The sequence below is a fragment of the Pseudomonas sp. GW456-12-1-14-TSB6 genome (genome assembly GCF_059424205.1).
Map to the genome: position 1 here is coordinate 170,851 of NZ_JBWKZE010000004.1, position 103,649 is coordinate 274,499.

The following is a 103,649-nucleotide window of genomic DNA, read 5'->3' on the forward strand; positions in this document are numbered from 1 at the left end:
GACCTTTACATCTTCAATCGGGATGCCGGCGGCTTTGAGGCGGTTGTATTCCGCTTCGGTCAATTGCTCGCGCTGCCAGTCACACTTGCCTTTGATGATGTTTACCGCGTGCTGGACGTTTTCCTCCCAGCCCTTGCCGAACAGGGTTCCGCTGAGGCCGTAGTCCTTTGATTGGGTGAACAGTTCATCGGCTTGCAGGTTACTGGTGCCGGGGCCGTCGACCACGATCCATTCGGCGAACTCGCGACCCGCGTGATGTGAGGCGAGTGTGGATACCAATTCACCATTCCAATAATTTTCGTGGGCGTTATCAAACTTTGTCGAACCTGTACCGCAAAAGAAAATAGTTAACGTAGTCATGTTGTTGCTCCTGGTTGATGTAAGAGCAAGCAGGCTAGTTCTCAACTTTGCAGTAATGGAAGCGATGGGTTGTTGCGAGCTTTGTAAATTTTGAATCTGGCGTTAATTATTTATTCGTTGCCTGGCAACTTCCAGCAAGTCACAACCGTCTTGGGTCAATAAATAAAGCGCATTGACGATGTTGGGGATGTCTTTCACATCGGCCTGTTTGAAACACAAGCAGTAAAGAGTTTCCAGCAGATCGCTGGCGGCACGCAGACGTTGATCGGCGGCATTGAGCAGGTCTCCCGGTTCTGCCTCGGTGTCGATAACCAATACCGGTTTTTCGCTGTCGCAAGTCTTGAGAGGGCGAAAACGGGTATTCAGCGGTTTGTACATATTCATGATCAAGGTGTGTCCCTTACGAAGTCGCTTCGGTGAGCCGACACAGAGTTTTCAGTCGCGCCAGCCACTATAGAAGGGCGCTGACCGGAGGGACAATACGGCCGCAATGGACAGATTTCGTAAGGGTTTTTTCCATGATATGGGCATTTGCCCTACATGTTTTTTCGGTTTTTCAAAGCCAAACCCTTATTAGCGAATTTTCCGACGTGATTATCAGGCGTTTCAGAGTAAACCTCTGTATGGTGCGCGCCAGAATCCGTAGGGCGTTTCCAAACGTCCTGCACAGGCTTAAAGGGAATTAGGTATGCAGTGGCTACGAATGGCCTCGATCGTTTTGCTGTGGGTTAGTGGTTGTCGTCTGGCGTTGGCCTCCGACGCGGGCAACGGGTTGGTGCTTGCCAACCTGGAGCGCACCGGTTGGCCCGACGCGCTCGCCACTCAGGCCGACATCGACACGGCTGCCCGCGCGCAGGTGCTGGTTTTCGCCAAGGCTCTGCTGGCAAGCGAAGCCCTGGACGAGCCGCAACTCACACAACGACTGGGCGTGCAGCAAATGCAGCTCAAGTCGATCAGACAAGTACGCGACGGTCTGTGGGATCGCCTGCTCAACACCTACCGCAATGCCAGCACTCAGTGCGACGAGCAAGCATTTTGCCCCCGTGTCCGTAGCGTTGCCGACTTGCGTCAACTGGCGGCAGCCTTCACCGGCGATATCAGCCCGGCTCATGCACGATGGGCGAGCAAGAGCCTCGATGTGCATGAACGGGTGCTGGATGAGCAACTGCGGGTAGCCGTATTGCGGCCCTGACACAGCGCTTGTGGGGGTTAAGTCGAGGGCGCTGCGGTGACGGTCACGGCGCTGGCCAGGATCGGCGGAAAGTCTTCGGGAGAGGGTGTGCAGCCTCCCAGCAGCAGGGAGGCCAAGATCAGGGCGAGGGGCAGTTTCAAGTTGTTCGACATGTTCACTCCTTGGTAAAAATCCATGCGCATGGGCCGTCCTGGCTCAAGGCGTGACGGACATTACCCTCGGGTCGCTTCACACGGCGATGAACAAAGTGTTTCATTTGTTTGATCCCTTGACCGAGCCGTCGACGCTGTATCATCCCGTATCGATTTGACCCCCGACCTATTCTCGACGCGCTGCGATCGCCCGCTAGGCTGTTGGCATCACAGCGGTCAACGGAGTGACAGCGAATGCACAACACCCTGGAACAGGTTTTCGGTTATCCACAGTTTCGACCCGGTCAGGAGGCCGCGATCAGCGCTGTTCTCGCTGGGCGCTCGGCAGCCGCGATATTTCCCACGGGCTCCGGCAAATCCCTTTGTTACCAGGTCCCGGCACTCTTGCTGCCGCACCTGACGCTGGTGGTCTCACCGTTGCTGGCGCTGATGCAGGATCAGCTCGAGTTCTTGCGCCGGCACGGGATATCCGCAGGCAGCATCGATTCGGCGCAGAGCCGCGAAGATGCCAACGACGTGATGGCCCGCGCCCGTTCGGGTGAGCTGAAGATCCTGATGATTTCCGTGGAGCGTTTGAAGAACGAGCGCTTTCGCAACTTTTTGCAGCAGGTTCCGATCTCGCTGCTGGTGGTGGATGAGGCGCACTGCATCTCCGAGTGGGGCCACAACTTCCGCCCCGACTACCTCAAGCTGCCGGACTACCAGCGCCAGTTCAACATCCCGCAAACCCTGCTGCTGACCGCCACTGCAACGCCAAAAGTCATCGCCGACATGCAAGCGAAATTCGCCATCGCGGCAGACGATGTGGTGACCACCGGTTTCTACCGGCCCAACCTCAATCTGCTGGTCGAGCCGGTGCGTGGGCAGGACAAGCGCCGGCGTCTGGTGGAGTGGATGAACGAGCGCGCAGGTCAGCCGAGCATCGTCTACGTGACCCTGCAGAAAACCGCCGAGCAGATTGCCGAACATCTGGAGCGCAATGGCATTCAGGCCGAGGCTTATCACGCCGGTTTGCCCCATGAGCAACGGGACGCGATCCAGAAGCGCTTCATGGGCGGGCAGTCCGATTGCATCGTCGCCACCATCGCCTTCGGCATGGGCATCGACAAGAGCGACATCCGCAATGTGGTGCATTTCGACCTGCCCAAATCCATCGAAAACTACAGCCAGGAAATCGGCCGTGCAGGACGTGACGGGCAACCGTCTGATTGTCTGGTACTGGCCAACCGCGACAGCCTCAACGTGCTGGAAAACTTCGTGTATGGCGACACGCCGGAACAGGAGGGCATTCGTCACGTGCTCGACGAGTTGCAGGCCGCCGCGCCCGAAGGCCAATGGGAATTTCTGCTCGGGCCGCTGGCGGATCAGAGCAACATTCGCGCGTTGCCTTTGAAGACGTTGTTGGTGCAGTTGGAGTTGCGAGGACTGATTGCACCGCGCTACGCATACTACGCCGAGTACCGTTTCAAATACCTGCTGGAGCCCGAGGCGTTGCTCGAGCGTTTTGAAGGTGAACGCAGGGATTTCGTCGCCGCGATCATCCAGACCTCAAGCCGCGCGCGTACCTGGGCCACGGTGAATTTCCAGGCGATGTACGAGCAGTATTCCGCCGAGCGTAACCGCGTGGTGAAAGCGCTGGATTATTTCCAGGAAAAGGGCTGGGTCGAACTTGAGAGCAAGCAGATGACCGAGGTCTACAACGTTCTGCGCGGCGATTTCGACAGCCAGGCCCTGAGCGCTGAACTGCATGACTATTTCACCCGCCATGAGCAAACCGAAGTGGCGCGGATTCACGCCATGCTCGAGCTGTTCGCTACCGAGCGATGTCTTGGATATCGGCTGGCCGAATATTTCGGCGATCACAATGCGCCGCAGCAGTGCGGCCATTGTTCTGTGTGCCACGGGCAAGTTGCCCGGCTCCCGGCGCCTCCTGAATTGCCGGCGCTTGTGGAAAAAAATTTTGCGGCGTTGTGTGGAGAATTTATCCACAGGCATCAACAACTGACCGGCAGTGCTCCGTCGGCCGAGCGATTGACCCGGTTTCTGTGCGGAATCAGCGTGCCGTTGTTTACCAAGCTCAAGGCGCGGGCCATTTCCGGGTTTGCGGCGCTTGAGGAATATCCCTACGCCGAGGTCCGGGCCTGGGCTCAGACGCATCTTTGAAGTTCCGAATCCATCTGCTGAATGTCGATCATCACGGCAATGAACTTCAAAAATGCCCGGTGGCTGACTATGGTGATGGCTGTCTTCGGATCGCCAACAAGAGAACAACATGAGCCAGACATCCTTCGCTATTCAGCAGGCCGCCGTGATCGGCGCCGGCACCATGGGCCGCGGCATTGTCATGTGCCTGGCCAACGCCGGCGTATCAGTGCAGTGGGTCGATAACAATCCACAGATGCTCGAACAGGCGCTGTCCACCGTGGCCGATACCTACGCGCACAACGTGCGACAGGGCCGGATCGATCAGGCCGAAGCCGATGCGCGGATTGCCCGTGTCAGCGCGGCGGCGGACTATGTGGCAATCCGCAACATCGACCTGGTGATTGAAGCGGTGTACGAGAACCTCGAGCTCAAGCAGAAGATCTTCCGCGAGCTCGATGGCGTGCTGAAGCCCGAGGCGCTGCTGGCGAGCAATACTTCGGCGCTGGACATCGACGCCATTGCCGCCGCGACACGGCGCCCGACTCAAGTGCTGGGCCTGCATTTCTTCAGCCCGGCGCACATCATGAAGTTGCTGGAAATAGTCCGTGGCGCACAAACTTCTCCGGCTGTGCTTGAGGCTGCGCTTGAGCTGGGCAAGCGCATGGGCAAGGTCAGTGTGGTGTCGGGCAACTGCCACGGTTTTATCGGAAACCGCATGCTGCATCCGTATGTGCTCGAAGCGCGCAAGATGTTGCTCGAAGGGGCGTACCCGCATCAGGTCGATGCGGCATTGCAGAGCTTCGGTTTTGCCATGGGGCCGTTTCGCATGTACGACGTGGTCGGCATCGATCTTGAGTGGCGTGCCCGCGAACTGGCGGGCAAGGGGCAGGATGCACCGGAGGTTCAAGTGGATAACCGTCTGTGCGAGTTGGGCCGGTTCGGTCAGAAGTCCGGAAACGGTTATTACCACTACGAGCCGGGCAGTCGTCAGGCCGAGCATGATCCCGAGGTCGATGCGCTGGTGTTGAGCGTCAGCGAGGGGCTGGGGTTTCATCGCCGGGATATTGGCTCGGAGGAGATCCTCGAGCGGTGCCTGCTGGCGTTGGTCAACGAAGGGGCGAAGATCCTGCAGGAAGGGATTGCCGAGTCGGCGCATGACATCGATCAGGTCTATCTGAATGGCTATGGCTTCCCGGCGGAGCGAGGCGGGCCGATGGCCTGGGCGGATGATCAGGGGCTGGCCGACATTCACAAGCGATTGCTGGCACTGGAGACCCGGCAGGGCGATCACTGGCGGCCGGCGCCATTGATTGGCGAGCTGGCGGCGCGCGGCAAGGGTTTTTATCTTTAGACTGAGCAGATCACTTCAGGAATCGACACTGATGTCCAACCCGATGCCGCAACGCAGCGATTACCCGCACTTCCAGCCGATCACCACGCGCTGGCACGACAACGACGCCTACGGCCACGTCAACAACGTCACCTATTACAGTTTCTTCGACACGGCGGTGAACACCTACCTGATTCAGGTCGGGGGGCTGGATATCCATGACGGCGAGGTGGTGGGGTTTGTGGTGAGTTCGTCCTGCGACTACTTCGCGTCGATCGCTTTTCCGGATCGAATCGAGATCGGCTTGCGGGTAGGCAAGCTGGGTAATAGTTCGGTGCAATACGAGCTGGCGGTGTTCAAGGCCGAAGAAGACGAGGCCTGTGCCGCCGGGCGCTTCGTGCATGTGTTTGTCGACCGGGCGTCCAATCAGCCGGTGTCGATTCCAACCCGATTGCGCGAAGCGCTGGAACGCCTGGCGATGTGACAGGCAAAAAAAATCGCAGCCCGGGGGAGCTGCGATCTGGATGTATCGGCTAAAGAGGCCAGGCCTCAGTCGCGATAGTAGCGGTGATGCTTGCGATGGCCATAGGCATGGCCACGACCTGGGTGACGGTCACGGTAGTAGCGACGATCATCATGGCGACGATCGTAATGACGATCATCGTCATCGCTCTTGTTGCCCATGTAGTTGCCCAGCGCGCCACCCGCGCCGCCGCCGGCCGCTGCGCCGATCAGGCTGCCGGTGGTGCCGCCCATGCTGCGGCCGACCACGTTGCCGCCGGCTGCGCCCAGCGCACCGCCAATGGCTGCTTCACCACGGCTGCGCTTGTCGGCGCCCACCGCACTACCACCCGCGCCGCCCAGGGCTGCGCCGATGGTTGAACCTGTACTGCCGCCTAAGGATTGACCGACGACCGAGCCAAGAACCCCGCCCAATGCGCCGCCCACACCTGCTTCGGTGGTGCCTCCGGCAGAAGCGAAGCCACTGACCAGGCCAAGGGACAACAAGAGAATCGAGGAGAACTTCATAGAGGAGCCTCAAAGGGATGACGGCGCGATCCTGAGGCTCTGCAATGGGCGTGACAATCGAAATCCGACGAATAGCACGACCTGTATACAATTCTGCAAGTTGCTGATTTTTGGGCGGAACTTAACGGTTTTTCGCCGGTCTTTAACTACTTCGGACAGGCCGCTTTGATCACAAGGCGGCCTTTTTTGTGGGCGTTTGAAAAGTGCCTGCATGATGTATCGAGTCTGACTTTCGGACGCGGAGCGTCTACGGCTGCGCTCCCACGCAGAGCGTGGGAGCAATCAGAATCAGGCCGACTTGGCCATGATCAACCCCGTTTCACTCGCCGCTTCCAGGCGAATGGCAATGAACTTCGACGTCGGCGTATGGCTGCCATCGCCGGTGCTCTCCAACGGCACCAACGGATTCACCTCAGGGTAATAAGCCGCTGCCTGCCCTGCAGGAATATCGAACGCCAAGAGCGTGAAGCCCTTCACCCGGCGCTCGCGACCATCGTCCCACAGCGATACGATGTCAGCCTTCTGTCCCGGCTTGAAGCCCAGACGGATGATGTCGGCTTCGTTGGCAAACAACACATCGCGCTGTCCCTTCACCCCGCGATAACGATCGTCGAGACCATAAATCGTGGTGTTGTACTGATCGTGAGAGCGCATCGATTGCAGGATCAGATCCGGCAGTTTGCCGGTGGCGCGAGTGCGCTCGTGGATCAGGTCCTTGGGCAGCATGTTCGGCTTGAAGTTGGCCCGACCGGACGTGGTGTTCCACTTGCGTGCACCGGCGCTGTTGCCGAGGTAGAAACCACCCGGGTTCTTGACCTTCTCGTTGAAGTCCTTGAAGCCCGGAATGGTGTCGGCGATCAGTTCGCGGATGCGCCGGTAGTCGGCCACCAGCCAGTTCCAGTCCACCGGTTTGCTGCCCAGGGTCGCGGCGGCGATGCCGGCGATGATCGACGGCTCGGAGCGCATCTGGTTCGACAGCGGCTGCAACTGACCGTTGGAGGCGTGCACCATGCTGAACGAGTCTTCCACGGTGACGGCTTGGGGGCCTTCGGTCTGGATATCGATGTCGGTACGGCCCAGACACGGCAGGATCAGCGCGTCCTTGCCGTGGGCCAGGTGGCTGCGATTGAGCTTGGTGCTGATCTGCACGGTCAGGTCACAGTTGCTCAGGGCCTGGAAGGTGCGCGGGCTGTCCGGCGTGGCCTGGGCGAAGTTGCCGCCCAGACCGATAAACACCTTGGCGCGACCTTCGGCCATCGCGTGAATCGCTTCGACCACGTTGTGCCCGTTGTGACGTGGCACCTTGAACTGGAAGCGGCGTTCAAGGGAATCAAGGAACGCCACCGGCGGACGTTCGTTGATGCCCATGGTGCGGTCGCCCTGCACGTTACTGTGGCCGCGCACCGGGCACAGACCGGCGCCGGGTTTGCCGATGTTGCCGCGCAGCAGCATCAGGTTGGCGATTTCCTGGATGGTCGGCACCGAGTGGCGATGCTGGGTGATGCCCATCGCCCAGCACATGATCACGTTCTTGCCTTTGGCGTACATGCGCGCCGCTTGCTCGATCTCCACCAGGGTCAGGCCGGACTGCTCGACGATCTGCTCCCACGGCGTGTCGTCGACAACACCGAGGTACTCGAGCACGTTGATGCTGTGTTCATTGAGGAAATCGTGATCGAACACGGCCGGTGCGCCAGCCTTCTGCGCATCGCGCTCCCATTGCAGCAGGAACTTGGCCATGCCGCGCAACACCGCCATGTCGCCGCCCAGCGCCGGGCGGAAATACGCGGTGTTGGTCGGCTTGTCGCCGTTGGTGAGCATTTCCAGCGGATGCTGCGGGTGCTGGAAGCGTTCCAGGCCGCGTTCTTTCAGCGGGTTGACGCACACCACCTGGGCACCGCGTTTCACCGCTTCACGCAGCGGTTCGAGCATGCGCGGGTGGTTGGTGCCGGGGTTCTGGCCCCAGACGAAAATCGCATCGGCATGTTCGAAGTCGTCGAAGGTCACGGTGCCTTTGCCGACGCCGACACTCTGCGCCAGGGCCACGCCGCTGGCCTCGTGGCACATGTTCGAGCAGTCGGGGAAGTTGTTGGTGCCGAAGGCGCGCACGAACAGTTGATACAGGTACGCCGCTTCGTTGCTGGCCCGGCCCGAGGTGTAGAACTCGGCCTGATCCGGGCTCGACAGCGCTTGCAGGTGTTTGCCGATCAGCGCGTAGGCATCGTCCCAGCTGATGGGTTTGTAGCGGTCGGTTTCGGCGTCATACACCAGCGGTTCGGTCAGACGACCTTGATATTCAAGCCAGTAGTCGCTCTGTTCCAGCAGCGAGGTGACGCTGTGTTTGGCGAAGAATTTGCCATCGACCCGGCGCTTGGTCGCTTCCCAGTTCACCGCCTTGGCGCCGTTCTCGCAGAACTTGACCATGCCGCTTTCCGGCGAGTCGCCCCAGGCGCAGCCCGGGCAGTCGAAGCCACCGTTCTGGTTGGTCTTGAGCATCATGCGCAGGTTTTTCAGCGCGTTGTCGCTGGTCAACCAGGCCTGGGCCACGCTGATCAGGGCGCCCCAGCCGCCGGCCGGGCCCTTGTAAGGCTTGTAGCGCGGAACGGGTTTCTGGTCGGCTTGATGATGTTGGCTCACGGGTGTTTCTCCATTTCTGGGCTATACACCCGCGGCGCGTTTTTCTGCGGCAGGTGAATGAGATTGAGGTTATGGCGTCGGGCCCATTGCACGGCGAGGCCGGTGGGCGCGGACAGGCTGACCAGGGTCTGAATCCCGGCCCGCAGGACTTTCTGGATCAATTCGAGGCTGCAACGGCTGGTGACAATTGCCAGGCCGCCGGCTGTGGATATCTTTTGCCGGATCAGGCCGCCGATCAGCTTGTCGAGGGCGTTGTGCCGGCCGATGTCTTCGCGGCCCAGCAGCAATTTACCGCTGGCGTTCATGAACACCGCCGCGTGCACTGCGCCGCAATGCTGACCCAGCGGTTGGAATGCGCCGATACGCTGACGCAAACCATCGAGCCATTCGGCGGGCGGCAAAGGTGCACCGGGCAAGACCTTGAGGTCAGGCAGCGCCTGCTCCACCGCTTCCACGCCGCACAGTCCGCAACCGCTGGTGCCGGCCAGTTGCCGCCGCTGCTGCTTGAGGTTCCAGAAGGCGCGGTTGGCAATGGTCACTTGCGCATATTGCGCCGAGCCCGAGTCGCTCAGTTGCAGGTCGTAGATGTCCGAAACGTCTTCGATGATGCCGCTGCCGAGGCTGAAACCGACGATGAAGTCTTCAAGGTCGGTCGGCGTCACCAGCATCACGGCCTGACTGATGCCGTTGTAGGCAATCGCCAACGCGACTTCTTCGGCCAGCGCGGTGCTGGCCGATTCCGCGAGGGGGAGATCGCTGTAGCTGTAGGTCTGACTGGCGGCTGGCGCGGGCGTTTCGAGAGCAGGCGCCGCGCAGGCCGGGCGCTTGGCGTTCATGGCATCACCGACGGATTGATCAACGTTAAGACTAGGCGCGGCAAGATGTCGCGTCTAATCGCTAGTGTCGATCCCTCGATAGATGCCGTCGATCAAGTGTCCGTGGGTGATTTTTGATAAAGCGCGAAACAGGCTTCGGCCAGCGCCGATCGTGGTGCCCCGCGACGCATGATCAGGCCCAGTCGGGCGAGGGTCTGGGCGTTTTCGATGGGTTGCAGGCGCAGATGATCGGTCAGGTTCTCCAGGCCGCCGTCCAGTGGCATCACCGCACAGCACAAGCCGCCGTGCACCGCTTGCAACAATTGGTGAACGGCGTCGGTTTGCAGTAACGGCTGCGGCGTCAGGCCACGACTGTGGAAGTTATGGTCGATGGACTGGCGAAAGTGCATGCCGCTGGTAAGCATGCCCAGGGGCAGTTCGATCAGCGATTCCCAACTCAACGGTGCCTCACCAAAGTTGAAGAACCGCTGGTCGTAGAGCAGGCCCATCTGCGTTTCGCTGAAGGCCAGGGATTCAAACCGCTCGCCGTCGAGGCGGTCCAGGTAAGACACGCCAATGTCGATGCGGTTGTTCGCCAGTTGCTCCAGAACCTGTTCGGAGCTCAGCGAGGACAGTTCGAAGCGCAGGTTTGGATGTTGTGCGTGCAGGCGTTGCATCAACGGCAGTGCATCGAAACTCGACAACGGCACCACGCCCAGGCGCAGGGTGCCGATCAGATTGCCGCGACAGGCCGCCGCTTCCGCCTGCAAGCCGTCGTAGGCCGCCAGTACCGTGCGTGCCCAGGCCAGCACCCGTTCCCCCGGCGCGGTGAACCCTTCGAAGCGCTGGCCACGGTTGACCAGTGGCAGGTCGAGTTCTTCCTCGAGGCTGCGCAGGCGCATCGACAGGGTCGGCTGGGTGATGTGGCAGCGGGCGGCGGCCTGGCCGAAATGGCGGGTTTCGTCGAGGGCGATGAGGAATTTCAGCTGCTTGATGTCCATCTTCGCTCCGGGGCGCTGGCAGGGGTGGGCGATTCTACCGCTTGAGTGACGGCAGGGTCATTGGTCGGCTTGGAACCGGGTTTGTCCGGGGTGGTCTAGGCTTGGGCGTCTGGAACCCAAATCAAGGAGTGTGCGCCATGAGTCTTTTGAGCTTTGTGAAAGAAGCGGGTGAGAAACTGCTCGACCTGCTGACCCCCGGCAACGCCAATGCCAGCGAGCAATTGAAGGAACACATCAGCAAGGTCGGGTTGGGTAATCCGAATGTCCAGGCAACCGTGGACGGGGACAAGGTGACCGTTACCGGTGAAGTGGCGAGCCAGGAAGAGAAAGAGAAGATTCTTCTGGCAGTGGGCAACATTGCCGGTGTCGGCAGCGTCGATGACCAGATCACCGTGACCGGGCCGGTTGTGGCGGCGGCGCGTTTTGTGGTCGTGAAGAAGGGCGACACCCTCAGCGCAATTTCCCTGGCGGTGTATGGCAACGCCAACCAGTACAACAAGATCTTCGAGGCCAACAAGCCACTGCTGTCACACCCGGACAAGATTTATCCGGGGCAGACGCTGCGTATTCCCGAGTAACAACATGCCTGCGGGAGCAGCCTTTGGCGGCTCCTGCAGTCTTCAGAGCCCGGCAATCAGAGCCCGGCAATCAAATCCCGATAATCCTCGACCGCCGCAAACTCCCCGGTGTCCTTCGGCCCTTTGCGGCTGTCCGGTTCCTTCACGGCCAACAGATGCGCCACGCCGAAATTCCGTGCACTGCGCAGGATCGGCAAGGTGTCGTCGATGAACAGACTGCGCGCCGGGTCGAAGTCGATGTCGGTCTGCAACGCGTCCCAGAATTGCGGGTTCTCCTTGGGAAAACCGTAATCGTGGGAGCTGATCAGCCGCTCGAAGTACGGCGCCAGTTCGATGCGTTCCAGTTTCAGCGACAGTGAATCGCGGTGTGCGTTGGTGATCATCACCACGCGTTTGCCGGCTCGTTTGATCGCTTCCAGAAAGGTGTCGGCGTCCGGGCGCAGGGCGATCAGGTGGGCGGTTTCCCGTTTCAGTTCGCGAACTGACAGCTTCAGTTCGGCGCTCCAAAAGTCCAGGCAGTACCACTGCAGCTGACCGGCATGGCGCTCGAACAACGGCTGCAATTCCATTTCCGCCATGACCCGGCTCACGCCATGCAGTTCGGCATAGCGCTGCGGCAGGTGTTCCAGCCAGAAGTGATTGTCGAAGTGCAGGTCCAGCAACGTGCCGTCCATGTCGAGCAGAACGGTATCGATGTCGGACCACGGTAATGAAGGCATGGCAACGTCTCGAGCGGTAGAAGGATATCCGACGCAAACAATCGGAAAAGCCGCGTTATAGTAGCGCGTTCACGCCAAGGAGCTTTGCATGCGCCAGAAACCCACCGTACTCGCCCGCGAGATCGTCGCCACCAGCCGGCTGTTCTGCGTCGAAGAGCTGAAGCTGCGTTTCTCCAATGGCGTGGAACGCACCTACGAGCGACTGGTCGGCAAGGGCGCCGGCTATGGCGCGGTGATGATCGTGGCAATGCTCGATGCCGAGCACGCGGTGCTGGTCGAAGAATACTGCGGCGGTACCGACGAATATGAACTGTCGCTGCCCAAAGGCCTGATCGAGCCCGGCGAAGATGTGCTGGCTGCCGCCGAGCGCGAGCTCAAGGAAGAAGCCGGTTATGGCGCGCGACAGCTGGAGCATCTGACCGAATTGTCGTTGTCCCCCGGTTACATGAGCCAGAAAATCCAGGTGGTGCTGGCCACCGACCTGTACGAAGAGCGTCTCGAAGGCGACGAACCCGAGCCGATGCGTGTAGACAAAGTCAATCTGCGACAGCTGTCGGCACTGGCGCAGAATCCGAATTTCAGTGAGGGACGCGCCCTGGCGGCGTTGTACCTGACCCGCGACCTGCTGACCCAGCGCGGATTTTTCCAGTCATGAGTGAGATGCCGATGAATTTTCCCCATCCGTTGATGGCGCCGGTGGTTGAACTTGCCCTGCGGGCCGGTGAGGCGATCCTGCCGTTCTGGCGTGCCGATGTGGCCGTCACCGCCAAGTCCGATGATTCGCCGGTGACGGCGGCGGACATGGCCGCTCACCATGTGATCGTGGCGGGCCTGACGGCGCTGGACCCGAGCATTCCGGTGCTGTCCGAAGAGGACGCCAATATCCCGCAAAGCGTGCGCGCAGGCTGGCAGCGCTGGTGGCTGGTGGACCCGCTGGATGGCACCAAGGAGTTCATCAGCGGCAGCGAAGAATTCACCGTCAACATCGCGCTGATCGAGAACGGCCGGGTAGTGTTCGGTGTGGTGTCGATGCCGACCAACGGACGCTTCTACGTCGGCGGAGCTGGGCTCGGTGCCTGGCGCGGCGACACGGGCGGTACGCCGCTGGCGATTCAGGTGCGTGATGTGCCGGGGCCTGGCGAAGCGTTCACCGTGGTCGCCAGCCGCCGCCATTCGAGTCCGGAGCAGGAACACTTGCTGGCCGGTTTGAGCGCCAGTCTTGGCGAGTTGCAGCTGGCCAACATCGGCAGTTCGCTGAAGTTCTGTCTGCTGGCCGAAGGTGCGGCGGATTGTTACCCGCGACTGGCGCCGACTTCGCAATGGGACACGGCGGCGGCGCAGGGCGTTCTGGAAGGGGCGGGCGGTGAAGTGCTCGACCTGAGTGGCGCAGCGTTCTGTTATCCAGCTCGGGAATCTTTGTTGAACAGTTTCTTCCTGGCGTTGCCGGCGAAAGCAGCATGGCGGGCAAAGCTGCTCGAACTTGCCCGCTCGTAAGCGTGTTCAGTTTTCAGCGGTGCAGGACGTACTGCCCGCTGAACGTCACTGCATCCTCATCGCTCCCGGCATTGACGACCCGCGTGTGCAGCGTCAGTCGCGCCCGTCCGTAACGCTGATACATCGTCAGAAATTTCTTCCACTGCGCTGCGCTCGGTGACGGGCAAATCGCAATGGCATCACCGGTCACCGGCAGTGGATAGCTGATCTGCCCTTCCTGAATCACGATGTGACCGTCTTCGATGCCTTCCTCTTTCAAACGCAAATGCAGCCAGCCCCAACCGGCCAGCACCGCGCCGCAATACAGGCTGCCGCCGAACATGGTGCTCTTGTGATTGACGTTGGCGTCCAGCGGCAGGTGCAGGCGCAATTGCTGCTCGTGCCAGTCGAGTACCTTGAGGCCCATGTCCCGGGTCAGCGGGATGTCGTGATGAAGAATGGATTCCAGATAACGACTGTCGTGCTTCATGCCCGGACCTCTTGCGGCAGAAAAGTGAATTGAGTGAAGTTCATTCGGATTCGTCCGAATGGCCGCCGCTGCCCGCGAAATTCAGCCCGTGCTTGCGCAGTTTGTCGTGCAGGGTCTTGCGCGGAATACCCAGCGCTTCGGCCAGACTGCGCACGGAACTGTGAGAGCGGGCCAGTTCGGCGGCGATCAGGGATTTCTCGAAGTTTTCCACTTGCTCGCTGAGCCCTCCTGCCGTGATCTCGACGGTGGTGCCGGGGCTGCCATCGGGCTGCGTGTTGTCCAGGGCCAATTCCAGGCCGAGGGCAAAACGCTCCGCCGCGTTCTGCAATTCCCGCACGTTGCCCGGCCATGAGTGCCGCAGCAGCAACGCCCGTTGCGCCGGTTGCAGTTCGTGAGGTGGCAGTCCGTGGCGGGCACTGGCTTCGTCGGCGTAATGCTGGAACAGCATCAACGCGTCTTCGCCTCGTTCGCGCAACGGCGGAATGCGCAGCGGTGCCACGTTGAGGCGGTAATACAAGTCCGCCCGGAATCGCCCCTGATCGGCAGCCTGACGCAGGTCTTCCTTGGTGGCGGCGATGACGCGGATGTCCAGCGGGATCAACTGATTGCCGCCCAGACGCTCGACCACTCGCTCCTGCAACATGCGCAGCAGTTTGACCTGCACGTCCATGCTCATGCTCTCGATTTCGTCGAGGAACAGCGTGCCGCCATTGGCGAATTCGAACTTGCCGATCCGGCGCTTTTGCGCGCCGGTGAAGGCGCCGGGCTCATGGCCGAACAATTCGCTTTCGACCACCGACTCGGCCAGCGCCCCGGCGTTGATCGCCACGAACGGGCCGTTACGCCGACTCGAAAGATCATGCAGGGCGCGGGCGACGACTTCCTTGCCGGCGCCGGTTTCGCCGAGGATCAGCACGTCGGCCTTGGTCGCCGCCAGCGCGCCGATCTGCTCGCGCAGGCGCGACATCGGTGCAGACTGACCGACCAGCCGTGCGCTCAACTCGTTGCGATCACTCAGGGCCATGCGCAGGCTGCGGTTGTCCAGCACCAGACGGCGCAGAGCCAGGGCGCGGCGCACGCTGTCGAGCAGGGCGTCGCTGGCGAAGGGCTTTTCCAGAAAGTCATAGGCACCCGCACGCATGGCTTGTACGGCCAGCGGCACATCGCCGTGGCCGGTGATCAGCAGCACCGGCAGCTCCGGGTCCTGGGCGTGCAGTTCGCTCAACAGCTCCAGGCCATCCATGCCGGGCATGCGGATGTCGCTGACCACGACGCCCGGCCAGTCACGCTCCAGTTGCGCGGCCAGGCCCTTGGCCTCGGACAGCGGAAGAATTTTCAGGCCGGCCAGATCCAGGGTCTGGCCGAGGGCCTGACGCAGGTGCGGATCATCGTCGATCAGCACCACCTGAATGCGGTTGTCGATGGTCATGCGCTTCGATCCTCGGACGGTTGCAGGCTGACCCCGGGCGCGCCGGCGCGCAGCCGCAGGGTGATCAGGGCGCCACCTTGCTTGTGGTTGGCGAACGACAGTTCACCACCGAAGGCGCGCATCAGGGTTTCGCAAATGGCCAACCCCAGACCCAGACCCTGAGTGCGGGTCTTGGTCGTGTAAAACGGTTCGCTGGCACGGCCCAGTGCTTCCATGCAGAAACCCGGGCCATTGTCGCGAATGTACAGGTTGACGCCTTCGTCGGTGGATTCGGCACTCAGCCACAATTTGCGCGGCGGGCCTTTTTCGGTCAGGGCGTCGAGGGCGTTGGCCAGCAGGTTGCCCAGCACCTGGCGCAGACGGGTTTCCCCGGCCTCGACCCACAGGGTGGCGGCCGGCAGGTCGCGGATCAGTTCGACATCCATGCTGCGGCGACGTTTGGCAAGCAACGCCAGGGCGTCGTCCAGCGCCGGTTGCAGGGCCACGCTTTCCGGGGCGTGGCGGTCGCGGCGGGCGAAGGCGCGCAGGTGGGCGATGATCGAGGCCATGCGCCCGGTCAGCTCGCTGATCAGTTTGAGGTTGCCTCGTGCGTCTTCGGTGCGTTCGTGGTCGAGCAGCACTTCGGCGTTTTCGGCGTAGCTGCGGATCGCCGCCAGCGGCTGGTTGAGTTCGTGGCTGATGCTCGCCGACATCGTCCCCAGCGCCGACAGCTTGCCAGCCTGTACCAGATCGTCCTGGGCGCGCACCAGTTCCTGCTGGGCCTGTTCGCGTTCAAGTACTTCCTGTTTCAGTCGGCGGTTGAGCCCTTCGAGATCACTCGTGCGCTCGGCAACCCGGCCTTCGAGTTCCCGTCGGGCCTTGGCTTCAAAGGCGATCCGTTCCAGGTAATGACGACGACGCTGCATCATCAGGCCGAGCAACAGCATTACCACCAGCAAGGTGGCGCCGCCGATCGCCACCACCGTGCGCACAGGTCGGTCGATCAACGTACGCGGGGCGAGGATGCTGACGCTCCAGCCGGTTTCCGCGATCTCCTGGGTCTGCGGAAGCCACGCGGTCGGGCTCAGGTTCAAGGGGCGTGGCTCGCGGGTCGGGTAGGGCTGGATTGCGGTGATCGCCGCGCGCTCGGCATCACTGAGGGTGCGGGTCGCGCGAAAACGCCATTCCGGGCGCGAGGTGAGGATGACCACGCCGTTGTGGTCGGTCACCAGCAGTTGTTCCGGGGTTTTGCCCCACAGGCTTTCGGTGTGGTCCAGGTCAACCTTGATCACCAGTACGCCGATGATTTTTTCGCCGTTGCGCACCGCTGCGGCGAAGAAATAGCCGCGCTTGGCGGACGTGGTGCCCAGACCGAAGAAGCGCCCGAGGCGGCCGGCCATGGCCTCGCTGAAGTACGGCCGGAAAGAGAAATTGCGGCCGACAAAACTGTCGTGCTTGTCCCAGTTCGACGCCGCGAGCGTCTGACCGTTGGTGTCCATCAGGTACATGACTTCGGCGCCGGTCTGCGCGGCGATGTTTTTCAACAGGCGGTTGGCGTTGCCTTGGGTCACGCCGTCGTCCGGCGCCCCGAGTACCGCGCGCAGCGCGGGCAGGTCGCCGAGGATTTGCGGCAGCACTTCATAGCGATGCAGCGTGCCCAACAGGTTGGCGACGTAGAGGTCGAGGGTCTGGCGATTCTGACCGGCCAGCTCGCTGCGGTAATAGCGCTCGGCCAGGTGTTCCAGCGGCCACAGCAACGGTGCCAGGCACAGGGCCAGCAGGGCGAGGCTGCGCCAGCGAGGGCGGCGGGGAAGGGTCGGAGTCATGAGCATCGAGCGCCTGTGGGTACAGGCGCATTATGCCTAGGCTTGCAGGCGCAGTCTGCGCACCCGTGGCCGGGTGTGCAGCGGCGCTGAAGATTCACACAGGACTTCAGGAAAAGACGTCGGCGTCCTTGAGTAGGCCGGCTGCCTGATCCTTGGCCGACAGTTTTGGCGCTTCGTCCAGCTGCCAGTCGATGCCCAGATCCGGATCGTCCCAGCGAATGCTGCGCTCGGACGACGGGTTGTAGTAGTCGGTGGTCTTGTAGAGGAACTCGGCGAACTCGCTCAGCACCACGAAACCGTGGGCGAAACCTTCCGGTACCCACAGTTGGCGATGGTTGTCGGCGGACAGGTGCACGGCCACCCACTTGCCGAAATGCGGCGAGCTGCGGCGGATATCCACGGCGACATCGAGGACTTCGCCGGCGGTGACGCGGACCAGTTTGCCCTGGGTATTTTCCAGCTGGTAATGCAGCCCGCGCAGCACTCCTTTCTGCGAGCGCGAGTGGTTGTCCTGCACAAACTGCGTGTCGAGGCCGGTGGCGTCCTGAAAGGCCTTGGCATTGAAACTTTCGTAAAAGAACCCGCGCTCATCACCAAACACCTTGGGTTCGATGATCAGGACACCAGGCAGGTCAGTGGGGATTACATTCATGGGGATATTCCAGTGGCAGGTTTGAATGGCCGACATTCTTGCGCAAAGTGCCGGTAGGTGCGAGAGGGGCATGCAAATCCCCCTGCTTCGCAACCTGTCGGGGGACGGATGGTCTGGGGGTTGCTTATCGCCCGAACCAATGGCGATATAGGCGCCTAATAAAATTTCAGGGGTCGTTCCATGTCGTTCGCCACGTTGATTCATCGCGCCAGTTTGCCCAGCCCTCAGGTTTCGCTGGAGCAGGCCCGGCATCTGCTGGCGCAGCATTACGACTTGAACGGCACGTTGCAGGCCCTGGGCAGCCAGCAGGATCTCAATTACCGGGTCGACAGCGAGCGTGGGCGGTTCGTGCTGAAGATCTGCCGGGGCGATTATTCGCTGGTCGAGCTGCAAGCCCAGCATGCGGGCCTTAAGTACCTGGCCGAGCACGGCGCGGTGACGGTGCCTCGGGTGATTGCGGCCAGTAACGGTGCTGACCTGCTGACCCTGGACGTCGAGGGCGAATCGGTGCATGTGCGGCTGCTCGATTACATCGAGGGCCAGCCACTGACGGCTCTCGATCATCTTGGCCATGAGGTTGTTGCCGGGTTCGGCCGGCTCTGCGGCGAAATGGATCTGGCCCTGGCCGGGTTCGACCATCCGGGGCTCGAGCGCACATTGCAATGGGACGCGCGCCACGCCAGTTCACTGATCGAGCACCTGCTGCCGGTCATCGAAGACGAACGCCAACGCACGCTGATCGCCGAGGCTGCCGAACAGGCCAGGCTTCGTTTGCAGCCGCTGCTGGAAAAGCTGCCGGTACAGGCGATCCACATGGACATCACCGACGACAATGTGGTCTGGCAGCGTGACGCCCGACGGCACTGGCAGTTGCAGGGCGTTATCGATTTCGGCGACCTGGTGCGCACCTGGCGCATCACCGATCTGTCGGTCACCTGCGCCGCATTGCTGCATCACGCCGCCGGCGACCCGTTCGTGATCCTGCCGGCCGTGCAGGCCTATCACGTGGTCAATCCGCTGCAACACGAAGAACTGCTGGCGCTGTGGCCGCTGATCGTGGCGCGGGCCGCGGTGCTGGTGCTCAGCGGCGAGCAACAGGTCAGCATCGATCCGGGCAACACCTACAGCCGCGACAACCTGACCCATGAATGGGAGATCTTCCGGGTCGCTACCTCGGTGCCGCTGGCGTTGATGGAGGCGGCGATTCTCACGGCGGTCGGCCAGGCATTGCCGGCCATCGACAGTGAAGGTTTTGCGCCGTTGTTGCCCGATCTGGTCGGGCGCGAATTCGCGTTGATCGATCTGGGTGTGTTGAGCGCCCACTTCGAGGCGGGCAACTGGGAGCAGCCTGGCATTGATCAGCGTCTGTTGAGCGAGGCCGCTTCCATGCACGGTCTGGCGGCCAGTCGATACGGACAATACCGGTTGTCGCGCACTCGGCTCGACAGCGCCGATGAGCCAGAGACGTTCCCGCTGCACGTCGAATTGCATGTACCCAAAGGTTCTACGGTGGAGGCGCCGTTCGCTGGCGTACTGCACCTGTCGGCCGACGGCGCACTGCGACTCGACGGCCCGCAACTGAGCCTGCGTCTGTGGGGGGTGAAACCTTCGTTGCACGGCGGCGCGGCGCTGGTGAAAGGTCAGGTGCTAGGTTTGGTGGACGGTCCGTTGATCGTGCAATTGATTCGCGGCGCACAGCTGGAAGCGCCGCTGTTCTGTACACCATCACGCGCGTTGGCGTGGCAGGCGTTGTCCCCCTCGCCGGCCGCACTGCTGGGCCTGGCCTGCGACGCCGAGCCGGAGCTGGACGCGGCGACTCTGCTGGCGCGCCGCGACGCCAGTTTCGCCCGCACCCAGAAACACTATTACGTCGACCCGCCGCGTATCGAGCGCGGCTGGCGCAATCACCTGATCGACATGCAGGGCCGCTCCTACCTCGACATGCTCAACAACGTCGCGGTGCTCGGCCACGGTCACCCGCGCATGGCGGCGGTCGCGGGCCGCCAGTGGTCGCTGCTCAATACCAACTCGCGATTCAACTATGCAGCCGTCGCCGAGTTCTCCGAACGCTTGTTGAAGCTGGCGCCGGAGGGCATGGATCGGGTGTTCCTGGTCAACAGCGGCAGCGAGGCCAATGACCTGGCGATCCGCCTGGCGTGGGCCGCCAGCGGTGGCCGCGACATGATCAGCGTGCTGGAGGCCTATCACGGCTGGACGGTCGGCGCAGACGCGGTCTCGACCTCGATTGCCGATAACCCGCAAGCCCTGAGCAGTCGCCCGGACTGGGTGCATGCGGTGACGGCGCCGAACACCTATCGCGGCGAGTTTCGCGGCGCGGATTCGGCGCCGGATTACGTGCGCAGCGTCGAGCATCATCTGGCGAAGATTGATGAGCAGAAACGCCAACTGGCCGGGTTCATCTGCGAGCCGGTCTACGGCAATGCGGGCGGGATTTCGCTACCGCCGGGTTACTTGAAAAAAGTCTATGAACTGGTGCGCGCCCGTGGCGGCGTGTGCATCGCCGATGAGGTGCAGGTCGGTTATGGCCGTATGGGCCATTTCTTCTGGGGTTTCGAAGAGCAAGGCGTAGTGCCGGACATCATCACCATGGCCAAAGGAATGGGCAACGGCCAGCCGCTGGGCGCGGTGATCACCCGCCGGGAAATCGCCGAGGCGCTGGAGGCCGAGGGCTATTTCTTCTCGTCCGCCGGCGGCAGTCCGGTGAGCTGCCAGATCGGCATGGCGGTGCTCGATGTCATGGAAGAAGAAAAGCTCTGGGAAAACGCCCAGGTGGTCGGCGCTCATTTCAAGGCGCGGCTGGAAGCGCTGATCGATCAATATCCGTTGGTCGGCGCAGTGCACGGTTCGGGGTTCTATCTGGGGGTCGAGCTGATCCGCAATCGGGAAACCCTGGAGCCGGCAACCGAGGAAACCACGCTGTTGTGTGATCGCCTGCGCGAGCTGGGGATCTTCATGCAGCCGACCGGCGATTACCTGAACGTTCTGAAGATCAAACCGCCGATGGTCACCTCGCGTCAGAGCGTGGATTTCTTTGTCGACATGCTGGCGAAGGTGCTTGAAGAAGGGCTTTGAAACGATCCGCAACCTTCGAATACCGATTTGTATCGGTATTTTAAGGGGTTAATTCCGATTGTTTTTCATTACTTGCTTCTAAAGCCGATATTTATCGTTTATAAAGTCGCCATAGTCCGTCGTCCATCCCTGTACGGCGCGTTGAAAACCCTCGACGGTTCCCTGGAGTCTGATCGACATGACCACATTGAAAAGCACACCACGCGCCGATGGCTTCTACATGCCGGCCGAATGGGCACCGCAAACCCAGACCTGGATGATCTGGCCCGAGCGTCCGGACAACTGGCGTCTGGGCGGCAAGCCGGCCCAGGCCGCTCACGCCGCCGTGGCCAAGGCCATCGCGCGTTTCGAGCCGGTCACCGTGGCGGTGTCCGCCGGCCAGTACGAAAACGCTCGCGCTCGCCTCGACGTGCCGAATATCCGCGTGGTCGAGATGTCCAGCGATGACGCCTGGGTTCGCGATAGCGGACCGACCTTCGTGATCAACAACAGCGGCGAAGTGCGCGGCGTGAACTGGGACTTCAACGCCTGGGGCGGTTTTGACGGTGGCCTGTATTCGCCGTGGAATCGCGACTCCCAGGTCGGCGGCAAGATCCTCGAAATCGAGCGCAGCCCGCGTTATCGCACCGAAGGCTTCGTGCTCGAAGGCGGCTCGATTCACGTCGACGGCGAAGGCACCCTGATCACCACCGAAGAATGCCTGCTCAACCGCAATCGCAACCCGCACCTGGGCCGCGAAGAAATCGAAGCGGTGCTCAGTGAAAACCTGTCGGTGGACAAAATCATCTGGCTGCCGGATGGCCTGTTCAACGACGAAACCGACGGCCATGTGGATAACTTCTGCTGCTACGTGCGTCCGGGCGAAGTGCTGCTGGCGTGGACTGACGATCCGCAGGATCCGAACTACCCGCGCTGCCAGGCCGCGATGAAAGTGCTGGAAAGCAGCACTGACGCCAAGGGCCGCCCGTTCACGGTGCACAAGATGCCGATTCCGGGGCCGCTGTTTGCCACCGAAGAAGAATGCGCTGGCGTGGACCCGGTGGACGGCACTCAGGAGCGCAACCCGAGCGTGCGCCTGGCCGGTTCCTACGTGAACTTCCTGATCGTCAACGGTGGCATCATCGCGCCAAGCTTCGACGACCCGATGGACGCCCCGGCGCGCGAGATCCTGCAGAACCTGTTCCCGCAACATGAAGTGGTGATGGTGCCGGGTCGCGAACTGTTACTGGGGGGCGGCAATATTCACTGCCTTACCCAACAGCAACCCGCGCCGCACAAAGAGTGAGTGCGGATGTAACAGCTTGAGTTGATTGAAAAAACGACCGGGCAGTCATTTGTTGCCCTCGTATGAAGAGAAACCCGCAGCCCGTCAGGACTGCGGGTTTCTTTATGTCCGCTGGTCGACAATTGCCAGACATTGGCATAGCTCTTGTATCGCTCATGGTGCACTAGGGAGGGGGGAGAACTTCAACAGTTCTGTCATATACCTTGGATAACTTAGCCGCTCACGAACGGGGAGAGAGCGCTGAAATGAACGCCGAAGTGAACGTAATCAGCGAGCGGACGTTGCATCCCATGCCTGTAAATACTGAGTCGCTCCAGATTGTCGCGCACTGGTTGAAATCCAATGGAACGCGTCAGATCAGGGAACCTGATCCGCGCCGGATGATGATCGAGCGTTACCCCGCTGGCCTGTTCAGCGAGGCCGAACTGGACGCACTCTGGGATGTGATGGAAGGATAAGAAGAACAAACAGGGATTGTAAAAAGCGCTGCCGGGATGGCAGCGCTTTTTTTATGGGCGCGATATCAGAAGCTTTAGGTGTCAATGCCCACCGGGTTGTCTGCCTGACCTGGAAGTGGCGGCTGCCGGTCTCGATTTGACCGATTGCCGAAACACACTGAAAGCCATTCCGGCGTTTTTCCGCAACGACCGAGGGACTAATGTGCCGACATCATTCCCCACCTTCCAGCCGGAGCATTTCGATGACCCTTCACTACATTTACGACCCGTTGTGCGGCTGGTGCTATGGCGCCAAACCGCTGGTACAGGCCGCACAGCAAGTGCTGCCAGTGATCGCCCACGCCGGCGGCATGATGACGGGTGCCAACCGCCAGAGCGTTTCGCCGCAACTGCGCAATTACGTAATGCCCCATGACCGGCGCATTGCTGAATACACGGGTCAGCCATTCGGCGACGCTTATTTCGAAGGCCTGTTGCGCGATCACACCGCGGTGTTTGATTCGGCACCGCCGATTGCCGCTGTGCTGGCAGCGGAAAAAATCGACGGCCGTGGCCTGGAACTGCTGGGGCGTTTGCAGACGGCGCACTATGTCGAGGGGCGCCGAATTGCCGACGAAAGCGTGCTGTTGGAATACGCGGTGCAGCAGGGTTACGACGCCGCTACTTTCTTGAACGCCAAGCAGTCCGTCGACACCGAGCAACATATGAAGAACAGCCGCGCTCTGTTGGCGAAACTCGGCGGGCAGGGTTTTCCGACTCTCGCACTGGAGCAGGATGGTCAGTTCACAGTGGTGGATATCGGCCCGTGGCTCGGTAAACCGCAGGCCTTCGCACAATGGTTGAGCGAGTCGTTTACGCCTGCGACAGCGGCGCATGCCTTGCCGGTCTGTAGCCTCGACGGGTGTGCGTGACCCGGCATCAAAATCCCTGATTACAGGCGTTTCCCTGCACGAAGCCACCGCAAAATTTACTTTTTTTAGACGTTTTTCGCCTATTTAAAGACGATTCTTGAAATTGACACATTGTTGAGGGCGCGGCTACGATTCGGCCCAACGCCTGTGGCTAACCGCCATGACTCAAAATCAGGAGCAGGCCCGCCATGACATTGTCTTGAGCGGGTCTTTTTGTTTCGGGGTGAATAAAAGAGTGCAATAAGCGCCGTTTCAGCCGTTCGACACAGCGCGTTTCAACCCGTAATAAGGAAAACAAAATGTTGAACAAGCGAATCAGTTTGATCGCACTGGGGATGTTGAGTGCCACTTCGGCCATGGCTAACGACCAGGCCGAGTCCAAGGGTTTTGTTGAAGACAGCAGTCTCAAAGTGCTGCTGCGCAATGCCTACATCAATCGTGACTACAAAGATGGCAACCAGGACAAAGCCGAATGGGGCCAAGCGGCCATCGGCACGTTCTCGTCCGGTTTCACTCAAGGCACCGTGGGTGTGGGTGTGGATGCCTTCGGTTTGTATGCACTGCGCCTGGACGGCGGCAAGGGCCGCAGCGGTGCCGGTGGTATCGACTTCTTCAAACAGGGTGACAGCGGCAACGCGGCTGACGACCTGTCGAAGGGTGGCGCAGCCGTCAAATTCCGTATCTCCAACACCGTACTGACTTACGGTGACCAGATGCCGGCCCTGCCGGTGCTGAGCTACGACAACGTGCGTCTGCTGCCGGAAAGCTACACCGGTACTTTGATCACTTCCAAAGAGATCAAGGGCCTGGAACTGAACGCCGGCCGTTTCACCGCCGAATCGCGCAAGAGCGCTGAAGGCCGTGACAGCGGTGGTCTGAAATCGATCAACGTGTTGGGCGGTAGCTACCAGTTCACCGAACAGTTCAAGGCAGCGCTGTACGCTTCCGACGTCGAAGACGTGCTGAAGAAGCAATACGTGAACGCCAACTACGTGTTCCCGATCGACAAGGATCAGTCCCTGACCCTGGACTTCAACGGTTACCGCACCAAGCTGGACAACTCCTACGTCCGCGAAAACGGTGTGACCGGCGACGACAACAAGATCTGGAGCCTGGCAGCGACCTTCGCCACCGGCCCGCACTCGTTCACCGTGGCGCACCAGCGCTCCACCGGCGACAGCAACCTGGGTTACGCCTACGGCGGTTATCTGAAAGGTCAGGGTCGCGTGGGTGACGGTGGCAACACCATCTACCTGGCCAACTCCTACTGGTCCGACTTCAACGCTGAAGACGAGCGCAGCTGGCAGTTGGGCTACGGCCTGGACTTCAGCGCATTCGGCGTACCGGGTCTGAGCTACAACTTCGCGTACGTGCGTGGCGACAACATCACCACGTCCACCAGCGAAGGCGGCACCGAGCGTGAAATCTTCAACCAGTTCAAGTACGTCGTGCAAAGTGGCCCGGCCAAAGACCTGAGCATCAAGCTGCGCAGCTCGATCCTGCGTGTTTCGCAGAAATCCAGCGAATACAACGTCAGCGGCAACGAACTGCGGGTGTTCGTGGATTACCCGATCAACGTCTTCTGATGTTTGGTTGAACCCGCGAAACGCGTCAGAAAAACCCCGACTGGTTCGGGGTTTTTTTTTGACGTTTTTTGCGAAAACAGCATAAAAACCCGTGTTTTTGTCATTTGAAATGCACTTTCAAGCCGTTTCAAATCGCGTTTCAAACAGGGCTTTAAATGCCTGAAATTCTTTCTCATGGACGCAAATTCTCCACCTAATAGATTAGGCCGCTCAATGCAGCGGAGAATTTGGTAATGATCGTTTTAACCAGAGAAGTGGGCGAATCGCTACGGCGCGACAAGTACGCCAATGTGCAGGGTGCTGACTTCAATCTCTACGGTCATTTCGCCGACTTCGTCAGACTGACCAAAAGTTGGGAAAACATGGAGCCTGACAGTTACTACGGTCAGGCCGAAGCCGGCATGCGTTACCGTCGTTACAGCGACTTTGAATACAACCCCAAGACTCGCGAACTCAAGCAACTGGAACATCGCGCGTACGTACAGTCCAAGGCCAACAACAGCTATGTGGGCGGCGTTGTGCGGCACTTCCAGGACTTCTCGGACGAAGTCATCAGCTCGCCGGTAATGCGCAGCCTGATCGACACCGATTTTGAAGTGTACAAAAGCGTGTTGCCGGAAGAGCTGCACGATGAAATCTGGCAGTGCCAGATCCATCAGATCCGTATCGAGATCAAACCCGGCAAACAACTGGAAATCACTCCGGAAGGGATTCACTGCGACGGTTATCCGTTCAGCGGTGTGCACTTCTGGGGCCGCAACAATGTCGAGGGTGCGGAGAGTCGTTTGTACGACATCCACGAGCAGCAACTGGCGTCGACCACTTACCAGGAAATCCTCGACACCACCTATTTCCTCGACCGTGATATGCGCCACTACGTGACACCGGCACGCAACACTCACTCCCATGCCATGGCGTACCGGCAGATCCTGGCGATTTCCTTCTCGCGGCCCGGGACCGCTTTCGACATTGTTCGCTAATCAGATCACCCCAATCGACGGCGTCGAATGCTCGACGCCGGTGGTGCTGCGGCGCGCGACGGCCAAGGACGCGCAGCGCATGGAGCGTTTCTTCCGCCAGTTCGACGAAGTGTCGTTCTGTGAATGGCAGGACGCCAAATGCCTGCGCGGCGTGTTGATCCAGAAAACCACCACGGCGTATCTGGCCTTCGATGTCGAAGGCGAGATCGTCGGCGCGGTGCTGGGCGGCATGCTCGGCAGTCGTGGCACGATCAACCATCTGGCGGTCAGCCTGCGCTATCGCAGCCAGGGCGTGGGCCAGCGGCTGGTGGAAGCGGCGTCGGCCGACATGAAACGGGTCGGAGTGCTGCGGATGTTCCTGTTCGTCGATGATGCTAACCTCGCGGGCAAGCGTTTCTGGACGGCCCAGGGTTTTTGCGAACCTCACGGCGAGCGGACATTTGAGAGGGATCTATGAATGAAACATCCGGCAGTGCGCCGCTGATGGTCGACCGTCAGCCATCGCGCACCTTTGCCGAAGCCAGCCCGGTGGTCGCTGGTTACTTTACCGTGTCGTTCGTGTTCGGGCTGATGGCGGTCAATGCCGGGCTGCCACTGTGGCTGCCGGTGGCGATGTGTCTGTTCGTGTATGCCGGGGCTTCGCAGTTTGCGGCGCTGGCGCTGATCAGCAGCGGTGCGTCACTGACCACCATCGTGCTGACCACGTTTCTGATCAACGCGCGGCACATGCTGATGTCGGTCTACATGGCGAAAGCCCTGCGGGCGCTGGGCCTGAGTCGCATGGAACGCTGGTGTTACGCCGGCGGCCTGACCGATGAATCGTTCGCCTTCCACAGCGTCAAACTGGGCACCGGGGCGCCGGTGAACGTCCGTTATCTGATTGGCTTCAACCTGTTCTGCCACACCTCCTGGGTGATCGGCGGATTGCTGGGCGCCCTGTGCGCGCAGTACGCCTCGCATCTGATCAAATACCAGCTCGACTATGCGCTGACCGCGATGATGCTCTACGTGCTGGTCTCGCTCTGCAATACCCGCAACAAACTCATCGCCGCTATGGCTGCAGTGGTCTGCATGGGCGCACTGAGTCTGGTGGGCAGCTCGCCATTCAATGTTTTCATCGCCACGTTTGTGGGCTGCGGAGTGGGTGTATGCCTGACCAAACGTTCCTGATCCTGGTGGTCGCGCTGATGATGGCCGTGACCTTCCTGCCACGGGCCTTGCCGCTGCAGGTCAACACCGAGCACTGGCCGCCCTTCGTCGCCCGCGCGCTGGAGTACCTGCCGGTGGCGATCGTCGCTGCGATCAGCCTGACACCCTTGTTGATCAAGGATCAGCACATACAGCTCGATCGCCCGGAATTTTATGCAGCGATTCCGACGCTGTTATGTGCGTATTTCAGCAAAAACCTCTTTCTCAGTGTGGCGGTTGGGACGGCTGCGTACATTGCGCTCGGCTCGTTCATGTAGCGGCAGATCGACCACGTCGTTCAACGCCTGGCCGGACAGATCCGGGTTGTTCACCGCCAGGCGCACTTCGAGGAAATCCTCGAACCCGGGGAAGATCGTCAGGCCGTTCTTCTGCGCGGCCTCGCGGGAGACCATGCCGACCGCATCCATCTGGGTGATGAGCGACAGGGTCAGCGTTTCGCTGCAGGAGTAGATCGTCCGCTGGCTGTTCTCGTGATTGCCCAGCCCGGCGTCGAGAAAACGCAAAAAGCTGTGGGAATACGGACAATCTTCTGCGGGACGCACCTGAAACTTGTTGCCAAGCAAGGTCAGCGGATCGTTCTCCTGACCACAGTGCGCGCCGACCACCTGCACCTGTACTTCAGGCAGGACAATGCTCGGCAGACCCGGACGCTGCGGGCCGATCAGCACCGCAAGGTCGAAGTCTTCGTTCTTCAGCTTGCTGAGGTTTTCCATCGACTCGGCGTAGCTGAATTCCATCTGGTAGTCGGGAAACACTTCGATCAGGCGTCCGATCAATCGCCGGTTGAAGTCCGGCGCCAGCGTGGTGTTCAACGCCACTTTCAACATGCGCTGTCCCGGCACCTTCAACGCTTCGACTTTCTCTTCCATCTGCCGCGTGGCAATCAGCACTCTGTCCATATAGGGCGTCAGCTCGGTGCCTTGCGGCGTCAGCGTCAGCCCCTTGTTGGATCGTCTAAACAAGCGGAAACCGAACTGCTCTTCGACCTTGTTCAACTGTGCGGCCAAGGCCTGCACGGTCAGGCACGAATGCTCGGCTGCTGCCGACAACGAGCCGGTCTGCACGATGCGCATGAGGTTGCGTAAGGTTCTGCTATCCATGGGTAATGCCCTCTGAAGTGGGCTGGGTATTGTTGTGTACGTGACGGCCTGAACGGCGCCATTTGCCGGCTATATTCCTGTACCTGAGCATAGTTGTCGCGCAATTAGTAGCGAATTGATGTCCCTGCCGATGGCTGGAGGCTGACACAGGATCGGGGTTTTTGGCGACGTGGGGGTGATAGGGATCAAAAAAAATGCCCGACTCGAAGGAGTCGGGCACTTTTTTTGTGCGGTGGGGTTACAGCGGCTGGGACAATTTCGTACAGCCATTTCGCGCTGTTCAGCGTTGATGCCGGAAGCCTCCTATTGAAAGACAAGAACGGGCTGATTTATTACCGCAGCACGAGTGGCTGAAATATCAGGCAGTTAATTTCGGGACATTTTCAGTCCGAGGCCATTGGATATCCAGGCAATGCCGGCATCCGCGAAGCTAGCGAGAGGATGCCAATGAGCGTGCCTGGGAGCAGGGCGTTACCTGAACAAAAGAACTGGAAGGATCTTGGTTTACCGGACATTCGGGACATTGATTCCGAGTTGCTGACTTCTGCAATCAGAGAATGTCCGGGTGCCGAGAGTCTGGAGGCTGCATGGGAGCAAGTTGCCAAAGGCTTCGGACTTCATGACGGCCTCAATTCAACAGTGATTGAGACACCCATTTGCCCTGTTCTGGTGAGGCGCGAGCACTTGTTGCACATTGTGGAAAAACGCCCGAATGCTCGGGAGCGCTTCACAGACTTCGCGCAAGACACCCTGAAAAAGCCGTTAGAGATCTGGAAGATTTCCTACGATGACGACTCTTTCCGACTGACATACATCGGTGTCTACAACACGAAATACCAGATGCTGGTCGTGATCCATATCGATCACGGCAACGTACTCTGGAACTTCATGAACTGTGACAAAAAGGGACTGAACAAGCATCGGCATGGAGAGCTGCTGTTTCAAAGTTACCGATGGCCCAAACAAAAAGGGCAGCCTTAACAGGCTGCCCTTCACGAAAAAGTTGCTTGATATTGTGCTCCCTCAAGCAGGGGAGAAGAGGTCTCACCCGAACGCTGATTTTCAGGTCATCAACGGGGTTCCTAACGCCGACTATCGCCACCTGATGGCAGTCGGTTTCGCGCTCTTGGGGCCGATTCTCGGCCACTGAATCAGATGTGTCAACCTACGACTTCAATGGGTAAACGGTAGCGACATGGGTGTATCAATTCATTACACCGCATCACAAATGAAGTACCCCACCCCTACTTTTTCCCCTCCCGGCACACGCCTACATTGAGCTCCAACACCTGACCATCATCCCGAGGGCAGGTCACTGGAGTAGTCGTCATGCCATTTGTCAGCGTACGCATCACCCGCGACGGCGTTACCCGTGAGCAGAAAGCTCAGGTGATCGCCGAAATCACTGAAACCCTGGAACGCGTCCTCAACAAACGCCCGGACCTGACCCACATCGTGATCGAAGAAGTCGACACCGATAACTGGGGCTACGCCGGCATCACCACCACCGAATACCGCCGACAACTGGCGGAACGGGGGCAGTCATGACCCCGACCGTGACCATCGATTTCGTTTCCGACGTGGTGTGCCCCTGGTGCGCACTCGGGGCGACAGCGCTGGAGCAGGCGATTGGCAATCTGGCCGGCGAGGTTTCGGTGGAGCTGACCTACAAGCCCTTCGAACTCAACCCGGACATGCCCGCCGAAGGCGAGCCGGCCGTGCAGCACCTGATGCGCAAATACGGCCGCACCGCCGAAGACGTCGCTGCCGGCAAGAAGATGCAGATCGAGCGCGGCAAGGCCATCGGTTTCGAGTTCGACCTGGAGAAACGCACGCACTTTCACAACACCTTCGACGCCCATCGCTTGTTGATGTGGGCAGCGCAGGAAGGGCGGCAGGTCGCGCTGAAAAAGATCCTGCTGCGCGCTTACTTCCGCGACGGCGACAACCCCAACGATCACCCGACGCTGATCCGTCTGGCGACCGAAGCCGGGCTGGATGCCGCGAGGGCCCGCAAGGTGCTGGCCAACGATGAATTCGCCAGCGAAGTGCGGCAACTGCAGGCGTTCTACCGGCAGCACGGGATCAACTCGGTGCCCGCGCTGATCCTGAACGGCAAGCACCTGGTGTCCGGTTCGCAATCGGTCGAGTACTACGAACAAATGCTGAAAAAACTGGCTGCGGCCTGATTCAACACTTACTTATTGATTGAGGATTTCATCATGAGCAACTCGAAAAAAACCGTCGTTATCACTGGCGCCTCCCAAGGTCTGGGCGAAGGCATGGTCAAGGCCTTCCGCGAACTGGGCTACAACATCGTCGCCACCTCGCGCTCGATCAAACCGTCGAACGACCCGCAAATCCTGACCATCGCCGGCGACATTGGCGACCTGGCCACCGCTCAACGCGTGATCAGCGAAGGCGTGGCCCGCTTCGGCCGCATCGACACCCTGGTCAACAACGCCGGCATCTTCGTCGCCAAACCGTTCACCGCCTACACCCCGGAAGACTACTCCGCAGTGCTGTCGGTCAACCTCAATGGCTTCTTCTACATCACCCAACTGGCCATCGCCGAGATGGAAAAACAGGGCAAGGGCCACGTGGTCAACATCACCACCAGCCTGGTCGACCACGCCATCGACGGCGTGCCCTCGGTCCTCGCTTCCCTGACCAAGGGCGGCCTCAACGCCGCCACCAAATCCCTGGCCATCGAATACGCCAAGCGCGGAATCCGGGTGAACGCGGTATCGCCGGGCATCATCAAGACACCGATGCACGGCGAGGAAACCCACGCGGCGCTGGGTGGGCTGCATCCGGTTGGGCACATGGGCGAAATCGACGATATCGCGCAGGCGGTGGTGTACCTCGATAACGCGAATTTTGTGACCGGCGAGATTCTGCATGTGGATGGTGGTCAAAGCGCTGGGCACTGATTGATCCGGTAACACAAAGCCCTCGCCGCGATGCGAGGGCTTTTTTGTGGGCGACGGTTTACGGATCGGGGCTCAGCACTTTGACCGCATCATCGACCAGCGCCTTGCTCAACTCCTGCAAGTATTGCGAGGCGCAGGCGTGGAGTTCCGGGTCGTTGGCGGCAGAAGTATCTGATGTGAGCAGTTTGGAAATGTGCAGTAGGTGGGATGCGTGGGAGAGGGCGGTGACGACAGGTACGCCGGAGTTGGTGCGGAAGAGTGCGTGGTTGGATTGGAAGGAAAAATGGGTGAGGCCGAGGGTTTTTAGGTCGTGGGGGTTGGTCATGGCTTCACCTACCTTTTGTTGGGAGGTGGAAGGGGCAGACTTTGGACGGATCGATGCTAATCATTTGTGAAACTCCCTGTATCAAATGAGCGCTGCCACTTCGTTCTCAGGCGAAAGGGTGGCAGCTATGCGCAGGCTGAGAAACCGGAGATACAGGAACCCGGCAGGCCCGAAAGCCTCCCACGCACAGCCGCCATTGCACGGAAATGCAGGCACAAAAAAACGCCGGCAAACGTGGGTTGGGGGCGCTGGTGCGCCTGCATCTTACGCGGGTTCTCAGGCCCGGTCGCTGGATTGGCAGCGACGGGTTTGACGGTAGCGTGGGGGAGGGGAAGAGCGCAATCGTGGCCAGGTGGTGGCGGGGCTGATGTCGTTGGAAGAAACCTATACCCTTTTATCACCCAGCAACTGAAGGAGGAAATCAGCGATGGTCAATGAACTGGAGCAATTCCAGCAGGACTTGCTGGACTCTGTCCGCCAAATGAAGGCGGGAAAACCTGCTCGTGTGACAGAGGTGCCACTTTCGGCGGCTGCTGAAGCGCGAGCCAAGGTGGGTGTTTCGCAGAGTGCGTTCGCCAAGTTGATCGGTGTGAGCCTGCGGACGTTGCAGGATTGGGAGCAGGGTCGCAGGCAGCCGACAGGTGCGGCACAGACATTGTTACGTGTTGCTAGCCAGCATCCGGAAGCATTGCGGGATTTGCAGCCAGCCTGAGGTGAAATCGTCTACGGATTGTTCCGATTAGAACTGGCAACGCGGTTGCCGATGATCGGAGTGTGGACGAAATGTGGACACTCCAGAAACAACAAAGCCCCTGCATTTCTGCAGGGGCTTTGTTTTGTATCGTGCCGGCACTAGGAATTGAAAATAGATCTGTCCCCATTCCCGTCTGTCTGTCCCCATTCCCCGTCCCCATTCCCTCCAAACGCAACCTGCTGCTGCGTGATTTCATCCCGTCTGCCGGATGCAGTGCGCAGACAATGGGGCGAGCTGCGCTGGATTTTATGGTGTTCGGTGAGGGGTACTTTCAGCGAAAGCGCAATGTGATTGGCCAGGTGCTGGAACTGGGGCATCTGCCGGCGTTGAACATGCGGCGCAAGGTTGGCGGCGGGTTCTTGATGTTGCGGCCCAATGGTCAGCATCTGCATTTTGAAGAGGATGACGTTGAACACGTCATGGACTACGACGTGGAACAGAACATCTATGGTGTGCCCGACTATCTGGGCGGGATGCATGCGTTGTTGCTGAACGAGTCGGCGACGTTGTTTCGGCGGCGCTACTTCAATAACGGTGCGCATGCGGGGTTTGTGTTTTACACCAACGACCCGAACCTGTCCGAAGAGGACGAGAAGGCCTTGCAGGCCAAGATCGCCGGCAGCAAGGGGGTGGGAAATTTCCGCTCGCTGTTTGTGAACATACCCGGTGGCAGTGACAAGGCGATTCAGATCATCCCCGTGGGAGACATTGCGACGAAGGACGAATTTGAGCGAATCAAGAACATTACCCGAAATGACGTGATTGCGGCGTGGCGTATGAATCCGGCGCTGGCGGGGGTCATGCCGGAAAATGCGGCAGGCTTTGGAGATATCGAGAAGATAGACCGGGTGTATATGAATAACGAAATTAGGCCAATTATGCAGTTATTTTTGCAGGTGAATTGCCAGCTAAGAACGGATCGTAAGGTGCAATGGAGTACCTAGAAAATGATGTTTTTTGTGAGATGTTACTAGTGTGATTGTTTTAATAGCGAAGCGGTATAAGTGACTGTCATTTCTGACAGGTGCTGAGCCTGAGCGTAAGGTTTAGCATCAAATTGCGCTATATAAAAACTTTCACTCTATTCCGTGGATGAAAGTATTTCACAAAGTAATAATTTAAGGAGAAATGTGATGGCTAGTAGAAGTTCTGGAAAGGTTACATTTGTTCCGAACCTAAGTACAGCCGGTGTCGGCTCGATTAGGCCAAATGAGCCAGGTGCTGATTCATGTAAGTTTACAGATGCGGACGTAGTTTATGGCGGTCCGTTGGTAAACGGGCAAGCTGTTTTTTTTGAAATAGAGGGAACTGCTTACGATAGGAAAGCTAGAAATATTAGAACTGATAGTTAGGCGGTGCGGTATTGGCTGGTTTGCCTGATTTGCACAAGCTAGATCCATTGTCGCCACAAGTAGTGGTACGAGTTTAATTTCTATGTGGGAGTTTTGTTATGTCAAGCACAATAGTGAATGATATTCCTGAAGGCCTTAGTGATGACGAATTCCGCAATATGGTTTCTAAAGAACCCGGAGTGCGTATTATTGGTGTTGCGCGAGGTACTGATAGGTCACAAGCCACTATTACATGGGAATATCAAGAAAGCAGGAAACTGACTCCACAGAATACTCCGCAGGGTATTTTTGTTGGGTCTAAACAGGAGGTTGATTTTCAGTCTCTTAAAGAAGCGCTTCGTTTATTGTCTTAAGTCGGAGGCGGTATATAGACCTTTGGGTCTGCGCGTTAGTTTCTGATGTTTGTCACATATATTGAATGGTGGGTTCTGGTTGAGTTGGGTAAGATAAGCGGTTTTTATCATTCTGAGAACCCGTTATGCGCGTGGTCTGTAAATTTTGTTGTCAGAAGGGTCGCATAGTTTCAAGAGATGAGTTGTCAACAGATTTTGTGCGATTGTACTGTCAGTGTAGTTCTGTGCAATGTGGTCATACTTGGGTGGCTCACCTGACCTTTTCCCACACGCTCAGCCCTTGCGCACAGGCGGTTGATCGATTGTTGTTTGATCGCTTGCGTTCTATGCCTCGTTTTCAACAGCGCGACCTGTTCGATCAATTATGTGCGTTGCAGTAGAGGGCGAGAGTGAACCCTCGCCCTATTGGATTGTTACTCTGTGGGGACTAGTTGATCCAGCACTTGATTCACCGCCAGCTCCGACAGCATCACGATTTGTGCGATGCCTTGGGCGGTTTTGCGGTGGGTGCCTTGGAGGTCGGCGGCGAAGTCGTTGAGCATGACGCTGGCAGACCCTAGGGTTTCACAGGCGTCGACCAGGAGTGTTTCGTTGCTCGACTTGGGATTGGCCATGTAGTTGCGATTGGGGTAGTAGTCCGCGGCCATGATGCGAGCGGTGGGCGGGCCCAGGTAGTAGTCGAGGGCGCGCTCGGCGGCTTCGTTGAATTTTTTAGAACCGGGGCATTCGTAGGGCGATGTCGGATCGGGGATGGACGTCGGTTCGGTGACCGGCGGATTCGGCGTTACCTTGAACATAAGAGCTTTCCTCTGGTGAAGCCGCGTTCCCTTCGCTGCTCTTCGAAAGGGTGGCGGCTGTGCGCAAGTAGCAGACCGGTAAGCTCTCGGAATCCGGCGCACCCGAAGGTGCCATGCACACAGCCACCATTGAGCACAGGCGATTGCCTGACCAGATGATACTTGTGCTTCCGAGGCATACCGGGCTGCTATACCCGGTCACTGGGAGTCAGTGACACAACCAACTTACCAGTTAGCCCGAGGCGCACAAGCCGGCGGATTCTGGCGTAGCCGTAGGCAACGGCGCAAGGACTTGTAGCCCTTGGGAGGTATCACGGCGTGTCTATAAACAGGCTTTTTGAACCTGTTTACCAACAGCGATCCTCTGAGGAAATGTCTGACGCTGCCACTTGGCAGCGTCAGTTCAAGTTTTGCGAGGCGAAATTGCTTTATCGTCGGTCAGCAGTGATGAATGCGTTCAACACTAGTCCCGAGTTTTATCAAATCCGCATTGATGGCCAATTCAACCGGGTTTTCCAAGCGAACGTCACGAAGCTGGGGGTGCTGAGTAAAGACCAAGCGAGGCAAATCGTCCGCTTTCATCAGTTGGCTGATAGCGTCAGGCAGGACGTGATCGAGGGCGGTGTGCTGGCTGGAGGAACTGACAGGCCCGAGATGTTTCGGGAGGCGATCGATTTGCTTGAAGAAGCGATGAGTATCGGCCGGGCAATGATTGCGGCGGATGCGGAGGATGGATGTAGCTGGTTTGGTTCGAGAGAGGCAAAAAAATGAAGTGTGGACACTTTGTGGACACTTTGTGGACACTTTGTGGACACTTTCACGTTTTGACGTGAGGTAAGTCTAAGACCCCAGAAACGACAAAGCCCCGCATTGCGGGGCTTTGAACTTGGTGCCGGCACCAGGAATCGAACCCGGGACCTACTGATTACAAGTCAGTTGCTCTACCATCTGAGCTATACCGGCGTGTGGGCGACGATTATAGCGACTCGGGTGCTTCTGTAAACCCCTGAATTCAGACTATTTTTGCGCCCTCTGCGATTCACGCCCGGCGCAGGACGTTGCGCAGTTTTTGTACAGCGCGCCAGGCGCGGCTGTTTTGCATGGCGCGCAGTTGGGCTTCGGCTTGTTCGGCGCGTTGCAGGGCGGTTTCCAGGGCCGGGTTTACCGGGTGGGCGAGGTTGTGGCCTTTGCACAGCTGGAAGTTGTCGAGGTTGCACGGTGGCAGGTCGAACGCGGGTTTGAGGTTGATGTGTTCGTTGGCGAGGAAGAAGCTGTTGAGGCCGTCGAACAGGACGTTGGTGTAGCCGGCGTCGGTCACCAGGTGTTCCCAGGTGTGGTCGCGCTCCCATGGGGTTTCGATGAGGATGATCCAGGGGCGGACGCGACTGAAGTCCATGCCGCGCAGGACGGTTTCTTCGTGGCCCTCGACGTCGATTTTCAGGAAGTGGATTGGCCGCTCGGCGGCGTGTTCTTCGCAGATCGAGGTCAGTGTGCGTGCGTTGACAGTGAAGCTTTGCACGTCCATGCCGAGGTTTTTGCGTTCTTGCGCAACGACCGGGTCAGCGGTGGACAGGCCGGTGTCGGGAATGCCATAGAAGGTCAGTTCTCCCGGCTGGTCGCTGGCCACGCATTGCAGCGTGGTGTCGCGGGGGCGATGCTGGCGGAGTGCGTCGTAGTAGTTCTGCATCGGTTCGACGTTGATGCCTTGCCAGCCGCGATCATAAAAGGCCTTGGTGACCGAGTCGTGGACCGGGTCATTGGCGCCGACGTCGATATAAAAACCGTTTTCAAAATACTGCAGGGCGCGCCAGAGGCGTACGTCCTCGAAATTCTGTGCGTAAGAAATGAACGTCACGGTCGCTTCCTGTCGGTCGGATTTTTCTTGTTCGGGCGTGCGCTACCTGCACGGCACAGGTTTGTATAGCAAGGGCAGATGGCCGGTGCAATTGTCCATTGCCGGCGTCCGCGATTCGGCGGTTATGTCCTTTTGGTCGAGGGCTTATGCACAACAGGCTTTGAAGAGGACGGGCTTAGAGGGGATTTTGTGGACGGGTTCTCATTTGAGTCGCAAATCCCTGTTTTGCCGGTTTTTTATTTATGTGAACAAAAAATGACCAGTGCTGTTAATGGTCTGAAACAGCCGTGGATATTGGATCCACGATAAATCCATCAACAGAGTTATCCACAGGCTGTGAAAGATTAAACGCGTTCGGCAAGCAACAGGAAATTGCGCGGTGTGAGCGGCGCCTCGCAGAACGTGCCGAGGCGTACGATGTATCCCTGCTCGGTGAGGAAAAATGCACGATCCAGATTCAGCCAAAGTTCCAGCGGTCGTCGGAACAGTCCGCGGAGCAGTTCCAGGTTGCGAACTTCGGCCAATCGCTGCCAACCGGCGGCTTCCAGTGCTACCCAATCTGGCGAGCCGATTGTGGATAACTCTTTCAGCGCTGCCAGATCGCGGCAGTAATCAGCAAACGGTTTGTCCAGCCAGGCACTCGGCAGGGACGGTGTCGGCAAGTATTCGTCGACGCCACGCACTTGCCGTTGCAACAGATCGAAAGCCAGTCGGCGGGCCATGGAGGTGTCACGCTGACGTCGGACGCGGGCACCGGCGGTGACGGTCTCGCTCATCGGCAGGGACAGATCTTCCAGCGAGAGCTGTAGGACGGAACTCGAACCTGCGGAGGACAATGTCTGATACTCAGTGCGACTGATCCGGTTGTAGCAGCACGGTGCGATCGCCAATTGCCGACAGCCAGCGGCGCTGGCCAGTTGCATCAGCCGCACATGCAAGTCACCGCAAGCGTGCAGGGCGACGGGCGTGTGTTCGGCGTTCAGCAACAAAGCCGTGTTCGTCGCGAGCACATCCTGCTCGACGTGCAGCGCATGCAAATGATGACGCTGACTCAGCACCTGACCGCTGGCAACTAGCGCCGGGTCATATTCCAGGCAGGTGAGTTGCTGATCAGCACCGAGCAGACGCCGACCCAAATGCCCTTTGCCCGAACACCAATCCAGCCAGTGCTTCGGTTGCGCGGCAAACGACAAGCGGCTGGCGAAGGCTTCGATCTGCTGCCATTTGCGCCCCGGCACATCGACATTCAGACGATGCCCGGCGGCTTCCAGCGAATGCGCAGGCAATTCACCGACCGAACTCAACTCAAGCGACAGCGCCGCCAATGAAGCAAACGGCTCCGGCGCATTCAGGAGTTCGGCAGGTTGGTTGTGGGCGTTTTCCGCATCTTCCAGCGACCGCCCGCGTAGCCACGAGGCTAGTTCCGGGTAGGACGCTTCCCATGGCAGTTGCAGATGAGTGAACGGGCGGGGCTTCCACAGCGCCTGATGCGCTGTGAGAAATGTATCCAGTGCCGTGAAACGGGCGAGCAGGGCCTCGCCCGTCAGCACGTCGGAAGAATCAGCGCCCCTGGCACGCATCGACGCGCAGCCAGCGTTCCAGCAGTTTGAAACCGCGAACCAGCACGTAGGCCATCACCAGATAGAACACGCCAGCGGCGAAGAAAATCTCCACCGGCAGGTAAGTGCGGGCAATGATCGTGCGCGCCATGCCGGTCAGTTCCAGCAGGGTCACGGTGCTGGCCAGGGCACTGGCCTTGAGCATCAGGATCACTTCGTTGCTGTAGGCTGGCAGGCCGATACGCGCGGCACGCGGCAGGATGATGTAGAACAGCGCTTTCGGCCGGGACATGCCCAGCGCCCGCGCCGCTTCGATCTCGCCCGGCGGAATCGCCTGGATCGCCCCGCGCAGGATCTCGGCGATGTACGCGGCCGTGTGCAGGGTCATGGTCGCGGTAGCGCACCAGAACGGATCGCGCAGGTACGGCCACATCGAGCTGTTACGCACCGCGTCGAACTGCGCCAGGCCGTAGTAGACCAGGAACAGTTGAACCAGCAACGGCGTGCCACGGAAAAAGAAGATGTAGGCGTAGGGCACAGCGCGCACGTACCACAGCTTCGAAGAACGGGCGATGCCCAGCGGAATTGCCAGCAGCAAACCGGCGATCACAGCGATGGCCACCAGCTCCAGGGTCAGCGTCGCGCCCTGGGCCAGCTTCGGCAGCCACTTGATGATGACTTCCCAATTCATTGAGCGCTCCTCGCGAAGCCGCGTGCGGCGCGTTTTTCCAGCAGGTGCATGCCGATCATCGCCAGCACGGTCAGGCACAGGTACATGAGCGCCGCCACCATATAGAAGGTGAATGGCTGCTTGGACACGGTCACGCCGATCTGCGCGTGGCGCATGATTTCTTCCAGGCCGATGACCGACACCAGCGCGGTGTCTTTCATCAGGATCATGAACAGGTTGCCCAGGCCGGGCAGGGCGATGCGCCACATTTGCGGCATGATCAATTTGGTGAAGATCCGCCATTTCGACAGGCCCAGGGCCACGCCAGCCTCGCGGTGGCCTTTGGGAATGGCGAGGATTGCGCCGCGAAACACTTCCGTGGCGTAGGCGCCGAAGCACAGGCCCAGCGCAATGACGCCGGCGGCGAAGGCGCTGAGTTCCAGTTCGGGATTGCCGAGGAACTCACCGAGCGCGCGCATGGCGTTGACCGTACCGAAGTAGATCAACAGCACCCAGAGCAATTCCGGGACGCCACGCACCAGGGTCGAATAGGTTCCGCCAAGCCATTGCAACGGCTTGTACGGGGAAGTCTTGGCCAAGGCGCCGAGCAGACCGAGCACCAGCCCCAGGCACAGGGCCGAGAGTGCCAGTTTGACGGTCATCAGCGCGCCGGCGAGGAGCGCCGGGCCGAATCCGTAGAGGTCGATAATCATGGATTTCTTTTCAAATCGCGGCAGGCAAGGCCGGGGATCGGCACCGTCATGTAACGGCGCCGATCCGGCAGGTCAGGATCAGTAGATGCTGAACGGGAAGTACTTGTCGTTGATCTTCTTGTAGGTGCCGTCGGCAACGATTTCCTTCAGCGCGGCGTTCAGCTTCTCGCGGATCGGGTCGCCTTTACGTACAGCGATACCGATCTTGTCGCTTTCTTCTACCGGGTCGCCCTTGAATTCATAGGCTTTGCCGGCGTCGCTTTTCAGCCACTCGTAGTTGACGTATTTGTCGGCGAGGATGCCGTCCAGACGACCGGAAGTCAGGTCGAGGTAGGCGTTTTCCTGGGTGTCGTACAGCTTGACGGTGATGTCGTCACCGAAGTTGTCTTCCAGGAAGGTGCCAGCCAGGGTCGCACGCTGGGCGCCGATCACCTTGCCTTTCAGCGCAGCCTTGTCGGTTTTGAAGTCGACGTTTTTCGGCGCGATGAATTGCAGCTTGTTGGAGTAGTACGGGTCGGTGAAGTCCACCGCTTGCTTGCGCTCGTCGGTGATCGACATCGAGGAGATCAGGAAGTCGAACTTCTTGGCGTTCAGGGCCGGGATGATGCCGTCCCAGTCCGAAGTGACGACGGAGCATTCAACTTTCATCTTGGCGCACAGGGCGTCGCCGATGTCTTTGTCGAAGCCGACGACGTTACCGCTGGCGTCTTTGTTGTTGAACGGCGGGTAAGCCGCTTCGATGCCCATCTTCAGGGTCTCGGCCATGGCACCGGCGCTGAACGCGAGGGTGACGGCGGCGGCCAGGAAGACCTTTTTGTAGTTCTGCATGCGGGTAGCTCCGTTAGCGGTTGCTGGACATGAATTGTTTGCAGCGCGCCGAAAGCGGGTTTTCGAACACCTGCTGTGGCGATCCTTGCTCTTCTACCAGGCCCTGGTGGAGGAACACCACTTCGCTGGAGACCTGACGGGCGAAGCCCATTTCATGGGTCACGAGCAGCATGGTGCGGCCTTCTTCGGCCAATGCGCGGATGACATTAAGTACTTCCTGGACCATTTCCGGGTCAAGGGCGGAGGTGGGCTCGTCGAACAGGATCACCTTGGGCTGCATCGCCAGCGTGCGGGCAATCGCCGCGCGCTGTTGCTGGCCGCCGGACAGTTGCGCCGGATAGGCGTGGCGCTTGTCGGCGATGCCGACCTTGGCCAGCAGCGCTTCGGCGACTTCGATGGCTTCGGCCTTGCTCTGGCCGAGCACGCGGCGCGGGGCTTCGATGATGTTGTCGAGCACGCTCATGTGCGGCCACAGATTAAAGTTTTGAAACACAAAACCAATCTCGGAGCGCAGGCGGTTGATCTGCTTGCCGTCGGCGGCAACCAGTTCGCCATTCTTGGCGGCCTTGAGCTTGAGTTCTTCCCCGGCCACCAGGATCTGGCCCTGATGCGGGTTTTCCAACAGGTTGATGCAACGCAGGAACGTGGACTTGCCGGAACCGGAGGAACCCAGGATCGAGATCACATCGCCGTCGCGGGCGGTCAGCGAGATGCCTTTGAGCACCTCAAGCTGTCCGTAGCGTTTGTGCAAGTTGCGGATTTCAAGCGCGGGCGTGGCCTCAGCCATGTGCGTTCCTCATATATGTTGCGCTCCTGCTGTTGGTTGGCCTTCCTGGCGAGGCGGCCAAGCTAGCATAGCGTTTCAATGGCAGCCAACAGCGCTACGAGCGGTAAACGGATGGCGTGTGGCAGGTTGTCGCATCGGCGCAGCAGACTGTCGCCCCATCAACAACCGAACGGGTGTTTGAACGTTGATTCCCGTGGGTGTCGCGTAAAAAAAGGCGCGATGTTGCCACCTTTGGCGGGGTGTTGGAAGCGCTATCCGGCCGATCGTTCCTCATTCGCCCTTTTATTGTGCATCCCGCACTTTTTCAGTGTGTTTCTGGTGCGCTCGTTCGTTTGAAAAGTGAGTCGCAGGGTAACGTTTTGGCGAAAGGCCATTATTCTCAAGGACTTGCGATGACTGTCCGGTCGCGCGGAAAACCGCACGGCAGAAGAGTTTGAAACATTTTGGCGCATTTATTGCGTGCAGAATCCGGAACGCCCCGTTGGATTCTTTTTACGAGAAGGAACGCCAGACGGGCCGGACGCAATCGCTTTCCTCGCAAAGGTAGTTCCAATGAGCAGTACCCAAAGCTCCAATGGCCTCGAACAGGGGCTCAAACCGCGTCATGTGACCATGCTGTCGATCGCCGGGGTGATCGGTGCAGGTCTGTTCGTCGGCTCCGGCCACGCCATCGCCGCTGCCGGTCCAGCCGTTCTGCTGGCTTACGCCGCTGCTGGCGCGCTGGTTGTGCTGGTGATGCGCATGCTCGGCGAAATGGCGGTTGCCTCGCCTGACACCGGCTCGTTCTCGACTTACGCCGACCGCGCCATTGGCCATTGGGCCGGTTTCACCATCGGCTGGCTGTACTGGTGGTTCTGGGTTTTGGTGATTCCGCTGGAAGCCAACGCCGCCGCAACCATCCTGCACGCGTGGTTCCCGGGTGTGGATATCTGGGCGTTCGCGCTGATCATCACCATGCTGCTGACCGTGACCAACCTGTTCAGCGTGAAAAATTACGGTGAGTTCGAATTCTGGTTCGCCCTGCTCAAAGTCGTGGCGATCATCGGTTTCATCATCCTCGGCGTTGCGGCCATTTTCGGCTTCCTGCCGAACAGCCAGGTCAGCGGCGTGTCGCACATCTTCGACACCCAGGGCTTCCTGCCGAACGGCATGGGCGCGGTACTGGGCGCGATCCTGACCACCATGTTCTCCTTCATGGGTACCGAGATCGTGACCATTGCGGCCGCGGAATCGAAGAACCCTGGCAAGCAGATCTCCAAGGCCACCAACTCGGTGATCTGGCGGATCGGCCTGTTCTACCTCGTGTCGATCTTCATCGTTGTGGCCCTGGTGCCATGGAACGACCCGGTTCTGGCCAGCGTCGGTTCCTACCAGACCGTACTTGAGCGCATGGGCATCCCGAACGCCAAGATGATCGTCGACATCGTGGTTCTGGTCGCTGTAACCAGCTGCCTGAACTCGGCGCTGTACACCTCTTCGCGCATGCTGTTCTCCCTCGGCAAGCGCGGCGATGCCCCGGCCATGGCGACCCGCACCAACAAAAGCGGCACCCCTTACTGGGCGGTAATGCTGTCCACTGGCGCGGCGTTCCTGTGCACTTTCGCCAACTACGTGGCCCCGGCGGCGGTGTTCGAGTTTCTGTTGGCCAGCTCCGGCGCGATCGCGCTGCTGGTGTACCTGGTGATCGCGATTTCGCAACTGCGCATGCGTAAACAACGCATGGCTCGCGGCGAAAAAATCGTCTTCAGCATGTGGTTGTTCCCGGGCCTGACCTACGCGGTGATCGTGTTCATCGTGGCAGCCCTGACCATCATGCTGTTCCAGGAGGCCCACCGCGTGGAAATCCTCGCGACCGGCCTGCTGAGTCTGGTCGTCGTAGCTACCGGTCTGTTGGTAGCTCGTCGTCGCAAGGTGGAAAACCGTGGTGCGGCAGTTTTGAACTGATCCGCAACGCGTAACGCAAAACGGCCGCTGTCAGTGATGACAAGCGGCCGTTTTTGTTACTGCGAGCGGTTTATTCGCTCTTCTCTTCCTGCGCTTCCACCGACTGGCCGTAGGTGTCCAGCGCAATCCCGAAATCGCTGATGAACTGCGGTTCGCTCAGCCACGCCTGGGCGGTCTCGCGATCCATGCCATCGGCCCACATGCGGTAGTCGATCAGCATGTCGGCGGCCAGGTGAGTGGCGGCCATGCCTTCGTTCTCGGCGTTTTCCATGTCCAGCAGTTCAGGATGATCGACGATGATGAACGCCAGCTCACGCAGCAGCGTCAGGAGCATTTCATTGCGGCTGACGGCTTCGGCGTCGCGCATCTTGCTGAACATCGCCAAGGTGTATTCCGGGATCGGCTCGGCCAGGTGGCCGAGGTCATCGTCCTGCGCCAGGGGTTTGCGACCGACCATGCGGATCTGCTTGGCTTTGGCCTTGGCTCGTTTGGCGCGTTTTTGCTGTTTGTTCAGGGATGCCATGGGAACTCAGTTTTTCTGTTGGGTTTGTGCGGCGATTGCGTCGGACGCGGCCACATAGTCTTTCTGGAAATCCGACGACTCGATCCACGCGAGGGCGCCTGCCTCGTCGGTCTCGGTGGACCACTGGCGGTACTCGATCAGCGCGGCGAGGATGAAGTCCATCGCGCCTTCTTCGCCTTCCTGCTCGTACACCAGCTCCAGCAGCGGGTCCTCGAGGAACGCGGTGCACAGGGCCTGCTGACTGATCTTCTCGGCGTCGATCATTTTCTTGAACAGTTCGGTCAGGTCCACCGATTCGAAATCGATGCGGTCGTCGTTCGGGTCCAGCTCGACCGGCGCCTCGGCACGTTTAGTGCGGTTCTGCTTGGCCTTGGTCTTGGCCCGGGCGGCGCGTTTTTGCTGTTTGTTGGCGGAAGCCATGGTGTGTGTTCCGTGGTGCGTTAAAGGGCTTGGCTGCGTGGGATTTCGCGCCCCGGTGTGTCGCAGGCCAGTTCGCCGGTCTGCAGCCAGGTCAGAGCGATGGGCCATAGTGTGGCTTGGTATGCGCTGCGAAAAAAGGCGAAATGTCCGACTTGCTGTTCACCGATGTCCTGCGGCTCGATTCGCAGGTGGGTCTTTTGTGCATTGTGGAAGTAAGCCAGCAGGCGTTCGATGGCGGGAATCGTGCCGTAGGGATCGTCGCTGATGCTGATTGCCAGGGCTTTGGCCTGGACGTTGGCGAAGGGCAGGTTGCGGATCGTTCTACCGCTCGGACGCCGCTCATAACGTGCGGCAGGTGTGCTCCAGTCGCGCACCACGCCGGCGGGCGTGTCTTCCAGCCAGCCAAGTCGCTTGCCCGGAAAATATCCACAGAACAGCGTGACCAGCGGCATCAGCAGATGCCATTTGCCGAACATCCGCCAGCGATGCTCGGGCGCGTAATCGCGCCAGTAAGCGAACTGCGCGCCGACGGTCACCAGTCGTCGGATTATCTTCCCGGACGCCCCCAGGCCTGCTGCGCAGCCGCCGAAGCTGTGCCCGACCACATCGATCGGCTGACCGGGAAACTCCCTCTGTGCGCGTGTGAGCATCGCTTCGAAATCCAGCGCGCCCCAATCCGTCCACGAAGCCTGCAAATGCCTCATCGACTTTGGCCGCGATTCACCAATGCCGCGGTAGTCGTAAATGATCACGTCGAACCCATTGGCGAACAGATACGCCGCGAAGCGCGAGTAGTGGCGGCAACGCACGGATGTGGCGGCGTTGATGATCACAACCGGGCGTTGTGGATCCGGTGAGACGTGACGCCAGGTGAAACCGCCGAGCAGATAGCCGTCGGCGGCGGGCTCTTGGAAGGGCTCGCTTTCTGCTGACAGCTGACCGAGTGGCAGCGTCGCGCTTTGTAGGTTCATGGCGATCCAGACTTTCGGGGACGGGTCGAGGATGAACTTCAAGCGGGTGGGTATGCAACGAATTGGAACGCAGTGAGTACCCAATTCGCAGGCTGATCAGGCAATCGCTGATTCGAGACGCAATGCGGCGCGAATCGTCGGTGGAGTTTCTGTAGTCCTTTTCGTATCAACCGCAACTCCCAATCGTTCTAAAACCCACTCCGCAAGACAAAATCTAAAAAGAGGTAACGATTGGGTTCCGCGAGAACCCGGGAGTCGTCCTCATGAAACGCGTTCTTTCATTCGTGCTGCCCGTCGCCGCTGCGGCGATATTACTGTTTCCGCTCATGGCGCAGGCTGAAAGTCTGGAGCCGATCAACAATTCCGCTGTGCAGGTTCAGCAGCAAGAGCAAAACGGTGTTCGTTATCTGGCCGGCGGGATTGGTGAAGATGAGTCGAAAGCCATTCAGCAATCCGCGGGCTACAACCTGCACATGACGTTCGCTGTCGGTACGCAAAACGAATACACCGCCGATGTCGACGTGGCGATCCAGAAAGCCCCCGGTCAAACCGTGCTGACGCTCAATCAAACCGGGCCATTGGTGTACGTTCAGTTACCGCCAGGCAAGTACACGGTCGTCGCCACCCGCAAGGGTGAAACGCGTCGGGATGTGGCACAAGTAGGCGGCGGTGCTGCGCGCAATCTGGTGTTCCACTGGAACGACAACAGCTAACGTCGCCGACGGTCACGCCCGGGTGGCGTGACCGTCGCGGTGCGTCCCATCCAGATCAGAAGCCAGGCAGCGCCCGACAGGAAGAGTGCGAAGAGGCAGTGCGTGGCAACAGTGAACCAGAAGTCGAGGGACTGTTCGGCCTGTGAATACACGGCGAAGTGTTTCCCCCGCGCCATGTTGCTGATGCGTCCCTGAATCAGGCCGTTCACCGTTTCATAAGTGATCAGGCCTACGCAGAGGGTCAGTACGATGCCGAGAGCGATCATCAGCCAGTCGGTGCGTTTTACGGGTGGCGCAGGATGGGGCAGGGGGACGCGGGTTCTTTTCTGGTTCATCGCGGGGATGACCCTCTTCCGTAAGGGTTGTGCAACGTATCGCCAATTCCGGCCTGCGAGAAGGGCGGAATCGGGCCGTGATCAAATCGCAGGCATAAAAAAACCCTGAATCTTGCGATTCAGGGTTTTCGGTATTTGGTGCCCAGAGACGGAATCGAACCGCCGACACGGGGATTTTCAATCCCCTGCTCTACCGACTGAGCTATCTGGGCAACGGGGCGCATTAAAAGGGTTTTTCGGATTTACGTCAAACACTTTTTTAAAATTTCTTAAATTAATTCCGTCGCTTACGATCCGACCCCCGATTTCGCGGGGTTTACTCTGCGGGCGGAACGTAGCCTTCGGCCTGAGCGTATTCCTCGCCGGAGAAGTACTTGTCCATTTCGCCCTGAAGAAATTTGCGGTCTTCGGCGTTCATCATGTTCAGGCGTTTTTCGTTGATCAGCAGGGTCTGGTGTTTCTGCCAGTCAGCCCAGGCCTTGGCCGAGACGTGTTCGAAAATGTCCTGGCCCTTGGCGCCCGGGTACGGTGGGCGCTCCAGACCTTCGAGTTGTTCTTTATACTTGCGGCACATTACGGTGCGGGTCATGTCGACTCTCCTGCATTCAAGACGGTGGCCGCGCGTTCGAGCAAGGTCTTGACCGGGGCGGCGAGGCCCAGGCGCGGCGGGGTGGCGAGGTTATACCAGAGCCAGTCGGCCTCGGCCACGTGACCGCCGGCCTCCTGCACCTGAACCAGCCAGGGTTCGATGGATAGCTGAAAGTGGCTGAAGGTGTGGACAAGGCTCGGCAGCGCCTGCTGCTCGCCCAGTTCCAGCGAGTGCTGCGCGGCGAGGTGTTGCAGATCGTCGAGGTCGTCGAGTTCCGGCAGACTCCACAAACCACCCCACAATCCGCTGGACGGGCGCCGATAAAGCAGAATCGCGCCGTCCTCGTTGGCCAACAGCGGCATCAGCGTGCGTTTCTGCGGGATGGCCTTGCGCGGCTTGGGGATCGGGTAGCGCGTTTCCAGCCCCAGCATGTGTGCTTCGCAGCCGTTTTTCAGCGGACACAGCAGGCAGCTCGGTTTGCTGCGGGTGCAGAGCGTGGCGCCCAGGTCCATCATCGCCTGGGTGTAGGCGTTGACCCGATCCTGCGGCGTGAAGCGCTCGGCGTTGGCCCACAGTTGCTTGGCGACCTTCGGCTCGCCGGGGTAACCCTCCTGCGCGGTAAAACGCGCCAGCACCCGTTTGACGTTACCGTCGAGGATCGGCGCGCGCAGGCCCATGCTGATGCTGGCGATCGCGCCAGCAGTGGACAGGCCGATGCCCGGCAGCTCGGTGAGCTTCTCGACATCCCGGGGAAACTCGCCGCCGTAATGGCTGACGACGATCTTCGCGGTCTTCTGCAGATTGCGCGCGCGGGTGTAGTAACCCAGCCCGGTCCACAGGTGCAGCACTTCGTCTTCCGGCGCCTCGGCGAGGGCTTCGACCGTCGGCAGGGCGGCCATGAAGCGGTCGAAGTAATTGAGCACGGTGCTGACCTGGGTCTGCTGCAACATGATCTCGGACACCCACACCCGGTACGGGTTGATGTTCTGTTGCCAGGGCAAATCATGGCGGCCGTGGCGGTCGAACCATTCCAGCACCGCCGTGGAAAACTGCTCCGCTCTCATCGCTTGAACAGCCCCTTCAATGCGTTTTTCAGTTCCGGGCTGACTTTGTCACCCAGTTTTTCGTCGATTTTTTCGCTGATCTTGTCGCCGGCCAGTTTGGTCGCGACCTGGCCCATGCGTTCGTTGTCCACGCGGCAGGCTTTGGCGCCCAGTTCCAGCGGGCCACGGCAACGCAGCGGCCATTCGATGCCGACGAATTTGTCGCCGACCTGACAGGCCGGGTCCGGCATGGCACTGGTGTCGCCTTCGACGATGATGCCGACGCGATAGTCCATGCCCAGCACCTTGAGGTCGATATCGCCGTCACCGTTGACGCTCATGCCGGGGATGCGCACTTTCAGGTCCGGGTTGCTGGCCACCCCGTTGCGGAAGGTCAGGTTGCCCTTGAGTTCCTGGAACGGCGTGTCCTTGCCGCGCGGCTCACCGCTCAGGGATTTACGGTTGAGGGTGGCGATGCCCTTGCACAGTTGCTGCTCAAGGTTGGCGTTGAGCAGCACGCCGTTGTTGATCACGAAACTGGCGTTACCGTTGAGGGTTTCGATCAGCGCCTGTTGGCTATTGCCGCTGCCGGTAACGGTGCTGGTGAGATTGACCAGCCCCTTGACCGGCGGATTCTTGCCCTGGCTTTCGAGGATCTTCTCCACCGGCACGCGGTTGATCCGGGTTTGCAGGTTCAGCACCGGTGCTGTCTGGCGCACATCCAGCGTGCCCTTGGCTTCGAAGTCGCCGTTGTACAGCTCGCCGCGCAGGTTCTCCAGGGTCAGCAGGCCGCCCTGGCCGGTGGCTTTCAGTGCGGCGTTCTGGATCGGCAATTTGTCGAGGGTCAACTGGCCGAAGGTCAGGTCAGCGTTGACGTCGAGCTTGCTCAGGCGCTCGACAGGGAACAGGCGCTCGGTGCTCCAGGCGCTTTTGCTCGGTTTTTCCGGCAGCGGGGTGCTGCCGGCCCCGGCCATGGCATCGGCCTCGGTGCTGGCGACTTCGGCCTGACGGACCTGGGTAGCGGTGTTGGCTTTTTCCGATTTCGGCGGCAGATAACGGTCAACGTTGAAGGTGTCGGCCTTGAGGACCGCCCGCAGCGATTGCTTGGCGAAATCCTCGACGGCGATGCGGCCGCTGAAGCTGCTGTCGTCAAGTTTCAGGTTGATGTTGTCCAGCGCCAGGCTGGTCGGCGTCGCGGCGACACGGCTGACCAGTTCAACCTTGCTCAGGCTGCCTTCGGCCATGGCTGGCAGGGTCTGGCCGATGCTGTCGACGAATTTCGCCAGATCGAACTGGGCAATGGAAATCCCGCCGGTGATCTGTGGCGTCTTGTCCAGGTCATTGGCCTTCAGCTCGCCGAGGGCACGCAGCTGATTGACCGAAAGCTTGATGCCGGTCCATTCGGCGACGTTGGCGGCTTTGTCCAGCAACAATTGCCCTTGGGCGGCGAAGGTCACGGTCTTGCCTTGCAGCGGATCGCCGGCGACTTCGCCGGACAGCTTCAGGTCTTCGAACTTGTAGCGTTGCAGGGCGCGCTCGAAACGCAGCTCGCCGTTGAGCTCGGTGCGCACCCGCAGCACCGGCTGGTTGGTGCCGAGAAACGCGGTGGCCTTGACCGGGATGTTGGTCGAATCGTGAACCGCGCCGGTGCTCAGCTGGATGCTTTCAGCGCTGAATTGCTTGCCGGTCAGCTCGTCGTTGTACTCCACGCGGGCGTTGTTGACGGTCAGGCTGTCGATGTCGAGGCGGATCGGCTGGGCCGGTTTTTCCGGTTGCGCAGGGGCCTCGGGTGCGGTTTCGGCTGTGGTGGTCGGCGCTGGTGTGCTGCCAGCCTTGGGCGGCACCTTGCCGATGTCTTCCCAGTTGCCATGGCCATTCTTGTCACGGCTCAGACGCAGGTTCAGGCCTTCGACGCGCACGTCGCTCATTTGCACCTCACGGCGCAGCAGCGGCAGCACGCGCACGGACAGGCCGAGCATCTGCAGGTCGGCGAACGGTTCTGCAGGCTTGGCCAGGGTCGCGACGCTGGCCTCGTGCAGTTCCAGGCCGAGCCACGGGAACAGGCTCCAGCCGATATCGCCATTGAGCGTCAGCTCGATGTGGGCCTTGTCGCGGGCAATCTGGCGGATCTCGTCCTTGTAGTCGTTGGGATCAAACAGGTGGGTCAGGGCGAAGCCCGCCGCCACAATGATCAGCAACAGCCCGAGAAGTACCAGACCCAGGATTTTGCCGAACGCTTTCATGGGCGAGTCCTTGTAAGTAGTCGAATTCGTAATTTAGCCGGGGAGTATAGCGCTGCATCAACCCGCGCTGTTGCGGTGCCACGTCAAGGCTGCAGAACCGCGATATACAGCGCTTCGACAACGATCGGCATCGGGGTTCCCGGGCGTCCTGAGATCAGATGACATGAAAAAGGTGATATCAGTTTGGTTTTTCTGTCACGTGCAAATGGTAACCTTCGCCCGTTCGTCCGCCCATCTGCGACTTAACGTCGCGCTTTCAAGGAGCTTCACCCGCAAAAAACGGTCATGCCTGCGTGCATAAAGGCCGGGGTGGGCAGTGGCTGGCGAACCATACTAATAATTGGGGGATACACAATGAGCACGACCATTACGGCGGACGGCTTCAAAGCCGATCAGCCCGGGTTCCTGTCCAAGGAACGCATCATCGCCAAGCCCGGTTTCAACCGTTGGCTGGTCCCGCCGGCCGCTCTGGCCATTCACCTGTGCATCGGCATGGCCTACGGCTTCTCGGTGTTCTGGTTGCCGCTGTCCAAGGCGCTGGGCGTCACCGCTCCGGTGGCTTGCGCACCGGACATGAGCTTCATCGCACAAGTCTTCTCGTCGCAATGCGACTGGCCGATCTCCATGCTCGGCTGGATCTACACCCTGTTCTTCATCTTCCTCGGCTGCTCGGCAGCGATCTGGGGCGGCTGGCTCGAACACGCAGGACCACGCAAGGCCGGTGTCGTATCGGCACTTTGCTGGTGCGGCGGTCTGCTGATTTCTGCGCTGGGTATCTATACCCACCAGATCTGGCTGATGTGGATCGGCTCCGGTGTGATCGGCGGTATCGGTCTGGGTCTGGGCTATATCTCGCCGGTGTCGACCCTGATCAAGTGGTTCCCGGACAAGCGCGGCATGGCGACCGGCATGGCGATCATGGGCTTTGGCGGTGGCGCGATGGTCGGTGCGCCACTGGCGACCGCTCTGATGAGTCACTTCGCTTCGCCAACCGGTGTCGGCGTGTGGCAGAGCTTCGTGGCCATGGCCGCGATCTACTTCGTGTTCATGATCGGTGGCGCGCTGGCTTACCGCGTACCGCCAACCGGCTGGAAGCCTGAAGGCTGGACTGCACCGGCGAAGAAAGCGTCGAACGCGATGATCACCCACCGTCACGTTCACGTGAATGTGGCGTGGAAAACCCCGCAATTCCGTCTGGTGTGGCTGGTGCTGTGCCTGAACGTGTCTGCCGGTATCGGCATCCTCGGCATGGCTTCGCCACTGTTGCAGGAAGTGTTCGGTGGCAAGCTGCTGGGTAACGATCTGCCGTTCGGTCAGCTGGACGCCGGTCAACTGGCTTCCATCGCTGCAATTGCGGCCGGTTTCACCGGTCTGCTGAGCCTGTTCAACATCGGTGGTCGTTTCTTCTGGGCCTCGTTCTCGGACTACCTGGGCCGCAAGAACACTTACTTCGTGTTCTTCGCACTGGGTTTTGCGCTGTACGCGCTGATCCCGAACCTCGGTCACCTGGGCAACGTTGCGCTTTTCGTGGCGGCGTTCTGCATCATCCTGTCGATGTACGGCGGTGGTTTCGCCACCGTTCCGGCGTATCTGGCCGACCTGTTCGGTACGCAGATGGTGGGCGCGATCCACGGTCGTCTGCTGACCGCCTGGGCTGCCGCTGGCGTGCTGGGTCCGGTGCTGGTGAACTACCTGCGTGAGTATCAGCTGAGCATCGGCGTTGAACGCGCCGCCGCTTACGACATCACCCTGTACATCCTCGCCGGCCTGCTGGTGCTGGGTTTCCTGTGCAACCTGCTGGTACGCCCGGTGGCCGACAAGTACTTCATGACCGACGCCGAACTGGCTGCCGAACAGGCGCTGGGCCACGACAAGGGTGCTGACGGCAGCACCGTGCTGGAGTGGAAAGCCGCGCCGGGCAGCAAGCCGTTGGCGATCGCTGCGTGGCTGGTGGTGGGGATTCCGTTGGCGTGGGGTGTGTGGGTGACCCTGCAGAAGACGGCGGTTCTGTTCCACTAAGTTCGTTTACACCTGATCGTTCCCACGCTCTGCGTGGGAATGTCTCCCTGTGACGCTCTGCGTCACATTCGAAGTGGACGCAGAGCGTCCGGGGCTGCACTCCCACGCAGAGCGTGGGAGCGATCAGTGCCATTGAACGCTTGTATGGACATGTCTATCCCCGACAGCGCGGGGTTCTATCCGTCAGTCATTCCACCTATCGTGTTTCTGTTTCGGCCCCGCGCCCCTATAATGGCTGCCTTTTTCGCCCAATGATTTTGCGGAGCTGGTGATGGCCGAACGTAAGGCGTCTGTCGAGCGCGACACTCTGGAAACCCAGATCAAAGCCTCGATCAACCTTGATGGCACCGGAAAGGCCCGATTCGATATCGGTGTTCCTTTTCTTGAGCACATGCTGGATCAGATCGCCCGTCACGGGCTGATCGACCTGGATATCCAATGCAAGGGCGATCTGCATATCGACGACCACCATACGGTGGAAGACGTCGGTATCACCCTCGGCCAGGCCTTCGCGCAAGCCATTGGCGACAAGAAAGGCATCCGTCGCTACGGCCACGCCTACGTGCCGCTCGATGAAGCGCTGTCGCGCGTGGTGATCGACTTCTCCGGCCGTCCGGGTCTGCAGATGCACGTGCCGTACACCCGCGCCACCGTTGGCGGCTTCGACGTCGACCTGTTCCAGGAATTCTTCCAGGGCTTCGTCAACCACGCGCTGGTCAGCCTGCACATCGACAACCTGCGCGGCACCAACACTCACCACCAGATCGAAACCGTGTTCAAGGCTTTCGGCCGCGCGCTGCGCATGGCCGTCGAGCTGGACGAGCGCATGGCCGGCCAGATGCCTTCGACCAAGGGCGTCCTGTAATGCAGACGGTTGCAGTTATCGACTACGGCATGGGCAACCTGCACTCGGTGGCCAAGGCCCTCGAGCACGTCGGTGCCGGCAAGGTGCTGATCACCAGCGATGCGGCAGTGATCCGCGAAGCCGACCGCGTGGTGTTCCCCGGTGTCGGTGCGATTCGCGATTGCATGGCGGAGATCCGTCGCCTCGGTTTCGACTCGCTGGTGCGTGAAGTCAGCCAGGATCGTCCGTTCCTCGGCATCTGCGTCGGCATGCAAGCCTTGCTCGACTCCAGCGAAGAAAACGACGGCGTCGACTGCATCGGCCTGTTCCCGGGCGCGGTGAAGTTCTTCGGCAAGGACCTGCATGAAGACGGCGAGCACCTGAAAGTCCCGCACATGGGCTGGAACGAAGTGAAGCAGGCGGTGGATCACCCGCTGTGGCACAACATTCCGGACCTGGCGCGTTTCTACTTCGTGCACAGCTACTACATCGCCGCCGGCAACCCGCGGCAGGTGGTCGGCAGCGGTCATTACGGCGTCGATTTCGCCGCGGCACTGGCCGAAGGTTCGCGTTTCGCCGTGCAGTTCCACCCGGAGAAGAGCCATACCCATGGCCTGCAATTGCTGCAGAACTTCGCGGCGTGGGACGGTCGCTGGTAAATGGCCGTCAAGAAATCCAAACCGCCGATCCTGACCCTTACTCCCGAGCAGGAGAACGAGGCCAACCGCAAGATTCAGCGGTTCATGGAGGATCGTTTCGAACTGGACCTGGGTTCGTTCGAGGCGGCGGAAATTCTTGAGCTGTTTACCCGCGAAATTGCTCCGCACTATTACAACAGGGCGATTTTCGATGTGCAGACCCACCTCAAGGAGCGGTTTGAAAGCATCGAAAGCGACCTGTGGGCGCTCGAGAAGAATTAGGGCAGCGGCAAGCTTCAAGCTGCAAGCTGCAAGAAGTACACACGCGTGCGCGCTTGCAGCTTATGGCTTGCAGCTTGCAGCTCTTTTGACGAAGGAAAAAGCATGCTGATTATTCCCGCTATCGATCTCAAAGACGGTGCCTGCGTACGTCTGCGCCAGGGCCGCATGGAAGATTCCACAGTGTTCTCCGATGACCCGGTGAGCATGGCTGCCAAGTGGGTGGAGGGCGGCTGCCGTCGTCTGCATCTGGTCGACCTGAACGGCGCTTTCGAAGGCCAGCCGGTCAACGGCGAAGTGGTGACCGCGATCGCCAAGCGCTACCCGACCCTGCCGATCCAGATCGGCGGCGGCATCCGTTCGCTGGAAACCATCGAGCACTACGTCAAGGCTGGCGTCAGCTACGTGATCATCGGCACCAAAGCGGTGAAGGATCCGGCGTTCGTCGCTGAAGCCTGCCGTGCGTTCCCGGGCAAGATCATCGTTGGTCTGGATGCCAAAGACGGTTTTGTCGCCACCGATGGCTGGGCTGAAATCAGCACCGTGCAGGTCATCGACCTGGCCAAACAGTTCGAAGCCGACGGCGTGTCCTCGATCGTTTATACCGACATCGCCAAAGACGGCATGATGCAGGGCTGCAACGTACCGTTCACCGCGGCGCTGGCGGCTGCCACCAGGATCCCGGTGATCGCTTCCGGCGGCATTCACAACCTCGGTGACATCAAGTCGCTGCTCGATGCCAAGGCACCGGGCATCATCGGCGCCATCACCGGCCGGGCGATCTACGAAGGCACTCTCGACGTCGCCGAAGCGCAAGCTTTCTGCGACTCGTACCAAGGCTGAGGACTGACCATGGCGCTGGCCAAACGTATCATCCCTTGCCTGGACGTGGACAACGGCCGGGTCGTCAAAGGTGTGAAGTTCGAGAACATCCGTGACGCCGGCGACCCGGTGGAAATCGCCCGTCGCTACGACGAGCAGGGTGCCGACGAGATTACCTTTCTCGACATCACCGCCAGTGTCGATGGCCGTGACACCACGCTGCACACCGTCGAGCGCATGGCCAGCCAGGTGTTTATCCCGCTGACCGTCGGCGGTGGCGTACGTACCGTGCAGGACATCCGCAACCTGCTCAACGCCGGTGCGGACAAGGTGTCGATCAACACCGCTGCCGTGTTCAACCCGGAATTTGTCGGCGAAGCGGCGCAGCATTTCGGCTCGCAATGCATTGTCGTCGCCATCGATGCGAAGAAGGTTTCGGGCCCGGGCGAAACCCCGCGCTGGGAGATCTTCACCCACGGCGGCCGCAAGCCGACCGGCCTCGACGCGGTCGAGTGGGCGAAGAAAATGGAAGGCCTGGGTGCCGGTGAAATCCTCCTGACCAGCATGGATCAGGACGGCATGAAAAACGGCTTCGACCTCGGCGTGACCCGCGCCATTAGCGATGCGCTGGGGATTCCGGTGATCGCTTCCGGCGGCGTCGGCAACCTGCAGCATCTGGCGGACGGCATCCTTGAAGGCCACGCCAGCGCAGTATTGGCGGCGAGTATTTTCCACTTCGGCGAATACACCGTGCAGGAAGCCAAGGCCTACATGGCCCATCGCGGCATCGTGATGCGCTAGCAAGCATCCCCTTTGGAGTAGTCGCTTCAAAGGGGATGCAGGTCTGGAGAGTTAAAGCGTGTCGAACTGGTCAACCCTTACCTCTGACCTGTCATCTGATCGGTCATACGCAACACTGCATAGAGTGGCAGGCAAATCCTTTTTGTGAAGATAGACTTCCATATACTCCGACTTTGGGCTGAATCCATCGGGGGCTTGACAGTCAATGCTGTCGGATGGACCGACTTTGTAGGAGTACATTTTGCTTGCCCCTTCCGAAGTCACCAAAATATAAGTGGGTCTTTTTTTCAGGTTGAGATCAGGAAGCGCAACGATTTCGTCCTCAATCAGAACGATAGGCAGCGACAAGGCATTTCGTAAGAGTCCTGGCGGTAACTCTGACCTGGAAGAGTTTGTGCCAATGATGCAAAGGAAATAACGCCCGGTTCTGGAACCTATCTTGGTATTGATGATGGAGTTTTCGGAACTGATCGCGGCGGAATAGTGCAAGGGGTTTTCGCATTGTTTTGCCACGCGTACTGTCTTGTGACGATAGAACGCTGTGTCGATCGAGAATCGGTAATCCCAAGTCGGTGCTATGGCATGGCCGCTTTCCGATATCTTGATTTTCTTGTATTTGGCGGAGGTTGGCTTGTCTGTTTCTACATTGAATGTCGGATAGAGTTCGCAGTAGTTTTCAAATAGAAAGCCAGATCGGAAGCAACTTCTCAGGTGGGGTACGAGACTTCCGTAAAGATTGCCTTGGATTGCAGAGTAACCTTTTCTCGTTGGTATACAGGGTTCGTTCAGGTCGCAAGGAGCTATGGGCGGATGCTCGTTACCAGTACCCACGACACCGATGATTTCATTGGTGTAGCGATCAAGCAGCGGTGCTCCTGAGACGCCTCCTTTAATACTCTTGCAGCGAGTCTTGAAGTTATTACGCCACACCCAATCTCCTTCAATGATGTCCGGAGCGGATTTAAGCGTACAAGCTGTCATTTCGAGCGTTCGATACTGTGGCGCTCCCACAACCAGAACCTCCGAATTCAGGGCTGGTGTGCCTGTGGCCAGTTTTAGAGGTTTTATACCATCTTCCATAAGTGTTTTCAGGCTGACGTCAAGTTGGACGATGGCGATGTCGACACCTTGCATGCTGCGCCATTTCACATTTTTCAGGTTGTAGGTTTTATGTTTTTCGACATCGTCAAAGTAGTTGAACGTCATGGTTCCTTGTAGGGGTTGGTTTTGCATGATTTGGCCGTTGGACAAGTTGATGCAATGGCCAGCAGTCAGAACATAAGCCGGAGGGCGCTGGACGCCAGTTTTTTCCAGTGTATCAAGCAAGGTAGCGGTGCAAGTGTGGGCGGTCGTCAGGCGACCGATACCCTGCCAGTGATCGCGTGAGCCATCGCGGTTATCCAGGGGGATTGCAGGTAACAGACGCTTAACGCCTTCGCCGTAGTCGTGATTGGTCGCCATGCAGGTGGCACAGAACAATCCTAATGTGGCGAACAACAGTAATTTGATTGAATACATCGTTAACGCTCTTGAGTTATCGGTTAAAACACCACGGTGGTGCTGGTAACGCCAATAAACCAGGGATCAAGAGCGGGGCGGTGTTAGTTATGTACTACCCAAGGCCTGGTTTTCCAGGTATGGAAGATCTTATCGGTATGAAGTCATAACGCCAGTAGACAGCATGGCGTACCCAAGGCACTCTTGGGCACGCCATGGATTTCGGTAGCCCGACATGATCAAACGCCTGCTTCTCGCCCTCGCCAGCGCCTCCGTGTTGTTGATCAACACCGGCCACGCCGAAGAAAGTCCCGACACCGATCTGGTGCTCCTCACCGAAAACTTCCCGCCGTACAACATGGCGAAGAACGGCAAGAATTTCGCCCAGGACGAAAACATCAACGGTATCGCCACGGATATCGTGCGCGAGATGTTCAAGCGTGCCGGCATCAGTTACAGCCTGACCCTGCGCTTCCCCTGGGAGCGGGTCTACAAGCTGGCACTGGAGAATCCCGGTTACGGTGCGTTCGTCATGGCGCGACTGCCGGACCGCGAAAAACTCTTCAAATGGGTCGGCCCGATAGGCCCGGACGACTGGGTCATGCTGGCCAAGGCCGACAGCAAGATCACTCTCGAAACCCTCAACGACGCGCGCAAATACAAGATCGGCGCCTACAAGGGCGATGCGATTGCCGAGACCCTGACCAAGCAGGGGTTGAAGCCGGCATTGGTGCTGCGTGATCAGGACAACGCCAGAAAACTGGTCAGCGGCCAGATCGACCTGTGGGCCACCGGCGACCCGGCCGGGCGCTATCTGGCGCGGCAGGATGGCGTGACCGGGCTGAAAACCGTACTGCGCTTCAACAGCGCCGAGTTGTATCTGGCACTGAACAAGGACGTACCGGACGAAGCCGTTGCCAAGCTTCAAACCGCGCTCGATCAGATGCGCAAGGAAGGCGTGGTCGACGAAATCATGGGGCGCTATCTGTAGCGGTCGACGAGCCCGGCGACGATTGCGCAACAACGTCGGCGCCGCTCGTGATGGCTTCCGTCGACGGGTTTGCCGCCATGACAGGCATCGGGGTTACTGTCTCGACGGCTTCTGGTGGGTATTCACTCATGACAAGACGGGTGTCATCGGTGTAACCAAGCGGGACGGTGACTTCAGTGCCATCCTCCCGTACCAGCTCGTAGTGGCTTTCCATCTGATACACCGCGACCGATTTGAGTTTTGCCGCCATGGCGATGACGACCCGAGAGCCTGATTCGCTCCACTCGCTGGAGGACGTTTCGGTGTGAGTGAAATCCCGCGGCAGGCACGCCGAGAACTTTGTTGCCCGGATATCACTGGGCATCGCAGCCGGCCAGGCCTTGGTGAATTCCACGGCGGTATGGCGATTGAATAGCCGCATGGCCGCTGCATTTTGCGCCCTTGGCGCTTTCCATTTGATCGACTGAGCCTGCTCCGTGGTATTTCGGCCGTACCCGACCAGCACATATTGGTCGGTTCTTTTCAGATCGTAGTAACGCGAGTGGAGAAATCCATCATTGGGTTGAGCGTGATCGCTGACTGCAAACCACGGCAGGCGGGCAGTCTGCGTGACCTTCGCCACTGCGCTTTCGGGATTGATGTGTGCAGTCAGTACCGGAGCTTCTGCAGGTGCGCTGACTTGAACCGGAATCGGTATCCGTAGTGCATACGCGAAAGGGCCGGTTGTCGGTTTGTTGTGGCTCGGGGCGCCAATAAAGGTACCGGGCGCAAAGCAGATTTCGCCCGCCGCGGCGGTCGGGGGATCAATGCTCCAGGCGCTGAAGTTCAGCTTTGCACCACTGCCTTTGTCATCCCAGAGCAGATCGCCGAGGTCGGCAGCAACGACCAGATCGGCCCTGACGCAACGGATGGCGTTGAGTGAGGGTTTGCCGTGATCGCTGGAGCAGGTCATACCCAGTGCGACATAGCCTTGCGGCGCAATCGGACGCCAGATCGAAGTGCGCATGGCGGCTCCCGATCCGGATTCTTTCCAGACAAGTTCGAAGTCGGTGGGTCGGCTGAGTGCTTTGCCCCTGGTGTTACCGTGGTCTTGTAACGTTGCCTCGCAGACCACTGCGGCGACAATTTCGCCGTTGATGGAGGTGTTGTTGGGGACGAGGATGTCTCCCAGCGGAAAGTATCCCGGCAGAAGATCGGGAGCCGGCGCAGGGCGCCAGAAGGTGGCGGGCCTGGCCCGTGTGCCGTTGCTGTTCCAGATACGGTTGAATTCGCTGGTGAAGTTGATCAGCAGGTTGTCGAGCCTGATCGGCTCCATTGGCCTGTCTCGCAATGAAGCACTGTCGTTGGTAGTCATAGTCAATCCTGATAATTGAATGGCAACTCGAAAGAGTTGCGACCTGTGGCAGGTCTGACTATCCGGAAAGAGGGCAGGCGCCAGGCGGTAACTATTTATGGGCGTGTGTCGGTTTGTTACCGATAAATCCCGTCTTTGCCATGCGCGGCCGTGGCGCGATTGCTGCGCACACTGATCATCTGCTTGATGTCGATCCACTCAATACCTTGGGCTTTCAACTTCGGCAGTTCCCGCTCCAGCACTGCCAGCGTCTGTGGATAAGGGTGCCCGATCATCACGGCCGAACCCTGTTTGTGCGCCAGACTGATCGCTGTCTGCAATTGAGTCAGGATCGCCGCTTCTGTGCGCTCGTCATCGAGAAACACATCCCGCGAAACACTCGCCAGATCGATCTTCTGCGCCTGCTGCGCAGCCACGGTCCGGGCGCTGGTGCGGCTGTCGACGAAGAACTTGTGGCGGCGCTGCAACTCCCCCATCAACCACGCCATGGCCACCGGCTGTGCGGTCATGCGACTGCCCATGTGGTTGTTGATGCCGGCGGTGTAGGGGACCATTTTGAACGCGGCATTCAGGCGTTTTTCGAGTTCTTCGATGGGCAGCTCGGGATGCCAGGCGAACGGGCCGGTGGCCGGGTCCATCGGCATGTGCAGGATCACGACCTTGCCGGCGCGATGGGCTTCGCGGGCGAATTCGGTGGCGTGCGGGGTGTCGGGCATGATCGCGGTGGTGACAGGCCCGGGCAGGGCCAGCACCCGGCGATCCCGGGGCAGGTTCTGCCCCAGGTCGTCGATGATCAGTGTCAGGTAGGCTTTTTGAGGTGTGGGTCTGGCAGGTTCTGCGTGAGCAGCACCCGCCAGACAGCACAGCAGGACGAAGAGGAAACGCAAAGACATCCTCAACGGCCGGACGTGATGCTCAGGCCTTTGAGCAGGCTCAGGGCCTGGGCCAACTGGTAATCGTCATCCTGCGGCATCGCCTTGGCCTTGCCGCCGGAGCCGGTCGGTTTGTCCGCGCCGCCATTGCCGTTGCCCAGGTGACCTTGCAGATCGGCTTCCTTGAAGTAGTCGCTGTCCGCCTCGTTGGTGATCTTGGCGCGGCGCACTTCGATGTCCGGGACGATGCCCTGGGCCTGGATCGAACGGCCGTTCGGTGTGAAGTACAGCGCCGTGGTGATCTTCAGCGCGCGGTCGTTGTTCAGCGGCAGCACGGTCTGCACCGAGCCCTTGCCGAAACTGGTGGTGCCCATGACCACGGCGCGTTTCTGGTCCTGCAGGGCGCCGGCGACGATTTCCGAGGCCGAAGCGCTGCCACCGTTGATCAGCACGACCATCGGCACCGCTTCGCTTTCGTCCTTGCCGGTGGCGGAGAAGCGCAGTTCGGAATTGGCGATTCGGCCCTTGGTGTAGACGATCAGGCCTTTGGTGATGAAGTGATCGACCACTTCCACCGCTGCCTGCAGCACACCACCCGGGTTGTTGCGCAGGTCGAGGATGATGCCGTTGAGCTTCTTGCCGTTGTCCTTGCGCAGCTTGGCCAGGGCCTTGGAAACCTCTTCGCCGGTCTTGACCTGGAATTGGGTGATGCGGATCAGGCCATAGCCGGATTCGAGCAGCTGTGCCTTGACGCTCTTCACCTGAATCACCGCGCGGGCCAGGGTCACGTCGAACGGCGTGCCGCCGTCGCGCACCAGGGTCAGGGTGATCTTCTGGCCGATCTTGCCACGCATCTTGTCCACGGCTTCGGTCATGGTCTGGCCGCGAGTCGGTGCGCCGTTGATCTTGACGATGAAGTCGCCGGCCTGGATGCCGGCCTTCGACGCCGGAGTGTCGTCGATTGGCGACACGACCTTGATGAAGCCGTCTTCGGCGCCGACCTCGATGCCCAGACCACCGAACTCGCCGCTGGTGCTTTCCTGCAACTCGGCGAAGTCTTCTGGGCCCAGGTAGGCGGAGTGCGGATCGAGGTTGCTGAGCATGCCCTTGATCGCGTTTTCCAGCAGGGTCTTGTCGTCCACCGGTTCGACATAGGCGGCCTTGATCCGGTCCATGACCTCGGCAAAGGTGCGCAGCTCTTCCAGCGGCAACGGCGCCTTGGAAGTCGCGGCAGTACCTGCCGGAGCGACGGCCGGAGCCGGTTGAGCGGCAAACGCCAGAGGCGCGCCGATCACCAGGGCGATCGTCAGGGCCAGCGAGGTAAGGCGGGACAAATGCAGCATGTCGAACGAACTCCTGAATTAGATGGCGTGCTTATCCTTGCGCACGGCACCATTGCGCCGGATCACTCGGGTGACCCTGCTGACGAATTGCGAAATACAGCGCTGGTGTGTCCTGGCCGCCACTGTTACCCACAGTGGAGATGGACTCACCGGCTTTTACCACGTCACCTGCCGACTTCAGTAGCGTCTGGTTGTGACCGTAAAGACTCAGAAAACCGTTGCCGTGGTCGAGAATCACCAGCAGCCCGGCACCGCGCAGCCAGTCGGCAAACACCACGCGCCCGCCGTGTACGGCATGCACCTGGCTGCCGGCGGAGGCGCTGATCATCACGCCGTCCCACTTGGTGCGGGCATCGTCGCCACGGGTTTCGCCGAAGCGTGCCAGCAGTCGACCATCAACCGGCCATGGAAGTTTTCCCCGACTTGATGCAAAAGGGCCACCGAAGGTCTCGCCGCCGCTGGATACCAGGGCGCCGGGTGTCGATCTGACCGGTTTGCGTGGGGCGTCGGAGTTTTCCGCCTCGGCCTCACGCAAGCGCTTTTTTTCGGCTTCCTGCTGGGCGATGAGCGCTTTCTGTCGCGCTTCTTCTGCCTCACGAGCCTGGCGGGCCAGGGTTTCTTCAATGGTTTTAAGGACTTTAGACAGGTCTGCCTGATCCTGCTCGCGGGCGGCCAGTTTCTGGTCTCGGGCTTTCACGTCGTCATTGAGCTTGGCAAGGGCCTGCTGGCGCTCCTTGCGGACCTTGTCGAGCGCTTCGCGCCGAGTGTCGAGATCGCTTTGCTGCGCCAGCAACTGCGCCTGCTGCACGCCGATGTCCTTTTCGACATTGGCCAGTTGGCGCAAGGTTTCGTTGAAGCTCTTCAGCTGTTCCAGGCGAGCCTGGCTCAGGTAGTCGTAATAGGTGAGGGTGCGGGCGAATTTCTCGGGATTCTGCTGGTTGAGCAGCAGTTTGAGGTATTCCTGGCGACCGTTCTGGTAGGCGGCGCGGGCCTGGATGGCGATCAGTCGCTGCTGTTCAGTGCGCGCGCTCTGGAGTTTTTTTTTCTCCGCATCGAGCCGCTGCAGCTCGGACTCGCTCTTCTTGAGCTCTTTCTGCAGGGCTTCGACCTGCTTCTCGAGCTTGCCCATCTCGGTTTCGGTGCCCTTGAGCTCCTTTTGTACCCCGGATTTTTCCTCCTGGAGCTTGCCCAGCAGTTTTTTCAGCTCGGCAATGTCCTGGCGCGTGGCGTCCAGTTGCTGTTGGGTTTGCGCGCGCTCATCCGCGAAGGCCGGTTGGAGCAGGCATGTCAGAGCGAGGGCGATCAGGACGCGAAGCATAGAGGCGGGCGGCACCAGGGTAAGGGACGGCCTAGTATGCCCGCCCGACGCGGCAAAAAAAACGCCTCAAAGCCAACTGCTTTGAGGCGTTCGTCATAAAAAGCCGTTTCAGGCTGATTACAGGGCGTTTTTGATATCAGACCAGAATCGAAGTGCCAGTCATTTCCGCCGGTTTTTCCAGGCCCAACAGTTTCAGCATGGTTGGCGCCACGTCCGCCAGCACGCCGCCTTCGCGGACTTTCAGGTCACGCTTGCCGACATAGATGAACGGCACCGGTTCGGTGGTGTGCGCGGTATGCGCTTGCCCGGTGGATTCGTCGGCCATCTGCTCGACGTTGCCGTGGTCGGCGGTGATCAGCGCTTCGCCGCCGACTTTTTCCAGGGCTTCGACGATGCGGCCGACGCAGGTGTCCAGGCATTCCACGGCTTTCACTGCGGCTTCGAACACGCCGCTATGGCCGACCATGTCGCCGTTGGCGTAGTTGACCACGATCACGTCGTAGCGCTGGTTCTCGATGGCCTCGACGATGCGATCAGTGACTTCCGGAGCGCTCATTTCCGGCTGCAAGTCATACGTGGCGACTTTTGGCGACGGGATCAGGATGCGCTCTTCGCCCGGGAACGGTTCTTCGCGGCCGCCGGAGAAGAAGAAGGTCACGTGGGCGTACTTCTCGGTTTCGGCGATGCGCAGTTGGGTCTTGCCGTTTTTCGCCAGATAGTCGCCGAGCACGTTTTCCAGGCTGCCCGGGGCAAAGGCTGCGGGGGCCGGGATGCTGGCGGCGTACTGGGTCAGTCCCACGTACTGCACTTTTGGCTGGCGTGCGCGCTCGAATTCCTGGAAACCGTCTTCGACAAACACGCGGCTCAGCTCGCGGGCGCGGTCGGCGCGGAAGTTCATGAACACCACGGCATCGCCGTCTTCGACTTTCACCGGCTCACCGATGCTGGTGGCCTTGACGAATTCGTCGCTCTCGCCACGGGCGTAAGCGGCTTCCAGCCCTTCCTGGGCGGTGGCGGCGTTGAATTCGCCCTTGCCGTCAACGATCAGATTGTAGGCCTGGGCCACGCGATCCCAGCGGTTGTCGCGGTCCATGGCGTAGTAGCGGCCGATCAGGCTGGCGATGCGGCCCTTGCCGAGGGCCTGGAAGGTCGCATCGAGCAGTTCGATCGACGAGGCGGCGCTTTTCGGCGGCGTGTCACGGCCGTCGAGGAAGGCGTGCAGGTAGATCTTTTCGGCGCCGCGCTTGAAGGCCAGTTCGGCCATGGCGATCAGGTGATCCTGGTGGCTGTGAACGCCGCCATCCGACAGCAGGCCCATGAAGTGCACGGCCTTGCCGGCGGCCACGGCCTTGTCCACGGCGGCGCAGATGGTCGGGTTCTCGAAGAACTCGCCGTCGCGGATCGCTTTGGTCACACGGGTGAAGTCCTGATACACCACGCGGCCGGCGCCGAGGTTCATGTGGCCGACTTCAGAGTTGCCCATCTGGCCGTCCGGCAGACCGACGTCCATGCCGCTGCCCGAGATCAAGCCATTCGGCACGGTGGCCCACAGGCGATCCAGCACAGGCTTTTTGGCCGCATAGACGGCGTTGGATTCGGGGCTGTCGCTGTGACCGAAGCCGTCGAGAATCATCAGGACCAAAGGTTTAGGCGTGGTAGTCATGGAATCCACTCGTGGCTAATAAGAAGAGGGCGATGGAAAAGGGAGTTGGAGTTTAAAGCGAAGTTCCGGCGGCGTCACCGCCGGACGGGGTTTGGCCGACCATAGTGGCTGTGTATACTGGCCGACATTTTAACGCCCTGGAACCTCCTTCGATGGTTGCTCACCTGATTGAATTTGCCACTAACCACTACATTCTTGTCGGTATCTTCGTCGTACTGCTGGCTTTGCTGCTGGCGCATACGGTGCAGGGCGGCGGTAAAAGCCTGAGCACGGGCGAGCTGACCGCACTGGTCAACAAGGAAGCCGGCGTGGTGGTGGACATCCGTCCGAGCAAGGACTACGCCGCCGGTCACATCGTTGGCGCGGTGAACATTCCCCAGGACAAACTGGCCGCCCGCATCGGCGAGCTGGAAAAACACAAGGCCAAGACCATCATTCTGGTCGACGCGCTGGGCCAGACCGCCGGCACCCACGCCCGCGAGCTGATGAAGGCCGGCTTTACCGCTGCCAAGCTGTCCGGCGGGATTTCCAGCTGGAAAGGCGACAACCTGCCGTTGGTGAAGTGACATGAGCAACGTCATCGTCTACTCCAGCGATTACTGCCCTTACTGCTCGCGCGCCAAGTACCTGCTCGCGAACAAAGGCGTGGCCTTCGAAGAGATCAAGGTCGATGGCAAGCCGCAGGTGCGCGCCGCCATGGCCCAGAAGGCCGGACGCACGTCCGTGCCGCAAATCTGGATCGGCGATACCCACGTCGGCGGATGTGATGATTTGTATGCCCTGGAGCGCGCCGGCAAGCTCGACGCGCTGCTCAAGGCCTGACCTGCTGCACACGTAAAGAACCCTAAAAGACCCAAGATCAGAAAGGATCTGAGATGACTGACCAACAGAACACTGCAGCCAGCGAAGAAGAAACCGCACCGCAATTCTCCTTGCAGCGCATCTACGTACGCGACCTGTCCTTCGAAGCCCCGAAAAGCCCGGCGATCTTCCGCCAGCAGTGGGATCCGGCGGTCTCTCTGGATCTGAACACCCGCCAGAAAGCCCTGGAAGGTGATTTCTACGAAGTCGTGCTGACCCTGTCCGTCACCGTGAAAAACGGTGAAGAAGTGGCCTTCATCGCTGAAGTGCAACAGGCCGGTATCTTCCTGATCAAGAACCTGGACGCGGCTTCCATGAGCCACACCCTGGGTGCGTTCTGCCCGAACATCCTGTTCCCGTACGCGCGCGAAACCCTGGACAGCCTGGTGACCCGCGGTTCGTTCCCGGCCCTGATGCTGGCCCCGGTGAACTTCGACGCCCTGTACGCGCAAGAGCTGCAGCGCATGCAGGAATCCGGCGAAACTCCGACTGTTCAGTAAGCGGTCGATGCAACACCGAAAAAAGCGCCGTTACAGGCGCTTTTTTCTTGGCTGATCGTTCCTGTGCTGATCGTTCCCACGCTCCGCGTGGGAATGCAGCCCGTGACGCTCCGCGTCACTGGACGCGGAGCGTCCCCAGAGGCATTCCCACGCAGAGCGTGGGAACGATCAGCGGTGTCTTCTTGGGCGGTGTTATTTGAAGTCGTTCTGCCGCCACGCTTCATAAACGGCCACTGCCACGGTATTGGACAGGTTCAGGCTTCGGCAGCCTTCGCGCATCGGCAGGCGCAAGCGCTGTTCGCCGGGCAGGGCGTCGAGCACTTCCGGCGGCAGGCCACGGCTTTCCGGGCCGAAGATGAACGCATCGCCGGGGACGAACGCGGCATCGTGAAACGGCCGCGAACCCTTGGTGGTGAAGGCGAACAGCCGTGGATGACCGAGGCTTTCGAGGCAACTGGCGAGGTCGGCATGGCGCTGCAAGGTGGCATACTCGTGGTAGTCGAGACCGGCGCGGCGCAAGCGCTTGTCGTCCATCTCGAAACCCAGCGGTTCGATCAAATGCAGGTGGCAGCCGCTGTTGGCGCACAGCCTGATAACGTTGCCGGTGTTCGGCGGAATTTCCGGTTGAAAAAGGATGACGTGAAACATGCACGGCTCCGAAGGTAAAGATGACGCGCATTCTACGCCGCAAGCGGATCCGCGTTCGAAACTATTCCCGCGGGTGATGGCCTCACTGGCGATCGTCGGTGTGATGGTCGGGATGATGATCGGCCGTTTGACCACGCCTGACCCGACCGTTTTGCAGCAGGTCGAGGTGATCGATGGCGGTCTGGCGGTCTGGTTCAACAACGAGCCGAAGCTGCATGGCGAGATCGTCGATGGCAGCGTTGCGCTGTTGTTCGAGGCCGAAGGCCAGGCGCAGAAAGGCCGGCTCAAGTTCAACGGCAAGGACGTGAACTGGCGGACGCGCTTGAGTGACGGTGGATTGTTGCTGACGCTGGTTGCGGCGCGGCCGCTGCAGGGCGACTGGGCCGGCCAGGCGGTCGATGACCGCTGGCGGCTGGAGATCCATCTCCGGGAGCAATAAAAGAGGGAATCCCCGGCCTGCCTGTACCAAGGTTCCCGAAACGGGCGGGCTCATCGCATCGCGTTCTGAGCCGGTGTAAAGAAGGAACCCCTGACCTGCCTGTATCAAGGGCCCCAAAAGGGTGGACTCGATGAGTCCGGTGTAAAGAGGGGAATCCCCGGCCTGCCTGTACCAAGGCCCCCGAAAGGGTGGGTGAATCGAATCACCTGATGGAGTTATTGCAGGGGGCGTGCCAGTTTTTCTCGTTTTGAAACAAAAAAGCCCCACACAATGACGAAGGCCCCGTAGTACGGGGCCTTCGTCTTTTTACAGGTTGGGATTTTCAGCTGTTTACAGTGCAAGCCCGGACCGGTGACCGTGCCCGATTAAGGGTCACGGTGCCTTGCGGCGGTGCAGGTTGGCGCTGAATCTCAGCCTTCATCGCCCTCGTCATCATCCCCGCCATCGACCTTCATGCCGAGTTCCTTGATCTTGCGGGTCAGGGTGTTCCGGCCCCAGCCCAGCAGCACCGCAGCGTCGCGACGACGCCCGGCGGTGTGCTTCAGAGCCGTTTCGATCATGATTCGCTCGAACGCCGGCACCGCGCTGTCGAGCAGGCTCGACTGCCCGCGTGCCAGGGCCTGATCGGCCCATTGGCGCAGCGCCTGTTCCCAGTTGGTCACTGGCGCCGAGTCCTGCGGCAGGCTCAGCAGTTCCGGCGGCAGGTCGCTGATATGCACCTCGCGCCCGGACGCCATCACGGTGATCCAGCGGCAGGTGTTTTCCAGCTGACGCACGTTGCCCGGCCACGGCAGGTTCTTCAGGTATTCCTCGGTCTCGCTTTTCAGCAGCTTCGGCTCCACCGCCAGCTCTTGCGCGGCGCGGCTGAGGAAATGCTTGGCCAGGGTCGGGATGTCTTCGCGACGGTCCGACAGGCGCGGGATGTGGATGCGGATCACGTTGAGGCGGTGGAACAAGTCCTCACGGAATTTCCCGGCGTGAACCAGGGTTTCCAGATTCTGGTGGGTCGCGGCGATGATCCGCACATCGACTTTGACCGGCACGTGCCCGCCAACGCGATAGAACTCGCCATCGGCCAGCACCCGCAGCAGGCGAGTCTGGGTGTCCGCCGGCATGTCGCCGATTTCATCGAGGAACAGCGTGCCGCCGTCGGCCTGTTCGAAACGGCCGCGACGCAGGTTGGCCGCACCGGTGAACGCGCCTTTTTCGTGGCCGAACAGTTCGGATTCCATCAGGTCTTTCGGGATCGCCGCCATGTTCAGCGCGATGAACGGCGAGGCCGCACGCGGGCTGTGGCGGTGCAGGGCGTGGGCCACCAGTTCTTTACCGGTGCCGGATTCACCGTTGATCAGCACGGTGATGTTGGAGTGGCTCAAGCGCCCGATGGCGCGAAACACCTCCTGCATCGCCGGCGCTTCGCCGATGATTTCCGGGGTGCGGGTCAGGGTCGGGGCGACTTCCAGGCCTTGCTGCTCCTGGGCGTGCTGATTGGCACGTTTGACCAGTGACACGGCTTCGTCGACATCGAACGGCTTGGGCAGGTATTCGAACGCGCCACCCTGATAGGAGGCGACAGCGCTGTCCAGATCGGAATGAGCGGTCATGATGATCACCGGCAGCCGCGGGTGCTGCTCGCGGATCCGTGCCAGCAGGTCCAGGCCGCTGGCGCCGGGCATGCGGATATCGGAGATGATCACGTCCGGCTGCTGGCGCGCGAGGCGGCTCATCACGCCATCGGCACTGTCGAAGCTCTGGGTGGTCATGCCTTCCTGTTGCAGGGCCTTTTCCAGAACCCAACGGATAGAACGGTCGTCATCGACGATCCACACGGTTTCACTACGGCTCATGTCGATGTGGCTCCTTGTTCCAGTGGCAGAAAGATCGAGAACGTGGTGTGGCCTGGATGGCTGTCACACTCGATCAGGCCCTGGTGCTGGCTGATGATGTTCTGGGTGATGGCCAGGCCGAGCCCGGTACCGTCCGGACGGCCGCTGACCATGGGAAAGAAGATGGTTTCCTGCAGTTCCGCCGGAATGCCCGGACCGTTGTCGATGATCTCGATCTTGGTCACCAGGCGATGACGGACGTGGCCGATGGTGAACTGGCGCATGGCGCGGGTGCGCAGGCTGATGCGGCCCAGGCGCAGCTCGTTCTGGCTGCTGATGGCCTGCATCGCGTTGCGCACAATATTCAACACCGCCTGAATCATTTGTTCGCGGTCGATCAGGACATCGGGGATGCTCGGGTCGTAATCGCGCACCAGCGTGATGCAGCCCTGGCTTTCGGCCTCGACCAGTTGGCAGACGCGCTCCAGCACTTCGTGGACGTTGCACAAGGCCAGCGACGGCAGTTTGTTCGAACCGAGCATGCGGTCGACCAGATTGCGCAGGCGGTCGGCCTCTTCGATGATGACGTTGGTGTAATCGCGCAGGCTGTCTTCCGGCAGTTCCCGGGCCAGCAGTTGCGCGGCGCCACGAATGCCGCCGAGCGGGTTCTTGATCTCGTGGGCCAGGCCGCGCACCAGCATCTTGCTGGTTTCCTGTTTCGACAGTTGCGCCTCTTCCTTGGTGATGCGCAACAGGCGATCACGGGGATGCACTTCCAGCAAAAGCAGGGTCGCGCCGTTGCTGAGGATTGGCGTCACCGCGTAATCCACGGTCAGGGTCTGGCCGGTGAGGGCGGTGAGCATCGCTTCGCGCTTGGTGAACGGGTGCGCCTGCTCCACCGCCTGGCGCAACGAATTGAGCGCCTCGGTGGACTCGGTGAACAGCTCGCTGATGAACTGCCCATGGCTGCGCTGACCGCTGATGGCCAGCAGCATCTCCGCCGCCGGGTTCATGTACTCGAGGCGCAATTCGCTGTCGAGCAGGATGGTGGCGGTGGTCAGGTTGTCGAGTAGCAAGCGATGCAGTGCGTCACTGATGGTCATGAGGACCTCTTTTGGAGCATGGCGCGCGCAGGGATACAGCGCTGATGCGAGGAAAATGCAAAAACCAAACCAAGGCTCCGAAAAGAAGCGTTCAACCCCTGAAACGGGCGTTTGACGCTCGTTTGCGTGGCAGTCAAACCGCTCTGGCGGGTACTTTCGAACCAAAATGGGTTGGAATGTGAGTACGGTGCAGCGTATTGCACCAATATAGTGCGCAAAGCTGAGCGACGTCAGAAGAAACGCAGGAAAGGATTTTTCGGTTCGGCGGGTTTGTCTTTCAGCGGGCATTCCGGGCGCACGCCATAGTCGGCGCTGACGCACGGTTTGACCTGACGTTTCTGCGCCAGGGAAATACGCTGCATGTGGAACGGCTGGTTGGCGGTTTTCTCCACGGTTCGGCCCTGAGCGTCGAGGATCTCCACCGACAGGTTGTGGCTGCCTCGATCGATGTTGCTCAGCGGGAACACCGGGCTCAGGCCGGGTTCGCCGACGGCCTGGCCATCCAGTAGCAGGCGATACAAATGACCTTTTTGCAGGCCCGGCTCGCTGGTGACGCTGACGATCAGCTCTCCGGCGCTGCTGCGAATGGTCGCGTCCGGCTCGGGGATCAGCACCCGCAACATGTCGTAGTGGAACAGCGGCGGCTCTGCTGATTTGTTCGAAGGCGTGACCGGTGCAGCTGTCGGGTTCGAGGCCATGCGATTGCTGGTGGCCAGCGGTACACGCTTGGCGTTGCCCCGTGGTTGATCGGTGTAGACCCGATTGCCCTGTGCGTCGATGTAAGTGAACACCTCGGCCGATGCGCCAGACGCGATCAGCGACAGGCACAAGGCAATCAATCCCCGTGTCATGGCTTGTGCACCCGCTGCACGGTGAACACCAGCGCCGGACTCTGCTGAATGATCGCCTCGCCATTGATCACCTGCACCGCGAGCCGATGCTCGCCCCGGTCGACGTTCACCAGTTGCAGGATCGGCACATTGCTCGGCTGGCCATAAGGCGCATCATCCAGCAGCAGACGCAATTGATGCGGCGGTTGCAGGCGCGGCTTGATCAGCACGCTGATTGTGAAGGTGCCGTTGTTGGCGCGCAGGGCCTCTTCGGTGGGCAGGCCGGTCAGCTCAAGCACTTCATAGGCATTGCGTGCTGGCGCAGGGCTGGGGGTGTCTGAAGAGGGTGCGCTCGGTGCCTGAGGCTGGACGCTGTTGAGCGGCGGCAACTCCACCGGCTGCGCCTGCACGCCGTCCGGCGCGTGATCGCTGTACACCGTGTTGCCGCTGGCATCGGTGTACTTGTAGATCTGCGCGGCAGCGGGCAGGGCGATCAGCAGCAAAATACAGAGAAGGGTGCGACCCATGAAATCGACCGGAAACGAAAACGATGGGTTGCAGCATAGGCCAGTCGCGACGGTTGGCCCAACCCTGCACACATCCAGAGATTATTCGGTTGATCGTTCCCAGGCTCTGCGTGGGAATGCAGCCCGTGACACTCCGCGTCACCGGACGCGGAGCATCCCTTGAGGCGTTCCCACGCAGAGCGTGGGAACGATCAGAGGCGATAAATTGCGGGCACAAAAAAGGCCTCCCGAAGGAGGCCTCTTTTTGTCACGCCACGTAGCGCGGCGCTACCGGATCAGCAGCTGTAGTACAGCTCATATTCCAGTGGGTGTACGAAGGTGCGGACCTTGATTTCTTCTTCGGATTTCAGCGCGATGTAAGCGTCGATGAAGTCGTCGGAGAACACGCCGCCCTTGGTCAGGAACGCACGGCCCTTGTCCAGCTCTTCCAGAGCTTCTTTCAGGCTGCCGCAAACTTGCGGGATCTCTTTCGCCTCTTCAGGCGGCAGGTCGTACAGGTTCTTGTCGGCAGCATCGCCTGGGTGGATCTTGTTCTGGATACCGTCCAGACCGGCCATCAGCAGAGCTGCGAACGCCAGGTACGGGTTGGCAGCCGGATCCGGGAAGCGGGCTTCGATACGACGGCCTTTCGGGCTGTTGACGTAAGGAATTCGGATCGAGGCGGAACGGTTGCGAGCCGAGTAGGCCAGCATTACCGGAGCTTCAAAGCCTGGCACCAGACGCTTGTAGGAGTTGGTGGCCGGGTTGGTGAAGCCGTTCAGGGCCTTACCGTGCTTGATGATGCCGCCGATGAAGTACAGGGCGGTGTCGGACAGGCCGGCATAGCCTTCACCCGCGAAGGTGTTCTTGCCATCTTTGGAGATGGACATGTGAACGTGCATGCCCGAACCGTTGTCGCCGTACAGCGGCTTCGGCATGAAGGTCGCGGTGCGGCCGTAAGCGTCGGCAACGTTGTGTACAACGTACTTCAGGGTCTGGGTTTCGTCGGCTTTCTTCACCAGGGTGTTGAACTTGACGCCGATTTCGTTCTGGCCGGCAGTTGCCACTTCGTGGTGGTGAACTTCAACGGTCAGGCCCATTTCTTCCAGTGCGTTGCACATGGAGGTACGGATTTCGTGGTCGTGGTCGAACGGCGGAACCGGGAAGTAGCCACCTTTCACGCCTGGACGGTGGCCTTTGTTGCCGCCTTCCACGTCCTGGTCGGACATCCACGAGCCTTGCTCGGAGTAGATCTTGAACATCGAACCGGAGATGTCGGACTTGAACTTCACTTCGTCGAAGATGAAGAACTCTGGCTCTGGACCGGCGAATACGGTGTCACCGATACCGGTGGTCTTCAGGTATTCCTCGGCGCGGCGGGCGATGGCGCGAGGGTCGCGATCGTAACCTTGCATGGTCGAAGGTTCGATGATGTCGCAGACCAGAATCAGGGTCGGCTCTTCGGTGAACGGGTCCAGAACGGCGGTTTCGTCGTCCGGCAGCAGGATCATGTCGGAGGCTTCGATGCCTTTCCAGCCAGCGATGGAGGAACCGTCGAACATCTTGCCAACTTCGAAGAAGTCGTCTTCCAGCGCATCGCGAGCCGGCATGGTCACGTGGTGCTGAGTGCCTTTGGTGTCCGTGAAGCGCAGATCAATCCACTTGACGTCATGATCTTTGATGAGTTGAACCGACTTCGACATAGTGTCCTCCGGGTGAATTAGGGCGGGTAGTGGATGCCCTTAATAGTGGTGATGCCGGCGCGAATACTCTGCCAAGGCAACCTGCCTCACAAGGGAGCAAATTGCATGCCAGTGCCCCAGCATGGGTTTTTTGCCCCAAATTCACGCTTCTAAAGGTCGAAAGCGCCTTAAAGGCGAAAATCTCGCCCTTTAATGTAGCGCTCAAATCGTAAAATGACCCGTTTTGGTGCGTGCAAAACCTTCTGCACATTAACTGGTTAAACCTTGAGCAATTTCCGCTATAATCCGCGCCCCCCTTTTTCGGCTGGCCCAGCGCGCGCTGTTTTCATGAAACTAATCGTAAAAGTCTTCCCCGAGATCACCATCAAAAGCCGACCTGTCCGGACGAAATTCATCCGCCAGCTGGCCAAGAACATCCGCACCGTGCTCCGCGACCTGGACCCGGCCGTGGTGGTGAACGGTGTGTGGGACAACCTCGAGCTGGAAACCCGCGTCACTGACCCCAAGGCCCTGAAAGAGATGGGCGAGCGCCTGACCTGCATGCCGGGCATCGCGCACTTTCTGCAGATCGACGAGTACCCGCTGGGCGACTTCGACGACATCACCGAAAAGTGCAAGCAGCACTACGGCGATGCATTGGCCGGGAAGATCTTTTCGGTGCGCTGCAAGCGTGCGGGCAAGCATGCGTTCAGCTCGATGGACATCGAAAAATACGTCGGCAGCAAGCTGCGCCGTGAGTGCGGTGCCGCCGGAATCGACCTGAAGCAGCCGGAAATCGAAGTCCGTATCGAAGTTCGCGACAAACGGTTGTTCGTGATTCACAGCCAGCACAATGGCATCGGCGGCTACCCGCTCGGTGCGCTGGAGCAAACGCTGGTGCTGATGTCCGGCGGATTTGACTCGACCGTTGCCGCGTACCAGATCCTTCGTCGCGGCCTGATGACGCACTTCTGCTTCTTCAATCTGGGCGGTCGTGCCCACGAATTGGGCGTAATGGAAGTCGCGCATTTCATCTGGAAGAAGTACGGCAGCTCGCAACGCGTGCTATTTGTCAGTGTTCCGTTCGAAGAAGTCTTGGGCGAAATTCTCGGCAAGGTCGACGACAGTCATATGGGCGTCGTATTGAAGCGTATGATGTTGCGCGCAGCGTCGAGCATTGCCGAACGCCTGCACATCGATGCGCTGGTCACCGGTGAAGCGATTTCCCAGGTGTCGAGCCAGACGCTGCCGAATCTGTCGGTCATCGATTGCGTCACCGACAAACTGGTCCTGCGGCCGCTGATCGTCGCCCACAAGCAGGACATCATCGACACGGCCGACCAGATCGGTACCGGTGATTTCGCCCGGCACATGCCGGAATACTGCGGCGTCATCTCGGTCAACCCGAAGACCGCCGCCAAGCGTGGCCGGGTCGAGCACGAAGAGCAGGAATTCGACATGGCGGTGCTTGAGCGTGCGCTCGCAAACGCCAGACTGGTGCCGATCGATCGGGTGATTGACGAATTGGGCCAGGATTTGCAGATCGAAGAAGTCAGCGAAGCGCTGGCCGGTCAGATCGTCATCGACATCCGTCATCCGGATGCCGCCGAGGATGACCCGCTGGAGCTCGCCGGCATAGAGGTACAGACGATGCCGTTCTACGCAGTGAACGCTCGTTTCAAGGAACTGGACCCTACTCGCCAGTACCTGCTGTATTGCGACAAAGGCGTGATGAGTCGCCTGCATGCTCACCATTTGCTCAGTGAGGGGCATGCCAATGTGCGCGTTTATCGACCGAGCTAAGTGCCCGGGGCTGTTTGCCTGTGGCCTGCGTCACCGGCCCCCCGACACCGCCGTCAAGCTGTAACGGCCATGCCGGACACTACTGTCAATCGCTGCCAAGACTTGTCAGCAAACCGAATCCTCTGATCGAGATACACAAGTGATCGAAAATCTACGCAACATCGCCATCATTGCCCACGTTGACCATGGTAAGACCACCCTGGTAGACAAACTCCTGCGTCAATCCGGCACCCTGGAGCGCAACGAGCTCAACGACGAGCGCGTGATGGACTCCAACGACCAGGAAAAAGAGCGCGGCATTACCATTCTGGCGAAAAACACCGCCATCAACTGGAACGGCTACCACATCAACATCGTGGACACCCCGGGCCACGCCGACTTCGGCGGCGAAGTCGAGCGCGTTATGTCCATGGTTGACTCCGTGCTGCTGCTGGTCGACGCCCAGGACGGCCCTATGCCGCAAACCCGTTTCGTGACCAAGAAGGCTTTCGAAGCCGGCCTGCGTCCAATCGTGGTCATCAACAAGGTTGACCGTCCGGGCGCGCGTCCTGACTGGGTTCTGGACCAGATCTTCGATCTGTTCGACAACCTGGGCGCCACCGAAGAACAACTGGACTTCCAGGTTGTTTACGCTTCGGCCCTGAACGGCATCGCCGGTCTGGACCACACCGCCATGGGCGAAGACATGACCGCGCTGTACCAGGCGGTAGTCGACCACGTTCCGCCTCCGGCTGTTGACCGTGACGGTCCGTTCCAGATGCAGATCTCCGCGCTGGACTACAACAGCTTCCTGGGTGTTATCGGTGTTGGCCGTATCGCTCGTGGTCGCGTCAAGCCGAACACCCCGGTTGTCGCTATCAGCGCCGACGGCAAGCGCCGCAACGGTCGTATCCTGAAGCTGATGGGTCACCACGGTCTGCACCGCGTTGACGTTGAAGAAGCTGCAGCCGGCGACATCGTCTGCATCAGCGGTTTCGACGAGCTGTTCATCTCCGACACTCTGTGCGACATCAACAACGTCGAGGCGATGAAGCCTCTGACCGTTGACGAGCCAACCGTTTCCATGACCTTCCAGGTAAACGACTCGCCATTCTGCGGTAAAGAAGGCAAGTTCGTGACCTCCCGTAACATCAAGGATCGTCTGGACAAAGAGCTGCTGTACAACGTTGCACTGCGCGTTGAAGAAGGCGACTCGGCTGACAAGTTCAAGGTTTCCGGCCGTGGTGAGCTGCACCTCTCGGTACTGATCGAAACCATGCGTCGCGAAGGCTTCGAGCTGGCCCTGGGCCGTCCTGAAGTGATCATCCGTGAAGTTGACGGCGTGAAGCAGGAACCGTTCGAAAACGTGACCATCGACATCCCTGAAGAATCCCAGGGCAAGGTCATGGAAGAGATGGGTCTGCGTAAAGGCGACCTGAGCAACATGGTGCCGGATGGCAAGGGCCGTGTTCGTCTGGAATACAACATCCCTGCTCGCGGTCTGATCGGTTTCCGTAACCAGTTCCTGACCCTGACCAACGGTGCTGGCATCCTGACCTCGATCTTCGACCGTTACGCTCCAGTGAAGTCGGGCCACATGTCCGGCCGTCAGAACGGCGTTCTGGTTTCGGTTGAAACCGGCAAGGCACTGACCTACTCCCTGGAAACCCTGCAGGCTCGTGGCAAGCTGTTCGTAGAACACGGCCAGGAGATCTACAACGGTCAGATCGTTGGTCAGAACTCCCGCGACAACGACCTGGGTGTGAACCCGACCAAAGGCAAGAAGCTCGACAACATGCGTGCTTCGGGTAAAGACGAAACCATCGCTCTGGTCCCACCTGTTCGCTTCACCCTGGAACAGGCTCTGGAATACATCCAGGAAGACGAGCTGTGCGAAGTCACTCCTAAGTCCATCCGTCTTCGCAAGAAGATCCTGGACGAAAGCGAGCGTACCCGCGCTGCCAAGAAAGCCAAGGCGTAAGATTTAGCCAAGGCTGAAAAAAACGCCCCCGGTCGAGAGATCGGGGGCGTTTTTGTTTGTCTGGCTTTCGAAAGTCTCGTTCCCACGTCGAGGCGTCGAACCGTCTGCGTGGGAATGCCTCAGCGGACGCTCCGCGTTAGGCTCTTGGGACGCGGAGCGTCCCGGGCTGCGTTCCCACGCAGAGCGTGGGAACGATCAATCAGGCGTCGGGATCAGAACCGCTCGATCGACCGCGAATTCTGCACCCGCTCCACTTCCTTCGGCTTGTACGCGCAGTAACCCGGGCGCGGGCCGATCTTAGGGTGGTTGCGGCAGGTGTCCGGGCGCTTGTCATAAATGGTGCACAGGCGGCTCTTACGATCCAGGTAGTAGCAATCGTTGTTGCTCATGCGCTGCAGGGTGAAAATCCCCGACTTCTGGTTGAAGCGCTCGACCAGCCCTTCCTTTTGCAGACGCTTGGCGATGTTCTTCGGCGGGTCGCCCAGTTCGAACTCGTCGACCACACCGATACGCACCAGATCCTTGATCTTGACCTCGACCGGCAGCGTGCAGCAGCTGGAAACGCACGAGCCGCACATCGGGGCCGAATATTTGGCCCAGGTATCGAGACGGTCGATCTCGGCTGCGGCGATCAGGTTGGGCTTCATCATCGGTGTTTACCAGGCGTGTGCATCAGGGCGCGCGATCATACCGGGACTGGTGGATTTTTGAACAACCTTTCGCCAGATTTTTTCTTCATGCGCGCACATCGTCCGACAATTCGGCACGGCCCCTGCATTCATTGAGGCATTCGCCAGAGTATTGCCGGTCGATCTCACACTCTCGGTAAAAACTGCCGAACCAGAGCCCTTACCGTCGGTCAGACCGTCTAGGCTCTGACAACTCCCCGCTCGCTCGAGGTCCTATCGATGACTCAAGAACCACTAGTTCGCGAAGCAGAGGTGGCCGCATTCCGCGACGCCGTCCTGACCAAACTCACCTATGCGGTGGGCAAAGACCCGGATCACGCCTTCGACCATGACTGGTTCGAAGCCATCGCCCTGGCGGCGCGCGATCACATGGTCGAGCACTGGATGGACCACACCCGGCAGATTTACCGCAAAGGCCAGAAGCGGGTGTATTACCTCTCGCTGGAATTTCTCATCGGCCGTTTGCTGTACGACAGCCTGAGCAACCTCGGTTTGCTGGACGTCGCCCGTGAAGCCTTGACCGAACTGGGCGTCGATCTCGAGCGCATCCGCATCCTGGAGCCGGATGCGGCGCTGGGCAACGGTGGCCTCGGACGGCTGGCGGCGTGCTTCATGGAAAGCATGTCGACCCTCGGTATCGCCGGCCACGGCTACGGCATTCGTTATGAGCACGGGTTGTTCCGTCAGGCCATCGTCGACGGCTGGCAGCAGGAACAGACCGAGCACTGGCTGGATTTCGGCAACCCCTGGGAGTTCGAGCGGCCAGAGGTGGTCTACCCGATCGGCTTTGGCGGCAGCGTCGAGACAGTCACCGACGCCAGCGGCAAGTCCCGGCAAGTCTGGCACCCGGCGGAAACCGTCCGGGCGATTGCCTACGACACCCCGGTGGTCGGCTGGCGCGGGGCGAGCGTCAACACCTTGCGCCTGTGGCGGGCGAGGGCCATGGAAGACCTGCATCTGGAGCGCTTCAACGCCGGTGACCATCTCGGTGCCGTCGCCGAAGTGGCCCGGGCCGAAAGTATCTCCCGCGTGCTTTACCCGGCGGACAGCACCGAAGCCGGGCAGGAATTGCGCCTGCGTCAGGAATACTTCTTCGTCGCCGCCTCGCTTCAGGACTTGCTGCGCCGTCATCGCAACATGCACACCTCGGTGTTGACCCTCGGCGATCACGCGGCAATCCAGCTCAACGACACCCACCCCTCGATCGCCGTCGCCGAACTGATGCGCCAACTGGTCGACGTCTATGACGTGGCCTGGGACGCGGCGTGGCAAGTCACCGTCGATACGCTGTCGTACACCAACCACACGCTGCTGCCCGAAGCGCTGGAGACCTGGCCGGTGGGGCTGATGGAGCGCATGCTGCCACGGCACATGCAGATCATTTATCTGATCAACGCCCAGCACATCGATTCGCTGCGGGCCAAGGGCATTCACGATTTCGACGTGCTGCGCGCGGTGTCGCTGATCGAGGAAGACAACGGCCGCCGGGTGCGCATGGGCAACCTCGCGTTCCTCGGTTCCCACAGCGTCAACGGCGTGTCCGGGCTGCACACGCAACTGATGCGCAAAACCGTATTTGCCGAACTGCACAAGCTGTATCCGGAGCGGATCAACAACAAGACCAACGGCATCACCTTCCGCCGCTGGCTGTATCAGGCCAACCCGGAACTGACGTCGATGTTGGTCGATGCCCTTGGCGCCGACGTGCTGGACAACCCTGAAGAGCGTCTGCTCGATCTTGAGCCGTTCGCCGAAAAACCAGCGTTCCGCAAAGCCTTCGCCGAACAGCGTCTGCACAGCAAAAAAGCCCTGGCTTACCTGATCCATGAACGGCTGGGGATCGCGGTCAACCCGGCGGCGATGTTCGACGTGCAGGTCAAACGGATCCATGAATACAAACGTCAGTTGCTCAATTTGATGCACACCGTCGCGCTGTATCAGGCGATCCGCGCCGAGCCGGAAATCGACTGGGTGCCGCGCGTGAAAATCTTCGCCGGCAAGGCTGCGGCGAGTTATCACCAGGCCAAGCTGATCATCAAACTGACCAACGACATCGCCCGGGTGGTGAACAACGACCCGACCGTGCGTGGCCTGCTCAAAGTGGTGTTCCTGCCCAACTACAACGTCAGCCTGGCGGAGAGCATCATTCCGGCGGCGGACCTGTCGGAGCAGATCTCCACCGCCGGTTTCGAAGCCTCGGGCACCAGCAACATGAAGTTCGGCCTGAACGGCGCGCTGACCATCGGCACCCTCGACGGTGCCAACGTGGAAATGTGCGAGAGCATCGGCGCGGAGCACATGTTTATCTTTGGCCTCAGTGCCCAGCAGGTCGAAGCGCGCAAGCAGAACCACGAGTTCAGCGCGGTGCCGGACATTGCCGCGTCCCATCGCCTCAACGATGTGTTGCAGGCGATTCGCAGCGGGGTGTTTTCGCCGGACGATACGTCGCGCTACACCGGGCTGATCGATTCGCTGGTGGATTACGACCGGTTCTTCGTCTGCGCCGATTTCGACTCCTACTGGGAGGCGCAGATGCGCGTCGATGCGCTCTGGCACGACGCCAACAACTGGTGGCGTTCGGCGGTGCTGAATACTTCGCGCATGGGCTGGTTCTCGTCCGACCGGACGATCCGCGAGTACGCCACGGATATCTGGAAGGCACTGGAGTAACTTTTAGCGACAAATGTGCGCCCGGCCCCACGATTGTTGGGCCGGGCCGATATACTGAGCCTTGGTTCCGCCCCGCCACGGGGCTGCTCAGGGATATCGACCATGCAATGGATGTTCATGTTGATCGGGCTGCTGCTCGGCTGGCTGCTCGACGAGTCGTTCAGCGATGCGCTGTTGGGCGCGTTGCTGGGGCTCGCCATCGGCCAGGCGATGCGTATCGCGCGGCTCGGTTCACAGGCTGCCGAGCAACAGCGTCAGCTGGATCACGCGAAGATCGCATTGCAGGGCGTCGAGCAGCGACTGTTTCTGCTGGAGGGTGCTCCAGCGCATTCGCCAGCGCCACCGAGTGTCGCCCCGGCCAGCGCAACGGTCGTTGAGCCCGTCACGGTAGTTGAACAACCCTCTGCCGCTGAACCCGAGCTGGTCTGGGAACTGCCACCCGAACTCGAACCTGTTGCCGTCGCCGCCAGCGAATCCAGTCAGCCGCTGCCGGTCGATGTCTGGCGTCTGGACGCCGTTACGCCTGAACCTGAACCCCGACAACCCGCCGAACCTCGTGGCCCGAACCTCATCGAGCGCGGCATCAGCGCTGCGCGCAACTGGCTGTTCGGTGGCAACACCGTGCTGCGGGTCGGCGTGGTGCTGTTGTTCTTCGGTCTGGCCTTTCTGCTGCGCTACGCCACCGAAGGCATGGTGGTGCCGATCGAATTGCGTTACGCCGGGGTCGCGGCGGCAGCGCTGGGCTTGCTGGCGCTGGGTTGGTGGTTGCGCCATCGCAACAGCAGCTACGCCTTGATGCTGCAAGGCACCGGGATCGCGGTGTTGTACCTGACGGTGTTTGCGGCGATGCGTTTGCACCCGCTGCTCGATCCGTCTGCTGCGCTGGGCTTGCTGGTGGCGGTGACGGTGTTTTCGGCCATTCTGGCCATCACCCAGGATTCCCTCGCCCTGGCCTGCGTCGCCGCACTGGGCGGTTTCGCCGCGCCGATCCTGACCTCCACCGGCGCCGGCAACCACGTCGCGCTGTTCAGCTATTTCGCGCTGCTCAACGCCGGCATCCTGGCCATCGCCTGGTTCAAGGCCTGGCGTCTGCTCAACCTGATCGGCTTCGTGGGCACCTTCGGCATCGGTTTCGCCTGGGGCCTGCGTTCGTACACGCCGGAGCTGCTGTGGAGCACCGAGCCGTTCCTGATGCTGTTCTTCCTGATGTACCTCGCCATTGGCCTGCTGTTCGCCCGGCGCAAGTTGCTGGACATGCCGGACGCCCCGGCGGACGACGATCGCGAGGCGCTGCTGCACTGGTCGGCGCGCAAGGGCGATTACGTCGACGGGACGATGCTGTTCGGTCCGCCGCTGGTGGGTTTCGGTCTGCAATTCGCGCTGGTTCAGCATCTGGAATTTGCAGCAGCGTTCAGCGCGCTGGCGCTGGGCATGATCTACATGGCCCTGGCCAAAGTGCTGATGGGTGGCCGGGCGATGTTGCTGGGCGAGACTTGCCTGGCGCTCGGGGTGATTTTCGCCAGCCTGGCGATTCCGCTGGGGCTGGATGCGCGCTGGACGTCCGCTGCCTGGGCGGTGGAGGGCGCGGGGATTTTCTGGCTCGGTTTGCGTCAGCAACGGCCGTTGGCACGGGCCTTCGCATTGCTGCTGCAACTGGGTTCGGCGCTGGCGTTTCTCAGCCAGTTACGTGTCGGCGAAAGCAGCCTCCTCGACGGCGCGCCGCTGGGGGCATTGATGCTCGGCGCGGCGTTGTTGTTCAGCTTCTATCAATTGCGCAAGGCGTCGCCGGAGCAAACCTCGCTGTGGGAGCGTCAGGGCTTGCCAGTGCTGGCGTGCCTGGGGCTGACCTTCCTGTATCTGCTGGCGCCGCTGTTCTTCTTCATTCAGGGCACGGCGATCAGTTGGGCATTGGCCGGGCTGGCGACCTTGTTCGTCGGCTTGCGCCTGCAATCGCGCACGTTCCTGTTCACCGCGTTTGCCGTGCAACTGCTCGGCGGGGCGTTGTTCCTGTTGCGCCTGCAAGGGGCGGGCGCGGATTCGGCGGCGGTGTTCAGCGCTGGCTGGAGCGGTCTGCTCAGCGCCTCGTTGATCGGTCTGGCGTTGATCGCCGGCATGCTGCTGGCGGCGCGCGACGAGATGGTGCGCAGCGATGTTCGTCTGCTGCGCGGGTTGTCGGTGGTGCTGCTGGCGGGTCTGGTGCTGATCAATCTGGCGGTGTTGTTCGTGCTGCCATGGCAGACCGCGAGTGCGGTGTGGGCGGCCAGTGGTTTGCTGATCATCTGGCTCAGTCTGTACCTCAAGCAGCGCGTGAGTTTTGTGTTCGGTCTGCTGTTGCAACTGATCGGCGGCGCGGCGTTTCTGCTTGCCGGCCCCGAGTTGTTGGGGCCGCTGTCCAGCGAGGGGCTGCGACCGCTGGCCCATGGCGGATTCTGGACGCCACTGGTGCTGGGCCTGGCGGCGATGATCGGGGCGTGGCGCCTGCAATTGGGCAATCACGCTTCGGCGTTCGATGTGCTGAGCCTGCAGCGACTGTCCGAGGTGTTGCTGGTGTGGGGCGCCGGTTGGTGGGCGCTGGCGTGGGTCAGCGAAGTGCTGCGGTTTGCGCCGCTGAATCTGCAGGGGCCACTGTTGCTGCTGGTCGCTGCGCTGAGCGCCGCGTTGTGGGCGCTGTTGGCCTTGCGCCTGAAATGGCCGTCGCTCGGGTTGCTCTGCACCTTGCTGATTCCGGCGGCCGGGCTGGTGTTGCTGGCCGCGTGGCATTCGCGTTATCACCCGGCGGCGGATTTCGGCTGGCTGGCGTGGGCGGCGGTGTTCGTTGTGCATTTCATCAGCCTGCGACGTCTGGCACCCATGCTGTCGGCGCGGGCCCTGAGCACGGCCCATGTGCTCGGTTGCTGGCTGCTGATCGGCGTGCTGGCGCTGGAGTTGCGCTACGGCCTGCTGCTGTTGTCCGAGCAATACAACGCCTGGCGCTGGCTGGGCTGGGCGATTCTGCCGAGTGTGTATCTGTTGCTGATGGCCGCACCGCGTCAGTGGCCATGGCCGGTGGCAGCGTTCCCTCGTGAATATCGCCTGTACGCGGCGGCGCCGCTGGCGGTGTTGATGCTGGTCTGGTTCTGGCTGGCCAATGGCGTCAGCGATGGCAATGCCGAACCGCTGCCTTATGTGCCGCTGCTCAACCCGCTGGAATTGGGTCTGCTGTTTGCGCTGTTCGGTGTCTACGTCTGGTCGCGCAGCGCCGTCGCCGAGTTGTCGATCCGCCAGGATTATGCCGCTTACGCGACACAACTGATTGCTGGCGTTTCGCTGTTCGCGTTCTGCACCGCGCTGGTGACCCGCGCCGCGCACCATTGGGCGGGGATTCCGTTCGAGCTGGATCTGCTGCTCGACTCGATGCTGGTGCAGGCCGGTCTGTCCATCGTCTGGACGCTGATGGCGCTCGGGCTGATGATCGGCGGGCACCTGCGCCATCGCCGCGAAGTGTGGCTGATCGGCGCGGCGCTGATTGCGCTGGTGGTGGCCAAACTGATTTTTGTCGAATTGAGCAACCGTGGCGGACTGGCCCGGATCGTCTCGTTCATCGGCGTTGGTGTGTTGTTGCTGGTGGTGGGCTATTTTGCGCCGCTGCCGCCCAAACGCGTCGAAGCTGCACCGGCGGCGGACCAGTCGGCCCCGGAAACCGAAGGAGTGTCGTCTTGAGTCGCAAGCTTAATCTCGGGTGGCTGTTGCTGGGCGTGGCCATGGCGGCCGGCGCCCAGGAAAAACCGGCGGATTTCGCCGCGCAGGTGCCGTTGTCGGTCAGTGGTGCAGGCCCGTGGTATCGCCTCGAACTGCCTCTGAGCGTGCAGTTGCAGGCGCGCCAGACCGATCTCAGCGACCTGCGGGTGTTCAACGCCGCCGGAGAGCCGCAGGCCTATGCGCTGGCCCGGGAATCAGCCCAGACCCGCGACGATGGCCAGTTGCATGAGGTGAAGTGGTTCCCGCTGTACAACTCGGCGGATGCCACCGAGCGCGCGCCGAGCGTACGCGTGCAATCCACCACCACCGGTACGCTGGTGGAAGTGCAGCCGTCCAGCCAGCTCGAAGCCGGGGAAGAAGTGCTGCGCGGCTGGCTGCTCGACGCCAGCGCGATCAAGGCGCCGTTGCAGCAACTGATCCTCGACTGGACCAGCGAGCGCGACGGCTTCCAGCGTTTCAGCATCGAGGCCAGCGACGACTTGCAGCACTGGCAGGCCTGGGGCGAAGGCCAGGTCGCGCGCCTGACCTTTGCCGACGAACGGGTCGAGCAACATGAAGTGGCGCTGCCCGGGCAATCGGCGCGGTATCTGCGTCTGCTCTGGGATTCGCCGGCCTCGGCGCCGGTCCTGACGTCGGCGCAACTGAAAAGCAGCGACCCGCGCAACCTGCCGCTGCCATTGGTCTGGTCGCCGGCGCTGGCCGGCAGCAGCGGCAAGCCCGGCGAATACACCTGGCAGTTGCCGATGGGGCTGAACATCGAGCGGGTGCAGGTCGAACTGAAGCAAGCCAACAGCCTGGCGCCAGTGACACTGTCGGGGCGTCGCGAAAGCAGTATGCCGTGGCAACCGTTGAGCAGCGGCTTGCTCTATCGCCTGACCCAGAATGGCCAGGACGTGGTGCAGAACGAATTGCAGCTCTACGGCCAGACCGTGCAGCAGTTGAAACTGACGGTCGACGAACGCGGCGGCGGTCTCGGCGAACAGGCACCGAGCGTGAAATACGCGGTGCGCGCCACTCAGGTCATTTTCCTCGCGCGCGGCGACGGACCGTACAGCCTGGCGCTGGGCAATCCGACCGTGAAAGCGGCGAACTTGCCGTTGACCACGCTGATCCCCGATTTCAAACCGGAAAAACTGGCCACGCTGGGCAAGGCCACGGTGCAGGGCGAAGCGTTGGCGACCCAGACTTCGACGGCCACCACCTCGGCCACGGCGGACACCAACTGGAAGAAGTTCGGCCTGTGGGCGGTGCTGCTGCTCAGCGTGCTGTTTCTGGCGGCGATGGCCTTCAGTCTGCTGCGCAAGCCGTCGGCCAAGTCCTGAATATGACGGGTGTGACCTCCACACCCGTCGGGTTTGCATCTACGCTGAATCCGGTGCCTGAACTCTCTCGGTTCGATCACGTCTGATAGCAGGAATTGCACCCGACGCACGTTACCGGGCGTCATTGCTCGCTACGGTTTCAGACTCCCTGTAAACTGCGCGGGTTTTTAGCCCCCCATTCCACCGGAGCCGTCCATGTCCCGCGTTACCCTGAGTCGCTATTTGATTGAGCAGACCCGCAGCAACAACACTCCTGCCGATCTGCGTTTCCTGATCGAAGTGGTGGCGCGCGCCTGTAAAGAAATCAGCCACGCCGTGTCCAAAGGCGCCCTGGGCGGTGTTCTGGGCAGCATGGGCACGGAAAACGTGCAAGGCGAAGTGCAGAAGAAGCTCGACGTGCTGTCGAACGAAATCCTGCTCGAAGCCAACGAGTGGGGCGGTCACCTGGCCGGCATGGCGTCCGAAGAAATGGACAATGCCTACCAGATCCCGGGCAAATACCCGAAAGGCGCCTACCTGCTGGTATTCGACCCGCTGGACGGTTCGTCGAACATCGACATCAACGCCCCGGTCGGCACCATCTTCTCCGTGCTGCGCTGCCCGAACGAATACCTGAGCCAGAACGAAGCGCTGGATGAAAAGGCCTTCCTGCAGCCAGGCACTCAGCAGGTTGCCGCCGGTTATGCGATCTACGGCCCGCAAACCATGCTGGTGCTGACCCTGGGCCACGGCGTCAAAGGCTTCACCCTGGACCGCGAAATGGGCAGCTTCGTCCTGACCCACGAAGACATCACCATTCCTGAATCCACCCAGGAATTCGCCATCAACATGTCCAACCAGCGTCACTGGGAAGCCCCGGTACAGCGCTACGTTTCGGAACTGCTGGCCGGTGAAGAAGGCCCGCTGAAAAAGAACTACAACATGCGTTGGGTCGCGGCGATGGTTGCCGACGTACACCGCATCCTGACCCGTGGCGGTCTGTTCATGTACCCGCGCGACAGCCGCGAGCCGTCCAAGCCGGGCAAACTGCGTCTGATGTACGAAGCCAACCCGATGTCGTTCCTGGTGGAACAGGCGGGCGGCGCTTCCACCGACGGTCACCAGCGCATTCTCGACATCAAGCCTGAAGGCCTGCACCAGCGCGTAGCGGTGTTCCTCGGCTCGAAAGAAGAAGTCGCCCGCGCCACGGCTTACCACAAGGAATAAACCATGAACGCGCCCTGGCAGCCGTTGCTCGATTGGTGGTTCGGTCAGTCCGAATCGGCAAAGGATGTAACGGCTGAAAAGGGCAAGTTGTGGTTTGGCAAGAAAGACAGCCAGGACCTCGAAGCGCGTGAGCGTTTCGGGGTCTTTGTCGATCAGGCCCTCGCTGGCGAATTGACCGAGTGGACGCAACATCCCGAAGGTTGGCTGGCGCTGGTGCTGCTGCTCGACCAACTCCCGCGAATGATCTTTCGCGACACACCCAAGGCTTTTTCCGGCGATCTACGGGCACAGAAACTGGTGGCTCAGGGGATTGCTGCAGACTTCGATCGGCAGTTGAAACCGATCCAGCGACTCTTCATTTACCTCGTCTTCGAACACTGCGAAAACCTCGCGGTGCAGAATGAAGCGGTCTCGCGATTCATCGAACTGGTGGCTGAGCAGCCGGAGGCGGAGCGTGGGGTGTTTGCCGACAACCTGGATTATGCCGAGCGGCATCAGAAGGTGATTGCGCGGTTTGGACGGTTTCCGCATCGCAATGCGGTGTTGGGGCGGGAGTCTACGGTTGAGGAGCTGGAGTTTCTTTCGCAGCCGGGGTCGAGTTTCTGAAGCTGCATCAGACTCACGGATTGCCTTGAAGCAAACGCTTCATCAAGAGTGCAGGCAGGTTTTTTCTCGTATCGGCGATGATATGGATATAGATGGTTTGCTCTCGGACTTCATAAATGATGCGATTCAAGCCAGAGATGACTTGTCGATATTGACCAAGGTTCAGCCTTTCTATTTCTTCGGGAATGGAACCTGAATAGGGTAAGGATGCGAGACTGCGAATAGCGATCTTCAAGCTGGCATAAGTGCTATGCCAGGTTTGAGGTGAGAACTGTTTGATGAGGTAGGTGCGAAGATCTTTGAGATCTGTTTCGGCGGACTGAAGAATAACGACCTTCAAACTCATTGGGGGTCGATCCTGTCCAACTCTGCGAAAACGTCTTCAACGTCCCTGTACTTGCCTTCCTCAATTTCTCGATTTCCCATGGCAAGCAGTTTGAGCAGAGCCATTGTTTCTTCCTGCTCTTCAAAACTTTTGACGTCCATGACTACAAGCTTCGCTTCGCCGTTCTGGGTAATCACCAGCGGCTCACGGCTTTCGCTAATCGTTTTGACGATTTCGGCGGTATGGCTTTTCAGGTAGCTGATGGGTTTGATCTGGGATGAAAGCTTCACGGGCTGCGCCTCGCTGAGTGGACTAGGACTGAGTTTAGTCTTAATTCAGTCCTGAGTCAGTCTGAGGTGACAAGCGTGTCTAGCGTTGTTCCGTCTTCGCGGGTTCAAGCGCGAAGACGGCTTCGAACGACTTAGATTCGGAAGCTGCCAACCAACTGCTTCAACCGCGCAGCCTGCTGCTCCAGATCCGCACAAGCCCGCAAAGTCGCCTGCAAGTTCTCCACACCTTCCTGGTTCAGCGTGTTGATCTCGTTGATATCAACGTTGATCGACTCGACCACCGCCGTCTGCTCTTCCGTCGCGGTCGCCACCGACTGGTTCATGCCGTCGATCTCGCCGATGCGCTGGGTCACGCTGCCCAGGCGTTCGCCGGCCTGGTTGGCGATGCCGACGCTGCTTTCGCTCTCGCGCTGGCTCTCGGTCATGATGCCGACCGCCTGACGTGCGCCGACCTGCAGTTCTTCGATCATCTTCTGCACTTGCTGCGCCGAATCCTGGGTGCGGTGCGCCAGGTTACGGACTTCGTCGGCGACCACGGCGAAACCGCGACCGGCCTCACCGGCACGGGCCGCTTCGATCGCGGCGTTGAGCGCCAGCAGGTTGGTCTGCTGGGAGATGCTGGTGATCACTTCCAGAATCTGCCCGATGTTCACGGTGTTGCTGTTCAGGGTTTCGATGTTGCCGCAGGAGTCGCTGATCTTCGCCGACAGCTGTTGCATGGCGTGGATGGTTTTATCCACCACCTGCTGGCCGTCTTCGGCCAGGCTGCGCGCATCGCTGGAATGTTGCGAGGCGAGGGCGGCGTTCTGGGCGATTTCCTGGGCGGCGGCGCCGAGCTGGTTGATCGCGGCGGCCACGCTGTTGGTGCGCGAGGCCTGCTGGTCGGAGTTGAACATCGACGAGTTCGACGCCGCGACCACGCGCAGGGCGACTTCGTTGACCTGCCCGGTGGCCGACGACACTTCGCGGATCGAAGTGTGGATGCGCTCGACGAAACGGTTGAACGACAGCCCCAGCGCACCGAATTCATCGTCGCCGTGGATGGTCAGGCGTTTGGTCAGGTCACCTTCGCCTTCGGCGATATCGTGCATGGCGCGGCCCATGGTCAGCAGCGGCTGCATCAGGACGCGGATCAGCATGCCGAGCAGGGCGATGATGATCACTACGGCAATGACCATCGCGATCAGCGCCGAGGTGCGGAATTCGCTGAGCATCGAGAACGCGGTGTCCTTGTCCAGCACCAGCGCCACGTACCAGTCGGCCGACGGCACGCCGTTGACGCGGGTGAAGGAGATCAGTTGGGTCTTGCCGTCGAACTCGACTTCTTTCAGACCCGGGCTGACTTTCGGCGCGCCGTTGGGGTAGGCCTCGGCCAGGGTCTTGAGCACCAGCTTGCTGTCCGGGTGGATCAGGATCTTGCCGTCGGCACCGACGATGAACGCGTGACCGTGGCCGCCGAAGTTCAGCGAGTTGATGATCGCACTGACGCTCGACAGGTCAATGTCGGCGCCGGCCACACCGATCATCTGGCCCTGGCGCTGCACCGGGGTGGCGACGGTGATGACCAGTTTGCCCGACGAGGCGGCGATGTACGGTTCGGTGACGATGGTCTGTTGCGCAGCGTTGGCGGCCTTGTACCAGCCACGGGCGCGCGGGTCGTAATCCGGTGCGCGGTTGCCGGCCGGGACCGAGAACATCACACCGTCGGCGCCGCCGAAGTAGCAGAGCTGGAAATTGCCGGTATAGGCGGGCAGGTCGATGATGCGTTTCAGGCTGGCCGGGGCGTTGCCGTCGGCGACAACCTGTTGCGCCATGGATTGCAGCAACTGGATGCGGCTTTCCAGCCAGGTCTGGATGTTGCTGGTGGTCAGGCTGCCCAGTTCCTGCATCGACGCTTCGGTGCTGCTTTGCAGGGCTTCGCGCTGGCGATAGTCGTTGAACAAAATGAAACAGGCGAATGCAACGGCCACCACAAGGGCGGCAGCCAACAAGATCTTGTGGCTGAATTTCATGTTTCTGGTCATTAAGAGAGCTACCGCGAAGGGGCTGGTCAAGAAAGGGCGGCAATTTGCCACACTATCGGGCTTTGCGCTGCTCTTATTTCGACCGTGGCGCGCCAAAGATTAGGCGGCTTTTGTGAAAGTCGACGAAATGCTCAATAGCCCCACAAAGTGTCTGATTTACCGATGAATGCCGGACGAGCGGGCGAACAAATAGCCGGTCTGCCAGGGAACCAGACAGGGGTTTTCTCTTCTAAGCTTCTGGTTGGCGCCAGGCCATCCCCCTTCCGCTCCAGGAGTTACACCATGTCGCTGCGATCTATCGCCCTTCTGTCGTTTTGCGTGCTGTTGGCCGCATGCAGCAAGGTCAATCAGGAAAACTATTCGAAGCTCTCGGCCGGCATGGCCAAGGCCGAAGTCGAGACGCTGCTCGGCAAGCCCACCGATTGCTCGGGCGCGTTGGGCATGTCCAGTTGCACCTGGGGCGACAAGAACAGCTTTATCAGCGTGCAGTACGCCGGTGACAAAGTGCTGATGTTTTCCGGCCAAGGCCTGAAGTAAACCGGGGCTTCGCGCCCACGGGAGAAAAACAATGAAGCGGTTATTGCTTGTCCTTTTTGCCGGCCTGGTATTGGCTGGCTGCGCCACGTCCGGTGAAGATCCGCTGGCGCCGAAGACGGTCAACAGTGTCAATCTCAAGCGTTACCAGGGCACCTGGTACGAGCTGGCGCGTCTGCCGATGTATTTCCAGCGCAATTGCGCGCAATCCGAAGCCCGTTACTCGCTCAAGCCCGACGGCAATATCGCGGTGTACAACCGCTGTCTGACGGCAGACTGGAAGTGGGAAGAGGTCAAAGGCACGGCTTATCCACAGGTGCCGGGCAAGACCGACAAGCTGTGGGTCGAGTTCGATACCTGGTTCTCGCGCCTGATTCCGGGTGTGGCGAAGGGTCAATACTGGGTGCTGTACGTCAGCGATGACTACAAGACCGCCCTCGTGGGCGACCCGAGTCGTCGCTACCTGTGGCTGTTGTCCCGCACGCCGACCGTCAACGGTGTGGTGCGTGAGGAACTGCTGAGCAAGGCGCGCCAGCAGGGTTATGACACCACGCGTCTGATCTGGCGGGCGTCGGATCAGCAGATGGCCAAAACGTCCAACTGACTTCTCCTGTTCTGATCGTTCCCACGCTCCGCGTGGGAATGCCTCAATGGACGCTCTGCGTCCGCTTTTGGGACGCGGAGCGTCCCGGGCTGCATTCCCACGCAGAGCGTGGGAACGATCAGTAACAGAGGTTTTGTGTCAGCCCAAAAGCTCTCGCAGGACCTGGGTGAAGGCGCGATTGCTGTCCTCCTCCCCGGCATGTCGCCCCTCGCGCACGACCCACTGACCGTTGACCAGCACGTCGCGCACCTGACGATCGCCACCGGCAAACAGCCAGCGATTGAGAATCCCGTCACCGCTGGCCGTGGCCAGATAGGGATCGCTGCCATCGAGCACAATCCAGTCGGCACGCTTGCCGACTTCCAGCGCGCCGATCGGCTGGCCCAGCGCCTGAGCACCTCCATCCAGCGCCGCGTCATACAGCGTACGGCCAACCATCGGCTGATCCGCGCCATACAAGCGATTGCGCCGCTGATCGCGCAGACGCTGGCCGTATTCCAGCCAACGCAATTCCTCTACCACGCTCAACGACACATGGCTGTCGGAGCCGATCCCCATGCGCCCGCCCTGAGCGAGGAAATCCACCGCCGGGAATATCCCGTCGCCGAGGTTGGCCTCGGTGGTCAGGCACAGGCCGGCGATGGCGCGACTCTTGGCCATCAGCGTGACTTCTTCCGGGTTGGCGTGGGTCGCGTGCACCAGGCACCAGCGCTGATCGACTTCGGTGTTTTCGTACAGCCATTGCAGCGGGCGACGACCGCTCCAGCTCAGGCAGTCATCGACTTCCTTCTGCTGCTCGGCGATGTGGATGTGCACCGGGCATTGCTGGTCGCTGGCCGCCAGTACTTCGCTGATCTGCTGCGGCGTGACTGCGCGCAACGAGTGGAAGCACAGGCCCAGCGACTGCGCCTTTTGCTGTGCCAGCAACGGTTGCAGACGCGATTGCAGCTTCAGGTAACTTTCGGTGCTGTTGATGAAACGGCGCTGGCCTTCGTTCGGCGTCTGGCCGCCGAAACCGCTGTGGCTGTAGAGCACGGGAAGTAACGTCAGACCGATGCCGGCCGAGCTGGCCGCCTGGCTGATGCGTAACGCCAGCTCGGCCGGGTCGGCGTAAGGCTGGCCGTTGTTATCGTGGTGGACGTAATGGAATTCGGCGACCGAGGTGTAACCGGCCTTGAGCATTTCGATGTACAGCTGACGGGCGATCACACCGAGCTGGTCGGGGCTGATTTTTCCGACGAGCCGGTACATCAGATCGCGCCAGGTCCAGAAACTGTCGTTGGGATTGCCGGCCACTTCCGCCAGTCCCGCCATCGCTCGCTGGAACGCGTGGGAGTGCAGATTCGGCATCCCCGGCAGCAGCGGACCGCTCAACCGTTCGGCGCCATCTGCGGTGGAATCGGCCTGGATTCGGGTCAAAACGCCATCGGCGCTGACCTCGAGACGTACATTGTTGGCCCATCCGTTAGGCAGCAGCGCGCGTTCGGCAAAGAAGGCGGACATGGTTCAGCACCCCATCGTGTGTTATTTGTATATACATATACAGACGTTTGCCTGCCCGGTAAACTCCGGCAAGCTAGCCACTTTCACCAATGAACAGGGATCCACCGTGCCGACTCCGCCTCCAGTCTCCCCGTTGGCCGCGAACATGGGCGACAGTCCGGCGCCCTTGTACGCCCGCGTCAAACAGATGATCACCCAGCAGATCGACAGCGGTAACTGGCCGCCCCATTACCGCGTGCCGTCGGAAAGCGAGCTGGTCAGCCAGCTGGGTTTCAGCCGCATGACTATCAACCGCGCACTGCGGGAAATGACCGCCGACGGTCTGCTGGTGCGCATGCAAGGCGTCGGCACTTTCGTTGCTGAACCGAAGAGCCAGTCCGCGCTGTTCGAAGTGCACAACATCGCCGACGAAATCGCCTCCCGTGGCCATCGCCACACCTGTCAGGTAATCACTCTGGAAGAAGAGGCTGCCGGTTCCGAACGCGCGCTGGCGCTGGACATGCGCGAAGGACAGAAGGTCTTTCACTCGCTGATCGTGCATTACGAAAACGACATTCCGGTGCAGATCGAAGACCGCTTCGTCAACGCGCTGGTCGCCCCGGAATACCTCAAGCAGGACTTCACCCTGCAAACGCCTTACGCCTATCTGAACCAGGTCGCGCCGCTGACCGAAGGCGAGCACGTGGTCGAAGCGATCCTCGCCGAAGCGTCCGAATGCAAATTGCTGCAGATCGAAAAAGGCGAGCCGTGCCTGTTGATCCGTCGTCGTACCTGGTCGGGTCGTCAGCCGGTGACGGCGGCACGCCTGATTCACCCCGGTTCTCGTCATCGTCTGGAAGGTCGGTTTCATAAATGAAAGAGTTGAAGGTATTACGCGCCGAAGGCTACCCGCGCATGCCGTGGAAAAACGGCGGCGGCAGCACCGAGGAAATCACCCGTGACGCCGGCGCCGGCCTCGACGGTTTTGGCTGGCGCCTGTCGATTGCCGACATCGCCGAATCCGGCGGCTTTTCGACCTTCGCCGGTTACCAGCGGGTCATCACGGTGTTGCAGGGTGACGGCATGACCCTTTGTGTCGACGGCGACGATACCCGGCCGTTGTTACCCCTCGACCCGTTTGCCTTCAGCGGCGAGAGCCAGGTGTCCTGCACCTTGCTCGGTGGCGCAATCCGCGACTTCAACCTGATCTACTCGCCCCAGCGTTACAGCGCACGCCTGCAATGGCTGGACGGCGAACAGCGGTTTTTCAGTTCGGCGAGCACCGTGCTGGTCTTCAGCATCAGCGAACTGCTGGAGGTCACGGTCGGTGACAGTGCGTCGCAACTCGGCCGCCATGACTGCCTGCAACTGGACGGTAATACCGGGCTGACCGAGATTGCCGTCAATGCCGGCTGCTGCGTGATCGAGCTGTCCCCGCGCTGATCCTCCCTTCTGATCGTTCCCACGCTCCGCGTGGGAATGCCGCCATGGACGCTCCGCGTCCGCTTTGTGACGCAGAGCGTCACGGAATGCATTCCCACGCAGAGCGTGGGAACGATCAAAAACCGCTGCTTTTAAAGCAGCGGTTTTTTTTCGTCCCGACGTTCCCGAAATGCGCACCAACTTGTTACCGAACGCCCCAGCGTGGCGCAGAACCACGTTTCCGTAACAACCTCTCGCCACCCTCTATCCACCCCGCGAAAAATTTCATGGACGCCAGAGCCCTTGATTCAGGCGCTCTCCAGCCCTGTCCGGGATTTTTGTTGAATGACCCTCCAACAAGTTGGCCGCTTGATTGCATATGCTTGTATGTACAAGTAAAGACGTATGCGTATGAGTCGAACGAGACTCTCCGCAGCGTCCACTGATTCGCTTGTCGCGCACTGATGCGCACAGGCTGCTTGCCCACTGCCAGGGTTGGTTTGAATTGATCGCTGAGGAGTCTTTTTCGTGACTGACAACAACCGCACTAAATTCCGTGACGTCGAAATCCGCGCCGCCCGCGGCAACAAGCTGACCGCCAAGAGCTGGCTGACCGAAGCGCCGCTGCGCATGCTGATGAACAACCTCGACCCGGAAGTCGCCGAGAACCCGAAAGAACTGGTGGTCTACGGTGGCATCGGTCGCGCTGCGCGTAACTGGGAGTGCTACGACAAGATCGTCGAGAGCCTGACCAACCTCAACGAAGACGAAACTCTGCTGGTGCAATCGGGCAAGCCGGTCGGCGTGTTCAAGACCCACAGCAACGCCCCACGCGTACTGATCGCCAACTCCAACCTGGTGCCACACTGGGCAACCTGGGAACACTTCAACGAACTCGACGCCAAAGGCCTGGCCATGTACGGCCAGATGACCGCCGGCAGCTGGATCTACATCGGCAGCCAGGGCATCGTCCAGGGCACCTACGAAACCTTCGTTGAAGCCGGTCGCCAGCACTACAACGACAACCTCACCGGCAAATGGGTGCTGACCGCCGGCCTCGGCGGCATGGGCGGCGCCCAGCCACTGGCCGCGACCCTCGCCGGTGCCTGCTCGCTGAACATCGAATGCCAGCAGATCAGCATCGATTTCCGCCTCAAGACCCGCTACGTCGACGAGCAGGCCAAAGACCTCGACGACGCGCTGGCCCGCATCGCCAAATACACCTCCGAAGGCAAGGCGGTTTCCATCGCCCTGTGCGGCAACGCCGCTGAAATCCTTCCGGAACTGGTCAAGCGCGGCGTGCGCCCGGACATGGTCACCGACCAGACCAGCGCCCACGACCCGCTCAACGGTTACCTGCCGGCCGGCTGGACCTGGGACGAATACCGCGCCCGCGCCAAGACCGAGCCAGCCGCTGTGGTCAAGGCCGCCAAGCAATCGATGGCCGTCCACGTCAAAGCCATGCTCGACTTCCAGAAGATGGGCGTGCCGACCTTCGACTACGGCAACAACATCCGTCAGATGGCTCAGGAAGAAGGCGTCGAAAACGCATTCGATTTCCCAGGCTTCGTACCGGCCTACATCCGTCCGCTGTTCTGCCGTGGCATCGGCCCGTTCCGCTGGGCTGCACTGTCGGGTGATCCGCAGGACATCTACAAGACCGACGCCAAAGTCAAAGAACTGATCCCGGACGACGCCCACCTGCACAACTGGCTGGACATGGCGCGTGAGCGCATCAGCTTCCAGGGTCTGCCGGCGCGTATCTGCTGGGTCGGCCTGGGCCTGCGCGCCAAGCTCGGTCTGGCGTTCAACGAAATGGTGCGCAGCGGCGAGCTGTCGGCGCCGATCGTGATCGGTCGCGACCACCTCGACTCCGGCTCGGTCTCCAGTCCGAACCGTGAAACCGAGTCGATGCAGGATGGCTCCGATGCCGTCTCCGACTGGCCGCTGCTCAACGCGCTGCTGAACACCGCGAGCGGTGCGACCTGGGTGTCCCTGCACCACGGCGGCGGCGTCGGCATGGGCTTCTCCCAGCACTCGGGCATGGTGATTGTCTGCGACGGTACTGACGAAGCGGCCGAGCGTATCGCTCGCGTGCTGCACAACGACCCGGGCACCGGCGTCATGCGTCACGCCGATGCCGGTTACCAGATCGCCATCGACTGCGCCAAGGAACAAGGGCTGAACCTGCCGATGATCACCGGCAAGTGAACATCTGCGGGAGCGGGCACCCTCGCTCCCACAGGGCCACAACAACAATAACCAGAACAATCCACAGAGGTTGAATCATGGCGGGCAACACCGATCGTGCAGGCAGTAAACCGTTGATCGAAAGGCGTTCGATCGACTACATCCCGGAAGCGGAAAGACACGGTCGTCTGTTCAGTCAGTTCACCCTGTGGATGGGTGCCAACCTGCAAATCACCGCGATTGTCACCGGGGCCCTGGCCGTGGTGCTGGGCGGCGATGTGTTCTGGTCGTTGATCGGTCTGCTGATCGGTCAATTGCTGGGCGGCGGGGTGATGGCGCTGCACGCAGCGCAAGGGCCGAAGCTTGGCCTGCCGCAGATGATTTCCAGCCGGGTGCAGTTCGGCGTCTACGGCGCGGCGATTCCGATCGTGCTGGTGTGCCTGATGTACCTCGGCTTCACCGCCACCGGTACCGTGTTGTCCGGTCAGGCGCTGGGCCAGTTGTTCGGGGTCAGCGATACCGTTGGCATCCTGCTTTTCGCCAGCGTCATCGTCGTGGTCACGGTGCTTGGCTATCGGGTGATTCACTGGATCGGCCGCATCGCCAGTGCCATCGGCGTGATTGCTTTCGTGTACCTGTTCAGCCGTCTGATGAGTCAGGTGGACGTCGGCGCACTTCTGGAAATTCGTCACTTCAGCTGGAGCAGTTTCCTGCTGGCGGTGTCGCTCGCGGCCTCCTGGCAGATCGCTTTCGGCCCTTACGTGGCGGACTACTCGCGTTACCTGCCGAGCAAGGTGTCTTCGGTGAAAACCTTCTTCGCCGCCGGTGCCGGTTCGGTGATTGGTGCGCAGGTGGCGATGATCCTCGGTGTGTTCGCGGCCGCTTCGGCCAACGGGCAATTCGCCGGTCATGAAGTCGCCTACATCGTCGGTCTGGGCGGGACCGGTGCCACCGCCGCGCTGCTGTATTTCAGCATCGCGTTCGGCAAGGTCACCATCTCCACCCTGAACTCCTACGGCAGCTTCATGTGCATCGCGACCATCATCAGCGGCTTCCGTGGCCACCTGACGGTCACCCGCATGCAGCGTCTGGTGTTCGTGCTGGTGATCGTCGGCGCGGCGACCCTGATCGCACTGCTCGGCCAGCATTCGTTCCTCGGTGCGTTCAAGTCCTTCATCCTGTTCCTGCTGGCGTTCTTCACGCCGTGGAGTGCGATCAACCTGGTGGACTACTACTGCATCACCCGCGAGCGCTACGACGTGCCGGCACTGGCGGATCCGAACGGTCGCTACGGCCGCTGGAACATCCTCGGTATCAGCGTTTACGTGTTCGGGGTGCTGGTGCAACTGCCGTTCATTTCCACCAAGTTCTATACCGGTCCATTGGTGGCGGCCCTGGGGGATGTGGATATTTCCTGGATCATCGGTCTCGTGCTGCCCGCAGCGCTGTACTACGTCTGCGCGAAAAAATGGCACGGCACCGTACCCGATCGACTGATTCTGCCCGTCGAGCAGGACAGCGTTGTACAACCTAAAACAAGCGGGGCCGGTCGCGCTGCGGCGCAGGCCTGATTTGGACGTGGACAGGGCTGGATGCCTCTTGACTGCCGTAAGCCAATTCATGATTAGGAGCGTCACAACAATGAAATCGAACAAGACCCTGCTGACCACCTTGCTTTCCATGGGCCTGCTGGCCAGCGCCGGCGCGACCCAGGCCGCTGGCTGGTGCGAGTCCGGCAAACCGGTGAAATTCGCCGGCCTGAACTGGGAAAGCGGCATGCTGCTGACCGACGTTCTGCAAGTGGTGCTGGAAAAAGGTTACGACTGCAAGACCGACAGCCTGCCGGGCAACTCCATCACCATGGAGAACGCCCTGAGCAGCAACGACATCCAGATCTTCGCCGAAGAATGGGTCGGCCGCAGCGAGGTCTGGAACAAGGCCGAGAAGGCCGGCAAGGTCGTCGGTGTCGGCGCCCCGGTGGTGGGTGCGATCGAAGGCTGGTACGTGCCGCGCTACGTGATCGAAGGCGACGCCAAACGCAAGATCGAAGCCAAGGCGCCGGACCTGAAAAACATCGCCGACCTGGGCAAATACGCCGCCATCTTCAAGGACGCCGAAGAGCCTTCCAAGGGCCGCTTCTACAACTGCCCGGCCGGCTGGACCTGCGAGCTGGACAACAGCGAAATGCTGAAAAGCTACGGCCTGGAAAACAGCTACACCAACTTCCGTCCGGGCACAGGTCCAGCGCTGGATGCGGCGGTGCTGTCGAGCTACAAGCGTGGCGAGCCGATCCTGTTCTACTACTGGTCGCCAACCCCGCTGATGGGCCAGATCGACGCAGTGAAACTGGAAGAAAAACCGGGCGTCGACAAGACCGTGACCATCAAGGTCGGTCTGTCCAAGACCTTCCATGAGCAAGCGCCGGAACTGGTGGCCGTGCTGGAAAAGGTCAACCTGCCGATCGACCTGCTGAACCAGAACCTGGGCCGCATGGCGAAGGAACGTATCGAGTCGCCAAAACTGGCGAAAATCTTCCTCAAGGAACATCCTGAGGTCTGGCATGCGTGGGTGAGTGAAGACGCTGCCAAGAAAATCGACGCGGCGCTGTAGGTCGAATTCCTCCCGGCCAACCGAGAGGCTGGCCGGGGTGTTCGCCGCAATCGCTTGATTGAGTTTCCTGATTGAGAGCCGCTTATGTTTCCCGAAAGCTTTACCTTTTCCATCGCCGACTGGGTCAACGGTTGGGTCGATGCGCTGGTCACCAACTACGGCGATGTGTTCCGCCATATCTCCGACACCCTGCTGTGGGCCATCGTCAATCTTGAAGGCCTGCTGCGCGCCGCGCCGTGGTGGTTGATGCTGGCCATCGTCGGCGTCGTGGCCTGGCATGCGACGCGCAAAGTCGTGACCACCGCCGTGATCGTCGGTCTGTTGTTCCTGGTCGGCGCCGTCGGCCTGTGGGACAAGTTGATGCAGACCCTCGCGCTGATGATGGTGGCGACGGTCATTTCGGTGCTGATCGGCGTACCGCTGGGGATTCTCTCGGCGCGCAGCAATCGCCTGCGTTCGGTGCTGATGCCGCTGCTCGACATCATGCAGACCATGCCGAGCTTCGTGTACCTGATTCCGGTGCTGATGCTGTTCGGCCTGGGCAAGGTGCCGGCGATTTTCGCCACCGTGATCTACGCCGCGCCGCCGCTGATCCGCCTGACCGATCTGGGCATCCGCCAGGTCGACGGCGAAGTGATGGAAGCGATCAACGCCTTCGGTGCCAACCGCTGGCAGCAACTGTTCGGCGTGCAACTGCCGCTGGCCCTGCCGAGCATCATGGCCGGGATCAACCAGACCACCATGATGGCCCTGTCGATGGTGGTAATCGCCTCGATGATCGGCGCCCGTGGCCTGGGTGAAGATGTGCTGGTGGGCATTCAGACCCTCAACGTCGGACGCGGCCTGGAAGCCGGTCTGGCGATCGTGATTCTCGCAGTGGTCATCGACCGCATTACCCAGGCGTATGGTCGGCCACGGCATGAGGTGAGCAAATGAGCAACGCAACCGTGAGCAAGATCGAAGTCAAAAACGTCTTCAAGATTTTCGGCAACCGCGCCAAGGATGCACTGACGATGGTCGGCCAGGGCAAGACCAAGGATCAGGTGCTGAACGAAACCGGTTGCGTGGTCGGGGTCAACGACTTGTCCCTGAGCATCGGCACCGGCGAGATTTTCGTGATCATGGGCCTGTCCGGCTCCGGCAAATCGACCCTGGTGCGCCACTTCAACCGCCTGATCGACCCGACCAGCGGCGCGATCCTGGTGGACGGCGTGGACATCCTGCAATACGACATGGAAGCCCTGCGCGAATTTCGCCGGCACAAGATCAGCATGGTGTTCCAGAGCTTCGGTCTGCTGCCGCACAAGACCGTGCTCGACAACGTCGCCTACGGCCTGAAAGTGCGCGGCGAGACCAAGCAGCTGTGCGCCGAACGCGCGTTGCACTGGATCAACACCGTGGGCCTCAAGGGCTACGAAAACAAATACCCGCACCAGCTCTCCGGCGGCATGCGCCAGCGTGTGGGTCTGGCCCGGGCATTGGCGGCGGACACCGACATCATCCTGATGGACGAAGCGTTCAGTGCGCTGGATCCGCTGATCCGCGCCGAGATGCAGGACCAGTTGCTGGAGCTGCAAAAGACCCTGCACAAGACCATCGTCTTCATCACCCACGACCTCGACGAGGCCGTGCGCATCGGCAACCGCATCGCGATCCTCAAGGACGGCCGCCTGATCCAGGTCGGCACGCCGAAAGAGATCCTGCATTCGCCGGCGGACGAGTATGTCGACCGTTTCGTGCAGCGGCGGGCGGCGGTGGTTTAAAGGTTTACGGCAGGCTCGTTCCCACGTCGAGGCGTCGAACCGTCTGCGTAGGAATGCATACCGTGACGCTCCGCGTCACCATTGCGCAGGACTTGAGTCTTGCGGTGAGAGCGGGACGCGGAGCGTCCCAGGCGGCATTCCCACGCAGAGCATGGGAACGATCAGGTTAATGAGGTTTTAGATGTCCCAGGCTGAAAAAATCGTTATCGCCGACGCCCCGATGCGTTGGCAGGATGTGGTCGCAGTCGCTCGTCACGGCGCGCAGCTCGAGCTGTCGGCGCAGACCTGGGCGCGCATTGAAAACGCGCAGGGCATCGTCCAGCGCATCGTCGCCAGCGGCGAGCGCGCCTATGGCGTGAACACCGGGCTCGGTGCGCTGTGCAACGTCTCGCTGAAAGACGAACAGCTCAGCCAGCTGTCGCGCAACACCTTGCTCAGCCATGCCTGCGGCGTCGGTCCGGTACTGGCCGACGAGCAGACCCGCGCCATCCTGTGCGCTGCGATCCGCAACTACAGCCACGGCAAATCCGGCATTCATCGCCGGGTGGTCGAAGCGCTGCTGGCGCTGCTCAATCGCGGCATCACCCCGCAAGTGCCGTCCCAGGGTTCGGTGGGTTACCTGACCCACATGGCCCACATCGGCATCGCGCTGCTGGGCGTGGGCAATGTCAGCTATCGCGGGCAGATCGTGTCTGCACAGCAGGCGCTGGCCGAAGAGGGCCTGCAACCGGTGCAGCTCGGGGCGAAGGACGGTCTGTGCCTGGTCAACGGTACGCCGTGCATGACCGGCCTCGGTTGCCTGGCGATTGCCGACGCCACACGTCTGCTGCAATGGGCCGATGTGATTGGCGCCATGAGTTTCGAAGCCCAGCGCGGTCAGATCGCCGCGTTCGATGCCGAGATCATTGCGCTCAAACCGCATCCGGGCATGCAGCAGGTCGGCGTCAATCTGCGCGCCTTGCTCGATGGCAGCGAAGTGATCGCCGCGAGCAAAGGCATTCGCACTCAGGATGCCTTGAGCATCCGCTCGATCCCGCAGGTGCACGGCGCCGCCCGCGATCAACTGGAACACGCGATCAAACAGATCGAAACCGAGCTCAACGGCTGCACCGACAACCCGTTGCTGCTGGGCACGCCGGATGACTTCCGTGTCATGTCCCAGGCCAACCCGCACGGGCAATCGGTGGCGCTGGCGGCGGATCTGCTGGCGATTGCGATGGCTGAAATCGGCTCGATTGCCGAGCGGCGTCTGGATCGCCTGATCAACCCGCACGTCAGCGGTCTGCCGGCGTTTCTGGTGGCCAATCCGGGGGTGAACTCCGGGATGATGATCGTGCAATACGTCGCCGCGTCGCTGTGCGCGGAAAACCGCCAGTTGGCGCAGCCGGCGGTGCTCGACAACTACGTCACCTCGGGCCTGCAGGAAGACCATCTGAGCATGGGCACCAACGCCGCGCTGAAGCTGCATCGCGCGCTGGAAAACTGCACGCAGATCCTCGCCATCGAGTACCTGCTGGCGGCACAGGCGTTTGAATTTCTCAAGGAGCAGCGCTTCGGCGCGGGCACCGATATCGCCTGGCGACTGCTGCGTGAAAAAGTCCCGGCCTATGATCAGGATCGCTGGCTGGCGCCGGACATCGCCGCTGCCGCAAGCGTTCTGAAAGACACGGATCTGCTGCACAACGCATTACCGAATTTGCACTGAAAAACTACCCACGCCAGCGTGCCAAGGCGCGGCTCCCCAAAAGGGCAGACGCGACGGACAACGGACATCTCCGGAGCGTCTGGCGAGTTAACAATAAACTCTCAAAAGGAGCACAAGATGACTGCGCTGAACCTGATCCCCGGCCAACTGAGCCTGGCCCAACTGCGTGACGTTTATCAGAACCCGGTCAAGCTGACCCTCGACAACAGCGCCAGCGCGCAGATCGAAGCCAGCGTGGCCTGCGTCGAGCAGATCCTCGCGGAAAACCGCACCGCCTACGGCATCAACACCGGTTTCGGCCTGCTGGCCTCGACTCGCATCGCCAGCGAAGACCTGGAAAACCTACAGCGCTCGCTGGTGCTGTCCCACGCCGCCGGCGTCGGCCAGCCGATCAGCGATGAGCTGGTGCGCCTGATCATGGTGCTCAAGGTCAACAGCCTCAGCCGTGGTTTCTCCGGGATTCGTCGCGTAGTGATCGATGCGCTGATCGCGTTGATCAACGCCGAGGTCTATCCGCACATTCCGTTGAAAGGCTCGGTCGGTGCATCCGGTGACCTCGCGCCGCTGGCGCACATGTCGCTGGTGCTGCTGGGTGAGGGCAAGGCGCGCTACAAGGGCGAGTGGATGGAAGCGACCGAAGCGCTGAAAGTCGCCGGTCTGACCCCGCTGACCCTGGCGGCCAAAGAAGGTCTGGCGCTGCTCAACGGTACTCAGGTTTCCACCGCATTCGCGCTGCGTGGTCTGTTCGAAGGTGAAGACCTGTTCGCCGGCGCGCTGGCGCTGGGCGGTCTGACGGTGGAAGCGGTGCTGGGCTCGCGTTCGCCGTTCGATGCGCGCATCCACGCCGCCCGTGGCCAGAAAGGCCAGATCGACGCCGCTGCCGCTTACCGCGATCTGCTGGGCGAGCGCAGCGAAGTCTCCGACTCGCACCAGAACTGCGAAAAGGTGCAGGACCCGTACTCGCTGCGTTGCCAGCCGCAAGTCATGGGCGCGTGCCTGACCCAGTTCCGTCAGGCCGCCGAAGTGCTGGCCATCGAAGCCAACGCCGTATCCGACAACCCGCTGGTGTTCGCGGCCGAAGGCGACGTGATTTCCGGCGGCAACTTCCACGCCGAACCAGTGGCCATGGCCGCTGACAACATGGCGCTGGCCATTGCCGAAATCGGTTCCCTGAGCGAGCGCCGTATCTCGCTGATGATGGACAAGCACATGTCGCAGCTGCCGCCGTTCCTCGTCGCCAACGGAGGCGTGAACTCCGGCTTCATGATCGCCCAGGTGACCGCTGCGGCCCTGGCCAGCGAAAACAAGGCGCTGTCCCATCCGCATTCGGTGGACAGCCTGCCGACTTCCGCCAACCAGGAAGACCACGTTTCGATGGCCCCGGCCGCTGGCAAGCGCCTGTGGGAAATGGCCGAGAACACCCGAGGGATTCTCGCGGTGGAATGGCTGGCGGCGGTGCAGGGCCTGGACCTGCGCAACGGCCTGAAGACTTCGACCAAACTGGAACAGGCCCGAGGGATTCTGCGTCGCGAAGTGCCGTTCTACGAGAAGGACCGCTTCTTCGCGCCGGATATCAATGCAGCGACCGAACTGCTGGCTTCGCGGGTGCTGACGGAGCTGGTTCCGGCGAAACTGCTGCCTAGCCTTTAACCACTACTGATCGTTCCCACGCTCTGCGTGGGAATGCCTCAAGGGACGCTCCGCGTCCAGTGACGCGGAGCGTCACGGGCTGCA

101 protein-coding genes and 2 tRNA genes (1 of these 103 running past the window's edge) are annotated in these 103,649 nt (G+C 60.4%); 56 read left to right on the forward strand and 47 right to left on the reverse strand.

Annotation, left to right across the window (positions count from 1 at the left end):
- Together AC07Y2_RS05340 and AC07Y2_RS05345 are read right to left on the reverse strand one after the other, a co-directional pair.
- Window positions 1-360, reverse strand: partial view of a hypothetical protein gene (locus AC07Y2_RS05340; protein ID WP_103385573.1) — the start only. It extends 768 nt beyond the left edge of the window; 360 of the gene's 1,128 nt are visible here — the first part of the coding sequence; it begins with the start codon at window positions 358-360; the stop codon falls past the left edge of the window.
- 102 nt (window positions 361-462) lie between these two features.
- On the reverse strand, window positions 463-744 hold the full coding sequence (locus AC07Y2_RS05345) for a hypothetical protein (protein ID WP_064382752.1): 282 nt from the start codon (window positions 742-744) through the stop codon (window positions 463-465).
- A 304-nt stretch (window positions 745-1,048) separates the two neighbouring features.
- Between AC07Y2_RS05345 and AC07Y2_RS05350 the strand changes: the two genes are divergently transcribed.
- Window positions 1,049-1,552, forward strand: a complete 504-nt coding sequence (locus tag AC07Y2_RS05350; protein ID WP_103385574.1) for a polysaccharide deacetylase — start codon at window positions 1,049-1,051, stop codon at window positions 1,550-1,552.
- A gap of 17 nt (window positions 1,553-1,569) precedes the next feature.
- Here the strand turns inward: AC07Y2_RS05350 and AC07Y2_RS05355 are convergent, their stop codons facing one another.
- Entirely contained in the window at window positions 1,570-1,704 is a 135-nt protein-coding gene (locus AC07Y2_RS05355; RefSeq protein ID WP_256574501.1) for a hypothetical protein, read from the reverse strand.
- Window positions 1,705-1,938: 234 nt separating this feature from the next.
- Between AC07Y2_RS05355 and AC07Y2_RS05360 the strand changes: the two genes are divergently transcribed.
- The 3 genes from AC07Y2_RS05360 (at window position 1,939) to AC07Y2_RS05370 (ending at window position 5,663) form a co-directional block, all read left to right on the forward strand.
- The gene (locus tag AC07Y2_RS05360) at window positions 1,939-3,867 is read left to right on the forward strand and encodes a RecQ family ATP-dependent DNA helicase (RefSeq protein WP_103385575.1); all 1,929 of its coding nucleotides are present in this window, start codon (window positions 1,939-1,941) and stop codon (window positions 3,865-3,867) included.
- Window positions 3,868-3,976: 109 nt separating this feature from the next.
- The gene (locus tag AC07Y2_RS05365; protein WP_103385576.1) at window positions 3,977-5,200 is read left to right on the forward strand and encodes a 3-hydroxyacyl-CoA dehydrogenase; all 1,224 of its coding nucleotides are present in this window, start codon (window positions 3,977-3,979) and stop codon (window positions 5,198-5,200) included.
- A gap of 31 nt (window positions 5,201-5,231) precedes the next feature.
- Window positions 5,232-5,663 carry an acyl-CoA thioesterase gene (locus AC07Y2_RS05370; RefSeq protein WP_039764604.1) on the forward strand — a complete coding sequence of 144 codons (432 nt, stop codon included), beginning with the start codon at window positions 5,232-5,234 and terminating at the stop codon, window positions 5,661-5,663.
- Between the two features lie 65 nt (window positions 5,664-5,728).
- On the opposite strand, the gene AC07Y2_RS05375 is transcribed toward AC07Y2_RS05370, so the two are convergent.
- From AC07Y2_RS05375 to AC07Y2_RS05390, 4 genes are all read right to left on the reverse strand, one after another.
- Window positions 5,729-6,208: a glycine zipper domain-containing protein gene (locus AC07Y2_RS05375; RefSeq protein WP_011331978.1), complete on the reverse strand. Its 480-nt coding sequence runs from the start codon at window positions 6,206-6,208 to the stop codon at window positions 5,729-5,731.
- Between the two features lie 288 nt (window positions 6,209-6,496).
- On the reverse strand, window positions 6,497-8,845 hold the full coding sequence (locus tag AC07Y2_RS05380) for an FdhF/YdeP family oxidoreductase (RefSeq protein WP_103385577.1): 2,349 nt from the start codon (window positions 8,843-8,845) through the stop codon (window positions 6,497-6,499).
- Complete coding sequence (gene fdhD, locus AC07Y2_RS05385) at window positions 8,842-9,681, reverse strand: formate dehydrogenase accessory sulfurtransferase FdhD (RefSeq protein ID WP_103385578.1); 840 nt, start codon at window positions 9,679-9,681, stop codon at window positions 8,842-8,844. Before fdhD ends, AC07Y2_RS05380 begins: the two co-directional genes overlap by 4 nt.
- A 92-nt stretch (window positions 9,682-9,773) precedes the next feature.
- Window positions 9,774-10,661 carry a LysR family transcriptional regulator gene (locus AC07Y2_RS05390; RefSeq protein WP_085611192.1) on the reverse strand — a complete coding sequence of 296 codons (888 nt, stop codon included), beginning with the start codon at window positions 10,659-10,661 and terminating at the stop codon, window positions 9,774-9,776.
- 137 nt (window positions 10,662-10,798) lie between these two features.
- Between AC07Y2_RS05390 and lysM the strand changes: the two genes are divergently transcribed.
- Complete coding sequence (lysM, locus tag AC07Y2_RS05395) at window positions 10,799-11,239, forward strand: peptidoglycan-binding protein LysM (RefSeq protein WP_039764611.1); 441 nt, start codon at window positions 10,799-10,801, stop codon at window positions 11,237-11,239.
- Window positions 11,240-11,295: 56 nt separating this feature from the next.
- Here the strand turns inward: lysM and yrfG are convergent, their stop codons facing one another.
- A complete protein-coding gene (gene yrfG / locus AC07Y2_RS05400; RefSeq protein WP_039764613.1) occupies window positions 11,296-11,958 on the reverse strand; it encodes a GMP/IMP nucleotidase in 663 nt (220 codons plus the stop codon).
- Between the two features lie 88 nt (window positions 11,959-12,046).
- Between yrfG and nudE the strand changes: the two genes are divergently transcribed.
- Both nudE and cysQ read left to right on the forward strand, forming a co-directional pair.
- The gene (gene nudE, locus AC07Y2_RS05405; protein ID WP_085667664.1) at window positions 12,047-12,613 is read left to right on the forward strand and encodes an ADP compounds hydrolase NudE; all 567 of its coding nucleotides are present in this window, start codon (window positions 12,047-12,049) and stop codon (window positions 12,611-12,613) included.
- Between the two features lie 5 nt (window positions 12,614-12,618).
- Window positions 12,619-13,452 (forward strand): 3'(2'),5'-bisphosphate nucleotidase CysQ, encoded by an 834-nt coding sequence (cysQ, locus tag AC07Y2_RS05410; RefSeq protein WP_085667665.1) that lies wholly within the window; start codon window positions 12,619-12,621, stop codon window positions 13,450-13,452.
- A 13-nt stretch (window positions 13,453-13,465) separates the two neighbouring features.
- On the opposite strand, the gene AC07Y2_RS05415 is transcribed toward cysQ, so the two are convergent.
- The 4 genes from AC07Y2_RS05415 to rfbC all read right to left on the reverse strand — a co-directional run bounded on the left by AC07Y2_RS05415 (window position 13,466) and on the right by rfbC (window position 17,807).
- A complete protein-coding gene (locus tag AC07Y2_RS05415; RefSeq protein WP_074689473.1) occupies window positions 13,466-13,921 on the reverse strand; it encodes a thioesterase domain-containing protein in 456 nt (151 codons plus the stop codon).
- 40 nt (window positions 13,922-13,961) lie between these two features.
- Entirely contained in the window at window positions 13,962-15,350 is a 1,389-nt protein-coding gene (locus AC07Y2_RS05420) for a sigma-54-dependent transcriptional regulator (protein ID WP_074689475.1), read from the reverse strand.
- Window positions 15,347-17,155, reverse strand: coding sequence for a sensor histidine kinase (locus tag AC07Y2_RS05425; RefSeq protein WP_039764746.1), 1,809 nt, complete (start codon window positions 17,153-17,155; stop codon window positions 15,347-15,349). The genes AC07Y2_RS05420 and AC07Y2_RS05425 overlap by 4 nt, the downstream gene beginning before the upstream one ends.
- Window positions 17,156-17,261: 106 nt before the next feature.
- Window positions 17,262-17,807, reverse strand: a complete 546-nt coding sequence (rfbC, locus tag AC07Y2_RS05430; RefSeq protein ID WP_085667667.1) for a dTDP-4-dehydrorhamnose 3,5-epimerase — start codon at window positions 17,805-17,807, stop codon at window positions 17,262-17,264.
- A 180-nt stretch (window positions 17,808-17,987) separates the two neighbouring features.
- Here rfbC and AC07Y2_RS05435 point away from each other — a divergent pair, with 180 nt between their 5' ends.
- The 9 genes from AC07Y2_RS05435 to AC07Y2_RS05475 all read left to right on the forward strand — a co-directional run bounded on the left by AC07Y2_RS05435 (window position 17,988) and on the right by AC07Y2_RS05475 (window position 27,586).
- On the forward strand, window positions 17,988-20,900 hold the full coding sequence (locus AC07Y2_RS05435) for an aminotransferase (RefSeq protein WP_103385579.1): 2,913 nt from the start codon (window positions 17,988-17,990) through the stop codon (window positions 20,898-20,900).
- Window positions 20,901-21,078: 178 nt separating this feature from the next.
- Window positions 21,079-22,185, forward strand: a complete 1,107-nt coding sequence (aguA, locus tag AC07Y2_RS05440) for an agmatine deiminase (RefSeq protein ID WP_007952634.1) — start codon at window positions 21,079-21,081, stop codon at window positions 22,183-22,185.
- Between the two features lie 245 nt (window positions 22,186-22,430).
- Window positions 22,431-22,643: a hypothetical protein gene (locus AC07Y2_RS05445; RefSeq protein ID WP_085647964.1), complete on the forward strand. Its 213-nt coding sequence runs from the start codon at window positions 22,431-22,433 to the stop codon at window positions 22,641-22,643.
- Window positions 22,644-22,885: 242 nt separating this feature from the next.
- The gene (locus AC07Y2_RS05450; protein ID WP_103385580.1) at window positions 22,886-23,554 is read left to right on the forward strand and encodes a DsbA family protein; all 669 of its coding nucleotides are present in this window, start codon (window positions 22,886-22,888) and stop codon (window positions 23,552-23,554) included.
- Window positions 23,555-23,853: 299 nt separating this feature from the next.
- Window positions 23,854-25,140, forward strand: coding sequence for an OprD family porin (locus AC07Y2_RS05455; RefSeq protein ID WP_103385581.1), 1,287 nt, complete (start codon window positions 23,854-23,856; stop codon window positions 25,138-25,140).
- 233 nt (window positions 25,141-25,373) lie between these two features.
- Complete coding sequence (locus tag AC07Y2_RS05460; RefSeq protein ID WP_011331995.1) at window positions 25,374-26,120, forward strand: 2OG-Fe dioxygenase family protein; 747 nt, start codon at window positions 25,374-25,376, stop codon at window positions 26,118-26,120.
- 79 nt (window positions 26,121-26,199) lie between these two features.
- Window positions 26,200-26,577, forward strand: a complete 378-nt coding sequence (locus AC07Y2_RS05465) for a GNAT family N-acetyltransferase (protein WP_007952618.1) — start codon at window positions 26,200-26,202, stop codon at window positions 26,575-26,577.
- The gene (locus AC07Y2_RS05470) at window positions 26,574-27,290 is read left to right on the forward strand and encodes an AzlC family ABC transporter permease (RefSeq protein WP_074689485.1); all 717 of its coding nucleotides are present in this window, start codon (window positions 26,574-26,576) and stop codon (window positions 27,288-27,290) included. The genes AC07Y2_RS05465 and AC07Y2_RS05470 overlap by 4 nt, the downstream gene beginning before the upstream one ends.
- On the forward strand, window positions 27,269-27,586 hold the full coding sequence (locus AC07Y2_RS05475) for an AzlD domain-containing protein (protein WP_007952614.1): 318 nt from the start codon (window positions 27,269-27,271) through the stop codon (window positions 27,584-27,586). Before AC07Y2_RS05470 ends, AC07Y2_RS05475 begins: the two co-directional genes overlap by 22 nt.
- On the opposite strand, the gene AC07Y2_RS05480 is transcribed toward AC07Y2_RS05475, so the two are convergent.
- On the reverse strand, window positions 27,503-28,429 hold the full coding sequence (locus AC07Y2_RS05480; protein WP_103385582.1) for a LysR family transcriptional regulator: 927 nt from the start codon (window positions 28,427-28,429) through the stop codon (window positions 27,503-27,505). The genes AC07Y2_RS05475 and AC07Y2_RS05480 overlap by 84 nt on opposite strands.
- Window positions 28,430-28,876: 447 nt before the next feature.
- On the opposite strand from AC07Y2_RS05480, the gene AC07Y2_RS05485 reads away from it, so the two are divergent.
- The 4 genes from AC07Y2_RS05485 to AC07Y2_RS05500 all read left to right on the forward strand — a co-directional run bounded on the left by AC07Y2_RS05485 (window position 28,877) and on the right by AC07Y2_RS05500 (window position 31,362).
- Complete coding sequence (locus AC07Y2_RS05485; protein ID WP_039764637.1) at window positions 28,877-29,410, forward strand: PBECR2 nuclease fold domain-containing protein; 534 nt, start codon at window positions 28,877-28,879, stop codon at window positions 29,408-29,410.
- Between the two features lie 348 nt (window positions 29,411-29,758).
- On the forward strand, window positions 29,759-29,977 hold the full coding sequence (locus AC07Y2_RS05490) for a tautomerase family protein (protein ID WP_007952610.1): 219 nt from the start codon (window positions 29,759-29,761) through the stop codon (window positions 29,975-29,977).
- Window positions 29,974-30,618 (forward strand): DsbA family oxidoreductase, encoded by a 645-nt coding sequence (locus tag AC07Y2_RS05495; protein WP_103385583.1) that lies wholly within the window; start codon window positions 29,974-29,976, stop codon window positions 30,616-30,618. The genes AC07Y2_RS05490 and AC07Y2_RS05495 overlap by 4 nt, the downstream gene beginning before the upstream one ends.
- A 33-nt stretch (window positions 30,619-30,651) precedes the next feature.
- A complete protein-coding gene (locus tag AC07Y2_RS05500) occupies window positions 30,652-31,362 on the forward strand; it encodes an SDR family NAD(P)-dependent oxidoreductase (RefSeq protein ID WP_103385584.1) in 711 nt (236 codons plus the stop codon).
- 58 nt (window positions 31,363-31,420) lie between these two features.
- On the opposite strand, the gene AC07Y2_RS05505 is transcribed toward AC07Y2_RS05500, so the two are convergent.
- Complete coding sequence (locus tag AC07Y2_RS05505; RefSeq protein WP_039764643.1) at window positions 31,421-31,687, reverse strand: DUF3077 domain-containing protein; 267 nt, start codon at window positions 31,685-31,687, stop codon at window positions 31,421-31,423.
- A 427-nt stretch (window positions 31,688-32,114) separates the two neighbouring features.
- Here AC07Y2_RS05505 and AC07Y2_RS05510 point away from each other — a divergent pair, with 427 nt between their 5' ends.
- The 4 genes from AC07Y2_RS05510 (at window position 32,115) to AC07Y2_RS05525 (ending at window position 34,526) form a co-directional block, all read left to right on the forward strand.
- Window positions 32,115-32,399 (forward strand): helix-turn-helix domain-containing protein, encoded by a 285-nt coding sequence (locus AC07Y2_RS05510; RefSeq protein WP_039764645.1) that lies wholly within the window; start codon window positions 32,115-32,117, stop codon window positions 32,397-32,399.
- 62 nt (window positions 32,400-32,461) lie between these two features.
- Window positions 32,462-33,385 (forward strand): phage portal protein, encoded by a 924-nt coding sequence (locus AC07Y2_RS05515; protein WP_309475022.1) that lies wholly within the window; start codon window positions 32,462-32,464, stop codon window positions 33,383-33,385.
- Between the two features lie 506 nt (window positions 33,386-33,891).
- Window positions 33,892-34,146, forward strand: a complete 255-nt coding sequence (locus tag AC07Y2_RS05520) for a hypothetical protein (protein WP_146040474.1) — start codon at window positions 33,892-33,894, stop codon at window positions 34,144-34,146.
- A 125-nt stretch (window positions 34,147-34,271) separates the two neighbouring features.
- Complete coding sequence (locus AC07Y2_RS05525) at window positions 34,272-34,526, forward strand: ogr/Delta-like zinc finger family protein (protein ID WP_103385586.1); 255 nt, start codon at window positions 34,272-34,274, stop codon at window positions 34,524-34,526.
- A 33-nt stretch (window positions 34,527-34,559) separates the two neighbouring features.
- Here AC07Y2_RS05525 and AC07Y2_RS05530 read toward each other — a convergent pair whose 3' ends face one another.
- Window positions 34,560-34,943 (reverse strand): DUF6124 family protein, encoded by a 384-nt coding sequence (locus AC07Y2_RS05530; RefSeq protein ID WP_039764649.1) that lies wholly within the window; start codon window positions 34,941-34,943, stop codon window positions 34,560-34,562.
- 372 nt (window positions 34,944-35,315) lie between these two features.
- Between AC07Y2_RS05530 and AC07Y2_RS05535 the strand changes: the two genes are divergently transcribed.
- Window positions 35,316-35,714 carry a hypothetical protein gene (locus AC07Y2_RS05535; protein ID WP_103385587.1) on the forward strand — a complete coding sequence of 133 codons (399 nt, stop codon included), beginning with the start codon at window positions 35,316-35,318 and terminating at the stop codon, window positions 35,712-35,714.
- Window positions 35,715-35,830: 116 nt separating this feature from the next.
- Here the strand turns inward: AC07Y2_RS05535 and AC07Y2_RS05540 are convergent.
- The 7 genes from AC07Y2_RS05540 to AC07Y2_RS05570 all read right to left on the reverse strand — a co-directional run bounded on the left by AC07Y2_RS05540 (window position 35,831) and on the right by AC07Y2_RS05570 (window position 41,355).
- Window positions 35,831-35,906, reverse strand: a tRNA-Thr gene (locus AC07Y2_RS05540).
- Between the two features lie 76 nt (window positions 35,907-35,982).
- The gene (locus AC07Y2_RS05545) at window positions 35,983-36,798 is read right to left on the reverse strand and encodes an FkbM family methyltransferase (protein ID WP_103385588.1); all 816 of its coding nucleotides are present in this window, start codon (window positions 36,796-36,798) and stop codon (window positions 35,983-35,985) included.
- Between the two features lie 344 nt (window positions 36,799-37,142).
- On the reverse strand, window positions 37,143-38,378 hold the full coding sequence (locus AC07Y2_RS05550) for a methyltransferase (protein WP_103385589.1): 1,236 nt from the start codon (window positions 38,376-38,378) through the stop codon (window positions 37,143-37,145).
- Window positions 38,359-39,048: an ABC transporter permease gene (locus AC07Y2_RS05555; RefSeq protein WP_039764656.1), complete on the reverse strand. Its 690-nt coding sequence runs from the start codon at window positions 39,046-39,048 to the stop codon at window positions 38,359-38,361. Before AC07Y2_RS05555 ends, AC07Y2_RS05550 begins: the two co-directional genes overlap by 20 nt.
- A complete protein-coding gene (locus AC07Y2_RS05560; protein WP_103385590.1) occupies window positions 39,045-39,740 on the reverse strand; it encodes an ABC transporter permease in 696 nt (231 codons plus the stop codon). Before AC07Y2_RS05560 ends, AC07Y2_RS05555 begins: the two co-directional genes overlap by 4 nt.
- Before the next feature lie 78 nt (window positions 39,741-39,818).
- On the reverse strand, window positions 39,819-40,568 hold the full coding sequence (locus AC07Y2_RS05565; RefSeq protein ID WP_039764659.1) for an ABC transporter substrate-binding protein: 750 nt from the start codon (window positions 40,566-40,568) through the stop codon (window positions 39,819-39,821).
- A gap of 13 nt (window positions 40,569-40,581) precedes the next feature.
- Window positions 40,582-41,355 (reverse strand): ABC transporter ATP-binding protein, encoded by a 774-nt coding sequence (locus tag AC07Y2_RS05570; RefSeq protein ID WP_007897462.1) that lies wholly within the window; start codon window positions 41,353-41,355, stop codon window positions 40,582-40,584.
- Window positions 41,356-41,907: 552 nt separating this feature from the next.
- Here AC07Y2_RS05570 and gabP point away from each other — a divergent pair.
- Window positions 41,908-43,299 (forward strand): GABA permease, encoded by a 1,392-nt coding sequence (gene gabP / locus AC07Y2_RS05575; protein ID WP_039764660.1) that lies wholly within the window; start codon window positions 41,908-41,910, stop codon window positions 43,297-43,299.
- Window positions 43,300-43,369: 70 nt separating this feature from the next.
- Here the strand turns inward: gabP and AC07Y2_RS05580 are convergent, their stop codons facing one another.
- The 3 genes from AC07Y2_RS05580 to AC07Y2_RS05590 are packed head-to-tail and all read right to left on the reverse strand — an operon-like array spanning window position 43,370 to window position 45,213.
- On the reverse strand, window positions 43,370-43,822 hold the full coding sequence (locus AC07Y2_RS05580) for a hypothetical protein (RefSeq protein ID WP_039764661.1): 453 nt from the start codon (window positions 43,820-43,822) through the stop codon (window positions 43,370-43,372).
- A gap of 6 nt (window positions 43,823-43,828) precedes the next feature.
- Window positions 43,829-44,242, reverse strand: coding sequence for a hypothetical protein (locus tag AC07Y2_RS05585; protein ID WP_103385591.1), 414 nt, complete (start codon window positions 44,240-44,242; stop codon window positions 43,829-43,831).
- Between the two features lie 20 nt (window positions 44,243-44,262).
- On the reverse strand, window positions 44,263-45,213 hold the full coding sequence (locus AC07Y2_RS05590; protein ID WP_103385592.1) for an alpha/beta hydrolase family protein: 951 nt from the start codon (window positions 45,211-45,213) through the stop codon (window positions 44,263-44,265).
- Window positions 45,214-45,476: 263 nt separating this feature from the next.
- Here AC07Y2_RS05590 and AC07Y2_RS05595 point away from each other — a divergent pair, with 263 nt between their 5' ends.
- Window positions 45,477-45,926 carry a hypothetical protein gene (locus AC07Y2_RS05595; protein WP_039764662.1) on the forward strand — a complete coding sequence of 150 codons (450 nt, stop codon included), beginning with the start codon at window positions 45,477-45,479 and terminating at the stop codon, window positions 45,924-45,926.
- Here AC07Y2_RS05595 and AC07Y2_RS05600 read toward each other — a convergent pair.
- From AC07Y2_RS05600 to AC07Y2_RS05620, 5 genes are all read right to left on the reverse strand, one after another.
- On the reverse strand, window positions 45,923-46,261 hold the full coding sequence (locus AC07Y2_RS05600) for a hypothetical protein (protein ID WP_039764663.1): 339 nt from the start codon (window positions 46,259-46,261) through the stop codon (window positions 45,923-45,925). The genes AC07Y2_RS05595 and AC07Y2_RS05600 overlap by 4 nt on opposite strands.
- Window positions 46,262-46,397: 136 nt before the next feature.
- Window positions 46,398-46,473 (reverse strand) — tRNA-Phe (locus AC07Y2_RS05605).
- A gap of 104 nt (window positions 46,474-46,577) precedes the next feature.
- Window positions 46,578-46,850, reverse strand: a complete 273-nt coding sequence (locus AC07Y2_RS05610; RefSeq protein ID WP_007952551.1) for an oxidative damage protection protein — start codon at window positions 46,848-46,850, stop codon at window positions 46,578-46,580.
- Window positions 46,847-47,914 carry an A/G-specific adenine glycosylase gene (gene mutY / locus AC07Y2_RS05615; RefSeq protein ID WP_039764665.1) on the reverse strand — a complete coding sequence of 356 codons (1,068 nt, stop codon included), beginning with the start codon at window positions 47,912-47,914 and terminating at the stop codon, window positions 46,847-46,849. Before mutY ends, AC07Y2_RS05610 begins: the two co-directional genes overlap by 4 nt.
- Window positions 47,911-50,136: an AsmA family protein gene (locus tag AC07Y2_RS05620; RefSeq protein ID WP_039764667.1), complete on the reverse strand. Its 2,226-nt coding sequence runs from the start codon at window positions 50,134-50,136 to the stop codon at window positions 47,911-47,913. The genes mutY and AC07Y2_RS05620 overlap by 4 nt, the downstream gene beginning before the upstream one ends.
- A gap of 354 nt (window positions 50,137-50,490) precedes the next feature.
- On the opposite strand from AC07Y2_RS05620, the gene AC07Y2_RS05625 reads away from it, so the two are divergent.
- From AC07Y2_RS05625 to hisF, 6 genes are all read left to right on the forward strand, one after another.
- Window positions 50,491-52,155, forward strand: a complete 1,665-nt coding sequence (locus AC07Y2_RS05625) for an OFA family MFS transporter (protein WP_039764668.1) — start codon at window positions 50,491-50,493, stop codon at window positions 52,153-52,155.
- A gap of 271 nt (window positions 52,156-52,426) precedes the next feature.
- Complete coding sequence (hisB, locus tag AC07Y2_RS05630) at window positions 52,427-53,020, forward strand: imidazoleglycerol-phosphate dehydratase HisB (protein WP_039764670.1); 594 nt, start codon at window positions 52,427-52,429, stop codon at window positions 53,018-53,020.
- A complete protein-coding gene (gene hisH, locus AC07Y2_RS05635) occupies window positions 53,020-53,658 on the forward strand; it encodes an imidazole glycerol phosphate synthase subunit HisH (protein WP_007952546.1) in 639 nt (212 codons plus the stop codon). Before hisB ends, hisH begins: the two co-directional genes overlap by 1 nt.
- Entirely contained in the window at window positions 53,659-53,919 is a 261-nt protein-coding gene (locus AC07Y2_RS05640; protein WP_025110933.1) for a DUF2164 domain-containing protein, read from the forward strand. It abuts the gene before it with no gap.
- 102 nt (window positions 53,920-54,021) lie between these two features.
- On the forward strand, window positions 54,022-54,759 hold the full coding sequence (gene hisA / locus AC07Y2_RS05645; RefSeq protein WP_056787231.1) for a 1-(5-phosphoribosyl)-5-[(5-phosphoribosylamino)methylideneamino]imidazole-4-carboxamide isomerase: 738 nt from the start codon (window positions 54,022-54,024) through the stop codon (window positions 54,757-54,759).
- 9 nt (window positions 54,760-54,768) lie between these two features.
- Window positions 54,769-55,539 (forward strand): imidazole glycerol phosphate synthase subunit HisF, encoded by a 771-nt coding sequence (gene hisF, locus AC07Y2_RS05650; protein WP_007897430.1) that lies wholly within the window; start codon window positions 54,769-54,771, stop codon window positions 55,537-55,539.
- Between the two features lie 51 nt (window positions 55,540-55,590).
- Here the strand turns inward: hisF and AC07Y2_RS05655 are convergent, their stop codons facing one another.
- Window positions 55,591-57,057 carry a trypsin-like serine peptidase gene (locus AC07Y2_RS05655; RefSeq protein ID WP_103385593.1) on the reverse strand — a complete coding sequence of 489 codons (1,467 nt, stop codon included), beginning with the start codon at window positions 57,055-57,057 and terminating at the stop codon, window positions 55,591-55,593.
- Between the two features lie 214 nt (window positions 57,058-57,271).
- Between AC07Y2_RS05655 and AC07Y2_RS05660 the strand changes: the two genes are divergently transcribed.
- Window positions 57,272-58,027, forward strand: a complete 756-nt coding sequence (locus AC07Y2_RS05660) for a substrate-binding periplasmic protein (RefSeq protein ID WP_103385594.1) — start codon at window positions 57,272-57,274, stop codon at window positions 58,025-58,027.
- Here AC07Y2_RS05660 and AC07Y2_RS05665 read toward each other — a convergent pair.
- The 5 genes from AC07Y2_RS05665 to gpmI all read right to left on the reverse strand — a co-directional run bounded on the left by AC07Y2_RS05665 (window position 58,008) and on the right by gpmI (window position 64,577).
- Window positions 58,008-59,381, reverse strand: coding sequence for a Vps62-related protein (locus AC07Y2_RS05665; RefSeq protein WP_103385595.1), 1,374 nt, complete (start codon window positions 59,379-59,381; stop codon window positions 58,008-58,010). The two genes, AC07Y2_RS05660 and AC07Y2_RS05665, sit on opposite strands and share 20 nt — an antisense overlap.
- A 116-nt stretch (window positions 59,382-59,497) precedes the next feature.
- Window positions 59,498-60,274 carry a divergent polysaccharide deacetylase family protein gene (locus AC07Y2_RS05670; RefSeq protein ID WP_039764681.1) on the reverse strand — a complete coding sequence of 259 codons (777 nt, stop codon included), beginning with the start codon at window positions 60,272-60,274 and terminating at the stop codon, window positions 59,498-59,500.
- Between the two features lie 2 nt (window positions 60,275-60,276).
- The gene (locus tag AC07Y2_RS05675; protein WP_011332024.1) at window positions 60,277-61,596 is read right to left on the reverse strand and encodes a S41 family peptidase; all 1,320 of its coding nucleotides are present in this window, start codon (window positions 61,594-61,596) and stop codon (window positions 60,277-60,279) included.
- A gap of 31 nt (window positions 61,597-61,627) precedes the next feature.
- On the reverse strand, window positions 61,628-62,914 hold the full coding sequence (locus AC07Y2_RS05680) for a murein hydrolase activator EnvC family protein (RefSeq protein WP_039764683.1): 1,287 nt from the start codon (window positions 62,912-62,914) through the stop codon (window positions 61,628-61,630).
- A gap of 136 nt (window positions 62,915-63,050) precedes the next feature.
- Complete coding sequence (gene gpmI, locus AC07Y2_RS05685) at window positions 63,051-64,577, reverse strand: 2,3-bisphosphoglycerate-independent phosphoglycerate mutase (protein WP_039764684.1); 1,527 nt, start codon at window positions 64,575-64,577, stop codon at window positions 63,051-63,053.
- Window positions 64,578-64,729: 152 nt separating this feature from the next.
- On the opposite strand from gpmI, the gene AC07Y2_RS05690 reads away from it, so the two are divergent.
- The 3 genes from AC07Y2_RS05690 to secB are packed head-to-tail and all read left to right on the forward strand — an operon-like array spanning window position 64,730 to window position 65,938.
- Window positions 64,730-65,143, forward strand: coding sequence for a rhodanese-like domain-containing protein (locus AC07Y2_RS05690; RefSeq protein WP_007952524.1), 414 nt, complete (start codon window positions 64,730-64,732; stop codon window positions 65,141-65,143).
- A 1-nt stretch (window position 65,144) separates the two neighbouring features.
- On the forward strand, window positions 65,145-65,399 hold the full coding sequence (gene grxC, locus AC07Y2_RS05695) for a glutaredoxin 3 (protein WP_039764687.1): 255 nt from the start codon (window positions 65,145-65,147) through the stop codon (window positions 65,397-65,399).
- Between the two features lie 53 nt (window positions 65,400-65,452).
- Complete coding sequence (secB, locus tag AC07Y2_RS05700; protein ID WP_039764689.1) at window positions 65,453-65,938, forward strand: protein-export chaperone SecB; 486 nt, start codon at window positions 65,453-65,455, stop codon at window positions 65,936-65,938.
- Window positions 65,939-66,130: 192 nt separating this feature from the next.
- On the opposite strand, the gene AC07Y2_RS05705 is transcribed toward secB, so the two are convergent.
- Entirely contained in the window at window positions 66,131-66,586 is a 456-nt protein-coding gene (locus tag AC07Y2_RS05705) for a tRNA (cytidine(34)-2'-O)-methyltransferase (RefSeq protein ID WP_007952520.1), read from the reverse strand.
- On the opposite strand from AC07Y2_RS05705, the gene AC07Y2_RS05710 reads away from it, so the two are divergent.
- Window positions 66,585-67,025 (forward strand): hypothetical protein, encoded by a 441-nt coding sequence (locus AC07Y2_RS05710; protein ID WP_103385596.1) that lies wholly within the window; start codon window positions 66,585-66,587, stop codon window positions 67,023-67,025. The genes AC07Y2_RS05705 and AC07Y2_RS05710 overlap by 2 nt on opposite strands.
- 410 nt (window positions 67,026-67,435) lie before the next feature.
- On the opposite strand, the gene ntrC is transcribed toward AC07Y2_RS05710, so the two are convergent.
- The 5 genes from ntrC to glnA all read right to left on the reverse strand — a co-directional run bounded on the left by ntrC (window position 67,436) and on the right by glnA (window position 72,993).
- Window positions 67,436-68,872: a nitrogen regulation protein NR(I) gene (gene ntrC, locus AC07Y2_RS05715; protein WP_007952518.1), complete on the reverse strand. Its 1,437-nt coding sequence runs from the start codon at window positions 68,870-68,872 to the stop codon at window positions 67,436-67,438.
- Window positions 68,869-69,954: a nitrogen regulation protein NR(II) gene (glnL, locus tag AC07Y2_RS05720; RefSeq protein WP_007952516.1), complete on the reverse strand. Its 1,086-nt coding sequence runs from the start codon at window positions 69,952-69,954 to the stop codon at window positions 68,869-68,871. The genes ntrC and glnL overlap by 4 nt, the downstream gene beginning before the upstream one ends.
- Before the next feature lie 230 nt (window positions 69,955-70,184).
- Complete coding sequence (locus AC07Y2_RS05725; protein ID WP_103385597.1) at window positions 70,185-70,805, reverse strand: DUF4124 domain-containing protein; 621 nt, start codon at window positions 70,803-70,805, stop codon at window positions 70,185-70,187.
- On the reverse strand, window positions 70,802-71,311 hold the full coding sequence (locus AC07Y2_RS05730; RefSeq protein WP_103385598.1) for a DUF4124 domain-containing protein: 510 nt from the start codon (window positions 71,309-71,311) through the stop codon (window positions 70,802-70,804). Before AC07Y2_RS05730 ends, AC07Y2_RS05725 begins: the two co-directional genes overlap by 4 nt.
- Before the next feature lie 275 nt (window positions 71,312-71,586).
- Window positions 71,587-72,993, reverse strand: a complete 1,407-nt coding sequence (glnA, locus tag AC07Y2_RS05735; protein ID WP_011332032.1) for a glutamate--ammonia ligase — start codon at window positions 72,991-72,993, stop codon at window positions 71,587-71,589.
- A 327-nt stretch (window positions 72,994-73,320) separates the two neighbouring features.
- Between glnA and thiI the strand changes: the two genes are divergently transcribed.
- Both thiI and typA read left to right on the forward strand, forming a co-directional pair.
- Window positions 73,321-74,775 carry a tRNA uracil 4-sulfurtransferase ThiI gene (gene thiI, locus AC07Y2_RS05740; RefSeq protein WP_103385599.1) on the forward strand — a complete coding sequence of 485 codons (1,455 nt, stop codon included), beginning with the start codon at window positions 73,321-73,323 and terminating at the stop codon, window positions 74,773-74,775.
- 139 nt (window positions 74,776-74,914) lie between these two features.
- On the forward strand, window positions 74,915-76,735 hold the full coding sequence (gene typA, locus AC07Y2_RS05745; protein ID WP_007952502.1) for a translational GTPase TypA: 1,821 nt from the start codon (window positions 74,915-74,917) through the stop codon (window positions 76,733-76,735).
- A gap of 212 nt (window positions 76,736-76,947) precedes the next feature.
- On the opposite strand, the gene AC07Y2_RS05750 is transcribed toward typA, so the two are convergent.
- Entirely contained in the window at window positions 76,948-77,385 is a 438-nt protein-coding gene (locus AC07Y2_RS05750; RefSeq protein ID WP_007952500.1) for a YkgJ family cysteine cluster protein, read from the reverse strand.
- 258 nt (window positions 77,386-77,643) lie between these two features.
- Between AC07Y2_RS05750 and AC07Y2_RS05755 the strand changes: the two genes are divergently transcribed.
- The 5 genes from AC07Y2_RS05755 to AC07Y2_RS05775 all read left to right on the forward strand — a co-directional run bounded on the left by AC07Y2_RS05755 (window position 77,644) and on the right by AC07Y2_RS05775 (window position 86,966).
- Window positions 77,644-80,094 (forward strand): glycogen/starch/alpha-glucan phosphorylase, encoded by a 2,451-nt coding sequence (locus AC07Y2_RS05755; protein ID WP_039764697.1) that lies wholly within the window; start codon window positions 77,644-77,646, stop codon window positions 80,092-80,094.
- Window positions 80,095-80,196: 102 nt separating this feature from the next.
- Window positions 80,197-83,793 carry a DUF2339 domain-containing protein gene (locus AC07Y2_RS05760; protein ID WP_103385600.1) on the forward strand — a complete coding sequence of 1,199 codons (3,597 nt, stop codon included), beginning with the start codon at window positions 80,197-80,199 and terminating at the stop codon, window positions 83,791-83,793.
- Window positions 83,790-85,154 (forward strand): DUF3999 domain-containing protein, encoded by a 1,365-nt coding sequence (locus AC07Y2_RS05765; protein ID WP_103385601.1) that lies wholly within the window; start codon window positions 83,790-83,792, stop codon window positions 85,152-85,154. Before AC07Y2_RS05760 ends, AC07Y2_RS05765 begins: the two co-directional genes overlap by 4 nt.
- 195 nt (window positions 85,155-85,349) lie before the next feature.
- Window positions 85,350-86,360 (forward strand): class 1 fructose-bisphosphatase, encoded by a 1,011-nt coding sequence (locus AC07Y2_RS05770; RefSeq protein WP_007952492.1) that lies wholly within the window; start codon window positions 85,350-85,352, stop codon window positions 86,358-86,360.
- Between the two features lie 3 nt (window positions 86,361-86,363).
- Window positions 86,364-86,966 carry a DUF924 family protein gene (locus AC07Y2_RS05775; protein ID WP_103385602.1) on the forward strand — a complete coding sequence of 201 codons (603 nt, stop codon included), beginning with the start codon at window positions 86,364-86,366 and terminating at the stop codon, window positions 86,964-86,966.
- Window positions 86,967-86,979: 13 nt separating this feature from the next.
- Here AC07Y2_RS05775 and AC07Y2_RS05780 read toward each other — a convergent pair whose 3' ends face one another.
- From AC07Y2_RS05780 to AC07Y2_RS05790, 3 genes are all read right to left on the reverse strand, one after another.
- Window positions 86,980-87,312, reverse strand: coding sequence for a type II toxin-antitoxin system RelE/ParE family toxin (locus AC07Y2_RS05780; RefSeq protein ID WP_039764706.1), 333 nt, complete (start codon window positions 87,310-87,312; stop codon window positions 86,980-86,982).
- A complete protein-coding gene (locus AC07Y2_RS05785) occupies window positions 87,309-87,581 on the reverse strand; it encodes a type II toxin-antitoxin system Phd/YefM family antitoxin (RefSeq protein WP_039764708.1) in 273 nt (90 codons plus the stop codon). Before AC07Y2_RS05785 ends, AC07Y2_RS05780 begins: the two co-directional genes overlap by 4 nt.
- A gap of 131 nt (window positions 87,582-87,712) precedes the next feature.
- On the reverse strand, window positions 87,713-89,605 hold the full coding sequence (locus AC07Y2_RS05790; RefSeq protein ID WP_207273914.1) for a methyl-accepting chemotaxis protein: 1,893 nt from the start codon (window positions 89,603-89,605) through the stop codon (window positions 87,713-87,715).
- 282 nt (window positions 89,606-89,887) lie between these two features.
- Between AC07Y2_RS05790 and AC07Y2_RS05795 the strand changes: the two genes are divergently transcribed.
- Window positions 89,888-90,142, forward strand: a complete 255-nt coding sequence (locus tag AC07Y2_RS05795; RefSeq protein ID WP_007952486.1) for a hypothetical protein — start codon at window positions 89,888-89,890, stop codon at window positions 90,140-90,142.
- A gap of 31 nt (window positions 90,143-90,173) precedes the next feature.
- Entirely contained in the window at window positions 90,174-90,743 is a 570-nt protein-coding gene (locus AC07Y2_RS05800) for a lipocalin family protein (protein WP_039764712.1), read from the forward strand.
- 138 nt (window positions 90,744-90,881) lie between these two features.
- Here the strand turns inward: AC07Y2_RS05800 and AC07Y2_RS05805 are convergent, their stop codons facing one another.
- Window positions 90,882-92,246, reverse strand: coding sequence for a formimidoylglutamate deiminase (locus tag AC07Y2_RS05805; protein WP_064592855.1), 1,365 nt, complete (start codon window positions 92,244-92,246; stop codon window positions 90,882-90,884).
- 145 nt (window positions 92,247-92,391) lie between these two features.
- On the opposite strand from AC07Y2_RS05805, the gene hutC reads away from it, so the two are divergent.
- From hutC to hutH (AC07Y2_RS05850), 9 genes are all read left to right on the forward strand, one after another.
- Entirely contained in the window at window positions 92,392-93,102 is a 711-nt protein-coding gene (gene hutC, locus AC07Y2_RS05810) for a histidine utilization transcriptional repressor HutC (protein WP_170844914.1), read from the forward strand.
- Window positions 93,099-93,668 (forward strand): HutD/Ves family protein, encoded by a 570-nt coding sequence (locus AC07Y2_RS05815; protein ID WP_039764717.1) that lies wholly within the window; start codon window positions 93,099-93,101, stop codon window positions 93,666-93,668. Before hutC ends, AC07Y2_RS05815 begins: the two co-directional genes overlap by 4 nt.
- 507 nt (window positions 93,669-94,175) lie before the next feature.
- Window positions 94,176-95,858 (forward strand): urocanate hydratase, encoded by a 1,683-nt coding sequence (gene hutU / locus AC07Y2_RS05820; RefSeq protein ID WP_064382814.1) that lies wholly within the window; start codon window positions 94,176-94,178, stop codon window positions 95,856-95,858.
- 77 nt (window positions 95,859-95,935) lie between these two features.
- A complete protein-coding gene (locus AC07Y2_RS05825) occupies window positions 95,936-97,408 on the forward strand; it encodes a purine-cytosine permease family protein (protein WP_074689534.1) in 1,473 nt (490 codons plus the stop codon).
- 70 nt (window positions 97,409-97,478) lie between these two features.
- Entirely contained in the window at window positions 97,479-98,447 is a 969-nt protein-coding gene (locus AC07Y2_RS05830; protein ID WP_039764723.1) for an ABC transporter substrate-binding protein, read from the forward strand.
- A gap of 84 nt (window positions 98,448-98,531) precedes the next feature.
- On the forward strand, window positions 98,532-99,383 hold the full coding sequence (locus tag AC07Y2_RS05835; RefSeq protein ID WP_007952475.1) for an ABC transporter permease: 852 nt from the start codon (window positions 98,532-98,534) through the stop codon (window positions 99,381-99,383).
- Window positions 99,380-100,210, forward strand: coding sequence for a quaternary amine ABC transporter ATP-binding protein (locus AC07Y2_RS05840; protein ID WP_103385604.1), 831 nt, complete (start codon window positions 99,380-99,382; stop codon window positions 100,208-100,210). Before AC07Y2_RS05835 ends, AC07Y2_RS05840 begins: the two co-directional genes overlap by 4 nt.
- Before the next feature lie 181 nt (window positions 100,211-100,391).
- The gene (hutH, locus tag AC07Y2_RS05845; RefSeq protein ID WP_103385605.1) at window positions 100,392-101,915 is read left to right on the forward strand and encodes a histidine ammonia-lyase; all 1,524 of its coding nucleotides are present in this window, start codon (window positions 100,392-100,394) and stop codon (window positions 101,913-101,915) included.
- A gap of 117 nt (window positions 101,916-102,032) precedes the next feature.
- A complete protein-coding gene (gene hutH / locus AC07Y2_RS05850; RefSeq protein WP_085647999.1) occupies window positions 102,033-103,565 on the forward strand; it encodes a histidine ammonia-lyase in 1,533 nt (510 codons plus the stop codon).
- The last annotated feature ends 84 nt before the right edge of the window (window positions 103,566-103,649 follow it).

Excerpts from the sequence above, each read along its gene's own strand:
- AC07Y2_RS05345 (WP_064382752.1), bottom strand. The coding sequence starts at position 744 with ATGAATATGTACAAACCGCTGAATACCCGTTTTCGCCCTCTCAAGACT.
- AC07Y2_RS05350 (WP_103385574.1), top strand. The coding sequence starts at position 1,049 with ATGCAGTGGCTACGAATGGCCTCGATCGTTTTGCTGTGGGTTAGTGGT.
- AC07Y2_RS05355 (WP_256574501.1), bottom strand. The coding sequence starts at position 1,704 with ATGTCGAACAACTTGAAACTGCCCCTCGCCCTGATCTTGGCCTCCCTG.
- AC07Y2_RS05360 (WP_103385575.1), top strand. The coding sequence starts at position 1,939 with ATGCACAACACCCTGGAACAGGTTTTCGGTTATCCACAGTTTCGACCC.
- AC07Y2_RS05365 (WP_103385576.1), top strand. The coding sequence starts at position 3,977 with ATGAGCCAGACATCCTTCGCTATTCAGCAGGCCGCCGTGATCGGCGCC.
- AC07Y2_RS05370 (WP_039764604.1), top strand. The coding sequence starts at position 5,232 with ATGTCCAACCCGATGCCGCAACGCAGCGATTACCCGCACTTCCAGCCG.
- AC07Y2_RS05375 (WP_011331978.1), bottom strand. The coding sequence starts at position 6,208 with ATGAAGTTCTCCTCGATTCTCTTGTTGTCCCTTGGCCTGGTCAGTGGC.
- fdhD (WP_103385578.1), bottom strand. The coding sequence starts at position 9,681 with ATGAACGCCAAGCGCCCGGCCTGCGCGGCGCCTGCTCTCGAAACGCCC.
- AC07Y2_RS05390 (WP_085611192.1), bottom strand. The coding sequence starts at position 10,661 with ATGGACATCAAGCAGCTGAAATTCCTCATCGCCCTCGACGAAACCCGC.
- lysM (WP_039764611.1), top strand. The coding sequence starts at position 10,799 with ATGAGTCTTTTGAGCTTTGTGAAAGAAGCGGGTGAGAAACTGCTCGAC.
- yrfG (WP_039764613.1), bottom strand. The coding sequence starts at position 11,958 with ATGCCTTCATTACCGTGGTCCGACATCGATACCGTTCTGCTCGACATG.
- nudE (WP_085667664.1), top strand. The coding sequence starts at position 12,047 with ATGCGCCAGAAACCCACCGTACTCGCCCGCGAGATCGTCGCCACCAGC.
- cysQ (WP_085667665.1), top strand. The coding sequence starts at position 12,619 with ATGCCGATGAATTTTCCCCATCCGTTGATGGCGCCGGTGGTTGAACTT.
- AC07Y2_RS05415 (WP_074689473.1), bottom strand. The coding sequence starts at position 13,921 with ATGAAGCACGACAGTCGTTATCTGGAATCCATTCTTCATCACGACATC.
- AC07Y2_RS05420 (WP_074689475.1), bottom strand. The coding sequence starts at position 15,350 with ATGACCATCGACAACCGCATTCAGGTGGTGCTGATCGACGATGATCCG.
- AC07Y2_RS05425 (WP_039764746.1), bottom strand. The coding sequence starts at position 17,155 with ATGACTCCGACCCTTCCCCGCCGCCCTCGCTGGCGCAGCCTCGCCCTG.
- rfbC (WP_085667667.1), bottom strand. The coding sequence starts at position 17,807 with ATGAATGTAATCCCCACTGACCTGCCTGGTGTCCTGATCATCGAACCC.
- AC07Y2_RS05435 (WP_103385579.1), top strand. The coding sequence starts at position 17,988 with ATGTCGTTCGCCACGTTGATTCATCGCGCCAGTTTGCCCAGCCCTCAG.
- aguA (WP_007952634.1), top strand. The coding sequence starts at position 21,079 with ATGACCACATTGAAAAGCACACCACGCGCCGATGGCTTCTACATGCCG.
- AC07Y2_RS05445 (WP_085647964.1), top strand. The coding sequence starts at position 22,431 with ATGAACGCCGAAGTGAACGTAATCAGCGAGCGGACGTTGCATCCCATG.
- AC07Y2_RS05450 (WP_103385580.1), top strand. The coding sequence starts at position 22,886 with ATGACCCTTCACTACATTTACGACCCGTTGTGCGGCTGGTGCTATGGC.
- AC07Y2_RS05455 (WP_103385581.1), top strand. The coding sequence starts at position 23,854 with ATGTTGAACAAGCGAATCAGTTTGATCGCACTGGGGATGTTGAGTGCC.
- AC07Y2_RS05460 (WP_011331995.1), top strand. The coding sequence starts at position 25,374 with ATGATCGTTTTAACCAGAGAAGTGGGCGAATCGCTACGGCGCGACAAG.
- AC07Y2_RS05465 (WP_007952618.1), top strand. The coding sequence starts at position 26,200 with ATGGAGCGTTTCTTCCGCCAGTTCGACGAAGTGTCGTTCTGTGAATGG.
- AC07Y2_RS05470 (WP_074689485.1), top strand. The coding sequence starts at position 26,574 with ATGAATGAAACATCCGGCAGTGCGCCGCTGATGGTCGACCGTCAGCCA.
- AC07Y2_RS05475 (WP_007952614.1), top strand. The coding sequence starts at position 27,269 with ATGCCTGACCAAACGTTCCTGATCCTGGTGGTCGCGCTGATGATGGCC.
- AC07Y2_RS05480 (WP_103385582.1), bottom strand. The coding sequence starts at position 28,429 with ATGGATAGCAGAACCTTACGCAACCTCATGCGCATCGTGCAGACCGGC.
- AC07Y2_RS05485 (WP_039764637.1), top strand. The coding sequence starts at position 28,877 with ATGAGCGTGCCTGGGAGCAGGGCGTTACCTGAACAAAAGAACTGGAAG.
- AC07Y2_RS05490 (WP_007952610.1), top strand. The coding sequence starts at position 29,759 with ATGCCATTTGTCAGCGTACGCATCACCCGCGACGGCGTTACCCGTGAG.
- AC07Y2_RS05495 (WP_103385583.1), top strand. The coding sequence starts at position 29,974 with ATGACCCCGACCGTGACCATCGATTTCGTTTCCGACGTGGTGTGCCCC.
- AC07Y2_RS05500 (WP_103385584.1), top strand. The coding sequence starts at position 30,652 with ATGAGCAACTCGAAAAAAACCGTCGTTATCACTGGCGCCTCCCAAGGT.
- AC07Y2_RS05505 (WP_039764643.1), bottom strand. The coding sequence starts at position 31,687 with ATGACCAACCCCCACGACCTAAAAACCCTCGGCCTCACCCATTTTTCC.
- AC07Y2_RS05510 (WP_039764645.1), top strand. The coding sequence starts at position 32,115 with ATGGTCAATGAACTGGAGCAATTCCAGCAGGACTTGCTGGACTCTGTC.
- AC07Y2_RS05520 (WP_146040474.1), top strand. The coding sequence starts at position 33,892 with ATGTCAAGCACAATAGTGAATGATATTCCTGAAGGCCTTAGTGATGAC.
- AC07Y2_RS05525 (WP_103385586.1), top strand. The coding sequence starts at position 34,272 with ATGCGCGTGGTCTGTAAATTTTGTTGTCAGAAGGGTCGCATAGTTTCA.
- AC07Y2_RS05530 (WP_039764649.1), bottom strand. The coding sequence starts at position 34,943 with ATGTTCAAGGTAACGCCGAATCCGCCGGTCACCGAACCGACGTCCATC.
- AC07Y2_RS05535 (WP_103385587.1), top strand. The coding sequence starts at position 35,316 with ATGTCTGACGCTGCCACTTGGCAGCGTCAGTTCAAGTTTTGCGAGGCG.
- AC07Y2_RS05550 (WP_103385589.1), bottom strand. The coding sequence starts at position 38,378 with ATGCGTGCCAGGGGCGCTGATTCTTCCGACGTGCTGACGGGCGAGGCC.
- AC07Y2_RS05555 (WP_039764656.1), bottom strand. The coding sequence starts at position 39,048 with ATGAATTGGGAAGTCATCATCAAGTGGCTGCCGAAGCTGGCCCAGGGC.
- AC07Y2_RS05560 (WP_103385590.1), bottom strand. The coding sequence starts at position 39,740 with ATGATTATCGACCTCTACGGATTCGGCCCGGCGCTCCTCGCCGGCGCG.
- AC07Y2_RS05565 (WP_039764659.1), bottom strand. The coding sequence starts at position 40,568 with ATGCAGAACTACAAAAAGGTCTTCCTGGCCGCCGCCGTCACCCTCGCG.
- AC07Y2_RS05570 (WP_007897462.1), bottom strand. The coding sequence starts at position 41,355 with ATGGCTGAGGCCACGCCCGCGCTTGAAATCCGCAACTTGCACAAACGC.
- gabP (WP_039764660.1), top strand. The coding sequence starts at position 41,908 with ATGAGCAGTACCCAAAGCTCCAATGGCCTCGAACAGGGGCTCAAACCG.
- AC07Y2_RS05580 (WP_039764661.1), bottom strand. The coding sequence starts at position 43,822 with ATGGCATCCCTGAACAAACAGCAAAAACGCGCCAAACGAGCCAAGGCC.
- AC07Y2_RS05585 (WP_103385591.1), bottom strand. The coding sequence starts at position 44,242 with ATGGCTTCCGCCAACAAACAGCAAAAACGCGCCGCCCGGGCCAAGACC.
- AC07Y2_RS05590 (WP_103385592.1), bottom strand. The coding sequence starts at position 45,213 with ATGAACCTACAAAGCGCGACGCTGCCACTCGGTCAGCTGTCAGCAGAA.
- AC07Y2_RS05595 (WP_039764662.1), top strand. The coding sequence starts at position 45,477 with ATGAAACGCGTTCTTTCATTCGTGCTGCCCGTCGCCGCTGCGGCGATA.
- AC07Y2_RS05600 (WP_039764663.1), bottom strand. The coding sequence starts at position 46,261 with ATGAACCAGAAAAGAACCCGCGTCCCCCTGCCCCATCCTGCGCCACCC.
- AC07Y2_RS05610 (WP_007952551.1), bottom strand. The coding sequence starts at position 46,850 with ATGACCCGCACCGTAATGTGCCGCAAGTATAAAGAACAACTCGAAGGT.
- mutY (WP_039764665.1), bottom strand. The coding sequence starts at position 47,914 with ATGAGAGCGGAGCAGTTTTCCACGGCGGTGCTGGAATGGTTCGACCGC.
- AC07Y2_RS05620 (WP_039764667.1), bottom strand. The coding sequence starts at position 50,136 with ATGAAAGCGTTCGGCAAAATCCTGGGTCTGGTACTTCTCGGGCTGTTG.
- AC07Y2_RS05625 (WP_039764668.1), top strand. The coding sequence starts at position 50,491 with ATGAGCACGACCATTACGGCGGACGGCTTCAAAGCCGATCAGCCCGGG.
- hisB (WP_039764670.1), top strand. The coding sequence starts at position 52,427 with ATGGCCGAACGTAAGGCGTCTGTCGAGCGCGACACTCTGGAAACCCAG.
- hisH (WP_007952546.1), top strand. The coding sequence starts at position 53,020 with ATGCAGACGGTTGCAGTTATCGACTACGGCATGGGCAACCTGCACTCG.
- AC07Y2_RS05640 (WP_025110933.1), top strand. The coding sequence starts at position 53,659 with ATGGCCGTCAAGAAATCCAAACCGCCGATCCTGACCCTTACTCCCGAG.
- hisA (WP_056787231.1), top strand. The coding sequence starts at position 54,022 with ATGCTGATTATTCCCGCTATCGATCTCAAAGACGGTGCCTGCGTACGT.
- hisF (WP_007897430.1), top strand. The coding sequence starts at position 54,769 with ATGGCGCTGGCCAAACGTATCATCCCTTGCCTGGACGTGGACAACGGC.
- AC07Y2_RS05655 (WP_103385593.1), bottom strand. The coding sequence starts at position 57,057 with ATGTATTCAATCAAATTACTGTTGTTCGCCACATTAGGATTGTTCTGT.
- AC07Y2_RS05660 (WP_103385594.1), top strand. The coding sequence starts at position 57,272 with ATGATCAAACGCCTGCTTCTCGCCCTCGCCAGCGCCTCCGTGTTGTTG.
- AC07Y2_RS05665 (WP_103385595.1), bottom strand. The coding sequence starts at position 59,381 with ATGACTACCAACGACAGTGCTTCATTGCGAGACAGGCCAATGGAGCCG.
- AC07Y2_RS05670 (WP_039764681.1), bottom strand. The coding sequence starts at position 60,274 with ATGTCTTTGCGTTTCCTCTTCGTCCTGCTGTGCTGTCTGGCGGGTGCT.
- AC07Y2_RS05675 (WP_011332024.1), bottom strand. The coding sequence starts at position 61,596 with ATGCTGCATTTGTCCCGCCTTACCTCGCTGGCCCTGACGATCGCCCTG.
- AC07Y2_RS05680 (WP_039764683.1), bottom strand. The coding sequence starts at position 62,914 with ATGCTTCGCGTCCTGATCGCCCTCGCTCTGACATGCCTGCTCCAACCG.
- gpmI (WP_039764684.1), bottom strand. The coding sequence starts at position 64,577 with ATGACTACCACGCCTAAACCTTTGGTCCTGATGATTCTCGACGGCTTC.
- AC07Y2_RS05690 (WP_007952524.1), top strand. The coding sequence starts at position 64,730 with ATGGTTGCTCACCTGATTGAATTTGCCACTAACCACTACATTCTTGTC.
- grxC (WP_039764687.1), top strand. The coding sequence starts at position 65,145 with ATGAGCAACGTCATCGTCTACTCCAGCGATTACTGCCCTTACTGCTCG.
- secB (WP_039764689.1), top strand. The coding sequence starts at position 65,453 with ATGACTGACCAACAGAACACTGCAGCCAGCGAAGAAGAAACCGCACCG.
- AC07Y2_RS05710 (WP_103385596.1), top strand. The coding sequence starts at position 66,585 with ATGCACGGCTCCGAAGGTAAAGATGACGCGCATTCTACGCCGCAAGCG.
- AC07Y2_RS05705 (WP_007952520.1), bottom strand. The coding sequence starts at position 66,586 with ATGTTTCACGTCATCCTTTTTCAACCGGAAATTCCGCCGAACACCGGC.
- ntrC (WP_007952518.1), bottom strand. The coding sequence starts at position 68,872 with ATGAGCCGTAGTGAAACCGTGTGGATCGTCGATGACGACCGTTCTATC.
- glnL (WP_007952516.1), bottom strand. The coding sequence starts at position 69,954 with ATGACCATCAGTGACGCACTGCATCGCTTGCTACTCGACAACCTGACC.
- AC07Y2_RS05725 (WP_103385597.1), bottom strand. The coding sequence starts at position 70,805 with ATGACACGGGGATTGATTGCCTTGTGCCTGTCGCTGATCGCGTCTGGC.
- AC07Y2_RS05730 (WP_103385598.1), bottom strand. The coding sequence starts at position 71,311 with ATGGGTCGCACCCTTCTCTGTATTTTGCTGCTGATCGCCCTGCCCGCT.
- glnA (WP_011332032.1), bottom strand. The coding sequence starts at position 72,993 with ATGTCGAAGTCGGTTCAACTCATCAAAGATCATGACGTCAAGTGGATT.
- thiI (WP_103385599.1), top strand. The coding sequence starts at position 73,321 with ATGAAACTAATCGTAAAAGTCTTCCCCGAGATCACCATCAAAAGCCGA.
- AC07Y2_RS05750 (WP_007952500.1), bottom strand. The coding sequence starts at position 77,385 with ATGATGAAGCCCAACCTGATCGCCGCAGCCGAGATCGACCGTCTCGAT.
- AC07Y2_RS05755 (WP_039764697.1), top strand. The coding sequence starts at position 77,644 with ATGACTCAAGAACCACTAGTTCGCGAAGCAGAGGTGGCCGCATTCCGC.
- AC07Y2_RS05760 (WP_103385600.1), top strand. The coding sequence starts at position 80,197 with ATGCAATGGATGTTCATGTTGATCGGGCTGCTGCTCGGCTGGCTGCTC.
- AC07Y2_RS05770 (WP_007952492.1), top strand. The coding sequence starts at position 85,350 with ATGTCCCGCGTTACCCTGAGTCGCTATTTGATTGAGCAGACCCGCAGC.
- AC07Y2_RS05775 (WP_103385602.1), top strand. The coding sequence starts at position 86,364 with ATGAACGCGCCCTGGCAGCCGTTGCTCGATTGGTGGTTCGGTCAGTCC.
- AC07Y2_RS05780 (WP_039764706.1), bottom strand. The coding sequence starts at position 87,312 with ATGAGTTTGAAGGTCGTTATTCTTCAGTCCGCCGAAACAGATCTCAAA.
- AC07Y2_RS05790 (WP_207273914.1), bottom strand. The coding sequence starts at position 89,605 with ATGACCAGAAACATGAAATTCAGCCACAAGATCTTGTTGGCTGCCGCC.
- AC07Y2_RS05795 (WP_007952486.1), top strand. The coding sequence starts at position 89,888 with ATGTCGCTGCGATCTATCGCCCTTCTGTCGTTTTGCGTGCTGTTGGCC.
- AC07Y2_RS05800 (WP_039764712.1), top strand. The coding sequence starts at position 90,174 with ATGAAGCGGTTATTGCTTGTCCTTTTTGCCGGCCTGGTATTGGCTGGC.
- AC07Y2_RS05805 (WP_064592855.1), bottom strand. The coding sequence starts at position 92,246 with ATGTCCGCCTTCTTTGCCGAACGCGCGCTGCTGCCTAACGGATGGGCC.
- hutC (WP_170844914.1), top strand. The coding sequence starts at position 92,392 with ATGGGCGACAGTCCGGCGCCCTTGTACGCCCGCGTCAAACAGATGATC.
- AC07Y2_RS05815 (WP_039764717.1), top strand. The coding sequence starts at position 93,099 with ATGAAAGAGTTGAAGGTATTACGCGCCGAAGGCTACCCGCGCATGCCG.
- AC07Y2_RS05825 (WP_074689534.1), top strand. The coding sequence starts at position 95,936 with ATGGCGGGCAACACCGATCGTGCAGGCAGTAAACCGTTGATCGAAAGG.
- AC07Y2_RS05830 (WP_039764723.1), top strand. The coding sequence starts at position 97,479 with ATGAAATCGAACAAGACCCTGCTGACCACCTTGCTTTCCATGGGCCTG.
- AC07Y2_RS05835 (WP_007952475.1), top strand. The coding sequence starts at position 98,532 with ATGTTTCCCGAAAGCTTTACCTTTTCCATCGCCGACTGGGTCAACGGT.
- AC07Y2_RS05840 (WP_103385604.1), top strand. The coding sequence starts at position 99,380 with ATGAGCAACGCAACCGTGAGCAAGATCGAAGTCAAAAACGTCTTCAAG.
- hutH (WP_103385605.1), top strand. The coding sequence starts at position 100,392 with ATGTCCCAGGCTGAAAAAATCGTTATCGCCGACGCCCCGATGCGTTGG.
- hutH (WP_085647999.1), top strand. The coding sequence starts at position 102,033 with ATGACTGCGCTGAACCTGATCCCCGGCCAACTGAGCCTGGCCCAACTG.